Raw genomic sequence first — 110,495 nt, forward strand, 5'->3', positions numbered from 1 at the left:
TGTTGAGCAGCTGGGCCTGCTCGTTGAGACCCTCGCTGGATCTCGCATTTTCCTCTGCCATGATGCTCGACTCCTGGGCGATGTCGCGGATGTTGTTGACGTTGCGGTTCACCTCGTTGGCCACCAGACTCTGCTGTTCGATGGCGGCGGCAATCTGGGTGCTCATGTCCATGATGTTGGTAACATCCTGAGTGATCTGCCCCAGCAACTCCCCTGCGGTACTGGCCTGATCCGAGCTGCGGTTGCCCTGCTCGCGGCAGGTCGCCATTACCTCGACGATGCTGCCGGTCTGTTTCTGCAGCGAGCTGATGATGCCGGCAATCTCCTGGGTCGATTTCTGGGTACGGATGGCCAGATTGCGCACCTCATCGGCCACCACTGCAAAGCCGCGCCCCTGATCCCCTGCCCTGGCTGCTTCTATGGCCGCGTTGAGGGCCAGCAGGTTGGTCTGCTCGGCAATGCCGCGGATCACGTCAAGCACGGAGCCGATGGTCTCGCTCTCTTTTTGCAGCTGGCTCACCTCGCGGGATGAACTCTCCAGATTGCCCGCCAGCGAGCGGATCTGCTCGACAGTATTCTCGACCGCAGCCCGCCCCTCCATCGCCTTGTTGTTGGTCGCCTGCGCATTGTTGGCCGCCTGCTCGGTGTTGCGGGCGATCTCTTCGATGGTGGAGCCCATCTCGGTGGACGCGGTCGCCACCATGTCGGTTTCCTGCAGCTGGCGCGCGGCCCCTTCACTGGTGCGTTTGACGTTGGCTGAGAGGTGATCCGCCGCTTCGGTCAGGGTGTGCACGCTCTGCTTCACATCGCCAATCAGGTTGCGAAACCCGCCCAGCATCACGTCGAGATTACCTGCCAGCTGGGCCATTTCATCTGCCCCGCGCAACTCTATCTTCAGACGCAGGTCATTATCCTGACGAATGCGGTTGACGGTATCATTCACCTGAGTAATGGGACGGTCGATGCTGCGCCCCAGCAACACGCTCATGATGGCGATCAGCACCACAATCACCCCGCCACAGACCAGCATCAGGCTGTTGAGGCGAGCGCTCTGCCGCTCCAGCTCAGCGACAATGTGCTGATCGACGGCGGCAAACCCCTGTTCGGTCTGATGCACCAGATCCCGCATCTGGTTACGCAGCCCCTCATCCTCTTTCAGCCCCAGTATCTGCATCCCCTGCACCAGCGCCACAAAGTCCTGCCGGTACTGCTTGCTTGCCTGCTCCAGCTTGCCGCGACCCGCCTCCGGCAAAGTGGCAAGGCTATCCTGAAAACTCTTGTGCAAGGTCTCGAAACGCTCCAGATACTGGATGTCGGAGCGCAGCATGAAGTCCTTCTCCGCCCGCCTCAGTTGCAGCATGGTGATGAGCAACCCCTGCTGATCCAGCTGCTTGAGCCCATTCTCCACCTCATGTACCGCCGCCCGCAGCTTGCCATAGAGCCCCTCCTCCGGCCCCAGACCAATCTTCTGCTGCTGGGCCACCAGATCGTTGAAGGCTTTGCCATAGCCGCTGATCTGCTGATCCAGTCTGGTCAGCTCCCCCTCAACGGCCGTCAGATTGTCATCGGTCACCAGCTCCCGATTGTGCTGGTGAAAGTCAGACAGCCCCTGATTGAAGCGCTCAACGAAGGTCATATCCTTGCGGATCAGAAAATCCTTCTCGGCCCGCCGCAGGTTGAGCATGGCGATCTCCAGCTGATCGATATTGCGCTGGGCTTCGGTCAGATGACGGTGCACCTGGCTGGAGTAGATAAACAGGCCGCTCAGTACCAGCATGGCAACGGCAACCAGCACGGTATTCAGGATCAACTTATGACGGATAAGCACGATGGACCTCTCGCAAACTGGCAGTGAACTGCATTGAGCTTATGCAGAAAAGCGGCGACAGGTGATCTGTGCAAGGAATATTCATTGAAATGCCACACCCACTCCTTATACTGGTTGCACCTGTTTCCAGCCGTGGATTTGACACTATGGAATACAATACTTCTGAACTGTGCGACATCTATCAGGACATGGTGGATGTGCTTGAACCCATGCTCTGCTCCTTCGGCGGCCGCGCCTCTTTCGGCGGCGTCATCACCACCGTCAAATGCTTCGAATCGAATGGCCTGATCCGTGAGCTCGTCAAAGAGAACGGACTGGGACGCGTCTTGCTGATCGATGGTGGTGGCTCCATGCGCCGAGCTCTGATCGACAGCGACATCGCCACCACGGCGGCAGAGAACGATTGGGAAGGGATTGTCTGCTACGGCTGCGTCCGCGAAGTCGATATTCTGGAAGATCTGGATATCGGTATTCAGGCACTGGCAGCCATTCCGGTCGGTGCCGACAGCAAGGATGTAGGGGAGACCGATCTGCCGGTCAACTTCGGTGGCGTGACCTTCCTGCCTGACGACCACCTCTACGCCGATACCACAGGGGTGATCCTCTCCCCCGAGGCACTCGATATCGAGTAAGCCACAGACAGCGTGACGACGGGAGCCTTGGCTCCCGTTTTTTATGTCTGCAACTTGCTGAAAAATGACCAAAAAAGAGGGCCAGATAAACTGGCCCTTAACTGGAAGCAATGTGAGCAATGTCGTGCCTTCACAAGAAGTCCATCACGTTGGAACGAATGAAGTCTTTCCCGGAAAACAAGTTAACAATAATCATTCTCATTTAACTAGGCAAGCGCTATTTGCAGAAAGTGCAAAAAATTGACCACCGCGAAGGGTGGTCAATCTGGTCAGGCTTGCCGGGTGGCCGTTTGCAGGCTGGATAATCCGACCTCGCCCACCAGCTTGCGGCTGAGGTAACGCAACAAGACACCGTAGAGCGGCACGAACAAACCAAGGCTTATCAGCAACTTGAATACGTAATCGACGGTTGCGATCTCGACCCAGTGCTCTGCCATGAAAGGATCTGTGGTGCGCCAGAAGGCCACACTGAAGAAAGCGATGGTATCGACCAGATTACCGAACAGGGTGGAGGCCGCTGGTGCAATCCACCACTGCTTGAGCAGACGCAGGCGGTTGAACACCACCACATCCATGAACTGCCCTACCAGATAGGCCATAAAGCTGGCCAGCGCGATACGCGCTACGAACAGGTTGAACTCGGCCAGATGACCAACACCCTGGAAGCTCCCTTCGAAGAAGAGCACAGAGAGCGCATAGGAGACCGCCAGCGCAGGCAGCATCACGGTCTGGATAATCTTGCGTGCCAGACCGGCACCGAAGATCCGCACTGTCAGGTCGGTCGCCAGGAAGATAAACGGGAAGCTGAACGCACCCCAGGTGGTATGGAAGCCAAACACGGTGATCGGCAGCTGCACCAGATAGTTGCTGCTGGCAATGATCAGAATGTGGAACAACGACAGGCGAACGAGCGCCGTTTGGTACTGCGCAGGGGTCAGATTCATCTTGTGACCTTTTTGGTTAATGGGGTTAGGGAACCCATATCGCCACCATTGGCGATAATCGAGGGGCGAGATTATACGCCCCAAAACCGATAGTTCAATCTTTATGCGATTACGCTTGTCCAGGTTGGCCTGCGACAAAGCAGGCCTTGTGGGCGATAGTCACGCCTTGTGCTGTCTGGCGAGCCAGAGCAGCGCCTCCCGATCCACCGGGCGCACCGCCTCCAGCCAGCAGCCGCTGTAGTGTTCGTACTCCAGCCGAAACTGGCTCTCTTCAAACTCCAGCAACCAGCTATGGCGGTCGGCCCCCGCATCCTGCTCGAGCGGCTGCAGCTCCCACTCTCGCAGCAAGGCCTGCGCCAACAGCGGGAACGTGTCCCAGTCGAGTGCCGGACAATCCAGCGTCACCACGCCAGCTTCGCTATCTACCTGTTTGATTTGCCAACTCATTCCCTGTCTCTCAGCTACTGCAGGAGAGCTCACCACCGCAATACCATGCCGGAGTCGGGGTGGCGAGATCCTCATATTCGGGTTGTTCATCATAGGGGTGCTGCAAGGCGGCGAACAGCCGCTCGAACGGCTGCATATCCCCTGCGTCGGCGGCGTCGATCACCTGCTGGGCCAGCGCATTGCGCAGCACATACTTGGGGTTGATGGCATCCATCTGCGCCTTGCGCACGGCATCCTCGCTGCCTTCGCGCATCAGCCGCGCCCGATAGCGTTCCAGCCACGCCTGCCAACCCACTGGTTCAGGCAACAGGGCCAGCAGAGATGCAGGCCCCCCCCCCTCTTGCGTCACCTCACCGAGACGGCGAAGGAACAGGTGGTAATCCACTTTGTTAGCCGCCAGCAACCGGAACAGCTCGCGGAACAGAGCCGGGTCATCCTCCTCCCACACCGCCAGCCCGAGTTTGGCCCGCATCAGTTCGGAGTAGTGCAGCATCAGCTGTTGCTCGTACTGGGCCAACGCTGCAGCCAGCGCATCACCGTCTACATGGCCAGCCAGCGCCTGCGCCAGTTTTTGCAGATTCCAGTAACCGACCGCGGGCTGCTGATCCAGCGCGTAGCGGCCCGCAGGGTCCGAGTGGTTGCAGACAAAATCGGGCACGTAGGCATCGATAAAGCCGTATGGCCCGTAATCCAGCGTCAAGCCGAGCAGCGACATGTTGTCGGTATTCATTACCCCGTGACAGAACCCCGCAGCCTGCCATTTGGCAATCAACCGCGCGGTGCGGCGCACCACTTCGGCAAACAGTTCGGCGCCACTCTCCAGCTCGGGGAAGTGGTGGCGCAGCAGATAGTCGATGAGTGGCGGGATCTTCTCTCCCTGCCCGCTCCAGGCGAAATACTCGATATGGCCGAAGCGCAGATGGCTGGGGGCGGTGCGCAGCACGGTCGCCCCGGTCTCCACCTGCTCGCGATAAACAGGCTCCTGACTGCCCACCAGCACCAGCGCTCGCGTGGTCGGGATGCCGAGAGCATGGAGCGCCTCGGAGGCGAGATACTCGCGAATACTGGAGCGCAGCACGGCGCGACCGTCACCAAAACGGGAGAACGGCGTCTTCCCTGCCCCCTTCAGGTGGAGATCCCAGCGCTGGCCATCCGGCGCCAGCTGCTCACCCAGCAGCAGCGCGCGACCATCCCCAAGCCGCGGGCTATAACCCCCAAACTGATGGCCCGCATAGACCTGCGCTACCGGCTGCATGCCTGGCAGCACTTTTCCCTCGCCACAACAGGCGATCCAGTCAGCCTTGCTGACGCCTCCCAGCCCCAACTCATCCAGCAAAGCCCGGTTGAGATGAAGCAACCGGGGCTGCTGCAGCGGCTGGGGGACCATGGGTTCACAGGCCCAGGGCAACTCGGTCGCAAAAGTGTTGATCAGCTTCATGGTTGTGCCATTCGTCCCTGCGTATGCTCGTGTCACTCTTTATACTGCCGTCAGCCATGCTTGCGCTAACTGGCAACCATCATTTTTCAATTCAAGGAGAAGAAGATGCAAAAATGGGTATATGCCCTGCCCTTGCTGGCACTGGCGTGGGGTCATCAGGCCAAGGCTGCCGATATAGAAGCCGGCAAAGCCAAGGCAGCGGCCTGTGCCGCCTGTCACGGCGTGGAAGGCAAGGCAATGATCCCCAACTATCCCCATCTGGCGGGTCAGAATGCCGCCTATCTGGTGAAACAGTTGAAAGCGTTCAAGGATGGCACCCGCAAAGAGCCCTTGATGGACCCCTTCATGGCGCCGCTGACCGATGCGGATATCGACAATCTGGCGGCCTTCTACGCCAGCCTGAAATAACCTCGCGTCTGACCCCAGGTTCTTCCGAGCCGCGCTTACCGTGGTCGATTAGGCTGCCTAATCGACCCTAACGACGGCAGTAGTCGATGATCAGGTCCATAAAGGCTTCGCCAAAACGTTCCAGCTTGCGGTGACCGACACCGTTGATGGCCAGCATCTCGTCCTCGGTCATCGGCATCAGCTGTGCCATCTCCACCAGGGTCGCATCGTTGAACACCACGTAGGGCGGCACCTCTTCATCCTCGGCAATCTGCTTGCGCAGACCGCGCAGCTCCTTGAACAACCGCTTGTCATAGTTGGCATTGTCGAGCAGACCGTTGCGCTTCTCCTTGCGGCTGGAGATGGGCTGTAGTCGGGGCACCGCCAGCTCAAGCTTCACCTCGCCACGCAGCACGGGGCGGGCCGCTTCGGTCAGCTGCAGCACCAGATTACGGGTGATGTTCTGGGTCAGCAGCCCCTTGTGGATCAGCTGGCGGATCACGCTCATCCAGTATTCGTGGCTCTGATCCTTGCCGATGCCGTAGGTCGACAGCTTATCGTGGCCATGATCCTTGATGCGCTGGTTGAGGGAACCGCGCAGCACCTCCACTACATAACCCACCCCGAAATTCTGCCCCACCCGCCAGACGCAGGAGAGCGCCTTCTGGGCATCTTCAGTGCCGTCATAGCTCTTGGGCGGATCGAGACAGATATCGCAGTTGCCGCACGGCTTGTCGTTGTACTCGCCGAAGTAGTTGAGCAGCACCTGACGGCGGCAGGTCTGCGCTTCGGCAAAGGCGGCCATCACGTTGAGCTTGTACTGCTCCACCTGCAGCTGCTGAGGGTTCTCGATGTTGTCGAGCAGACGGCGCACCCGACCGATGTCGGCGGGATCGTAGAGCAGCAGCGCCTCGGCGGGAGTGCCATCGCGCCCGGCGCGACCGGTCTCCTGATAGTAGGATTCGATGTTCTTCGGGATGTCGTAGTGCACCACGAAGCGCACATTGGGCTTGTCGATGCCCATACCGAACGCCACCGTCGCCACCACTATCTCGATGTCATCCTTGAGGAAGGCATCCTGGGTCTGCTGGCGCTGCTCGAGCGGCAGCCCCGCATGATAGGGCGCCGCCTTGCAGCCGTGGCGGGATAGCCGCTCGGCCACCTCCTCCACCCGGTTGCGGCTGGAGCAGTAGACGATGCCACAGTTGCCCTTCTGGCTCTGCACGTAACGCAGCAACTGCTCAGCGGCCTTGAACTTCTCCACCAGGCTGTAGCGGATATTGGGGCGATCGAAGCTGGCAGTGTGGATGAAGGGATCGTTCAGCTCTAGGCGGTGCAGCATGTCGCTGCGGGTCGCCTCGTCGGCGGTGGCCGTAAGCGCTACCACCGGCACCTGCGGGAACCACTGCTTGAGGCGCCCCAGCGCCGCATACTCAGGCCGGAAATCGTGGCCCCACTGGGAGACGCAGTGCGCCTCGTCGATGGCGAACAGCCCGAGCGGCAGCTCGGCCAGCCGATCCATAAACTCGTGCTGCAACAGTCGCTCGGGGGAGACATAGACCAGCTTGATCTCGCCGCGACGCATGGCGGCGAAGTTCTGGATCATCTCCTCCCGGCTAAGGGCCGAGTTGATGTAGACCGCCGCTACGCCGTTGGCGCGCAGGCTGTCGACCTGATCCTTCATCAGCGAAATAAGGGGAGAGACCACCACACCGAGCCCGGGCCGCAGCAGTGCCGGGATCTGGTAGCAGAGCGACTTGCCGCCGCCAGTAGGCTTGAGCACCAACGCATCGCGCCCCGCGACGATCTGCTCGATGATCTCGAGCTGACCCGGCCGAAACTGCTGATAGCCGAAGACCGCCTGCAGCAGGGCAAGCGGACTCTCTGGCTGAGGATCTGGCAGGGTTTCGGCAATCGCGGTCATGGGCTCTCCTTTGGGGTCGCCATTCTAAAGCAGCCGCCGCCCACAATAAACCTGCCATTGCGACTGTTAAAGAACTGTTGCAGACTGGCTGGAGTTTTTACTCGGCTTTGATGACAAGGATTGGGATCAGAGAATGAAACAGATGCTCAAGAAGATGGCGCTCAGTGGCATTGCCAACCTGTTTGCCGAGAAGATGCCGTTCAACAAGCTGATCGGCATGCAGGTGACCCACTACGACTTCGACAAGGTGGAACTGCGCATCAAGATGGACGACAAGCTGATCGGCAACCCCTTCCACAACATCCTGCACGGCGGTGTCACCGCCACGCTGCTGGATGTGGCGGGCGGCATGATCGTCGCCGCCTCCTGCATCGACGAGCTGGAGGAGTTCTCCCCCAGCTATCTCAAGGAGCGCTTCGCTCGCCTCGGCACCATAGATCTGCGGGTGGACTACCTGCGCCCGGGGCGCGGCAACGAGTTTATCGCCACCGCCCACATCATCCGGGCGGGCAGCAAGGTGGCCGTCGCCCGGATGGAGCTGCACAACGAAGAGGGCACCCACATCGCCTTCGGCACTGGTACCTATCTGGTGGGTTGAACCAAGTTAGTGCATAAAAACCACGCGGCTAATCCACTTTTAATCATTAGATTCCTTACCCCCTCTGGCCGAACAAGGTCCATACTGATAGTCGGGATTGTGTGCAGAGGGAGGATTGCAGGCGATGAGTGCGAAACTGGCCATCAAACCATCCAGAGCCTTGTTGACACAGCTCGAGTCCATGCTCGACGAGGTGCAGACACCCGAGTGTCGCCACTGGTTGGAACAGGAGCTTGAGGGGTATTCTCTCTCCTCACCCCTGCCTTGGTATCGCATCGTTCCCTGTCGGCAACGCGGTCACTTTCTGGATCTGAAAACGGGAAAATATTTGACCTGTCATATCAACAGTCAAACGCTATGCCAACGCGATCTGGCCCAAATTCAGTTCATTTATGCCCGTGAACCCGCCGCCCACTATTTGCTGCAACGCAATTCCGGTATTGAACCCTGGCCAGAACAGCTGCTGGAAGATTATCAGGAGCAGTTGATCCCCGGCCATCTCTGTCTGCAAGCCTGGCATGAGCCCGTGATTTCATTACGCGCACAACTGATGGAGGGAATAGAACATTTCATTAGTGAGTACCCCAAGCACGCGGCCTTGCTGCCTCAACACAGTTTCAAGGCTTTGCGGCATCAGCACTGGCATATCTGAGTAAGCGCCTGGCGCGCAAGGAGGGCACCATAGACAAGACCCATAGCGAGATTGCCACAATCTAGAGTGCCGGAGTCAGGATCAGACTCCACCGATGGGCCACCGAGCGGTGGCCCTTTTAATGTCTGTGGTCTTGCTTCGACCCTGCATACTGCAAGTCAGATCACTTGGCCAGGTAACAGGTCAGCAGCTAAAGAAAATTAGGAAAACAGGAAGGATAAATGCAAAAAGGCCGCTCTATTGAGCGGCCTTTTCAAATTTGGTCGGTGTGAGAGGATTCGAACCTCCGACCCCTTCGTCCCGAACGAAGTGCGCTACCAAGCTGCGCTACACACCGATGTCTGCGGGACGGGAATTTACCGAAAGCCCAGACCCGACACAAGCCTTTTTTGCATTTGGCAGGAAAAAAAGTGCCGTTCGCTCAACTATTCAGCACTCTTTTCATCCGTTTACCGGGCTGCAGCCAGCTGGTGACATTCCGGCAACCGGCCGTCAGGCCAGGCGCAGGGATGCGGGCCCCAGCAGACGGCGCTGCCAGTCAGCCACAGTGCCATGCTCCAGCCAGTCGGCTGCATGCTGGCGCCAGTTGGGGGAAAGGGCCGGATTCTCCAGCAACATCAGCAGATCAGCTTCATTGCGCACCTGATTGAACAGGATATCCACCGTGCGCTTCACCGTCAGTTCGGGATAGGGTCTGTCTAGCAGCTCCATGGCCGACTCCGGCGACACAATCCCCTCCTCCAGCACCCGCAGCAGCCAGCCACAACGGCCATTCAGTTGCATCACCTGCGACATCTGGCCATAGCCAAAGCGCTGGTTGAGCTTGAAACAGGGGGATCTCGGCTGGCTGATCTGGATCAGCGCCTCACCGAGCCGATAGACATCGCCAATGCAGGCTTGCGCCTCGGTCAGCCCGAGACCGGAGAGGTTCTCGCCAAAGGCGGCAGGTTGCCAGGGTGTACGTGGCGCAGACAAGTCCAGCGCGGTTTGCCAGGTCTGCCACCAGAGATAGTGATCGGCAGGATAGTAGTGGAGCGCCCGATCCGGGCCACCGTGGTGGCGCAGGTCACACTGCTCATCCCCTTCCAGACCGGCAAAGGTACAGCGAACTGGTGCAGAGATCGGTTGCTTGTGAATGGCACTGGTGAGGCCGGGCACCAGCTCGGTGCCACGACCGCTAAAAAGGGAGATCCGCATACTCATCCTCCAGGTTGACGAGAGTAGGCGGATCTTATCATGGCGTCAGACGACGGCCTGCATCTGGGTGGTCATGGCGATCTCGGCGCGACGGCGCTTCTCCGCCCTGGCCATCAGATACCAGCTGCCGAAGGTAAAGAGCGATACCGACAACAGGATCAGGCTGGCCACCGCGTTGATCTCGGGTTTAACCCCGAGCCGCACCGCCGAGAAGACCTCCATCGGCAGGGTGGTGGAGCCCGGGCCGGAAACGAAGCTCGCCAGCACCAGATCATCCAGCGACAGGGCGAACGACATCATGCCGCCTGCTGCCAGCGAGGGGGCGATCATCGGGATGGTGATCAGGAAGAACACCTTCCACGGCTTGGCGCCAAGATCCATGGCCGCCTCCTCTATGGAGAGATCCAGCTCCCGCAACCGCGCCGACACAACGATGGCTACGTAGGCGGTACAGAAGGTAGTGTGCGCGATCCAGATGGTCAACATGCCCCGCTCGGCGGGCCATCCCACCAGCTGGGCCATCGCCACGAACAGCAGCAGCAGCGACAGACCGGTGATCACCTCGGGCATCACCAGCGGTGCCGTCACCATGCCACCGAACAGGGTCCGACCACGGAAGTGGGGAATTCGGGTCAGCACGAATGCCGCCACCGTCCCCAGCGCCACCGCGGCGATCGCGGTGTAAAAAGCGATCTCCAGCGAGCGGAACACGGATCCAATCAGCTGCTTGTTGTCGAGCAGGCCGAAGTACCACTTGAGTGACCATCCGCCCCACACCGTCACCAGCTTGGAGGCGTTGAAGGAGTAGATCACCATGATGATCATGGGCAGGTAGATAAACAGCAGCCCAAGCCAGAGCATCAGCTTGGCAAAACCGAAACGTCTCATCATGCCTTGCCCTCCAGCTCTTTGGCCTGGTTACGGTTGAAGAGGATGATCGGAATGATCAGCACCGCCAGCATCACCACCGCCAGTGCAGAGGCGACCGGCCAGTCGCGGTTGTTGAAGAACTCCTGCCATAGCACCTTACCGATCATCAGGGTCTCCGGGCCACCCAGCATTTCCGGAATAACGAACTCCCCCACCACCGGAATAAACACCAGCATGCAGCCGGCGATAATGCCGTTTTTGGAGAGCGGCACAGTGATCTGCCAGAAACGGGTCAGGTTGCGGGCCCCTAGGTCGGAGGCCGCCTCCAGCAGGCTCTGATCGTGTTTGACCAGATTGGCGTAAAGCGGCAGCACCATGAAGGGCAGATAGGAGTAAACGATGCCGATATAGACCGCCAGGTTGGTATTGAGGATCTGCAGCGGTTCGTCAATCAGCCCGATCCCCAGCAAGACGCTGTTGAGCAGGCCGTTGTTACTGAGGATCCCCATCCACGCATAGACCCGGATCAGAATGGCGGTCCAGGTCGGCATCATGATCAGCAACAGCAGAACGGTCTGGGTCTCCTTGTTGGCCCGAGCGATGGAGTAGGCCATCGGATAGCCAATCAACAGGCAGAGCAGGGTGCTGACGAAGGCCATCTTGAGGGAGCCCAGATAGGCTGCGATATAGAGCTCATCCTCCTGCAGCAGCAGGTAGTTCCCCATATTGAGCAGGATGGTGAGCTGATTGTCGGCCCAGCTCACCACGTCGGTGTAGGGCGGGATCGCCACATCCGCTTCCGCAAAACTGATTTTTACCACTATGACAAAGGGCAGCAGGAAGAAGAGGAACAGCCAGAAGAAGGGGATGCCGATCACCAGCCGGCGCCCTCCGCCCCGCTTCAGTCGTTGCAAGATCTTCATGATTGCAGCACCACGCCGCTGTCATCTTCCCAGTAGAGGAACACCTGGTCATCCCAGGTTGGCCGCTTGCCGTGGCGTTCGGCATTGGCGATGAAAGCCTGAACGATTTTGCCCGAGGGCAGCTGGATGTGGTACACCGAGTGTCCGCCCAGATAAGCGATGTCATAGACCTCGCCCTTGGTCCAGTTGAAGTCCGGATGCTCGATTTCGGCCGGCTTTTGCAGGCTCATCAGCAGCTTCTCCGGCCGCAGGGCGTAGGTCACCTTCTTGTTCTCGGCACGGGAGCTGATCCCGTGGCCCACATAGATGGGCTGCTCCAGATCGGCACAGGCGATGATGGCGTGGTCCTGCTCATCCTCCACCAGCAGGCCGTCGAACAGGTTGACGTTGCCGATAAACTCGCACACCAGCCGACTGGCCGGAGTCTCGTAGATATCCATCGGACTGCCGATCTGCTCGATACAACCGTGATGCATGATGGCGATCCGCTCCGCCATGGTCATGGCCTCTTCTTGATCGTGGGTCACCATGACACAGGTAACCCCGACCCGCTCGATGATCTCCACCAGCTCCAGCTGCATCTTGGAGCGCAGCTTCTTGTCGAGCGCCCCCATCGGCTCATCAAGCAGCAGCAACTTGGGACGTTTCGCCAGCGAACGGGCCAGCGCTACCCGCTGGCGCTGGCCACCGGAGAGCTGGTGAGGCTTGCGACGGGCATACTGGGTCATCTGTACCAGCTTGAGCATCTCTTCGACACGGGCGTCGATCTCGGCCTTGGGCAGGCCATCCTGCTTGAGACCGAAAGCAATATTCTGTGCCACCGTCATATGGGGAAACAGGGCGTAGGACTGGAACATCATGTTGATGGGGCGTTCATAGGGGGGCATATCGGTGATATCCACCCCGTCGAGGAACAGACGCCCTTCGGTCGGGCGCTCGAACCCTGCCAGCATCCGCAGCAAGGTCGATTTACCGGAACCGGATCCTCCCAGCAGGGCGAAGATCTCCCCCTTGTGAATATTCAGGGAAACATTATCGACCGCCAGGGTTTCATCGAACTGCTTGCTAACCCTGTCTATTTTTACCAGCACTTCTTTGCGTTGCTGGCTGCCCTCAAGGGCTTTCTTGTAGGCACTGGAGGCTATCGCCATTACCAAACTCCCTAACGTGATACTGGCCTCACGGCCAATCCATAAAAGCGATTTGGCGCCCCAGAGCGGGCACCAAGGTCAGGTACCGGACTTGATCTTGCTCCAACTCCGGGTGATTTGACGCTGTACCGCGCGGGAATGTGCCTCCTGCACATAGAGCCGCTCCAGCACAGCCTGAGGCGGATAAACCCCCTCATCATTGCGCACCGTCTCATCCATGAACTCGCCAGCCTTGGCATTGGGGTTCGCATAGCCCACATAATTGCTGACCTTGGCGATCACCTCGGGCTGCAGAACATAGTTGATGAGAGCATGTGCCTCTTTGACATTGGTGGCATCAGACGGGATCGCCATCATGTCGAACCAGAGATTGCCCCCCTCTTTAGGAATGCTGTAGGCAATCTTCACCCCCTTGCCTGCCTCGTCGGCACGGGCTGCCGCCTGCAAGATGTCGCCGGAAAAGCCCGCTGCCACACAGATATCGCCGTTGGCGAGATCACCTATGTATTTGGAGGAGTGGAAGTAGGCCACATAGGGGCGCACCTTGAGCAACTGCGCCTCGGCGCGCTTGATATCGGCCGCGTCCTGGCTGTTGGGGTTCAGACCAAGGTAGTTGAGGGCAGCCGGGATCATCTCGTCTGCCGAGTCGAGGAAGGCGACGCCGCAACGGGAGAGCTTCTCCATGTTTTCCGGCTCGAAGATGGCCGCCCAGGAGTCGATCTTGTCGACCCCCAGCACCGCCTTGATTTTGTCGACGTTGTAGCCGATGCCGTTGGTTCCCCACAGATAGGGCACTGCGTACTGATGGCCCGGATCCACCTTCTCGAGCTGCTTGAGCAGCACGGGATCCAGGTTGGCCAGATTGGGCAGCAAGCTCTTGTCCAGCTTCTGGAAAGCCCCCGCCTTGATCTGCTTGGAGAGGAAATTATTTGAGGGCACCACCAGATCGTAACCGGTCCGTCCGGTCAGCAACTTGCCTTCCAGGGTTTCGTTGGAGTCAAATACGTCATAGACGGTCTTGATCCCGGTCTCCTGCTGGAAATCGCTGAGGGTGGTCTCGCCGATATAGTCAGACCAGTTGTAGAAATGGAGCACAGGGGCTGCCTGGACTGCATTCGCCAATCCCATGGTCAGCGCTATGGTTAGCAATCTGGTTGTATTCACGGTGTCAGTTCTCCTGTTCAGTGGTTGACCGTCTGCGCATCCATTCGCGCGGCCCATCCGGATGGATGGCATCACTACCCTCCCGGCCGAACTGCGGACCGGGAGGGGTATTCGTTACTTACTTACCGGACTTGATCTTGGTCCAGCTGCGGGTCATCAGACGCTGCACCTTGGCCGGCAGATCCGGGAAGGTGTAGATCTTCTGCAAGGTTGCAGAGTCCGGATAAACCCCCGGATCGGTACGGATCGCCTCGTCAACCAGCGGGGTCGCCGCCTTGTTGCCGTTAGGCGCCTGCACCTGATTGGTGATGTTGGCGATCACGTCGGGCTTCATCAGATAGTTGATGAAGGTGTGGGCCGCCTCGACGTTCTTGGCATCCGCCGGGATGGCGATCATGTCAAAGAAGCTGCCAGCCCCCTCTTTCGGAATGGTGTAGGTCAGTGCCACGCCATTTTTGGCTTCCGCCGCCCGCGCCTTGGACTGCTGCAAATCCATGGAGTAACCGACAGCAACACACAAGTTGCCGTTGGCCAGATCCGAGATGTACTTGGAGGAGTGGAAATAGGCGGTATAGGGACGGATGGAGAGGAACAGCTCCTCGGCCTTCTTCAGCTCGTCCGGCTTCTGGCTATCCGGTTTGAAGCCCAGATATTGCAGGGCGGCCGGTAACATTTCGGTCGGCGAGTCGAGGAAGGAGACGCCGCACTCCTTCAGCTTGGCCATGTTCTCCGGCTTGAACACCAGATCCCAGGAGTTGAGCGGCGCATCGGCCCCCAGTACGGCCTTCACCTTCTCGGCATTGTAGGCATAACCGATGGTGCCCCACAGATAGGGGATGGAGTACTGGTTGCCCGGATCGCTCGGGTCGAGCGCCTTGAGCAGGTCGGTATCCATATTTTGCCAGTTGGAGAGCTTGGACTTGTCCAGCTTCTGGAACACGCCAGCCCTGATCTGTTTGGCCAGGAAGGGGTTGGACGGCACCACGATGTCGTAGCCGGATTTACCAGCCAGCAACTTGGCTTCCAGTACCTCGTTGCTGTCAAACACGTCATAAACCACCTTGATGCCCGTCTCCTTCTGGAAGTTTTCCAGGGTATCCGGGGCGATATAGTCGCTCCAGTTGTAGACGTGCAACACCTTCTCTTCAGCCATTGCTCCGGCACTTGCCATGACCAGAGCCACAGAGGCAGCGATCACTCCCGTTTTGAAAGACATCATCCTTGTCTCCTAAGCAAATTGTATGCGCATGCCAACCTGCCTGGCGGCAGCTATCCCTTCAGCTTTGCAGCCGTCAGATCCAGACTGAGCCTGGCTAGCTTGACCAATTCATCAACCTGTTCCTCGGTGATCACCAAGGGGGGCGATATGATCATGGTATCGCCTACCGCCCTCATCACCAAGCCATTGTTAAAACAGAATTCCCGGCAAGTCATCCCGGCATTGGCATGGGCCGGGAAACGCCGGTTGGTCTGCTTGTCCTGGACGATTTCCAGGGCGGCGACCAGCCCGCGGCCACGGGTTTCACCCACCAGCGGGTGGTCAGCCAGCTCTGCCCAGCGGCGCTGCAAATAGGGGCCGATGGTATCATGCACTCGCTTAACTATGCTCTCCTTTTGCATAAGCTGGATATTGGCCACCGCCACCGCGCAAGAGACCGGATGGCCAGAGTAGGTGAAGCCGTGGTTGAACTCGCCCCCCTCTTCCACCAGCCCCTTGGCAACCCGGTCACTCACCATCACAGCGCCGAGCGGCATATAACCGGAGGTAATCCCCTTGGCCAGACACATCAGATCCGGCTTGATGCCAAACCCTTCGCTGGCAAACCAGTGGCCGGTACGGCCAAAGCCGCAGATCACCTCGTCGGCTATCAGCAAAATGCCGTAGTGATCGCAGATGCGCTGGATCTCCGGCCAGTAGCTGTCAGGCGGAATGATGACACCGCCCGCCCCCTGGATCGGCTCGCCGATAAAGGCGGCCACCTTCTCCACCCCCAGCTCCAGAATCTTCTGCTCCAGTTGACGGGCCCGCTCCAGCCCGAACTCGTGGGCACTCATCCCCTGCCCCTCACCGAAGTGATAAGGCTGGTCGATGTGCACTATGCCGGGAATGGGCAGACCACCCTGGGCATGCATCCCTTTCATGCCACCCAGACTCGCCCCCGCCACTGTGGAGCCGTGATAGGCGTTGTGGCGGCTGATGATCACCTGTTTTTCCGGTTGCCCCTTGCTGGCCCAGTAGTGGCGCACCATCCGCAGCACGGTGTCGTTGCACTCGGAGCCGGAGCCGGTAAAGAATACATGGTTGAGATGGGATGGCGTCACTTCGGCCAGCAAGGTGGCCAGCTCGATCACCGGCGGGTGCGTGGTCTGGAAGAAGAGGTTGTAGTAGGGCAACTGCTGCATCTGACGGGTGGCGGCATCCACCAGCTCCTGCCGACCATAGCCCATATTGACGCACCAGAGCCCCGCCATGCCGTCCAGAATGCGCTTGCCTTCGGAGTCTTCCAGATAGACGCCGCTGGCTTTGGTGATGATACGGCTGCCCTTCTTGTTCAGGGCCTGAAAGTCGGTAAAGGGGTGCAGGTGGTGGCTGGCATCCTGCTGCTGCCACTCACGGGTAGTCTGTTGCATTGTTAGCTCCTCGGTTCCTTCGATTTAGCTGGTTCTGTTCGTCAATCATCAGGAGGGCTGCCACTCCCGCAATCACTGCCACTTTCGCGTGGACTGCGGCACGGCCTGCTCCTCACATCCTTCAATTCGAGCCAAAAACTGTTATCAACCATGCAACCAGAGCGGTGGCGAGCCAACTTCCGCTCACAACCATCCGCAGGCGGAGGCACTCCTCCATCCCGTATTACCGGTTACAGGCAGGGGAGGCAGCCTGCCTCCCCGATTCGGACGATGCGTGGCCGGCACGCATCCGGGTCAGACGTTCAGCAGCAGGAACTCTCGCTCCCAGCGGCTGATCACCCCGAAGTAGGTCTCGTACTCTTTGCGTTTGACCGCGACAAAGGCGCGTGTGAAGCGCTCCCCCAACATCTCCTTGATCGGCTCGCACTGTTCGAGATGGCTGAGCGCCTCCTCCAGCGAGCGGGGCAGACTGTAGGGCAGGTCGTAGGCGCTGGATTTCATCTCCTGCATGGGCTCCAGCTTCTCCATCATGCCGAGATAGCCGCACGCCAGGGTGGCGGCCAGCGCCAGATAGGGGTTGGCATCGGCACCGGCGAAGCGGTTCTCCACCCGGCGGGCACTCGGGTCGGAGAAGGGTACCCGCAGACCACAGGTGCGGTTCTCGACACCCCACTGGACGTTGCGTGGCGCGCTCTCACCGAAGGTGAGGCGGCGGTAGGAGTTGACATTGGGAGCCAGCAGGGCTGTCACCGCCGGGGTGTACTTCTGCAGACCTGCGATGAAATGCATGAAGAGTTCGGAGTTGCCGCCATCCGGGGTACCGAACAGATTTCGACCGTTCATATCCTCCAGACTCTGGTGGATGTGCATGGCGGAGCCCGGCTCGTTGCTCATCGGCTTGGCCATAAAGGTGGCGTAGATGCCGTGGCGATGGGCCGCCTCACGCATGGTGCGCTTGAAAAGGAACACCTGATCCGCCAGATCGATGGCATCCCCGTGCAGGAAGTTGATCTCCATCTGGGCAGCACCGGACTCGTGGATCAGGGTATCCACCTCCAGCTCCTGCGCTTCGCAGTAGTCATACATGTCTTCGAAGATGGGATCGAACTCGTTGACCGCATCGATACTGAAGGACTGGCGAGCTGTCTCCGGACGGCCGTTGCGCCCTACCGGCGGCATCAGCGGATAGTCGGGGTCTTCGTTGCGGGTGACCAGATAGAACTCCAGCTCGGGCGCCACCACCGGCTTCCAGCCCTGAGCCTCGTAAAATGACAGAACCCGACGCAGTACGGAGCGAGGTGCAATGTCGATCAGCTTGCCGTTGACGTCGTAACAGTCATGGATAACCTGAGCGGTAGGTTCCAGCGCCCAAGGGACGAAACGGATGGTGTTGGGGTCAGGATAGAGCTGCATGTCCCGCTCCAGCGGATCGATCATGCTGTCGTCATCCGGATATTCACCGGTCACTGTCTGGGTGAAGATCACCTCGGGCAGACGCATGCCCCCTTCTCGCAAAAACTTGTTGGCTGGGATGATCTTGCCCCGGGCGTTGCCGGTGAAATCAGGGAAGAGACACTCCACTTCCGTGATGCGATTGCTCTCCATCCAGCCCTTGATACTGTCCATGTTAAACCCCGACTCTACGGTTGCCATTGGCAAGGGTGTCTAATATATGGAACACCCTTGTTATCAAATTGTAATCAACACCACCATAAAAGCCCGCTATCAGGGGTAATGTCAAGCAGTGGTGTTTAAAAAACTATAAATAACGGCGCATATAATGACCAAGTCGGCACCAAATACTAAACACTCGTGGTCTCGCCTCTCCCCAGTGCAAAGCCGGTGCCAACCGGCCAAAACCAGATGTCAGATCCCGTCAGATCAGCCGCTAAAGGGGCCATTTTTTTGCAAAGGCGCACAATCCCTGTCCTATTTGCTTTGCTTGGCTGCTTTTTTTTGGTACAAGGCCCGCCCTGATTTGCACTCTCTTGCATGAAAACGGTGCAAATCAGACGAGAAGGGCTTGGTCTGCAGGCAGACAGCCCCCATAAACAGGGATAATTGGGTTAGTAAACTGACTGGTAGTAAATCGTATGTGTGATTTCATGACTGAAGACCAACTGGCCTTTTACAAGGGGCAGATCGAGCGGCAGATCGCCGAGCTCGAAGAGCGCCTGAACTCCCAGGCCAGCCAGGCCATCGCCACCGACACCAACGAGATGGCCGATGAAATTGACCGTGCCAGTATCGAGGAAGCCCGCCGTCTGGAGCTGAACCGCATCGAGCACGACAAGCTGCACCTGCGCAAGCTGCGGGGCGCATTGAAGCGCATCAGCGAAGGGGATTTTGGTTACTGCGAATCTTGCGGTGACGAGATCTCCCTCAAGCGGCTGCATGCCCGTCCGGAATCCCGTTTCTGCGTCGAATGCCAGAGCACCAAGGAATTTAACGATACCCACGTGTTCCGTCGCGTCGCCTGATTCTTCGAAGAACCGTCACCATTCTGGTGCAACAGACGCCAGCAAGGCAGGGCACCGCGCTCAAACCTTGCACAACGCCTCGCAGCAAGATGGTGACAAGTTCTGTTAGACTCCGGACACCTTCCGGAATCTACAGGAGAACAGAGAGTGAAATGGCTCATCAAGCTGTGTTTGTGCCTGCCACTGCTGGCACAAGCACAGGTTCTGACGGTCAAGGTCCCCAGCCGTCCCGTCAACAATCTTGACCAGGAGTACCAGTACAAGCTGCTGGAACTGGCCCTGACCCGCTCTGGGCAACCCTTTCGCATCCAGCCTGTCGAACTCGACCTCAACCAGTTCACCCTCCAGCAGCAGCTGAGCAAGGGCAAGACCATCAACGTCTTCTGGATGGGCACCTCCAGCGCACTCGAATCCTCCCTGATTGCCGTCCCCATTCCGCTGTTTCGCGGGCTGGAAGGATTGCGGCTGTCCTTCATTCACGCGGATGCCCAAGAGAAGTTCAACCAGATCAATACCTTGGCCGGCCTCAAACAGCTGAAGGCGGCACAAGGGGTCGGTTGGGCCGATAACAAAATTCTGGAAAATGCGGGCATCCCGACCTTCTCCGGCCGATACAGCAGCCTGTTTCGCCTTATCAACGACGGCGACAAGATCGACTTCTTCCCGCGCGCCCTGGTGGAGATCTTCGCCGAGCGCAGCGAGCTGGTGGCGCAGTATCCCAACCTCGCCATCGAGCAGCATCTGCTGATCCGCTACCCCTTCGCCCAATTCTTCTTCGTCAGCCCCGAATACCCCAAGCTGGCCAAGGCGATTCAGACCGGGCTGGAGCGGGCCTATGCCGATGGCAGCTTCATGAAGTTCTTCAATGACAACCCCAAGATCCGCGAAGCGCTCGCCAGCGCCAACCTCGATCAGCGGGTCACCATCGCCCTGCCCAATCCGGATATGACCCCGTTGCTAAAATCCATTCCGGCCCAATATTGGGAGTATCCACCGCAAGGATAAGCATCACGAACGCCTGACCACGAAGGTCAGGCTGCGAGAACACAGTGCGCCAGGGAGGTGCCATGAAGGGAATCCAGGAGTGGTTTGAGGAGTACGGCCAGAGCCATCGCCATCCGGTCAACGTCGCCATCCATAAGCTGGCGGTGCCGGGCATCTATTTCTGCTCGCTGGCGCTGCTCTGGTGTCTGCCACACGGGCCCTTGCCAGAGATCCTCAACTGGGCGGCAGTGGCGGCTATTCCGGTGCTGCTGTTCTATCTGCAGCTGTCGTTTTCGCTGTTCGCGGGGATGGCCGGGCTAACCGCACTGGGACTGTGGATCTGCCACCAATGGCAGGGGCCGCTGCTGTGGCCCGCGGTGGCGGCGTTCGTGATTCTCTGGATAGCCCAGTTTGTCGGCCACAAGATCGAGGGCAAACGCCCCTCCTTCCTCGCCGACCTGCAATTTCTGCTGATAGGCCCCGCCTGGGTGCTCGCCAGCCTCTATCGTCGCCTGGGCATTCCCTATTGAGGAGTGCCGGGCCAACAGGAGAGACCATGACACATAACCACACGCGACATAATGCCCTGCGCCGCGCCCTGCCCCTGCTGCTGGGGGCCCTGTTTGCCGGCCCGGCGCTGGCCGACAAGGCCGACCCGGTCGGTGAAGTGAGCACAGCCTTCAAGCTGTTTGGCCCCAACCACAAGATCCTGGTGGAGGCATTCGACGACCCGCGCATCGACGGTGTCGCCTGCTATCTGGCGCGCCCCAAGACAGGTGGCGTCAAAGGTGGGCTGGGACTGGCGGAAGATCCCTCCCACGCCTCCCTGTCGTGCCACCAGATCGGCCCCATCACCCTGCCCGAAAAGCTGAAAGCGGGGGAAGAGGTGTTCGATGTCAGCACTTCGCTGGTGTTCAAGGAGCAGAAAGTGGTGCGTTTTTACGACAAGAAACGCAATGCACTGGTTTACCTGACCTACAGCACCAAACTGGTGGATGGTTCGTACAAAAGTGCAGTCAGCGCCGTTCCCATCATGCCGTGGGGACAATAACCAGCCGGTTTGTCCGGTGATAGCTGACCCATTTTGTTGTAATTTGACGACACACACGCTGCGGAGCACATACCATGAAAGTCGCCGTATTCAGTACCAAGAGCTATGACAAAGAGCATTTCAACCAGGCCAACAGCCAGTACGGCTTCGACCTAGAGTTTTTCGATGTGCGGCTGGAGGCCAAAACGGCCCGACTGGCTCACGGCTTCCCAGTGGTGTGTCTGTTCGTCAATGACGACGCCGACCACGAGGTATTGACCGAACTGGCTGCCAACGGCACCCAGGTGATCGCCCTGCGCTGCGCCGGTTACAACAACGTGGACCTGGCCGCGGCCAAAGAGCTGGGGCTGAAAGTGGTGCGGGTGCCCGCCTACTCCCCCGAGGCGACCGCAGAACACGCGGTCGGCATGATGATGTGCCTCAACCGCCGCATCCACAAAGCCTATCAGCGCACCCGCGACGCCAACTTCTCGCTGGAGGGGCTGGTCGGCTTCAACATGCATGGCAAGACCGTTGGCGTCATCGGCACCGGCAAGATCGGTCTGGCCGCCCTGCGCATCCTCAAGGGCTTCGGGGTTCGCCTGCTGGTCAACGATCCTTACCAGAATCCGGCAGCCATCGAGCTGGGTGCCGAGTACGTGGATCTCGATACCCTGTTCCGCCAATCCGACATCATCAGCCTGCACTGCCCGCTGTTCAAAGAGAACTACCACCTGTTGAACAAGGAGGCGTTCGCCAAGATGAAGGACGGGGTGATGATCATCAACACCAGCCGTGGCGGTCTGCTCGACTCCAACGCCGCCATCGAGGCGCTCAAGACCTCCCGTATCGGCGCACTGGGGCTGGACGTCTACGAGGAGGAAGAGGATCTCTTCTTCTCCGACAAGTCCAACGAGGTGATCACCGATGACGTGTTCCGCCGCCTGTCTGCCTGCCACAACGTGCTGTTCACCGGCCATCAGGCGTTCCTGACCCGCGAGGCGCTGCACGCCATCGCCGATACCACCCTCGGCAATATCCGCGCCATCGAGATCCAGGGCCGCTGCGACAACGAAGTGGAATAAGGGCTCGCCCTCTCTTCGTCACGCGCCGGGTTGTGAGACCCGGCGCCTTCGGGTAGGCTAGCCCCCCTTTTTTATTCAGGAGTCTGGCGCCCATGTTTATCGGATTTGATTACGGCACCTCCAACTGTGCCGTGGCCGTGATGGAACAAGGTAGCCCCAGGCTGCTGAATCTTGGCGCATCCCGCTATCTCCCCTCCACCCTGCATGCCCCCCACCGGGATGCTATCGCCGGTCTGTTGGCTGAAGGGCTGGCCCCCGCCCAGCAGGCGGAATACCTCAAGCTGCGTGGCCCCGTGGTCACCCGCGCCCAGATGGTTCGCCGCCAGATGCGCGAAGAGGGACTGATCGACGAGCTGAGCTTTGGCGGCGCTGCACTGGAGCGCTATCTGGAAGAGCCGGACGACGGCTACTACATCAAGTCACCGAAATCCTTCCTCGGGGCTTATGGCCTCAAGGCTCCCCAGATCGCCCTGTTTGAAGACATCGTCTGCGCCATGATGCTCCATGTCCGCCAGCAGGCGGAGCAGCAGCTCGGCGCCCCGATCCGCCAGGCGGTGATCGGCCGTCCGGTCAACTTCCAGGGTCTGGCGGGGGAAGAGAGCAACCAGCAAGCTATCGCCATCCTGACCGAGGCAGCCCGTCTGGCCGGTTTCGAGCAGGTGGAGTTCCTCTATGAACCGGTGGCCGCCGGGTTTGAATTCGAGGCGCGCCTCACCGAAGACGCCGTGGTGCTGGTAGTGGATATCGGCGGCGGTACCACCGACTGCTCCATGCTGCGGATGGGCCCGAGCTACCGAGATCAGCTGGATCGCAGCGGCGATCTGCTCGGCCACAGCGGCCAGCGGATCGGCGGCAACGACTTCGATATCCGCCTGACGGTGGAGGGGATGATGCCGCTGCTCGGCATGCACGAGACCCTCAAGACCGGCAAGCCGCTGCCCCACCCGCTGTTCTGGGATGCGGCCGCCATCAACGACGTCAGCGCCCAGAGCCGCTTCTACAGCCTCGACACCGCCCGCCAGCTGCAGGATCTGCAGCTCGACAGCCAGCCCGGCAGCAAGTTGGGGCGTCTGGCCAGCCTGCGGGCCCACAAGCTGAGCCACCAGCTGGTGTGGCGTGCCGAGCAGGGCAAGATCGCCCTCTCGGAGCAGGAGCTCAATCGCCAGTCGCTGGCCGAGCTGGAAAAAGGGCTGGAAGCCGAACTGACCCGCGAACAGCTGGCTAACGCATCGACCCTGCTGCTGGAGAAAATTGGCGAGCTGATGGACGAAGCGATTGCCGCCGCCGGTGTGCAGCCGGATCGCATCTTCGTCACCGGTGGTAGCGCCCGCTCGCCGCTGATCGCCAGCTTTATCCGCCAGAAGCTCCCGTCCATCCCGCTTGAGGGTGGCGATGACTTCGGCTCGGTGGCCGCCGGTCTCGCCCGTTATGCCGAGCGGCTGTTCGCCAACTGAGCCCTGAGATAGCGTAAATCGATGGCAACATCACCCGTGTGTTGCCATTAAGCGACAGTCGTGCGGGACAAGGGGCGACAGAAGCGGTCGGTCGTCCCCTCTCCCGCCCTGCTCCCGACTGCCCAAAAAGGGTATTCTTGACGCTCCCCCAACCGGAGCCCCCTCATGCCCAGATTGCCCTTTTTGCTGATCCCCCTGTTACTGCTCGCTGGCTGCAGCTCGACCGCCTTTGTTCAGCAAGATCTGCAACACCACCACTGGGTACTGAGCAAACTGGATGGCGAACCGATCAAGGCCCCCCGCGACAATCCCCCCGATTTCGAGATCGGCGAGCACTTCACCGTCAACGGCATCGCCGGTTGCAACCGCTACTTCGGTCAGGGCCATCTGGAAGATGACAAACTGTGGGTCACCAGTCTGGGCAGCACCGAAATGGCCTGCATGCCACCGCTCGACACCATCGAACAGGCCGTGCTGACCACCCTTACCGAGGGGGCGACCTTGAGCGGCACCAGTCAGAACCTGATCCTGCAGGGCAAACAGCACCGTTTGGAATACACCTTGCGCGACTGGGTGTTCTAGCGCTCACAAAGCCGCATCACAAACAGGAACATGTTGTCCGGCTGTGGCACAATATGAGGCAGAGTTCGCAACGGAGGCTGCCTCAGCCATGTCGATGGATCGCCTGTTTGACAAGATCAAACAACTCCCCACTATTCCCAAGCTGCTGCACGAGTTGATGCAGAGCTTCAACGACGAGAATGCCCGCATCGACGAGATTGCGGCCAAGATCGCCATGGATCAGGTGATCAGCGTCAAGGTGCTGCGGATGGCCAACTCGGCCGCCCTGCGCCGGGGCAACGAAGTGACTTCTATTGAACAGGCGGTGATCCGGCTCGGCTTCAACCGGCTGCGCTCCGTGGTGGTCGCCTCCGGCATCATCGGCACCTTCAAGGCCCCGCCCAGCTTCGACAAGAACAAGTTCTGGACCGAGACCTTCCAGGTCGCCACCATAGCCAAGACCCTGGCCCAGGAGGCCAAGGTGATGGATCCCGAGACCGCCTTCACCTGCGCTCTGATCCACAACATCGGCGAACTGCTTATCCAGAGCACCTTGCCGGAAGAGGCCGAGCTCATCAACATGGCGATCCAGAACGGCAGCAGCCGGGTCGAGGCCCAGCGGGAGATGCTGGGCTACGACTATGCCCAGCTTGGTGCCGAGCTGGCGCGGCGCTGGAACCTCTCCGAGGCCTTCGTCGATGCCATCTCCCAGCAGCTTGACCCGCTCTCCCACGATCCAGTCAGCAAGGAGGCGGTGCTGATCCGCCTCGCCGTGTTTATCTCCTTCGCCTGGAACGCGGGCGTGCCTGCCCAGGCCATCATCGCCCGCTTCCCTAAACCGCTCGCCGACCAGTTGGGACTGGATCCCAAGTCGCTGGCAGGCCAGCTCGAAACATTGCATGAACAGGGTAATGCCCTCGCCGATCTTCTGACTCAATAAGCATCATGACCCATCCGTTTCTGTTTCATCCCCAGGTGGCGCCCTGGTTCAAAGAGAGCGCCGACGCACTGCAATTGACCCTTTTTAGCGAGCTGGATGCGCCGATCCGCGAGGTATGGCTGCGCCACGAGCCGGATAACGAGGAGTACCTGATCCCGATGACGGCAGTCTCCACCCGCGATCGGCTGCAGGTATGGCAGGCGACCCTGCCGCTAATCAAAGGACAAGATATCCACCTCTACAGCTTCAAGTGCCTCACCGACGAGGAGCAGTGGTGGCTGCACGGGGCGGGCGTCAGCGCGTCCATGCCGCCACGGGAGCAACATTTTCGCTTCAACAGCCTGCACCAGCCACCGGCCTGGGTGCAGGATCAGGTGTTCTATCAGATCTTCCCCGACCGCTTCTGCAACGGCGATCCGTCGCTGAGCGTCAAGCATCACGAGTACGAGTACCGTGGCAAGGCGGTGATCAGCAAAGCGTGGGGTGAGCCGGTCAGTCGTCATGAAGAGGGCCACGGCGCCTGCGAATTTTACGGCGGCGATCTGGCGGGCATCGATGCCAAGCTGCACTATCTGCAATCTCTCGGGGTGACGGCGCTCTACCTCAACCCCATCTTCGATTCACCGAGCAACCACAAGTACGACACCCAGGACTACTTCAAGGTGGATGCCCACCTCGGCAGCAACGAGCAGTTCGCCGAGCTGACCCGCAACCTGCACCAGCGCGGCATGAAGATCATCCTCGATGCGGTGGTCAACCACACCTCTACCGAGCACCCCTGGTTCTGCCCGCCACTGGGAGCCCAGAGCAACCCGGACTCCCCGTGGCGCAGCTTCTACACCTTTGATAAAGAAGGGGATTACGTCAGCTGGAAGGGCATTCGCAGCCTGCCCAAGCTCGACTTCTCCTGCGAGAAGGTTCAGGACGCCGTCTATCGGGCTGACGACGCCATCCTCCGTTACTGGATGCGCGCCCCCTACCAGATCGATGGCTGGCGCTTTGACGTCATCCACATGCTGGGCGAGCGCGGCACCGCCGAGGGCAACCGCAGCCATGTGCGCGCCATTCGCGGGGCGGTGAAGCAGGAGAACCCGGACGCCTATGTGCTGGGTGAGCACTTCTTCGAGGCGAGCCAGTGGCTGCAAGGGGATCAGGAGGATGGTGCCATGAACTACTATGGCTTCGCCCACCCGATCCGCGCCTTCCTGGCGGGGCAGGATATCGCCTACCACCCCATCAAGATCAGCGCCGAAGAGCTGGATCGCTGGCTCAAACTGGCGCGGGCCCACATTCCGTTCAAGAACCAGCTGGCCCAGTTCAACCTGCTGGACAGCCACGATACCGCCCGCTTCCTCCACCTGCTGGGTGAGGACAAGCAGCGGATGCAGCTGGCCGCCACCCTGCTGCTCACCTATATCGGTGTGCCCTCCATCTACTACGGCGATGAAGTGGGGCTCTCTGGCGGCAACGACCCGGACTGTCGCCGCTGCTTCCCGTGGAATACCACAGACTGGGATCACGTGCTGCACGACCACTATCGCCGGCTGATCCAGATCCGCCGCCAGCGCCCCTCCCTGCGCCGTGGCGATATCCAGACCCTCTACGCCGGGCCCCACAGCTATGTGTTCGCCCGTACCCTGCAAAGCGATCAAGTGGTAGTAGCCTGCAACCGCCACCCGAGCGAGCCGCGCACCATCAGCCTGCCCCTGTGGCAGACCGCCAGCCCTGCCAGCCGCTTCACCGACGCCTTCAACGGTGAGAAGTTTGAAGTGGTGCAGGGCGAGGTGCAGCTCACCATCCCCGCCAACTCGGCCCGGGTGCTGATCTCCAGCTGAGCGGGCAACTTACGCGCTGAAAAGCAAAACCGGAGCCCAAGGCTCCGGTTTTTTATTCCATTCAATCCACCATGACGTCTGGCCCCTAACCAGCCGCCATCAGTAGTTGATGCTGACGTAGGGCACTTCCGGCACCTGCCAGCGCTGCTTGAGGTAGACGGTGAGCACGAAGAAGAAGTTGGCCAGCAGGTTGGCGAAGCGATAGAGAATGGGATCGAAGGCCACCTCGCTCTCTTCCAGCCTGACCAGCAGCCGCACCACCTTCTTGCTGCCGCAGCGGCACAGATGGAGGGTTGGAATGGGCTGCGGCCCCTGTGGCAGCACAAAACCGGTGACGCTGCCGCGACTCGCCTCGTTGTAGTGGTCGTAACGGGCCTTGAGCCACTCAAGATCTGCATCGAAGATCCCCAGTTTGCCGCGTACCGAGCCGTTTAGGTTGTAGATAAGTCGCTGCAACGCCGCGAGATCCGCCAGCATGGGCTCGGTATCCGCATCCGGCGCAAGGTGTGACAGCACGGCCCCGACCTGACAGCAGAGCTCGTCCGTGGCGATTTCAAAATCACATTTGAACGAGGTTTCGAAGATAAAGGGGTAGCAGAGCTCGCGCTTGTCTCTTGGCTTCTTGGGGTTCATGGGGCAACCGGATTGGAGAAAAGGCCAGTGTGCCAGCCCCGGGAAGGGCTGGCAAACGGCAGCTCATTACTTGCGTAACGCGCTGTGGCTCAGACGTTCTTACTGGCGGGCTCGGTGGAGGGCTGGAACTGGTTGATCATCCGCAGCGCCTCCAGCATCCGCTGGTTGAAGCTGGTGAAGCGATCGATCTGTGCAGGTTCCCCTTCCCCTCTCGCCGCCAACACGGCCGGGGTCAGCGCCTGTTGCTGGGATGGTGGCAGCAGGGTATCTGCCTGTTTCTGCACCTGATCCAGCTTCGGCAGGTAGTCGGCAAACGGCTTGATCAGATCCTGCAGGGAGCTGGCCCCCTGATAGGTCTGGCTCAGCTTGACGCTCTGCTTGAGCTTGAGGGAGTAGGAGGCCAGCTGGCTGTCATCCAGTTTCAGCTCGCCCGCCTTGTCCAGCAGATCCTCGAAGTTGCCGGAGAAGAAGCTCCCCGCCAGCTCGTCGATCCCCTTGACCAGCTTGCCGATGGACTCCATCTCGTCGCTGCTGAGATCTCCCTCCAGCGAGAAGCTGAAGCTCTGGCTCGACTTGAGGCTGAACTGGCTGCCGCTCTCGCTGCTCTGGGACTTGGTCTGCCAGCTATCGTTGAAGCGCAGCACCACCTTGTCACCATCCTTGGTCTGGATCTCCAGATAACCCTGCTGGCGACTGGCCATCTCGGCCTGCCCCATGTCGGTCGGGGAAACCTTGCCGAAGAACTCCTTCTCGAACTCCTCGAGCCCTTTCTGGATCAGCTTGTAGCTCTGATCGATACCAGTTTTGATATCCTCGTTGTCAGTCGCCCACTTGCCGAGCTGCTTCTTCGCCTCGTCAAAGCCCTTGTCGATCCCCTTGCGGGCCTGCTCCATCATCCCGGTCAGGTCGTCGTCGGATTTGCCATCGGCCCGCGCGGCACCGAGTCGCCCGGTCACGAACTGCAGCACGTTGTCCGCCACCGACTGGAAGTCGAACAGGGTCTCCGGGGTGATCTCCTCGGGCTCTTTCACCTTCGGCGCCTGATAGCCCTGGCCGTTGATCTCCAGCGAGAACTGCAATGCCTGCTGGATCAGCACCTGCGCCCACTTGGGCGGCTTGTGCAAGGAGACCGCCTCCTCGCTCTTGACCTGTTTCTGCTCCGCCTGTTGGGGCGATTTGGGAGAAACACCCACTCCCTTGGGTTGGGCTGCGCCCACGCCTTCGATCTGCATAATGTGTCCTCCCACCATGCCTGTAGATCAGCTATCGGCCTGACTGAACACTTCTTGACCACAAAATGCTGGACAATCTGCGGCTGGCTTTTAAAATCGGGCCCCTTTGGGTGGCCTGTTGCCTTCCCCCGATTTCGACCCGGCCCGGCCGGTGTGCATGTGAGGTATTTATGACCCAATCCCAACAGCCTTCCGCGAACGCTCCGGCGCCTAGAACCGCGGCCGACTATCAGGCCCAACTCGACGAAAAGCGCGCTCGCCTCACCGAGCTGTTTGCCGGCTTCACCCTCCCGGCGCTGGAAGTGCACAGCTCACCGGCGGAGTACTACCGGATGCGCGCCGAATTTCGCATCTGGCACGAAGGGGATGACCTCTTCCACTGCATGTATGCCCCGGCGACCAAAGAGATCATCAAGATAGACCACTTCCCTACCGCCAGCCGCCTCATCAACCAGTTGATGCCGCTGCTGCTGGAGGGGCTGCGCCCACACCCGGTGCTGCGCCGCAAACTGTTCCAGATCGACTACCTCTCCACCCAGTCCGGCCAGATCATTGTCAGCCTGCTCTATCACCGCAAGCTGGAGGCCGAATGGCAACAAGCCGCCGAAGCGCTGCAGGCCGACCTGCGCGCCAAAGGGTTCGAGCTGCAGCTGATTGGCCGCGCCCACAAGCAGAAGATCTGTCTGGGGGATGACTTCGTCATCGAACAGCTCAACGTGGCGGGTCGCCAGCTCACCTACAAACAGGTGGAGAACAGCTTCACCCAGCCCAACGCCGCCATCAACGAGCAGATGCTGGCCTGGGCGCTGGATGTGACCAAAGAGAGCGAAGGGGACCTGCTGGAGCTCTATTGCGGCAATGGCAACTTCTCCATCGCGCTGGCGCAGAACTTCCGCAAGGTGCTGGCCACCGAAATCGCCAAGCCGAGCGTCGACTCCGCCCAGTTCAACATCGCCGCCAACGGCGTCGACAACCTGATCATCCTGCGTATGTCGGCCGAGGAGTTCACCATGGCGATGCGTGGTGAACGGGAGTTCAACCGCCTCAAGGGGATCGATCTCAAGAGCTACCAGTGCAACACCATCTTCGTCGACCCGCCCCGCGCCGGTCTCGACGATGCCACCGTCAAGCTGGTGCAGGAGTACGACAACATCCTCTACATCTCCTGCAACCCCGAGACACTGCAGGCCAACATGGCCGTGCTGGGCGAAACCCACGAAATCGCCCGTTTCGCCCTGTTCGACCAGTTCCCCTGGACCCATCATATGGAAGCCGGGGTCTATCTGCGCCGCAAGGCCGGTTGATTCAGGCAGACAGGAAAACAACAACAGGGCCGGATGGCCCTGTTTTGTTATTGACTGAACACCGGCCTCACTCCAACCGGAAGTGGCCCACGATCTCCCGCAGCCGGTCGTAGGTCTGCTGCATCGCCGCAGAGCTGGCGACCGTCGCTTCGCCATTGTGGGTCAGCTGGCGGATCACTTCAGCGATGGCGCTCATGTTGCGGTTGATCTCTTCGGCCACCGCGCTCTGCTGCTCCGCCGCCGTAGCGATATGGCTGATGAGATCGTTGATCTCCACCACTTCCCCTGCCATCAGATCCAGCGACTCGTTGACCCTGGTGGTGTTCTCGGCAGCGCCCTGACAGCTCTGCTTGGTATTGCCCATGGCATCCACCACAGTGCGGGTGCCTCGCTGCAGACTGGCCAGCATGGTCTGGATCTCGGCTGTGCTCTGCTGGGTGCGGGCCGCGAGGGAACGCACCTCGTCTGCCACCACCGCAAAGCCACGCCCCTGCTCGCCGGCACGGGCCGCCTCGATGGCGGCGTTGAGGGCCAGCAGGTTGGTCTGTTCGGCAATGCTGCCGATCACCCCCAGCACAGAGCCAATCTGCTGCACATCCTGTTGCATAGCTTCAATGGAGCGAGCAGTGGCTTCCACTTCGTCCACCAGCGCCATCACGCTGGCCATCGCCTGATCCACCACCTGACGGGACTGGCTCGCCAGCTGCTGGCTCTGGCCGGTGAGCCGGGCGGTGCTGGCTGCACTCTCGGAGACGGAGACTGCGGTGCGGCTCATCTCGTTGATGGCGGTCACCACCTGCTCGGTCTCGCGTACATGGTCCGCCAGCAGAGACTGGGCGGCGCCGGTCTGGCTGGCCAGCCCCTCGATACCGCTGTTGAGCTGGCCGCTCGCCTGCCGCACCTCCCCCATCATCTCCTGCAACCGCTCGATAAAGCGGTTGATACCGGCCGAGATCTGGCCAAGGTCATCCTTGCTGGTCACCGCCAGCCGGCGGGTGAGATCGCCACTGCCACGGGAGAGCTCCAGCACCAGATCCCGCAACGAGAGAATGGGGCGATAGGCCACGTTGAGCGCTAGCATTGCCAGCACCATCACCACGATCGCCACGCCGCACAGCGCCATGATGATCTGGCCGTTGAGGGCCCGGGTCATGGCCCGGATGTAATCGAGGTCGATGTAGCCGGTCAGCGTCCAGCTGCTGCCACGAATATCCAGCTGGTTGGGGCGTGCCTCGCTCTCCCCTTGCGGCTTGCTGTCATAGAGGTTGTTACCCTGACTGTCGGCCAACGAAAAGTAGCGGCCATCGCCACTCATCTTCTCCAGCAGGCTTTTGAACTCGCTCATGTCGAGGTAGTAGAGATAGGCGGAATCGGCACCGCGCGGCACCAGAATGGTGATGACCGGCTTGCCATCCACTTGTTGCAGCGGGCTGACGGTGATCTGGTTGTTGGCGGCGGGGATCAGCTTGCGCAGCGCATCGACTTTGGCGCTGTCGTTGATGACCCCGCTCACGTCGAAGGCCATGTCGCCGATCACCTTGACGATGTTGTGAAAACCGGTCTCTTGCAGGGTCTTCTTGACGTTGGTCACCCCGAAGTTGAGGTTGGCGGCCAACAGGATCTTCTGATTGATGTCGCTGGCCAGCTTCTCTTTGACCAGGGTGATCTGTTCGTTGATGTTGTGGGTGGCCTGAGTGCGAATGTAGCCACTGATGAAGTGGTTGACGCTGAGCCCGGCGGTGCCGATGGTGACCAGAATGGCCAGTAGCAGCAAGAGGTAAATCTTGACCTTGAATGGCATGGGTTCCCTCCAGAAGAGAGGGCTGGCAACACCAACCCTCCCTGCCAATCGTTATTTCTTCTTGGCGTACTTCATGGAGTCCAATGCCACCGCCAGAATGATGATGCCGCCCTTGATGATGAACTGCCAGTAAGGGCTGACCCCGATATAGGTCAAACCATAGTTGATCAGGGTGAAGATAAGTACGCCGGTGATCACACCCGCGACCGTTCCCACCCCGCCGGCAAACGACACCCCGCCCACCACGCACGCAGCGATGGCATCGAGCTCGTACATGAAGCCGAGGTTGTTGGTGGCGCTACCGATACGGCCCGCTTCCAGCATGCCGCCGAAGGCGTAGAAGACCCCCGCCAGCGCATAGATCATCACCAGATTGACCGCCACGTTGACGCCGGAGACCTTGGCAGCCTCGGGGTTGCCGCCGATGGCGAAGATGTTTTTGCCAAAGCGGGTCTTGTTCCACAGCACCCAGACAAAGACGCTGGCGATGGCTGCATAGAAGGTGAGATAGGAGAGCTTGAATCCTCCTATCCGGATAAAGCCCTGGGCGAAGCTGGAGAAGCGGGGATCAAACCCGGCCACCGGTGATGCCCCAACCGAGTCAAAGTAGAGGGAGTTGATACCGTAGACGATGATCATGGTGCCCAGGGTGGTAATGAACGGGGTGACGTTCAGGTAGGCCACGATCAGACCGTTGACCAGACCAATCAGCGCCCCCACCACACACACCAGCAGGATCACCGCAGGAATGGGCACCTCCCCCAGCGTCGGGAACACCTTGTTGACGTTGGTCAACGCCTGCAACATGGTTGCTGCTATGAGTGCCGCCAGACCGACCTGACGACCGGCCGAGAGATCCGTCCCCTGAGTGATAATGATGCCCGCCACCCCCAGCGCTATGATGACCCGCACCGAGGACTGGGTCAGGATGTTGCTGAAGTTGGTGAGGCTCAGGAAGGAGGGCTCCTGGATCACGATGACCATGAGCAGCACCAGCAGCACCAGATAGATGGCGTTTTCCTTGAGCGCCTGCATCAGATTGAAATTTTTAGCCGACTCCATAAATGTCTTCCTGTCTCTAGAGGTACAGAGATGCCAGGCGCAGTATCTCGCTCTGGTCAGTTTCTTTGGTATTGACGATCCCGGCGACCCGGCCATTGCTCATCACCATGATGCGGTCGGTGATCCCCAGCAATTCCGGCATCTCTGACGAGATGATGATGATCCCCTTGTCCTTCTTCGCCAGCTCCAGGATGAGCTGGTAGATCTCGAACTTGGCCCCGACGTCGATGCCGCGAGTGGGCTCGTCGAGCATCAGGATCTCCGGCTGGGTCAGCAGCCAGCGGCCGATGATCACCTTCTGCTGGTTACCCCCGGAGAGGGAACCGATCTGGGTCTGCTGGGTCGGCGTCTTGACCCGCATGGAGTCGATCACCCACTGGGTATCGCTCTTCATCTTGTTGTCGCTGAGCAGCCCCATGGAGCCCTTGTAGCTGTCCATGTTGGCGATCAGGGAGTTGAAGGCGATATCAAGCCGCGAGTAGATGCCGGTGGAGCGGCGCTCTTCCGTCACCAGCGCAAAGCCGTTGCGGATCGCTTCGTGGGCGTTGTGGTTGGCTACCTCTTTGCCGTGCAGCTTGATGCTGCCCTGGCTGCGATCACGAATACCGAACAGGGTCTCGACGATATCGGTGCGCTTGGCCCCGACCAGTCCGGCGATGCCGAGGATCTCCCCCTTGTGCAGGTTGAAGGTCACATCCTGAATGGAGGGCTGGTTCTTCGCCGTCAGGTGTTCGATCTCGAGGATCACCTCTTTCGGCTGGTTGGTCTTTTCCGGGAAGCGCTGGGTCAGTTCACGGCCGACCATCATCCCGATGATCTGATCCATGGTCATGCCCTTGAGCGGCTGGGTTGCCACCCACTGGCCATCCCGCAATATGGTGATCTCGTCACAGAGCTGGAAGATCTCCTCCATCTTGTGAGAGATGTAGACGATGCCGCACCCCTTATCCTTCAACTTGTTGATGATTTTGAAGAGGTGGTTCACCTCTTTCTCGGTCAGGGAGGAGGTGGGTTCGTCCATGATGACGATCTTGGCGTCGTAGGAGAACGCCTTGGCGATCTCGATCATCTGCATCTGGGAGACCGACAGGGTCGCGACCTTCACCTTGGGGTCGATGTCGATATCCAGCTCATCGAAGATGCGCTTGGTGTCGTCATACATCTTGCCGTGGTCGATAAACCACCCCTTGGTGGGGTAGCGGCCGAGCCACATGTTGTCCATCACGGTACGCTGCAGCACCAGGTTGAGCTCCTGATGCACCATGGAGACGCCATTTTCCAGCGCCTCTTTGGAGGAGGTGAAGTTGATCTCCTGCCCCTTGAAGAAGATCTTGCCCTGATCCTTCTCGTAAATGCCGAACAGGCACTTGAGCAGTGTGGATTTTCCCGCTCCGTTCTCGCCCATCAACGCATGCACAGAATGAGGACGGACCCGTAAATTGACATTATCGAGTGCCTTGACGCCGGGAAAGCTCTTACTGACGTTAATCATCTCCAACAGCCATTCTGATTGTTGCTGTGTTGTCATATCAGCCATCACATCTGGTTGAAAAAAGGGCAAGGGGATCTCCCTTGCCCTGGAGGAGGGAATTACTCGAATTGGGACAGGTTGTCTTTATCCACACCGACGTAGGCAACACGTACTACCTTGTCGACGATATTCCACTTGGTGCCTTCACCGGCCGGTTTGCCTTCAGCCAGGTTCTTGGTCAGCTCGAAGGTGGCTTTGGCCTGATTGGCCGCATCGTTCAGCACAGTACCCGCCATGGCACCGCTCTTGACCATGGCCAACGCTTCCGGCAGCGCATCGACGCCGAATACCGGAATGGCAGTCTTGCCCTGGGCTTTCAGTGACTCGACTGCACCCATTGCCATGCCGTCGTTGTTGGCGATGACCACTTCGATCTTGTTGGCGTTGGGGCCGGAGATCCAGGCATCCATCTTGTCTTTCGCCATGGCGGTATCCCACATACCGGTATCCATGTGCAGTTGTTCAGTCTTGACGCCGCCATCGTTCAGGGTCTTGACCACGTAGGAGGTGCGCGCTTCGGCATCCGGGTGGCCCGGCTCCCCTTTCAGCAGCACGAACTGGATCACGCCATCCTTGTTCAGATCCCACTCCGGATGGGCTTTCCAATGTTTGGCAATCAGCTGACCCTGGATGATCCCTGACTCCTTGGAGTCGGTCCCCACGTAGTAGGCCTTGTCGTAGCTGGCCAGATCGGTAGCGCTCGGCTCCTTGTTGTAGAAGACCACCGGGATATCTTCGCCACGGGCTTTCTCAATCACCACCGGTGCCGCAGCGGGGTCAACCAGGTTGATGGCCAGCGCCTTCACCCCTTTGGCCAGCAGCACGTCGATCTGGTCGTTCTGCTTGGACTGGTCGTTCTGGGAGTCGTTCATCAGCAGCTCCACCCCCGGAGTGGCTGCCGCCTCCTTCTCGATGGCCTTGCGCACGACCGCCATGAAGTTGTCGTCGTATTTGTAGACGGTTACCCCGATACGGGTGTCAGCCTGGGCATTGGCTCCAGCCATCATGCCCATCAGCAGGGCGGCAACTGTGGTCAGTTTTTTCATTATGTGTGCTCCGATGTGTCTATCTGTGTTGTAGGGTGGCGAGCAATTGAGCAAGCGCCAATCAATGTAATCAGTTTGTTGTCATTTCTTCTGTGATCATGACGACAAAATGAAAACGTTTACACTCTGTTACATTGAAACTTTATATTTATTTTTCAAATACATATAAATAAAAATCAGATTTGAGACTCAATCTTTCCCACAGCATTGAGGCTAGTCGTTACTGGCCTGTTGTCAAAATGGCGCACTGGCTCGACAGTCGCCTCCATAGCTGGCTTAACAGAGAGTGCAGCCCCAACGGTAACGACTCTCGAGCAGTTGATACTCGGGACGCACGCTCTGGCTCCAGGAGTCATCCCCACCCACCCCCATGTGGGCGCCATCGAGGCAGACCCACAGCCCCTCTTCGGCCACCAGATCGCTCTGGTGACGAGCAGCGGCCAGCTGTTGCTGACTGAAGCGGCTGGCACTGAAATGGAAGGTGCCGCTCACCGTCGTGCTGCCCAGCTGCAACTGGCGGGTATCGCAGCGCAAGCCGTTGTCACTCGGAAAAACATAAGGGGTGTGCATGGCCTCCAGCGGCAAACTCCAGCGCCCCAGATCGGCGCCCAGCAGGCGATCCGGATAGTTCTCGTGCGGGCCACGCCCCAGCCATTCTGCTCGCGCCGGTACCTCGGCCAGATGGAGCAACAGACCGATCCGCGGCAGCGAAGGCAGCACCTGTGCCAGCTCGGTCTCTATCTCCAGGCTCATGGCGCCATCGTCGGTAAAGCGATGATGCCAGTGACTCACCAGCAGCAGCTCATCGTGGTGGAAGTAGCCATGACTGACCCGGATATCCCCTCCGGCGACCGCGATCCCCAGACAGCGGTGCTGCCACTGACCGAGACCACACGCCTGCCAGCGGGCAATCCAGGAGTTGGGGTCAGCGTGATCCGCTTCGCTGGTGCCGATGTCGTTGTCGAGCGGCGCGCGGTAGAAGTGATCCATGATCGGCGCCAGCAACTGCTCCTGCCCCGATTTTTGCCAACTGGTGATGCGGCCGCTCTGCTTGTCGAGCCACCACTGGCTGTTTGCGGTGGTGACCAACCAGCTATCCGGCTGCTCGCTCAGGGTGGCGGCAGCGACCGGCGCTGGCAGGGCAAGGGGGGTCGGCAGGGTGAACTGCTGACGGGCGACCTTGTGATCCGCCTGCGACCATAGAGTTTCCTGTGGCTGCACGATGGCCAGATCGAGCCAGGCCAGTGAGCCTGCCGCAAAGGTGGGCAGTGTCTCGCTCAGGGTCAACTCGACCACTCCCTGTGGCGCCAGCTCAAGGGAGATCTCCCCCTGCTGCTGCACATGGCCGTTCTCACACAACTGCCAGCAAAGCCGCTCGTTGTCGGTTTCCCGAAACAGGTATTCGCTCTCGATCCGCACCCGCAGCGGGGTGTGCTCGAGCAGGGCAAAACGGAACGGCTGTTGGGCGCGCTTAGCCTCGCACAGGGCGGGATGGGGGGTGCGATCCGGGAACAGCAGGCCGTTGCAGCAGAACTGGCGATCATTTTGCACATCACCAAAGTCGCCGCCATAGCCCCAGTAGTGGCGACCATCGATGGTGTATTTGTCGAGCCCCTGATCGACCCAATCCCAGACAAACCCGCCTTGCAGACGTGGATGATCGCGAAACGCCTGCCAATAGTGGCCGTAGCCCCCCAGACTGTTGCCCATGGCGTGGGCATATTCGCAGAGGATCAGCGGCCGGTGCTCGCCGGGCAGGCCGATCCACTTGGCCAGCGCCCACTTGGGCACCGCCGGGAAGGGCTGATCCTGATGGGTTCTGGCATACATGGGGCAGATGATGTCGGTCGCCGGAGTGTCGGCCCCGCCCCCCTCGTACTGCACCGGACGGCTCGGGTCGCTGCGCTTGATCCAGCCATACATGGCATCGTGGGCCGGGCCGTAACCCGACTCGTTGCCGAGCGACCAGATGATGATGGAGGGGTGGTTGAAATCCCGCGCCACCATGCGGGTCGCCCGCTCCAAAAAGGCGTTGCTCCAGGCGGGATCCCGCGCCAGCCGCCCCATGGGGGTCATGCCGTGGGTCTCCAGATTCGCCTCGTCCACCACATAGAGACCGAGCCGATCGCAGAGGCGATAGAAGTCGGGGTGGTTGGGATAGTGGGAGCAGCGCACCGCATTGAAGTTGTGCCGCTTTATCAGCAGCAGATCCCGCTCCATGGTGGCGCGATCGATGGCATAACCCTTGGCGGGGTGATGCTCGTGACGGTTGGCACCGCGAACAAGCAGCGGCTGCCCGTTGACCCGCAGCAGGCCGCCACGGATCTCCACCACCCGAAAGCCCACATCGCACGCCTCGCTCTCGATGGCCTGACCCTGTTCGTCCAGCAGGGTCAGGGTCAGGCGATAGAGATGGGGCGTCTCGGCGCTCCACTTGCGCGGCGCAGCCACGTCGAGCCAGCACTCGGCGCGATCGTCATACTCCCCTTTTTCATCAATGGCTTGGGTGCCGATCGGCTGGCGCAGGGTCGCGACCCGCTCGCCACCGTCATAGAGATTGGCCTCTACCGACAGCCCAGCCCCATTGGCGACTTGCAGGGCAATCTTGAGACGACCATCCCGATAGCAGGCATCCAGCTCGGGGGTCACCCGCATATCCATCAGATGGCGGGTCGGTTTGTGCAGCAAGGTGACGGAGCGGAAGATCCCCGACAGCCACCACATATCCTGATCTTCCAGATAGGAGCCGTCGGACCAGCGCAGCACCAGCACCGCCAGCCGGTTGCGACCGCTCTGCAGATATGGGGTCAGATCGAATTCGGCGGGCAGGCGGCTGTCCTGAGAGTAACCGACCCAGCGGCCGTTGCAGAACAGGTGGAAGGCACTGCTCACCCCGTCGAAGATGATCCGGCTCTGTCCGCTTGCCAGCCAGTCGGCGGGCAGCTCGAACTCGCGGGAGTAGCAGCCAGTAGGATTCTCTGCTGGCACTCGGGGCGGATCGCAGGGAAAGGGGTACTTGATATTGGTGTAGATGGGACCATCGGTGAGCGGCCGCGCAGCTGGATAGGCGGCATCCAGCTGCCAGTTGCCCGGCACGGTAATGGGAGTGGCATCAGCCAGATCCTGCACCAGCCAGCTCTCGGGCACCAATTCGGGAGCGGCAAAGAAGGAGAAGCGCCACTCGCCATCGAGCAAGAGACGGGAGGAAGAGGCCAGATCACCCCTGGCATCCGTTTCGCTGCGCCAGCTGAACATGGGGGTATGGGCAGCCAGCCGGTTTACCGACGTAATGGCCTGAGTCTGCCAATCCTGACGCGCCACTATTTCCCTGAGCATTCACTCTCTCCCTGCTGATTAGAAAACCTATTCAGTCTAGAGAAGTATGACGCAGGGAACGGCGATCTCGCTCACACAGATGTAAACGATTACACTTGTTTCGTTAAGTAAAGCGGAGTAAAAATGATTAAAAATAGGTAAAACAATAACCGTGCAAGAAACGGCCCCGAACAGGGCCGCAAAAGGGAGCTATCCGGCCCGAACCGGTGCCACCGAGTGGCGATTTATCAGGGTGGGTGTATAGATCCGGCTCTGGGTCGCGTCACTCTCCCCCGCCGCCAGCTGAATGGCCAGCTTGGCCGCCTGGGCCGCCATCAGCTCGATGGGATAGCGCATGGTGGAGAGCTTGGGGCGCAAATATCTGGCATAGATGATGTCATCGAAGCCCACTACCGATACCTCCTCCGGCACTCGCAGGCCGTTGTCCGCCAGCACAGAGATGGCGCCCGCCGCCATGGCATCGTTATAAGCCACCACGGCAGTCACCTTGAGCCCCTTGGCCAGCAGGTTAAGCATGGCGCGCTCCCCCCCCTCCTCGTTCGGCGTGCCACTCTCGATAAGCTCGGGATCGGCTGCCAGACCGGCTTCCATCAGCCCATCCTGATAACCCTGCAAACGCAAGGTGGCATCCTCGATGGCGTGATCCGAGCTGATAAAGGCGATATGGCGGTGGCCCAGTTCGATCAGGTGGCGAGTCGCCGTAGCCGCCCCCAGCCGGTTGTTGAGAGCGATGCAGCGCCCCTTGAGGGCAGGAATATCGCGGTTGATCAGCACCATACCGGGCACCCGCATGGCGTAATCGTAAAGTTCCTCGTCGCTCAGCGCCTTGCTGTGCACCACCAGCGCCTCGCAGCGCTTGCCGATCAGCAGCTCGATCGCTTCACGCTCCTGACGCGCCTTGTGAAAACCGTTACCCATCAGCAGGTGAAGGTTCTGCTCGACGGCCACGCCGGAGACCCCCTTCACCAGTGCGCCGAAGAAGGGATCGGCTACATCACCGACCACCACCCCCATGGTGTCGCAAGTCTGGCTAACCAGTGCCCGCGCGTTGGCGTTGGGGGTGTAGCCCAGTTCAGCCATGGCCTTCTGCACCACTTCGCGAGACGCGGCGCTGGCCTTGGGGGAGTTGTTCATCACCCGTGAAACCGTTGCCACTGACACATTGGCCAAACGGGCGACATCCTTGATGGTGCTCATGCTGTTTTCACTTCTTTCACTGTGCAATAGAGCGCCATTATACCCAGCAAACCCTTTGAAAACAGGGGTGAAACGCATATCTGCCATCAGGATGATCACAAAAACAGTGTAATCGTTTACATTGTTTTGCAAGCAAGCTCACAGTTTGGTCGCCACACCCTCGGCTAGACTGCTTCCAGACACTTTTTCAGTGGAGAGCAAGATGAACGTTCTGGTCACCGGCGGTTGCGGATATATCGGCAGCCACACCTGTCTGGCCTTGCAAGCGGCAGGCATGAATCCCGTGGTGGTCGACAACCTCGGCAACAGCAAACGCAGCGTGCTAGCCCGAGTCGCGGCTATCAGCGGCCAGCAACCCCTGTTCTATCAAGGGGATATTCGCGATGCAGCCCTGCTGGACCGGATCCTCGCCGAACAGCAGATCGATGCGGTGATCCACTTTGCCGCCCTCAAGGCGGTCGGTGAATCGACCCGCATTCCACTGGATTACTACGAGAACAACCTCGGCGGCACCCTCACCCTGCTGCAGGCGATGAAGCGGGCCAATGTGCACAATCTGGTGTTCAGCTCCTCGGCCACCGTCTACGGCGATCCCGCCACTCTGCCGATCCGCGAGGATTTCCCCCGCAGCGCCACCAACCCCTACGGACGATCCAAGCTGATCATCGAGGAGATCCTCGAAGATCTGCAGCTGGCCGAGCCCCACTGGAGCATGACCCTGCTGCGCTACTTCAATCCGGTCGGCGCCCACGAATCGGGCACCATGGGTGAAGACCCGCAAGGGATCCCCAACAACCTGATGCCCTATATCACCCAGGTGGCCATCGGCCGTCGCGACTGCCTGTCGGTCTTTGGAAACGATTACCCAACTGTTGATGGCACCGGCGTGCGCGACTACATCCATGTAATGGATCTTGCCGAAGGACACGTCAAGGCGCTGCAACACTGCGTAGGCAAGGGTGGCGTGCACACCTACAACCTGGGCACAGGCCAGGGCCAGAGCGTATTGCAGCTGGTCGCCGCCTTCTCCAATGCCTGCGGCAAGCCGCTGCCCTTTCGCATCGAACCGCGCCGCCCGGGCGACATCGCCGCCTGCTGGGCCGATCCGGCCAAGGCGCAGCGTGAGCTGGGCTGGCAGGCGACCCGGGACATAGACGCTATGTGCGCCGACAGCTGGCGCTGGCAATCCGCCAATCCGAACGGTTACGAGGAGTAGGCCTGCCTGCTCCCCGGTAATAAACGACTTTATTTTTCAATACCTTATTCAGGAGAGATGATGTTCAACCCCGTCGATCATCCCCATCGCCGCTTCAACCCGCTGACCGGCCAGTATGTGCTGGTCTCCCCCCACCGGGCCAAACGCCCCTGGCAGGGACAGGTGGAGAAGGTGAGTCAGGCCCCCAAACAGGCCCATGATCCCGACTGCTTCCTCTGCGCGGGCAACACCCGGGTCACTGGCGACATCAACCCCGACTACAAGGGCACCTTCGTCTTTACCAACGACTTCGCCGCCCTGATGCAGGATACTCCGGCCGCCGATAGCGCCAGCGATCCCCTGCTGAAACTGGAAGCCGCCCGCGGCACCAGCCGGGTCATCTGCTTCTCGCCGGATCACGGCAAGACCCTGCCCGAGCTGCCGCTGCTCGCCATCGAGGGGGTGATCACCACCTGGATGGATCAGGTCGCCGAGCTGTCGGCCCAGTGGGGGTGGGTGCAGGTCTTTGAAAACAAAGGGGCCGTCATGGGCTGCTCCAACCCTCACCCCCACGGCCAGATCTGGGGCAGCGACTTCCTGCCCAACGAGATCGCCCGCGAAGAGCAGCACCAGCGTGACTGGCTGGCCGAGCATGGCCGCCCCATGCTGCTGGAGTATGTGGAGCGGGAGTTGGCGGATCGCTCGCGCATCGTGGTGGAGACCGAGCACTGGCTTGCCGTGGTTCCTTTCTGGGCCGCCTGGCCGTTCGAAACCCTGCTACTGCCCAAGGCGCACGTCCCCTCCATGCTCAACCTGACCCAGGCCCAGCAACAGGATCTGGCGGTAGCGCTCAAGGAGCTCACCAGCCGTTACGACAACCTGTTCGAGTGCAGCTTCCCCTACTCCATGGGCTGGCACTTTGCACCGCCCAAATCGGATTGCCCCGAGGCGTGGCAACTGCACGCCCACTTCTATCCGCCACTACTGCGCTCCGCTACCGTGCGCAAATTCATGGTCGGCTTCGAGATGCTGGCCGAAACCCAGCGCGACCTTACCCCCGAGCAGGCCGCCGAGCGGCTGCGCGCTCTGAGCCCCGTTCACTACAACCAGACCAGCCACACCAATGAGGAGGCCCTATGACCCCCAGCCAACGCGTCAGCACCGTTTTTGCCGAGCAATTTGCCAAAGCGCCCGATCTGCTGGTGCGCGCCCCTGGCCGCGTCAACCTCATCGGTGAACATACCGACTACAACGACGGCTTCGTGCTGCCCTGCGCCATCGACTACGAGACCTGCGTCGCCATCGGCCTGCGCGATGACCGGCAAGTGCAGGTGATCGCCGCCGACTACGACAACCAGCGCGACCAGTTCGACCTCGACCAGCCCATTGAACACCACCCCTGCCAACGCTGGAGCGACTACATCCGCGGCGTGGTGAAGTATCTGCAGGAGCGCGGTTATGCCCTGCGCGGCCTCGATCTTGTGGTCTCCGGCAATGTGCCGCAGGGGGCGGGGCTCTCCTCCTCCGCCTCGCTGGAAGTGGCCATTGGTCAGGCCTTCAAAGAGGCGCTGGGGCTCGACATCACTCAGGCCGAGATCGCCCTCAACGGCCAGCAGGCGGAGAACAAGTTCGTCGGCTGCAACTGCGGCATCATGGATCAGATGATCTCCGCCAGCGGCAAAACCGACCACGCCCTGCTGCTCGACTGCCGCTCGCTGGAGACTCGCCTCATCCCCATGCCCACCGATCTGGCGGTGCTGATCGTCAACTCCAATGTGCGCCGCGGTCTGGTGGATAGCGAATACAACACCCGCCGCCAGCAGTGCGAAGCGGCCGCCCGCCACTACGGGGTCAAGGCGCTGCGCGACCTCGATCTGGCCGGACTGGAAGCGGGCAAAGCCGGGCTGGATGAGGCCTGCTATCGCCGTGCCCGCCACATCGTCGGTGAAAACGCCCGCACCCTGGCGGCCGCCGATGCGCTGGCGAGCCACGACCTGACCCGCCTCGGCGAGCTGATGGCCGAGTCGCACGCCGCCATGCGCGATGACTTCGAGATCACAGTGCCCGCCATCGATGGTCTGGTGGAGATCATCAAGGCCAAGATCGGCACCGATGGCGGCGTGCGGATGACCGGCGGCGGCTTCGGCGGCTGCGTGGTCGCCCTGCTGCGCCCGGAGAAAGTGGCCGAGGTGATTGCCGCCGTCGAGGCAGAGTATCCGGCCATCTCGGGCCTCAAGGCCGACTGCTACGTCTGCCGCGCCAGCGCCGGTGCAGGGGGCATCGCATGAAAGAGTTCCATCTGCAGAATGCAGCCGGCCTGCGGTTGAGCGTACTCGATTTCGGGGCAACGCTCACCGCCCTCGAGATCCCGGTCAATGGCATCTATCGCAATGTGCTGCTGGCTTGTGATCCGCTGGATTACCCCAATCAACGCTCTTATTTGGGGGCGATAGTAGGACGTTTTGCCAATCGTATCGGCAACGCCCGCCTAGAGCGAGCAGGGCAAGAGTGGCAACTAGACGCCAACGAGGGCACCACCTGCCTGCACGGGGGCAGTGACTCTCTGCACAACCGGGAGTGGCAACTGGACGGGCTGGCGGAAGATCGCATCCGTCTGCAAACTCGGCTGGCCGATGGCGAACAGGGTTTCCCTGGTAATCTGGACGTCACCGTAGAATACCGGCTGGAGCAGACCGATCTGGTGATCGAGCTGAGCGCCACCACAGATGCTCCGACCCCGGTCAATCTCACCAGCCATGCCTATTTCAACCTGGATGGTGGTGATGTGCGTGATCACCACATCATCATTAATGCAGACCGCTATCTGCCAACCGATGAACACTCGCTGCCGCTTGGTATTGCGCCGGTCGAAGGAGTATTCGATCTACGCCATGGCAAGCGGGTCGGAGAACAGTGGATGGCCCATGCGCAGCAAAAAAAATGTCTGGGATTCGACCACTGTTTCTTGTTTGTTGATGCCTCGCCCTCACCACAAGCCACCCTGATGGCAGGGGATGGCAGCCTGTGTATGGAGATGTACACCAATCAGCCAGGCGTCCAGCTCTACACCGGCAACTGGTTGGCTGGCACCCCAAAACGCGGGGGGGGACATTGGGGCAACTATCAGGGGCTCTGCCTGGAAGCACAGCAAGTGCCAGATAGTCCGAACCGTCCAGAATTAGGTAACCCATGGTTGGAGCCAGGAGAACGCTATCAGCACATAACCCGTTATCGGCTCATTCCGGTTATGGCTTGACCCACTGAAGGGGCGCGTCAAGGCGCCCCTTTGTCGCATCTCTCCCGCCCGGCTTATTCATCACAACCAAGAAAGAAGCATGCTACGGCTTGGCATCATTACGATATCAGCCACCGCGTGCAGTGCTGATGGGTGTATGGCTTTCAGAGTGACGTTGACCTGCTCGTGTCGGGTAAAGTCATTGAGTACCCATTATGTGCTTTACATTCTTACCGCCAACCACACTACTTGGCAGGCATGACGGGAACATATGGGCACGCCCTGTGGCATAAGGAACCACTACGCAACAGGTCATCGAGAGAGGATCAAATTTTGTTAACTGGCTGACCCCTGGTCGAGGCACGGATCAGCAACTCCCCTTCCAGCTTCATCAGTAAAGCGATGGGCTTCTCTCCTTGGGCCAGTTGCAACAAGGTGTCCACCGCCAGTTTACCCATCTCGTCGTAAGGTAGTTCGATAGAACTCAAAGGGGGCTCCATTTCGCAGGCCAGCATCTGGTTATCATGGCCCGCCACCAGAATGTCTTCCGGGATGCGCAATCCCGCCTCGGCTATCGCCTGGTAACAACCCTGAGCCATGTAATCACTGCAACAGAAGATACCATCAGGCGGCTGAGGCAGCGCCAGCAGTTGCCGAGTCTGCTCATAAGCCTCATGTAGCGACCAGTTGCCCACACGCACCCATTGTGGATCCGGTATCAAATCGTGGTTGATCAACGCCTGACGATACCCCTCCAGCCGCAGACTATTTGCCTCCATCCATGGCTCCCCCTGAATAAGAGCCACTCGTTTGCAGCCTTGCTCCAACAGGTGCGCCGTCACCTTGTAACCCGCCAGCTTATCGGCAGGCAGGATGGAATAACTTTCGGACGAGCCACTGCCCTCCAGGTAGCAGTTGAGCAAAACGGTAGGCACCTGCGGGGAGAGCTCCATCTCGGCAAGTTGTCGTGTCATGGAAGAGGCAAAAATCATCCCCAGATAATCCCCCTGATTGATCTCCTGCTCGATCAACTTGGTGAGCTCCGCGCTGTTGCGATAATCGAATGTAACCAGCATGCGATCTGCCTCCCAAGCGCGTTCATTGCAGGCATTGATCGCATCCAGAAAAGGGTCATATGGAGTCAGACCATTGAAAACAAAAGCTATTTTTCTAGCAGATGGTCCCTTGGGTAGATGTTCAGCTCGCTTATGCTGGTAACCCAGTTCGGCCGCTTTTTCAAGCACTCTACGCCGCGTTTCCTCCGCCAGTTTGATGGTGGTTGAACCATTGAGCACCAGTGAAACCGTTGATTGGGAAACACCTGCAGCTGCAGCGATGGCGCTCATGGTGATGCGTTTACTATTCATTGATATGGCCATAGTTTGAGCAGTACCGCCCAGATAATAATATTAATTATTTATCTTTTATCATGACTCATGATGACGGACATGAGCAAGCAGCACAACAGCCCACAAGGACGATAGAGGGGTTTCGGTTATCGTCCCGAGTACAGATGGCTCGCCAGCCATGCCTGTTAACCCCCTAAATTTGTTCATTTTGTGACTAATCCCTGAATTCTATCCTTCATGATTTGCAACTAAAGATATTAGCTAATATTAATTGCTGTAAGTTTAAATAATTAGTTGCAAGGATATCCGATGGCGATACAACAGTGGTCAACAGAACGAGCTTGGCAATGGTGGAACAAACAACCTTGGCTATTGGGCTTCAACTATCTCCCCCGCACAGCGGTCAACTGGACCGAAATGTGGCAGGGAGAAACCTTCGACCCAGTCATCATTGACCAGGAACTGGGTTGGGCCAACAAACTGGGCTACAACACCCTGCGAACCAATCTGCCCTTTATCGTCTGGCAGCATGATCGGGATGGCCTGCTCGCGCGCATTGAGCAGTTCCTTGGCCTGTGTAGCAAGCACAATATCCGCGTGATGATGACCTTGATGGATGACTGTGGCTTCTCCGGCGATCACCCCTATCTGGGCCGCCAGCAACCACCTCGGGAAGATGTACACAATAGCCAGGCGGCGGCCAGTCCCGGTCGGAATGTCGTCATTGACCCGACCCAATGGCGCGAAGTGGAACACTATATTCGCGACCTGATACGTACATTTGCACAGGATGAGCGGATCTTTATCTGGGATCTGTACAATGAGCCGACCAACAGGGGCATCTTTTCGGAAGGCGATGTCGAGGTGCGTTTCGATGAGTCGCTGGAGACATATGCCCACTATCTGATGGAGTTGGCTTTTGTCTGGGCCCGAGAAGAGAACCCCTCCCAGCCACTCACCGTCGGCGCGTGGCATGCACCCTACAGCATCGGTCAGGGGGATTCGGAATTTACTCCGGAAAACACCTTTACTAATCCGACCGACCTGCGCGCTATGGAGCTATCGGATGTCATCACTTTCCACTCCTATCAGCGTATGGAGGGGCTGAAAATCTCTCTGGATGTGGTCAGCAAATATCGCCGTCCGCTCCTCTGCACAGAGTGGCTGGCCAGGCATGTCGGCAGCGTGATGGAACAACAACTGCCACTCTTCAAAGAGTTAAAAATAGGTGCCTATCAATGGGGTCTGGTAAAAGGGAAGACGCAAACTCACCTGCCATGGCCTTTCGTTCGCAATATCGACCCCGATTTCCGCAGGGTCTGGTTTCACGACCTGCTGGAGGAGGATGGTACCCCCTACTCTGCCAGTGAAATAGAACTGCTCCGCACATTGACCCGTTCATAACGCAAAAGAGGACGCCACCCTAGTGGCGCCCCTCACAACACATTCATGTTGGGAAAGGTTGGCAGATGACAGATCAAAAGATACACAATAGAGAGCTGGTGGGATATTTCAGCTATGCCGTCGGGCAATGCCTCAGTTTCGGCCTGGTGGGATCATTTATCCTCTATTTTTACACCGATATCCTTGGAATATCGCCCGCTGCAGCTGGGGCTATTTTCCTCATTGCCAGAGTATGGGATGCCATCAACGATCCTATTATCGCTGGTTATATGGACACTCTTAATTTCAAACGTGGCAAATTCACGCCATATATGCTTTTCGTTCCCTTCTTGATTGCCGGGATCACCTCTCTCAGCTTCATTGGCATGGATTTACCCATGACCACCAAGGTAGCTTATGCAGCAGTCACCTATATCGCGTGGGGGATGATATACACCTTGTCTGATGTACCTTTCTGGACCATGTCATCGGTCATGAGCCAAGAGCCACAGGAGCGAGCCAAGGCCGTAACCGTCGCCATGTTGGGCGTCAATATCGGCATTGGCAGTGCTTCCATCATATTCCCGAAGCTCACCGAACTGTTTGCTGCAACCAGCAGCACCAAGGGCTACATGGAAGGTGCCATCTGCCTGATGCTGATCGCCCTGCCGCTGATGGTGCTCGGAGCAAGCCAGATGAAAGAGCGCATCAAGCCCAATCCGAATGACAAGATCACCATTAGGGACTCTTTCCGCGTCCTGCGTTCCAACAAACCGTTGGCGTATGTACTTGGCGCCTTCTTCTGTAACGTGTTCTTTAATCTGGCCACCGGGCTCTACATTTTCTTCTTCACCTACAACATGGGTGATGCCGGGCTGCTCTCGGTGATGGGCTCTATCGGTGTGGCAACCTCTATGGCCTGTATGCTGATGCCGATATTGACCAGCAAGCTCAGGAAACGTGATCTCTTCCTGCTACTCACTCTGCTGGAGATTGCATTACGCATCGGTTTCTATACGACAGGCTACGACAATCTGATAATGGTGTTCGGCTTCCTCGCCTTGATCCATGCGGCCAACGTCATCACCAATCCGCTTATCTCGGCCATGTTGAGTGAGACCATCGAATATGCAGAACTAAAGTCTGGCCGCCGTTGCGCTGCCATCGCATTCTCGGGGCAGACCTTTACCGGCAAACTGGCTTGGGCCATCGCAGGTGGTATTTCCGGTACCCTGCTGATCTGGCTTGGCTATCAACCGAATGCGGCACAGACTCAGGCTACGATGGACGGACTATTTATCTGTATATCACTTGTGCCGATATTGGGTAGCATATTACGGGTGATGATCATGACCCGCTACAATTTCACCGAAGATAAGCACGCCAAAGTACGTCATGCTCTAAATAAATGGCGTTCCATTTCGTCTCTTTAACATAAAAACAATGAATGCTTTACCATAAAATATACGCCAGTCGAATTGAGCGCCTCTATCCATTCAACTTGACTGGCAAATTCCATTCAAGAACATGAAAACTACAATGATTGATAAATTATTCTTTCGTTGCATTGCGCATAGGAAAAGCAATCAACATAAGTTACATGAATCATCGAAAGCCACTGGGTAAACTTTTGCTGAAGTATATTACACGATAATAAATATCCATTGCCTCCATTGGTCTTTGAGGAGTTCAAATTTGTCGGTTTATTTCTGGCACAATATCGTTATTGTGCAAATCGCTCTCTGCGTTCTGGTTTTCTGGCTCGACACCGCCAACCTCGGTCTCTGTGCAGCCTTTCTGACCACAGGATCTTTTGCCTTGCAAGTTATACACATAATAAAGACCCAAGAAACCAGGGCCATCTCAACCAATATGTATCTGGCCTTCAGCTGTGGCGTACTTCTATGGTTGATCTACGGCCTGCGCACTAACGACATGCCCATCACCATAGCAAACAGCATCACTCTCGCTCTGGCCTGCGCCGTCCTGATGCTCAAGCTGCGTAACGAAAGGAACTGATGAGCATTCATACAACCTGGGGCTGGCACTCGGGGATCACGACGGCTTCTGTCTTGAGGCGCAACAGCTGCCGGACAGCCCCAATCGGCCCGAGCTGGGCAACCCCTGGCTGCTGCCTAGCGAGCGTTATCACCACCAGACCCGCTACCGTTTTATCCGCGACTGACTTAAAGGTTTCATGATTTTTACATAGCCTCAGCAGTCACTATCGAGCAAGATAAGCCGCCCCGAGACCCTCCCGGGGCGTTTTACATCAACGAAGTTAAGGATTGTTTGTTCGATGACTGACACCTATAGCCTGCTGGTCGCCTTTATTCTGGGCGTCGTCGAGGGGCTGACCGAGTTCCTCCCCGTCTCCTCCACCGGCCACATGATTATCGTCGGCCATCTGCTGGGCTTTGAAGGGCCCAAGGCTGCCACTTTCGAAGTGGTGATCCAGCTTGGCTCCATCCTCGCCGTGGTCGCCGTCTTCTGGCGCCGCCTGTTTGGCCTGATTGGCATCCACTTCGGCCAGAAGCCGTCCCGGGATCACGCCACCCTGTCGCTGATCCACGTCATCCTCGGCATGCTGCCCGCCATCGTGGTCGGTCTGGCCATCCACAGCTGGATCAAGGCCAACCTGTTTGGTCCACAGACCGTGATGTACGCGCTGGTCGCGGGGGGCATCCTGCTCATCATCGCCGAGAAGTTCCGCCCGGCCGTCACAGCTGAAACCCTTGATGACATCAGCTACAAGCAGGCGTTCGGCATCGGTCTGTTCCAGTGTCTGGCCCTGTGGCCCGGCTTCTCCCGCTCCGGCGCCACCATCAGTGGTGGCATGCTGATGGGGATCAGCCGTCACGCCGCCGCCGAGTTCTCCTTCATCATGGCGGTGCCCATGATGGTGGCGGCCAGCGGGCTTGATCTCTACAAGAGCCGCGATTTTCTCTCGATGGCCGACTTCCCGATGTTTGCCGTGGGCTTTATCACCGCTTTCGTGGTAGCGATGTTTGCGATCAAGACCTTCCTGACATTGATCCGCCGCATCGACTTTATCCCGTTCGCTATCTACCGCTTTATCGTGGCATTCGCCGTCTATCTGGTGTTTGTCGCCTGACCGGCAACCAGCAATCAAATGAAAAAAGGGACCAATCTGGTCCCTTTTTCTATGGCGTCATGGTGCTCAGTAGAGGTGCTGGCTGATGCCATTCAGCAGCCGCGACAGCCCCTTGGTGAACTGCACCGGCGCATCCTGCACCGTGTAGCAGAGGCAGCCATCTGGCGTATGCGGGCTATGGGAGTGGCTAGCATCGCGCCAGATGAAATCTCCCACCTTGTAAAGGGTATCGCCATCCTGAATATTGCCAGCCAGCAGCAGGGTCAGCTCATAGCCCTGATGGGTGTGCTCGGGGATGCGACCGCCCGCTTCGATATGGAGCAGGCTGGCGCGGGCACCCATCTCGTCCAGCGGCAGACTCTGCTGACGAATGGCCCCGATATGGCGCCACTTGGGCGAACGATAGCGGGCCAGCACCCGTGGCAAACGGTAGGCGTGACCGGCTACCTCCAGCTCTCCGGGCTGGGCTCGGGGCTGGTCATGTGTTGGCTCGGAGAGGGGCTCTGCCAGCGGCTGGGCCAGAATATCCGCCAGCATGGCGTCGAATCCGGCGTCCAGTCCCACTTCATCGCGGGAGTCCAGCTTGGGCTCTACTGGCGAGGCAAGATATTGCTGCGCCAGCTCCTCTTCGAATGTCTTTAGTCGGGCAGCACAATCGGGGCATAGTTCACAGTGGGCGGAGAGCCCCACCGCCAGCGGCAGAGGCAGCTCGTCGGCGGCGAAGGCACGCAGCATAGGGTCGGTCGGATGGGCTTTAATCATGGCCTTGCTCCACTTGCTCTTTCAGTTTCTGTAACGCCAGCCGGAGGCGGGACTTGATGGTGCCGAGTGGCACGCCGAGTCGCTCCGCCAACTCCTGCTGGGAGAACTCCTGCAGATAGATGCCACGCACCACCTGCTGTTGCGGCTCCGGCAGGGTGCCCAAATAATGGGCCATCTGACGGGTCAGCACCGCATCTTCCCCCCCGCTCAGGTGCTCCTCTTCGGCCTGAAACTCCAGCACCGGCCACAGCTCCTCGGCACAGAGATCCTCCTTGCTGGCGCGACGACGGCGCAGCATGTCGAAGCACTGGTTGCGCATCACGGTATAGATCCAGGTGGTCGGCGCCCCCTTCTCGGGGTGGTAGAGACGCGCCTTCTGCCACACCAGCAGCATGGTCTCCTGCACCAGCTCCATGGCGTTGGCTTCGCTGCCGAGGTGGCGCAGGCCGTAGCTGCGAATACGCGGCGCAAAGTGTTGGAACAGGCGGGCAAAAGCAGCCTTGTCGGCCTGCTCTGCCACCCTGATCAGCAGAGATTTGAGGTCGCCATCCGGGTTATCCATCACGGGCGAGGTCCTGCGTATGGTCGAGTGTGGTTGGCCAGTATATGCCATTGCGCCATCCCTTTGGTGTGCTGTCGAACATGCTGTGGTGATGATTTGTACGGCGCTGCGGCAGTGGCGGATCAGCGGGTCAGGAAAAAATCAGTGGCTGGCCACCAGTACCCCCTTGAGCAGAGCGATGGCGGGCTGATTGTCGGCGGCGGCCAGCAGCAGTTGTTTCTGTTCAGGGGGGATCGGCAGCACCTCCAGCCAGCGCTGGGCCACCCAGTTGCCATCGTCCCAGCAGGGGGCGGGATAGAGGGCGGCATAGTCGGGATAGTCGGCAAACACCTCCCGCAATGCCTCGGCCAGCGGTTGCTGATCGGGATGGAGCCGGCGGGGCGGCCAGGCCGTCAGCGGCGTCACCTCGCCGATACGCAGGCCATCGGGCTCCTGCCACAAATCCTCTATCTGCACCCGCTCCATCCCCAGCACCGTGATCCCCAGCATGCCGTCCGGCAGCCGGTCGAAATCGATGATGGTGACCCGGGTGGCGATGGGCAGCATGTTGCGCAGGGCGTCGGGCTGGCGAGGGTCCACCATGCAGAGGGCAAAGCCGGGCTCCCCCGCCTCGGCAATCATCCGCTGGTATCTCGGTTCGAAGATCCGCAGCGGCATGACGCCGCCGGGCAGCAGGTGGGCAGATAGGGGAAACAGCGCCAGTCGCATCGCAAACTCCTCGGTTGGGAACCCCTGTTGATACGCCGGGCCAGAGGGAGGAGATCATTCCCGTCATCGGAAAGGAAAAACCCTTAACAATCAGGGGAAAATAGCCTGGACAAGCCGCTTCGATATGCAGTAGAAATGGATAAGCACCGTAATTTCCGCCCAATATTCTGGAATATGGTGCCAAACGCAGTGAAATATCCGCCCGACAGCGAGCGGCGGGTCATCCCTATAGTTTTCTCGGGCCGATGCGGGTAAAATTCACGCCCTTATATATCAGTCATTTTTCGACGCGCAACCTTGGTGGTCAGTTATGAAAGAGCATATTCATCATCTACTTGAACAAACGGTAGCCAATCTCAAGTCAGCAGGCGTCCTGCCGGCGGACCTGGAAGCCCGCGTGCAAGTAGACCGATGCAAGGAAAAAGCTCACGGCGACCTGGCTACCAACCTGGCCATGCTGCTGGCCAAACCGGCCCGCAAGAATCCCCGTGAGCTGGCAGCGGCCATCATCGAGCACCTGCCTGCCTCCGACCTGATCGCCAAGGTCGAGATCGCCGGTCCCGGCTTCATCAACTTCTTCTTCGACCAGCGCTGGCTGGCCGGTCAGGTCGAGGCCATGGTGACCTCTGCCAACGCCAACGTACGGTTGCCCGCGCCACAAACCGTGGTGGTGGACTACTCCGCCCCCAACGTGGCCAAAGAGATGGCGGTGCACCACATCCGCTCCACCGTACTCGGTGACGTAGCTGCGCGCGCGCTGGAATTCCTCGGCCACAAAGTGATCCGTGCCAACCACATCGGCGACTGGGGCACCCAGTTCGGCATGCTGATCGCCTATCTGGAGAAGATGTCCAACGAACACGCCAGCGACATGGCACTCAAGGATCTGGAAGCCTTCTACACCCAGGCCAAGCGTTGCTACGACGAAGACGAAGCCTTTGCCGAGCGCGCCCGTAACTACGTGGTCAAGCTGCAGGGCGGCGACGAGTACTGCCGTACCATGTGGAAGAAGCTGGTCGACATGACCATGGAACAGAACCAGATCAACTACGACCGCCTGAATGTCTCCCTGACCAACAAGGACATCATGGGCGAGTCCATGTACAACGACATGCTGCCGGAGATCGTGGCCGACCTGAAAGCCAAGGGGCTGGCGGTCGAGAGCGAAGGCGCCACCGTTGTCTTCCTGGACGAGTTCAAGAACAAGGATGGCGAGGCCATGGGCGTCATCATCCAGAAGAGCGATGGCGGTTTCCTCTACACTACCACCGACATCGCCTGTGCCAAATACCGTTATGAAACCCTGGGCGCCGACCGTGTCATGTACTTCATCGACTCCCGTCAGCACCAGCACCTGATGCAGGCCTGGACCATCACCCGCAAGGCGGGCTATGTGCCGGAATCCGTGCCGCTTGAGCACCACGCCTTCGGCATGATGCTGGGCAAGGATGGTCGTCCCTACAAGACCCGTTCCGGTGGCACCGTCAAGCTGGTTGACCTGCTGAACGAAGCCGAAGAGCGCGCCGCTGCGCTGCTGGAGAGCCGCAACAGCGACCTCTCTGCCGAAGAGAAGGCCAATGTGGTCAACGCCATCGCCATGGGCGCGGTCAAGTATGCGGATCTCTCCAAGAACCGTACTACCGACTACATCTTCGACTGGGATCTGATGCTGTCGTTTGAAGGCAACACTGCCCCTTACCTGCAGTACGCCTACACCCGTATCCAGTCCATCTTCCGCAAGGCCAACATCGATGCCGAGACGCTGACCGGCAACGTGACCCTGAACGAAGAGGCCGAAGAGGTGCTGGCCCAGAAGCTGATCCAGTTCTCCGACGCGGTCAATGGCGTGGCCGACAAAGGCATGCCACACCTGCTCTGTACCTACCTGTACGAGTTGTCAGGCAACTTCATGACCTTCTATGAAGCCTGCCCGATCAACAAGGATGGCGTGGACGAGGCAACCCGTCAGAGCCGTCTGCTGCTGTGCGCCGCCACCGCCAAGGTACTGAAACTGGGCCTCGGCGTACTGGGCATCCATACCCTGGAGCGCATGTAATAGATGGCAACCCGGGATTATGTCGGCAGCCGCCCGCGACGTCGGGCGGGTGGCCGCAATACCAAGAAAGCGGCCCCTCGCCGCTTTCCTGTTATTCCAGTGCTGCTGGTCGTGGCACTGCTGGCAGGCTTTGGTGGCTTCCTTTACATGATCAATGGCAAGGGCAGCGACGCCCCCACCATCGAAGAGCAGGTAAAGGCCAACAAGCCAAAACCACAGAACAACGGGTTGCCACAGGAGAAGTGGAGCTACATCGAACGGCTTGAGAACAAGCAGGTTGATGTTATCGAGCCACCGCCCCAGCCGGGCGTACTGCCACCGCCCCCCGCCGATACTCTGACCCTGCAGCCGGAAAAGCTGCCGCAACCGGTACCGACCGACATTCCCCAACCGGGGACGCCCATCGGCCAGTCCAAACCCTATCAGACCAATCCGGCGACAACGCCTGACAACGGTGCGCCCGTTGCCAGCGCTCGGGAACAGGTGATCGATCGCCAGGCCGAACGAGAACGGATGGAGCGGGAGATCCGTGCCGAGCTGGAGCGGGAGCGGGCCGAAGCAGCCAAGGCCAAAGCGGCTACCCCACCAGCCCAGACCGCAGCCGCCGACAGCAGTCGCTATATGATGCAGTGCGCGGCTCTGCGCTCGCAGGATTCCGCAGAGTCGCTCAAGGCACGTATCGCCTTCACCGCCGGTCTCTCTTCCAGCCTGCAGGTGGTCAACACGGCCAACGGCACCGTCTACAAGGTGATGGTGGGCCCCTTCAACGGCAAGGCGGCCGCCGACGCGGCCAACGGCAAGCTGCAGAGCTCCGGCATCAGCGGCTGCATTCCCAAGAAAGGGTAATCCGCTTACCGATGACGCAGGGCCGGGTGGCAACACCCGGCCCTGTTCTTTTGGTGTCACTCGCACCCACCCTGATTGCTACCCCGTTTATCCCGACCAAAGGCAGGGTTGAAAAGCCCGTTTGCCATCCCCATCTTTCTTGCCATGCACAGTCAGGCCGTCATTCGGCTCAAGCGAGGTAAGTAAAGTGACTACCATAGTTTCAGTTCGCCGCAACGGTCAGGTCGTCATCGGTGGCGATGGCCAGGTCTCTCTTGGCAACACCGTCATGAAGGGCAACGCCCGCAAGGTTCATCGCCTCTATAACGGCAAGGTGCTGGCCGGTTTCGCTGGCGGTACCGCCGACGCCTTCACCCTGCTCGAACGTTTCGAAGCAAAACTGCAGGCCCATCAGGGTAATCTGGAGCGCGCCGCCGTGGCGCTGGCCAAAGATTGGCGCACCGATCGCGCCCTGCGCCGCCTCGAAGCACTGCTGGCCGTGGCCGACGAACACAAATCCTTCATCATCACCGGCAACGGTGACGTGGTGCAGCCGGAGCACGATCTCATCGCCATCGGCAGCGGCGGCAACTTTGCCCAGTCCGCCGCCATCGCGCTGCTGGAAAACACCGAGCTGGATGCCAGGACCATTGTCGAGAAGTCCCTCAAGATTGCGGGCGACATCTGCGTCTTCACCAACGGCAACCACACCATCGAAGTGCTGGACTATTCGGCGAAATAAGGCCACCAGCCAAACCCAATTTCCCAAGGGGTGGGCACTGCCCGCCCCGGATACAGGAACACCATCATGTCCGAGATGACCCCGAGAGAAATCGTCCACGAGCTGGACAGACACATCATTGGTCAGGCCGATGCCAAGCGCGCCGTTGCCGTTGCCCTGCGCAACCGCTGGCGCCGGATGCAACTCAACGAAGAGATGCGCCATGAAGTGACCCCGAAAAACATCCTGATGATCGGCCCGACCGGTGTCGGCAAGACCGAGATCGCCCGTCGTCTGGCCAAGCTGGCCAACGCCCCCTTCATCAAGGTAGAAGCGACCAAGTTCACCGAAGTGGGCTATGTCGGCAAGGAAGTGGACAGCATCATCCGCGATCTGACCGATGCCGCCATCAAGCTGGTGCGCGAAACCGAGATGGAGAAGATGAAATACCGCGCCGAGGAAGCCGCCGAAGAGCGCATCCTCGACGCCCTGCTGCCCAACCCGCGCAACACCTGGGGTGAGGAAGAGAAAGCCGACAACTCCAACACCCGCCAGATCTTCCGCAAGAAACTGCGGGAAGGTCAGCTGGATGACAAGGAGATCGAGCTGGAACTCTCCGCCTCCCCGATGGGCGTCGAAATCATGACCCCGCCGGGCATGGAAGAGATGGCCAACCAGCTGCAGGGGCTGTTCCAGAATCTGGGCCAGAACCAGAAGAAGAAGCGCAAGATCAAGGTCAAAGAGGCCATGAAGGCGCTGATCGAAGAGGAAGCGGCCCGTCTGGTCAATCCGGAAGAGCTGAAGCAGAAAGCGATCGCTGCGGTCGAGAACAACGGCATCGTCTTCCTCGACGAGATCGACAAGATCTGCAAGCGCGGCGAAAGCTCGGGCCCAGATGTCTCCCGTGAAGGGGTTCAGCGCGACCTGCTGCCGCTGGTTGAAGGTTGCACCGTCAACACCAAGCACGGCATGGTCAAGACCGACCACATCCTGTTTGTCGCCTCCGGCGCCTTCCAGATCGCCAAGCCGTCCGATCTCATCCCCGAGCTACAGGGCCGTCTGCCGATCCGGGTCGAGCTGACCGCTCTCACCACAGATGACTTCGAGCGCATCCTGACCGAACCGAACGCCTCGCTGACCGATCAGTACAAGGCGCTGATGGCCACCGAAGGGGTCAACATCGAGTTCACCCAGGATGGCATCCGCCGTCTGGCCGAAGCGGCCTGGCAGGTCAACGAGCGTACCGAGAACATCGGTGCCCGTCGTCTGCACACCGTGATGGAGCGCCTGATGGAAGATATCTCCTATGACGCCTCCGAGAAGTCCGGTGAGACCTTTGTCATCGACACCGACTACGTCAACGCCCACCTCGGCAAGCTGATTGAAGACGAGGACCTGAGCCGCTTTATTCTGTAAGCGCGATCGATGGACCTGAAAACGCCTCCCTTGTGGAGGCGTTTTTATTTCCCTGCCACCCATTTCATCCCGCCTCCGTCGCCCGGACTCTAGCCCTATCTGCGGCGATCCATTCAATCCCAAGGCGCTTTCATACCTCCCCTTACGAAAGCCCACCGTTTTTCATCCCTGCTGAAATCTGCTCAAAAAAAGATCTATCAACTTCTGTGTGATTGATTTATACATACGTATAAATCAGATCGAAAGCTGCGCAACAGGAACCCGAAAGATGAATCCAACCCGGCAGAAACTGCTCGATACCGGCCTCGCCATCGCTACCGAGAAAGGGCTGCGCGGCCTGACGGTGCGCGAGCTGGCGGCGGCGGCCGAGGTGAACCTCGGCTCCTTCGTCTACCACTTCGGCAACCGCGACGCCTTTATCGACGAGCTGGTGGAGCTCTGGTACGCCCCCCTCTATGACGAGCTCAAGGCGGTGGCAGCCAAAGGCTCCTACCCCTCCGCCATCGCCATGTTCGAGGCGACCATGGAGGCGCTGATCGGGCTGGTGGCGCGCCAGCGCGGCTTTATCAACCACCTGTTTGGCGATGCGCTGGCGGGCGAAGGGGCGGCCCAGCGCTTTCTGCTCAGCCTGCCGCGCCGCCATCCCCTGCTGCTGATCGAGCAGGTACGGATGGCACAGGCGGAAGGGTCGCTGGTCGCGGGTCACCCGCTCCAGCTGATGATCTTCATCATGGGGTCGGTCGGCCTGCCGTTGGTGATCGCAGGCAGCGGTCGTCAGCTCGGCTGGCTGCCCGAACAGGCAGCCCCCTTTCTCAGCCAGATAGACAACCCCGAGGCCGCCAGACAGCGGCTGGTATGGGCCCTGCGCGGCCTGCGCCCCACCGACATCAAAGAAGGAGACGCTGCATGAAACAACGCATCGCGATGGCAGCTCTGCTGCTGGCCGCTCTCAGTGGTTACCTCTGGTTGCAGTGTCCTCTTCAAGGAGAAACGGTATGAAGCAACGCATTGCCATCGCAGCCCTGCTGCTAACCGTTATCGGTGGCTACCTCTGGTGGCAGGGGCGCCCCGCCGACGGCTCCATCCTTTACGGCAATGTCGATATTCGCGACGTCAATCTGGCCTTTCGAGTCGGCGGTCGCGTCGATCAGGTGCTGGTCGATGAGGGCGATAGCGTAAAAGCCGGTCAACTGCTGGCCCGCCTCGATCCGATTCCCCTCACCCACAGCCGCGACAGCGCCCGCGCCAATCTGGCTGCGCTCACTGCCGCCAACACCTTGATCCACAAAGGCTATCGCAGCGAAGAGACCGACCGCGCCCGGGCCGCACTGGACGCCGCCGAGGCCGCTGCACTGGAGGCAGACCAGCAGTGGCGCCGCCAGATCGCATTGGCAGCCACCGGCGCCATCTCCCGCGGTCAGCTCGATACCGCCCGCTCCCAGCGGGATCAGACCCGGGCGCAGGTGCGCTCCGCCCGCGAGCAGCTCGCCCAGCTCGAAACCGGCTACCGCCCGGAAGAGATTGCCCAGTCCGATGCCCAACTGGAAGGGGCCAAAGCGGCGCTCGCCAGTGCCGAACTGGCGCTGGCGGATGCCAGCCTGACCGCCCCCAGCGACGGCATCATCATCAGCCGCGCCGTCGAAAACGGCAGCATGGTGCAGAGCGGTGCAACCGCCTTCAACCTCTCCATGACCGCACCGGTCTGGGTGCGCGCCTATGTGGAGGAGCCCTGGCTCGGCCACTTCCCGAGCGGCGCCAAGGTGACCCTCACCACCGACTCGCGGCCGGATCAGCCCTATCACGGGGTAGTGGGCTTTGTCTCGCCGACCGCCGAGTTCACCCCGAAATCGGTGGAGACGCCGGATCTGCGCACTCACCTCGTCTACCGGCTGCGTATCGTGGTGCAGGACCCCGACCCGGCCCTGCGCCAGGGGATGCCGGTCACCGTCAGGCTGGCGCCATGAGCTGCGCCATCTCTATTGAGGGGCTCACCAAACGCTTTGGCGAGCGGGTCGCCCTCAACGCCATCTCGGCCACCATTCCGGCTGGCGGCATCACCGGGCTGGTCGGCCCCGACGGCGCGGGCAAGAGCACTTTGCTGCGCCTGCTGGCCAGTCTGCTGATCCCCGAAGCGGGCACCATCCGGGTGCTGGGGCTGGACCCGGTGAGCGAGGGGGATCTGCTGCGCCAGCGCCTCGGCTACATGCCCCAGCAGTTCGGCCTCTACGAGGATCTCAGCGTGCTGGAGAACCTCACCCTCTACGCTGACTTGCGCGGCGTACTGGAGCCCGAACGCACCCCTACCTTCGCACGGCTGCTCGCCTTCACCGACCTCGCCCGCTTCACTGCGCGACCCGCAGGCAAGCTCTCTGGCGGCATGAAGCAGAAGCTCGGGCTGGCCTGCGCCCTGCTCGGCACCCCGGATGTGCTGCTGCTCGACGAACCGGGGGTCGGGGTCGATCCCATCTCCCGCCGCGCCCTCTGGCAGATGGTACGCGAGCTGGCCAAGGGAGGGATGACGGTGCTCTGGAGTACCGCCTATCTCGATGAGGCGGAGCTGTGCGACCACGTGCTGCTGATGGCGGATGGCGAGGTGCGCACCAGCGGCACCCCGGCCGATCTGATGGGGGCCATGGCCAGCCGCTGCTGGCTGCTGGAGGCGGGGCAACTGGATGGCCGCGAGCGGCGCGCCCTGCTGCGCCGGGCACTGGCTCACCCGGCAGTGATGGATGGCGCGGTGGCGGGGGAGCGGGTTCGCCTGCTGCTGCACCCGGGCATGACGCCCCCGCCGCTCCCGGAGCTGCATCTCGCCAACGGCACCTTTCAACCGGCCCAGCCCCGGCTGGAGGATGCCTTTATCGACCTGCTCGGCGGCGGCCCCGGTGGGGAGTCGAGTCTGGCAGCCGGGATGCGGGAAGCCGAACTGCCGCAGGGGGTCTCCCCCGAGGCGGTGATCGAGGCGCGCCACCTCACCAAGCGGTTCGGCGATTTTGCCGCCACCGATGATGTCAGCTTTGCAGTGCGCCGCGGCGAGATCTTCGGCCTGCTCGGCCCCAACGGGGCGGGCAAGTCCACCACCTTCAAGATGGAGTGCGGCCTGCTGCGCCCGAGCGAGGGACAGGCGCTGGTGACCGGCATCGATCTGGCCCACAGCCCCTCGGCGGCGCGCCAGCGCCTCGGCTACATGGCGCAGAAGTTCTCCCTCTACAAGCAGCTTACCGTAGCGCAGAACCTCTCCTTTTTCGCCGGTATTTACGGCCTGTTCGGCCGCCACCAGCAGACGCGGATCGACGCCATGGTGACTGCCTTTTCCCTCGCCCCCTGGCTCGATCAAAAGGCGGAATCCCTGCCGCTCGGTCTGCGCCAGCGCTTATCGCTGGCCTGCGCCCTGCTGCACGAGCCGCCGCTGCTGTTCCTCGACGAGCCCACCTCCGGGGTCGATCCGGTGACCCGGCGCGAGTTCTGGTCGCACATCAACGCGCTGGCCGACCACGGCGTCACCGTGCTGGTCACCACCCATTTTATGGACGAGGCGGAGTATTGCGACCGCATCGCCCTCATCTATCGCGGCAAGCTGCTGGCGCTCGGCACCCCGGACGATCTCAAAGGGCTGGCCGCCAAAGAGGCGGCGACCTCTTTGCCAACCGGCTCCTTGCCGACCTGTTCTTTGCCAACAATGGAAGAGGCCTTTATCACCCTGGTCGAGCGGGCCAGCGAGGAGGACGCATGAGCATCAACCGTCGGCGACTGCTGGCCCTCTGCCGCAAGGAGACGCTGCAAATCGTCCGTGACCCGAGCAGCATCCTCATCGCCTTCATCATGCCGGTGGTGCTACTGGTGGTGATGGGTTACGCCATCAATCTGGATGTGGACCATCTGCGCCTCGGCATCTGGCGTACCGATAGCGGCGCCCCAGCGGTGCGGCTGGAGCAGGCCCTGCGCGGCTCTACCGCACTGGAGATCCACAGCGGCCCGAGCAAGGAGTCCCTGCTCGCCAGTCTGGCCCGTGGCGAGATCCGCGGCCTGCTGGTGATCGACGACGGTTTCTCCCGCGCGCTGGCCGGTCAGGGCAATGGCACGCCGCAGGCGCTGCTGCTCACCGACGGCTCCGAGCCCAACACCGCCAACTTCGTCACCAACTATGTGCAGGGGATCTGGCAGGGGTGGCTCGCTGGCGAGGGGGTCGCCATGCCGGTGTCGATAGAGAGCCGCGCCTGGTTCAATCCGGCGCTGGTGAGCCGCAACTTTCTGGTACCGGGCTCCATTGCGGTGGTGATGACCATCATAGGCGCCCTGCTCACCTCGCTGGTGGTGGCGCGGGAGTGGGAGCGCGGCACCATGGAGGCGCTGCTCGCCACCCCGGTCACCAAGGGGGAGCTGCTGCTCTCCAAACTGTTACCCTACTATGGCCTCGGCATCATCGCCATGCTGCTCTGCCTGCTCTTCTCGGTGGCGGTAATGGGCGTGCCATGGCGCGGCTCCCTGCTGCTGCTCTTTCTGGTCACCAGCGTCTTTCTCGGCAGCGCGCTCGGACTCGGGCTGTTCCTCTCCACCGTGATGCGCAGCCAGTTCAATGCCGCGCAGGCAGCGCTGATCGCCGCCTTTCTGCCCGCGGTGATGCTGTCGGGCTTCGTGTTCGAGATCGCCAGCATGCCGCCTTGGCTTCGGGCCATCACCCACCTCATTCCGGCCCGTTACTTCGCAAGCTCGCTGCAGACCCTCTATCAGGCGGGCAGCGTCTTCTCGATCCTGCTGGTCAACGGTTTCTGTCTGCTGCTGCTGGCCGGTTTCTGGCTGGCCCTGACCGCCCGCAAGACGCGGCGCACTCTGGAGTAACCCATGCTGATCCGACTCTGGTGGCTGATCCGAAAAGAGCTGCAGGCCCTGATGGGCAATACTCAGGGGCGCTTTCTGCTCATCATGCCGGTGCTGCTGCAGACCGCCCTCTTCCCGTTCGCCGCCACTCTGGAGGTGACCGGCAACACGCTGGCCATCTACAACCAGGATGGCGGTGCCCAGAGCCGCGAGCTGCTGGAGCGCCTCACCCATATGCCCGCCTTCACCACCATCATCCCGGTGCAAGGCGAGGCGGGCATGACCGAGGCCATCACCGGGCAGCAGGCACTGCTCGGGCTGATTATTCCAGGGGATTTCTCGCGTCGGCTGGCGCGGGGCGAACCGGCCAAGGTGCAGCTGATCATCGATGGCCGCCGCTCCAACGGTGGTCAGGTGGCGGCTGGCTACATCAGTCAGGTGATCGCCCGCTGGCAAAGTGAGGGCAAGGGGCAACCCGAGCTGGCGGTACGCAACCTCTACAACCCCAACGTCGAGTTCCACTGGCATATCCTGCCAGCGCTGGTGGCCATCATCACCACCACTGGCTGCCTGATTGTCACCGCCCTCTCGGTCGCACGGGAGCGAGAAGAGGGCACCTTCGATCAGCTGCTGGTCTCCCCCCTCACCGCGGGCTGGATCATGGCGGGCAAGGCGGTGCCCGGCATCATGGTGGCGGTGGGGCAAGGGTGCATAGTCGCGCTGGCCGCCCGTTTTGTCTTTCACCTCCCCTTTGCCGGCAGCCTCAGCCTGCTGATGGCGGGCATGGTCTGCTACGGGCTGGCACTGGCCGGGATCGGGCTCTTCATCTCGTCGTTCTGCTCGACCCAGCAGCAGGCCTTTCTCGGGGTCTTCTCCTTCACCGTCCCGGCGGTGATCCTCTCGGGCTACATCTCGCCGGTGGAGAACATGCCGCAGGTGTTCCAGTGGCTGGCGGCCATCGACCCCCTCACCCACTTCATCGTGCTGCTCAAGGGGGTCTTCCTCAAGGGGTTTGACTGGTCGGCCGCCTGGCCCCTGCTCTGGCCGCTGCTCGCCATCGCCGGCGTCACCCTGTCGCTGGCGCTCGCCATGTTCCGCCGCCATATCGCCTGACGCGCCACCTTGTTCAGCTGATGCCGGTCTCGCCCAGTGCGAGGCCGGCCATTTTCCGCCAGAAGTTTTCACTCCCCGGCCGTGGGTAAACCGGGCTTTCCCTCCACCATCCCTCACTCCAAGCCAGCGCAGAAATCATCAACTGGTATACCTATTTTTGTATATCTTTGAATTTTATCGAATTACCCCTGACGAGATATATAAATAGACACTTGATTTGCATCAATTGCCCGCCCCGACTGACTGGGTAGCCTAGCCCCAGAATGATGTTTTATTACTCCAAACTAGAGGCAATCATGAGCAAAGTCAGACTGGTCGTTGTGGGCAACGGCATGGTGGGGCACCGCTTCATCGAAGAGTTGATCGAGCGGGCCGAGCCGGGCCGCTACGAGATCACCGTCTTCGGTGCAGAACCCCGTCCCGCCTACGATCGCGTCCATCTCTCCTCCTACTTCTCCCATCACACCAGCGAAGATCTCTCCCTCGTCAAACCCGGCTTCTACGACAAGCACGGCATCCGCCTGCTGCTCGGCGAAGCGGTGAAAAAAATCGACAGGGCCAACCGCGAAGTGCACTCCAACAAGGGCACTGTGGTCGGGTACGACAAGCTGGTGCTGGCCACCGGCTCCTACCCCTGGGTGCCGCCCATTGCGGGCAGTCAGCACCACGAGTGCTTCGTCTACCGCACCATCGAGGATCTGAAAGCCATTCGCAGCGCCGCCAGGAGTGGCAAGAGCGGGGTGGTGATCGGGGGCGGCCTGCTTGGCCTCGAAGCGGCCGGTGCCCTCAAGGCGCTGGGTCTCGAGACCCACGTTGTGGAGTTTGCTCCGGTACTGATGGCCGAGCAGCTCGACGGTCAGGGCGGCCAGCTGCTGCGCCGCAAGATTGAATCCATGGGCGTGCAGGTGCACACCAGCAAGAGCACCAGCGAGATCCTGATGCATGGCGGTGAGCAGGCGAAACACCGCCTCGCCTTTGCCGATGGCAGCCAGCTGGAAGTGGATGTGGTGGTCTTCTCCACCGGCATTCGCCCGCAAGATACCCTCGGCCGTTACGGTGATCTCGCCATCGCCGAGCGCGGCGGCATCGTCATCGACGATCACTGCCTCACCTCAGACCCCGACATCTATGCCATCGGCGAGTGCGCCGCCTGGCAGGGCCGCTTCTTCGGGCTGGTAGCGCCGGGCTACAAGATGGCCCAGATCACCGTCGACCATCTGCAGGGCGGCGACAGCCGCTTCGAAGGGGCGGACATGAGCGCCAAGCTGAAACTGCTCGGCGTCTCCGTCGGCTCCATCGGCGATGCTCACGGCCGCACCCCGGGCAGCCACAGCTATGTGTTTCAGGACGATCAGGCTGGCGTCTACAAGAAGATCGTGGTGAGCGAAGACAACAGCCGATTGCTCGGCGCCGTGCTGGTGGGTGACGTGGAAGATTACGGCAACCTGCTGCAGATGATGCTCAACGCCCTGCCGCTGCCGAGCCACCCGGACACCCTGATCCTGCCCGCCTACGCCGGAGCCAAACCGACGCTGGGGGTGGATGCCCTGCCGGAAAGCGCCCAGATCTGCTCCTGCTTTGACGTCTCCAAAGGCGACATCGCTCAGGCGGTGGCCGAGGGTCACACCACCCTGGCCGCCATCAAGCAGCACACCAAGGCCGGAACCGGCTGCGGCGGCTGTGTGCCGCTCATCAGTCAGGTACTCAACGCCGAGCTGGTGAAGCAGGGCATCGAGGTCAACAACCACCTCTGCGCCCACTTCCCCCACTCCCGTCAGGAGCTGTTCCATCTGGTCAAGGTGGAGGGGATCAAGAGCTTCGACGAGCTGCTGGCCAAGCACGGTCAGGGCTATGGCTGTGAGGTGTGCAAACCGACCGTCGGCTCCATCCTCGCCTCCTGCTGGAACGAGCATGTGCTGAGCCCGCGCAACATCCCACTGCAGGACACCAACGACATCTTCCTCGGCAACATGCAAAAGGACGGCAGCTACTCCGTCATCCCGCGCATGGCCGGCGGTGAAGTGACCCCGGAAGGGCTGCTGGCGGTGGCCGAAGTGGCCCGCGACTACAAGCTCTACACCAAGATCACCGGCGCCCAGCGCATCGGCCTGTTCGGGGCTCAGAAGGATGACCTGCCCGCCATCTGGCGCAAGCTGCTGGCAGCCGGATTCGAGACAGGTCAGGCCTATGCCAAGGCGCTGCGTATGGCCAAGACCTGTGTCGGCAGCACCTGGTGCCGCTTCGGCGTGCAGGACAGCGTTGGCCTCGGGGTCTTCCTCGAGAACCGCTACAAGGGGATTCGCACCCCGCACAAGATGAAGTTCGGCGTCTCCGGCTGTACCCGCGAATGTGCGGAAGCCCAGGGCAAGGATGTCGGCATCATCGCCACCGATGCAGGCTGGAACCTCTATGTGGGCGGCAACGGCGGCATGAAACCGCGCCACGCCGATCTGCTGGCTTCTGACCTTGACCGCGAAACCCTCATCAAGCTGATCGACCGCTTTATGATGTTCTACGTCACCAGCGCCGACAAACTGCAGCGCACATCGGTCTGGCTCGGCAATCTGGAAGGGGGTGTCGACTACCTGCGCGAGGTGATCGTCGACGACAAGCTGGGGCTGGCCGAGACGCTGGAGCGCGATATCCAGACCCTCATCGACAGCTACGAGTGCGAATGGTCGCGCACCCTTAATGAAGAGGAGGCGCTCAAGCGCTTCAGCCACTTCATCAACAGCGACAAGCGTGACCCGGACGTCCAGTTCGTCAGCGAACGCGACCAGCACCGACCGGCGACCCCGGCCGAGCGCATCCCCGTCTACCAGATCGAAGTGGAAACCAAATGATGAAATTCGCCTGCCAACTCAACGACATCCTGCCGGGCACCGGCGTCTGCGCACTCATTGAGGGTCGCCAGATCGCCCTGTTCCGCCCGAGCGCGGCCGCCGAGGTGTTCGCCATCGACAACCGGGATCCCTTCTTCGCCGCCAACGTGCTGTCGCGGGGTTTGATCTGCGAACACGACGGCGAGCTCTGGGTCGCCAGCCCGCTCAAGAAGCAGCGCTTTCGTCTGAGCGATGGCCACTGTTTCGACAACCCCGCCATGTCGGTTCAAAGCTACCCCGTTGAAGTGCGCGACCAGCAGGTCTGGGTCGCTGTCTAAAGACAAATTCACTCTCTTTCGGGCTGCCTGTGGGCAGCCCTTTCAAGGACTCACAAGATGTACACGGAAACCATCAACAAGTGCGCCGCCAACGCGGCCCGCATCAACCGCTTCGAGCGCAGCGACAAGCTCGGCTTCTGGCTCAGCTCCGCCATGGCGGGGGCCTATGTGGGCCTCGGCATCATCCTGATCTTCACCCTCGGCAATCTGGTGGATCCCGCCATCCGGCCGCTGGTGATGGGGGCCACCTTCGGTATCGCCCTGACGCTGGTGATCATCGCCGGCTCCGAGCTGTTTACCGGCCACACCATGTTCCTCACCTTCGGGGTGAAGACGGGCAAAATCACCATGGCCGACCTGCTGCGTATCCTGCCGCAGACCTGGGCGGGCAACCTGATTGGCTCCGTTGTGGTGGCGCTCATCTACTCCTACGGCGGCAGCCTGCTGCCGGATGCGGGCAGTCTGGCCCACAAGGTGGCGCTGGCCAAGACCCAGGCTCCGGCCCTGACCCTGTTTATGAAGGGGATCCTCTGCAACTGGCTGGTCTGCCTCGCCATCTGGATGGCGCTGCGCACCGAAGGGGCCGCCCGCTTCATCGCCATCTGGTGGTGCCTGCTGGCCTTTATCGCCTCCGGCTACGAGCACTCCATCGCCAACATGACCCTGTTCGCCCTCTCCTGGTTTGGCGCCCACTCCGAGGCCTACACCCTGGGCGGCATCGGCCACAACCTGCTGTGGGTGACCCTGGGCAACACCGTCTCCGGCGTCCTCTTTATGGGCCTCGGCTACTGGTATGCCACCCCGAAAGCTGAACGCCCGGTTGCAGTGAGCGAGACCACCAGCACCGCCAACCAGACCCGAACCGCCTGATCCGGAGGCCCCATGGACTACTTGCCCATCTTTTGCCGACTCGACAACAAACCCGTGCTGCTGGTCGGCGGCGGCGAGGTAGCGGAGCGCAAGGCGCGCCTGCTACTGGATGCCGGTGCCCACCTCACAGTAGTCGCGCCCGAGCTCGACCCCGAGCTGGCGGAACTGGCTGCCAACGGGAGCATCGAGTGGCTGGCCGGTGAATTTGTGCCGGAACAACTGGCGGGCAAGTGGCTGGTGGTGGCCGCCACCGATCGGCGCGAGGTGAATGCGCTGGTCTACCAGAGCGCCAATCAGGCGCGGATCTTTGCCAACGTGGTGGATGACCCGAAACGCTCCAGCTTCATCATGCCGTCGATCATCGACCGCTCGCCGCTGATGGTGGCCATCTCCTCCGGCGGCAAGGCACCTGTTCTGGCCCGGCTGCTGCGGGAAAAACTGGAAGCCCTGCTGCCGCAACATCTGGGGGCCGTGGCGACCTTTGCCGGTAGCCTGCGGGAGCGGGTCAAGGCCCGCTTCGCCAGCATGGGGGAGCGGCGTCGCTTCTGGGAGCGGCTGCTCGGAGCGGATCGGCTCGGTCAAGCGCTGGCCCGCGGTGATAGTGCCTCTGCCCACCAATTGGCCGACAACCTGTTTGCCGACGGGAGCCAGACCGGAGGCGAGGTGGTACTGGTGGGAGCCGGCCCCGGCGATCCGGGTCTGCTCACCCTGCACGCCCTGCGCCAGATGCAGCAGGCGGACGTGGTGGTTTACGACCGGCTGGTCTCGGACGAAGTGATGGCGCTGGTGCGCCGCGACGCCAAACGCATCTTCGTCGGCAAGCAGGCGGGCAACCACTGCGTGCCGCAGGAGGGGATCAACCAGCTCTTGCTGGAGGAGGCGAAGAAGGGGCAACGGGTGGTGCGTCTCAAGGGGGGCGATCCCTTTATCTTCGGCCGTGGCGGCGAGGAGCTGGAGACGCTGGTCGGCACAGGCATCGGCTTTCAGGTGGTGCCCGGCATCACCGCGGCCAGCGGCTGCGCCGCCTACGCCGGCATTCCGCTCACCCACCGCGACCACGCCCAGAGCGTGCGTTTCGTCACCGCCCACGGCAAGGGTGGCGCCCGGGATCTCGACTGGCCGCTGCTGGCCAAAGACAAACAAACCCTAGTGTTCTACATGGGGCTATCGAGCTGCGCCACCATCCGCGAGCAGCTGCTGGCCCACGGCAAGGGGGGCGACACCCCGGTGGCGCTGATCGAGCGCGGCACCCAGCCCTGCCAGCGGGTCATTCGCGGCGCCCTTGATGAGCTGCCCGCGCTGGCGGTGGGGGTCGAGAGTCCTGCCCTCATCATGGTGGGCTCGGTGGTGACCCTGGCCGACCGGCTCGCCTGGTTTGGCGAGGCCCCGCAGCGCCAGCAAGCCCTCGCCTGAGGGATCCTCGGCAACTCGCCATGAGGCCACCAGCAGGTGGCCTCACTTTTACCTCCCTCTTCTCCCATCACGGTCATAACCTGTTGTTTTAAGTCTGGTATCCTATGGGCATTGAGCCCTTGGCTACCATCTCAGGAATTCATCCCATGTCTCTTCCCATCAAGAACAGCGCCCGGCAGCGCGCGGATGACAGATCCCGCATTCTCACCCTGCTGCTGCGCGATGATGCCCTCACCGACAGCCTGCTCGACCCGCAGGTGGTGCAGGATGCCGAGCAGCGCGATCAGACCAGCGAACTCACCACGCTGGTCAACGGGTTGCCCGCCGCCGACGTCGCCGATGCGCTGGAATCGCTGCCGCCCGATGAGCGTCATGCCCTGTGGGCGCTGGTGGAGGAGGAGAAACGCGGCCAGATCCTGGTCGAAGCGTCGGAGACGGTGTGGGACAGCCTCATCAGCGGGATGAGCGACAAGGAGCTGCTGCACGCCCTGCGCACCCTGGATATCGACGACCAGATCTATCTGGGCCAGTACCTGCCGCGCAACCTGATGGGGCGGCTGCTCACCTATATGGCCCCCGCCGACCGGGATCGGGTGCGGGAGGTGATCCGCTACGGCAAGCACACCGTCGGCGCCATGATGGACTTCGAGATCATCACCATCCGCCCCGAGGTGACGCTCGCCACGGTGCAGCGCTATCTGCGGCTGCGCGGCAAGATCCCCGCCAACACCGACAAGCTGTTCGTCATCGATCGGCGCAACCACCTGCTGGGGGAGCTGGCCCTCACCACTGTACTGCTGCACAAGCCCGCCACCTTGGTGAGCGACGTGATGGAGCGGGATCCGGTCACCTTCGATCCGGAGGATAACGACGAAGCGGCGGCCCGCACCTTCGAACGGGATGACCTGCTCTCCGCCGCCGTGGTGGATGGCAAGGGCAAGCTGATGGGCCGCCTCACCGTCGAAGAGGTGGTGGATCTGGTCTATGAGGAGAGCGACACCGACCTGCGCCGGATGGGGGGTATCAGCGAGGATGAAGACGTGTTCGCCCCGGTCTCCAAGGCGGTCAAGACCCGCTGGGCCTGGCTTGCCATCAACCTCTGCACCGCCTTTGTCGCCTCGCGGGTGATCGGCCTGTTCGAGCACACCATCTCCCAGCTGGTGGCACTGGCGGCCCTGATGCCCATCGTCGCCGGGATCGGCGGCAACACCGGTAACCAGACCATCACCATGATAGTGCGGGCGCTGGCGCTGCAGCACATTCAGGCAGGCAACCTCTCCTTCCTGCTGCTGCGGGAACTTGGCGTCGCCTTTATCAACGGGCTGGTGTGGGGCGGCACCATGGGCATCGCCACCTATCTGCTCTATCAGGATGCGGCGCTCGGCGCCGTGATGACCCTGGCCATGATGCTCAACCTGCTGGTGGCCGCCCTGATGGGGGTCATCATCCCCATGACCATGACCCGCCTCGGCCGCGACCCGGCAGTCGGTGCCAGCGTGATGATCACCGCCATCACCGACACAGGCGGCTTCTTTATCTTCCTCGGGCTGGCGACCCTGTTCCTGCTGTAAACCGTGCGTTGAAAACAACAAGGGAGCCACTGGCTCCCTTGTTGTTTCAGGCGTGTTTGCCCGCCCCTGCCGTTGGGCTGCTTACCGCTTGTCAGCGGTGATCAGCAGGCCATTGGTGTCGGGGAAGCCGATGACCAGCGCCTCTTTTTTGGCATCCGTGGTATAGGTGGTGACATAGGCGACGCTGTTATCCATCGCCCGGGCCAGAGCGGCATTCCAGAGGTTTTCGATCGGCGTGGCGGCAGCGGATTGCTTGAAGTTGCACTTGCCAAATCCGGTCATGGTCAGCTTGCTCAACCCGGCAGTGGCACTCCCCTCGCCCACCAGCGTACAACCTGCCGCCGGAAACTCGATCGCTACCGTCAGCTTGCCGCCGTTGTTGGTGGTATCCACCTTGCCCACCATGTCGCTGCTGAAGCCATCGCTGTCCGTGGCACTCCAGCTGGCCGTGGTCACCGCTTTGGTGGTCAGGGCCGTCACCGCCACATGACCGCTGAAACCGGAATAGATGGGGGAGTTGTCGGAGAACTTGGTGCCGGTCCGGGTGAAATCAAAAAACCAGCGCTTGATCTCCTTGCCCTGCAGATCGATGACCGGCTGATCCTGGAAGGTGATGAGGTTGTGGTCGTTGGTCACCGAGCTGAGCGCCGTGCTGGTGCCGAGCCGCTCGCTGTTGCGGATCAACTGCACCGGGTAGATCCCGTCTTTGTCGGCTTTCTGGTCAGCCTGACCCAGCCACTGGCTGTTGGTCTCGACCTTGCCCACCTGATGATCCACCCAGACACCCCAGTACTGCACGGTTTCACCCTTCGGGTAGACCAGCGCCAGACCATCCAGATCCTTGATCATGCGCGGCGTCGCCTTGTCACCGTCGCGGCTCATCAGATTCGCTTGGTAAAGACCCGCCTCCGGCAGAGCCAGAGGCACCCGCTTGGCGATGCTGTTGGCAGCTTTTTCGCTGTCACAGGCAGACAGGGCCGCAGCGCAGGCGATGGCCAGCAGCGCTTTGTTGTGCATTTTCATGAAGTTTTATTCCTTGCTGTCGCTTTGTAATTTTTTAGATGCAATCAATCGCCGCTGAATTTAAGGGAAAGGTCATCTATCAGTCGAATGGAGATCTGTAACCAACCATTACAGCCTCGCAGGAGCGGCAGACCGCTCCGCTTGCCCCGACCGCACAGCGGTGACGACAACAGGGTGACTAACAGTGAAATAGCATTGAGGGTGGCGGCCCTGAAGAAAGATAAAAAAAAAAGAGATTAAAATCAGAGCCATAACTCTATTAACAGGAAGGCAATTAACCCGAATTGCCAGCCGGCTCACAATAGGATTCTTTTGCTATCGATAGAATGCTCCACGCTGGCATACCCATAACAAGAGAATTCAACAATGAAAACCACCCTCAAACTGAGCGCGGTGGCAGTTATCTTTTTGCTGTCCGGCTGTGACGACAACAACTCTCAGGCCCCCGGTGATCTCACCCTGCGGCTGATCGAAACCTCTGATATCCACTCCAACCTGCTGAGCTACGACTACTACCAGAACAAGCCGGATGCCTCGCTGGGCTTTGCCCGCACCGCTGTGCTGATCCGCAAGGCCCGCGAAGAGAACGCCAACAACTTGCTGATCGACAACGGCGACCTGATCCAGGGCACCCCGCTGGCCGACTATATCCACGACCAGCAGGTCAAACAGCAGTGGCTGAGCAAGCAGACCCACCCCGCCATCAAGGCGCTCAACACCATGAGCTATGATGTCGGCAACCTGGGCAACCACGAATTCAACTTCGGTCTCGACTTCCTCTCAGAGACCCTGAAAGGGGCCAACTACCCCTACATCAACGCCAACGTCTTCCAGGCCGATGCCTTCAGCCGTGATGGCAAGGGCACCATCGACTGGAGCAAGCAGAAGTTCAAACCCTATGTGGTGCTGGATCGTCAGGTGAAGGATGCCAACGGCAATACCCAGACCATCAAGGTCGGTGTGCTGGGCCTGACCCCGCCCCAGATCACCCAGTGGGACAAGCGCAATCTGGAAGGCAAGGTGGTGGTGGCCGATATGGTCGAGACCGCCGAGCACTATGTACCCGAAATCCGCGCCAAGGGCGCAGACATCGTCGTGGTCGTGGCCCATACCGGCATCATAGGTGACCCGCGCGAACCCATGATGGAGAACGCCGCCCTGCCGCTGGCCAAGGTGAAGGGGGTCGATGCCCTGCTGCTGGGCCACGCCCACCGCACCTTCCCGGGTGACTACCCCAACATGACCGACGTGGACAACGAGAAAGGCACCCTGGCGGGCGTACCGACCGTGATGCCGGGCGTCTGGGGCAACCACCTCGGCATCATCGACCTGCATATGACCTGGAAAGAGGGTCGCTGGGAAGTGGCCTCCAGCCAGTCCCAGCTGCGCAAGATCGACAGCAGCGCCACCAGCACCGAAGATCAGGCGGTGGTCGATCAGGTCATTGCCGAGCACGAGCAGGCAAACCAGTGGCTGGACGAGCCCCTCAGCAAGATCACCAAGCCAATCCACAGCTTCTTCGCGCTGGTACAGGATGACCCCTCCATCCAGATCGTCAGTGACGCCCAGCTGTGGCATGCCAAGAAGCTGCAACAGGATGGTCAGCTCAAGGAGAAATGGCCCATCCTCTCCGCCGCCGCACCATTCCGCGGCGGTCGCAACGGCCCGACCGACTTCACCTATGTACCGGCTGGCAATATCTCCCTGCGCAACGTGGCCGACCTCTATGTCTACCCCAACACCCTGCAGGTAGTCGCCATCAATGGCGCGACCGTACAGGAGTGGCTGGAGAAGAGCGCCGTCCAGTTCAACAAGATCGATGCCGCCAGCACCGCCACCCAGTGGCTGGTGAACGAGAAGTACCGCACCTACAACTTCGACGTGATCGACGGGGTGAACTATCAGGTCGATGTGACCAAACCTGCCCGTTACGATGTGGATGGCAACAAGGTGAGCGACAGCTATCGCATCACCAACCTCACCTATCAGGGCAAGGCAATCGACCCGGCCCAGATGTTCTACGTTGTGACCAACAACTACCGCGCCAGCGGTGGTGGCAACTTCCCGGGCATCAACGCCAAGGTGATCGTCCATGAAGATCAGTTCGAAACCCGCGAAGTGCTCTCCGAATACCTCAAGGATCTGGCAGAGAAGAATCCGGCCGGTTTCGAGCCTCCAGCAGACAACAACTGGCAGCTGGCCCCCCTGCCCGCCAATCTGGATCTGCGCATCTACAGCTCGCCACGCAGCGAGGCGCAAGCCCTGACCGGTGGCAAGCTGAACTATGTGGAGACCCTGCCACCCACCGATGCCAAACACCCCGGCTTTGGCGTCTACAAGCTGGTGCTGGCACCCTGAACCTCAGGGTTAACCCGGCAATAACCTCTGCAACCCCCTCCTGATACGAGGGGGTTTTTGATGGTGCAGGCAGAGGGTCAGCTCTTGTACGCCAACCGCTCCCCGCAGCAACTCACGCAGCCCCTTTATCCCTTCACGCCATCGCCTCCCTCTATCACACCATCCAGAACCCGGCTGGTCTGCCCTATCCCGCCCATAAAAAAACAGGCCCACCGAAGTGGGCCTGTTGTTATCTGGGTGGTCGGGAATATCGCGCTTAAGAGCGCTACTCCCGCTCCTTCACATAAGGTGTACCAAGTGCCTTGGGGGCCACCGCACGGCCGATAAAACCGGCCAGCAGGAACACGGTCAGGATGTAGGGCAGAGCCTCAATGGCCTGCACCGGAATGGCGAAGCCACCGATGCTGACCCCTTGCAGGCGGATGGCGACCGCATCGAGGAAGCCGAACAGCAGGCAGGCGGCCATGGCATTCCAGGGACGCCACTTGCCGAACACCAGCGCCGCCAGCGCCATAAAGCCCTTGCCCGCACTCATGTTGGGGATGAACTGGGCCGTCTGGGCCACCGCCAGATAGGTGCCACCGATACCGGCCAGCAGGCCGCCAATGAGGAGCGCGGTGTAGCGCATCCGCACCACAGAGATACCGGCGGTATCGACCGCTGCGGGCGCCTCGCCCACCGCCCGCAGACGCAGACCGAAGCGGGTACGGAACATCACCCACCAGGCCAGCGGCACGCAGGCGAACGCCACGTACTCCAGCAGGGAGTGGCCGCTCAACAGCTCGCTGTAGAGCTGGCCGATCACCGGCACATCCCACAGCTCCTTGGCATAGGGCAGATCGATGGGGGCGAAACGGGCATCACCGGAAAGCGCCGGGGTCTGGCCACCCTGATCGAACCAGTAACGGCCCAGCGTCACGGTCAGACCGGCCGCCAGAATGTTGATGGCCATGCCGCTCACCACCTGATCACCGCGGTGGGTGATGGTGGCAAAGCCGTGCATCAGGGCAAACAGGATGGAGACACCCACCCCGGCCCCCAGACCTACCCAGGCAGAACCGGAGACCGCTGCCGCCGCACCACTGGCGAACGCTGCTGCCAGCAGTTTGCCTTCCAGCGCGATATTGACCACCCCGGAGCGCTCGCAAAACATGCCCGCCATGGCGGCGAGAATGAGGGGCGGCGCGGTACGAATGGTCGCATCCAGCATCAGGATCAGAATTTCAAACATGATCAGACTCCTTTAGCTTGCGCGGCTGAGCGGTTGGCAAACGCCAGATAGAGCTGCTCGATGCGCGGGCGCATCATGTGCTCAAGGGCGCCACAGAACAGGATCACCAGACCCTGCAACACCACCACGATGTTGCGGTCGACACCGAACTCGAAGCTGAGCTCGGCGCCCCCCTGATAGAGGAAGCCGAACAGCAGGCTGGCGATGATGACGCCCACCGGATGGTTGCGCCCCATCAGCGCCACCGCGATACCGGTGAAGCCGAACCCTTCCACGAAGTTGAGCTTGATCTGGTGCAGCTCACCCTGCAGCACGTTGAGGGCAAAGAAGCCCGACAGCATGCCGGAGATGACCATGGCCAGGATCACCACCTTGGGATAGGAGATACCGGCATAGGCGGAGGCGCTTTGGCTGGCGCCGACCGAACGGATCTCGTAACCCCAGCGGGTGTGCCAGATAAAGACCCACACCAGCGCCGCACAGATCAGCGCCCAGAAGAAGCTGATGTTAAGGGGGCTGTTGGGGATCTCCATCCCGAACAGGTTCGCCAGCCCGCTCATCTTGGGCAGCCAGCTTGCTTCGGCAAACACCTTGCTCTCGGTCGCCATCGAGCCGGGCGGCTTGAACACCTCCACCAGCAGATAGGCCATCAGCGAGGCGGCGATGAAGTTGAACATGATGGTGGTGATCACGATGTGACTGCCGCGCTTGGCTTGCAGCCAAGCCGGAATAAAGGCCCAGGCCGCACCGAACAGACCACCGGCAATGATGGAGAGCGGCAACAGCAGGGCAAACGGCAGCACATCGCCGAGCATCAGACAGACCAGACCGACACCGAGCCCCCCGATATAGGCCTGACCTTCACCACCGATGTTGAATAAACCGGCGTGGAAAGCGACCGCCACCGACAGACCGGTAAAGATAAAGCCGGTTGCGTAGTAGAGGGTGAAGCCGACCCCTTCACCGGTGCCGAACGCGCCGTACCACATAATCTTGGCGGCATCGACCGGGTTGATCTCGAGGTAGTAGAACAGGATGGCCGACACCAGGAAGGCCAGCAGGATGTTGACCGCAGACACGACGCCCACGGAGACCCAGGCAGGAATACGTACTTGGCTCATCAGTGGGCCTCCTTGGCAACTTCGTCCGGCACTATGTTCGCCATCATCAGGCCGATAGTGCGCTCGTCCGCTTTGGCGGCATCCAGCTCGCCAACGATGCGACCGTCGGCAATGACCAGAATGCGGTCAGAGAGACTCATGATCTCGTCCAGCTCCACCGAGACCAGCAGCACAGCCTTGCCCTTGTCGCGCATGGCGATGATCTGCTGGTGGATATACTCGATGGCACCGATATCGACCCCGCGGGTCGGCTGGCCAATCAACAGCACATCCGGGTCCTGCTCCACTTCACGGGCGATCACCAGCTTCTGCTGGTTGCCACCGGAGAAGTTGGCGGTCTTGTGGTCGGGATGAGGCGGGCGCACGTCCCACTTCTCCATCTTGGCCTGGCAATCCTGCTGGATCGCCTCCTTGTTCTGCAGCCACCCCTTGTTGTACTGCGGACGGCGGTGATAACCGAGGATAAAGGCCTCTTTCGCCTCGAAGCGGTTGATGAGACCCATCTTGTGGCGATCTTCCGGCACATGGCCGAGGCCGAAGTTGCGCACCATCTCGGGATCGGCCGCATGATCGGCGCTCACCTTGTGCACACCGCTGCGGCTGCTGATGGTAAAGCCGCCCTTGCTCGGCTTGATGATGCCGCCAAGCAGGCTGAGCAGCTCGGACTGGCCGTTGCCGGAGACCCCGGCAATGCCGACCACTTCACCGGCGCGCACCTCGAAGCTGACCGACTTGACCCGCTCCACCTTGCTGGCATCGAAGTAGCTGAGCCCCTCGACCTTCAGCTTGGCTTCGCCCGGCTGGGTCGGCCCCTTGTCGACCTTGAGGCGCACCTTGCGGCCCACCATCAGTTCGGCCAGCTGCTCCTTGTCGGTATCCTTGGTGGCAACGTGCGCCACCATCTCGCCGCGGCGCATGATGGAGACCTGATCCGTGATGGCCAGGATCTCGCGCAGCTTGTGAGTGATGAGGATGATGGTCGCCCCCTGATCCCGCAGCTTCTCCAGCACCTTGAACAGGTGATCCGCCTCTTGCGGGGTGAGAACCCCGGTCGGCTCGTCGAGGATCAGGATGCGGGCACCGCGATAGAGCGCCTTGAGAATTTCGACCCGCTGTTGCAGGCCCACCGGCAGATCTTCCACCTTCTCGTGCAGCGGCACTTCGAGACCATAGTCCCGCGCCAGCTCGCCGAGCAGCTTCTCTGCCGACGCCACGCTCTGCTGAAGGTGCCAGCCATTTTCAGCGCCGAGGATGACGTTTTCCAAAACCGTAAAGTTGTTCACCAGCATGAAGTGCTGGTGCACCATGCCCACGCCTGCGGCAATCGCATCTTGTGAACCGTGGGGTTTGAAAGGATTCCCGTCGATGAACATCTCGCCTTTATCGGCATGGTAGAAGCCGTAAATGATGCTCATCAGGGTGGATTTACCGGCGCCGTTTTCGCCAACGATGCCGTGAATACTGCCTTTCCGAACCTTAAGGTCGATCAGCTTGTTGGCGTACACTTCGCCGAACCGCTTATCGATACCTCTTAATTCGATGGCATAGCGATCTGTCTGGTCCATGATGCAGCCCTGCGTTTCATGAAATAAGACTGTAAAAACCGGCCCGTGCGGGCCGGTCGGTGCGTTGAGAGTCGTAGCAGCAACTATCTAATTAGTATTTGCAGGTATTGTCGCTCATGTAGTCATGAACCTTGACCTTGCCTGAAATAATCTCGGCCTTGATGGCATCCACCTTGGCTTTCATCTCCGGAGTGATCAGCTTCTCGTTGTCCTTGTCGAGCGCCCAATCCACACCGCCTTCGGCCAGACCCAGGTTCTTGATACCCGGTTTCCACTGGCCTTTGGCCGCGTCATCCCAGGTTTGGTACGCAGCCAGACCCACAGACTTGACCATGGAGGTCAGCATGGTGCCCGGTTGCAGGTGGTTCTGGTTGGAGTCTACGCCGATGGCAAACTTGCCGCTGTCCTTGGCTGCCTGATAGACACCGATACCGGTACCGCCGGCTGCGGCGTAAACCACGTCAGCACCTTTGGCGAACTGGGACTTGGCCAGCTCGGCACCTTTGGCCGGGTCAGCAAACGCGGCCGGGGTGGAGCCCGCCATGTTCTGGAACACTTCGATCTTCGGATTGACGTACTTGGCGCCCTGCTCGTAGCCGCACTGGAATTTGCGGATCAGCGGGATATCCATGCCGCCCACGAAGCCGACCTTGCCGCTCTTGGAAGCGATGGCAGCCAGCGCGCCCACCAGGAAGGAACCTTCATGCTCCTTGAAGATGACGGACTGGACGTTCGGCTTGTCGACCACCATGTCGATGATGGTGAACTGGGTTTTCGGGAATTCGGTCGCTACTTTCTCGACGGCAGAGCCCATGTTGAAACCGACCGCCACGATCGGGCCGTTGCCACGGCTGGCCAGACGACGCAGACCCTGCTCGCGCTGGGCTTCGTTCTGGGGTTCAAACTCTTTGACCTTGACGCCCTTGTCCTTGTTGTAGAGCTCGACGCCGTTACGGAACACGGCTTCGTTGAATGATTTGTCATACTTGCCCGCGGTGTCATAAATGACGGCTGGCTCGGAAGCAGCCTGAGCAGAGAGAGCAGCGAGAGTGAGGGAGGCCACGGTGGCCAGTTTGAGCACTTTAGTCACGATCGTATCCTTGATTGTTATTAAGTGAGGGAACTTGCTTGCCCGCCGAAGCGGGTCATCTAGCACGCAGGGTTACTCTAAGTCAGCCCCGGTGCGGGTCAAGCAAATGATAAGGGAAAAACGTTTGCGTTAACGGTTTGAATTATAAGCAAATAACCTTATAAGCAGTTGTTTTTTAGCTACTTTTCAGTTGTTTATGCTGACAATGCAGAGACCCAAACGACATTTCTCTTATTGTTCAATTGGTTACTCTAAACCGTTTTCCCCGGTTGGGCATCCGCCCCACCCATCGCCCCGTGATCCGGCTCGCAAAATAACCGCGCGGCGCGCTATCCGGCCGCTGGCTACAGCTGGAAACCATCCCCTCTCCGCAACCATTTTGCCGACCAGAAACCGCCGCAGCCGCCCTGCCCGACTCCCCTCACCTGCCCGCCGTGCGGAGTTTGCAGTTGGTCTGACGGGGGGATGGCCGTATAATCGCCGCCTGTATAAATAAACAGGAGTGGTGATGGACGTTTCAACCCTGCTCGACGGGCTCAACGACAAGCAAAGAGATGCCGTTGCGGCGCCCCGCAGCAACCTGCTGGTGCTGGCCGGTGCCGGTTCGGGCAAGACCCGGGTACTGGTGCACCGTATCGCCTGGCTGATGCAGGTGGAACGCTGTTCACCCTTCTCCATCATCGCGGTCACCTTTACCAACAAAGCGGCGGCCGAGATGCGCGGCCGGGTCGAGAAGGTGATCGGCGACGGCGTGCGCGGCATGTGGATCGGCACCTTCCACGGCATCGCCCACCGTTTGCTGCGGGCCCACCATCTGGATGCCGGCTTGCCGCAGGATTTCCAGATCCTCGACTCCGACGACCAGTACCGCCTCATTCGCCGGGTGCTCAAGGCGCTCAATCTGGACGAGAAGCACTGGGCCCCGCGCGCCGTGATGGGCTACATCAACGGCAAGAAGGACGAGGGGCTGCGCCCCGGCGACATCGACCTCTACGGCGACCCCGTCACCCGCACCTATCAGCAGATCTACAAGACCTATCAGGAGACCTGCGATCGCTCCGGGCTGGTGGACTTCGCCGAGCTGCTGCTGCGCGCCCACGAGCTGTGGCTCAACAAGCCGCACATCCTCGAGCACTACCGCGACCGCTTCCAGAACATCCTGGTGGACGAGTTTCAGGATACCAACGGCATCCAGTACGCCTGGCTGCGGATGCTGGCGGGCAACAGCGGCAAGGTGATGATCGTCGGCGACGATGACCAGTCCATCTACGGCTGGCGCGGCGCCAAGATCGAGAACATCCAGCGCTTCCTGACCGACTATCAGGGCGCCGAGACCATCCGCCTCGAGCAGAACTACCGCTCCACCGCCAATATCCTCAAAGCCGCCAACAGCGTCATCGCCAACAACGCCGAGCGCCTTGGCAAGGAGCTGTGGACCGAAGGGGCCGAGGGCGAGCCGATCTCGCTCTACGCCGCCTTCAACGAGGTGGACGAAGCGCGCTTCGTGGTCGGTCGCCTCAAGGATTGGAAGGAAAAGGGCGGCCTCCTGGCTGACTGCGCCATCCTCTATCGCTCCAACGCCCAGTCGCGGGTGCTGGAAGAGGCGCTGATGCAGGACGCCATGCCCTACCGCATCTACGGTGGCCTGCGCTTCTTCGAGCGGCAAGAGATCAAGGACGCCATGGCCTACCTGCGGCTTATCAACAACCGTGGCGACGACGCCAGCTTCGAGCGCGTGGTCAACACCCCGACCCGCGGCATCGGCGATCGCACCCTCGAGATCCTGCGCGGCAACGCCCGCGATCAGGGGCTCAACCTCTGGCAATCGGCCAAGGCGCTGCTCAATGACAAGGTGCTGACCGGTCGCGCCGGTAACGCGGTGCGCGGCTTTGTCGAGCTGATCGACGCGCTGGAGGAGCAGGTTTCCATGCTGCCGCTGCACCAGCAGGCGGATATCGCCATCCAGAACTCCGGCCTCAAGGCGATGTATCTGGCGGAAAAGGGCGAGAAATCCCAGGCGCGGGTAGAGAACCTGGACGAACTGGTCACCGCCTGCCGCCAGTACCAGCGCCCGGACGAGCTGGAGGATATGAGCGATCTCTCCGCCTTCCTCGCCCACGCGGCGCTGGAATCCGGCGAGAATCAGGCGGACGAATATGCCGACGCGGTGCAGCTGATGACATTGCACAGCGCCAAGGGGCTGGAGTTCCCGCTGGTGCTGCTGGTCGGCGTCGAGGAAGGGATGTTCCCCAGCCAACAATCGACCGAGGAGTCGGGCCGGCTGGAAGAGGAGCGCCGCCTCTGTTACGTCGGCATGACCCGCGCCATGGAGAAGCTCTACATCTGTTATGCCGAGAGCCGCCGCATCTACGGCCGCGAGATGTTCCACAAGCCGAGCCGCTTTATCCGCGAGATGCCCGCCGAGTGTCTGGAAGAGATCCGGCTGCGCACTCAGGTCAGCCGCCCCACCCAGTACGGCCGCTTTAGCCAGAACGAGGTGCAGCAGAGCTTCGACGCCAGCGGCATCAAGCTCGGCCAGCGGGTGCTCCATCCGAAATTCGGCGAAGGGGTGGTACTCAACTTCGAAGGAGTCGGCCAGCAGAGCCGGGTGCAGATCCAGTTCGACGACGTTGGCGCCAAGTGGCTGGTGACGGCGTATGCCAGACTGGAAGCTATTTGATTATTAACTTAACCAACCCGGCATTAAGCCGGGCTGGTTTGTATATCCGTTATAGCGACATATTTAATAACACGATCGTCTGAATACGCTTCGCCATTCGAACCTACGAATATTTAAACTTTCATTTCCATGGAACAGATAATGAATAGTGATTTACGTTTTGAACGCTGGCTTAAAGTATCAATTGGATTGATGAGATTTGAGCCTTTTTTAATGAGCCTTGTGCAAAATCTTGGAGAGATGGATGCAAACCTATGTGAGATAGATTTTGACTTGGTTCAGAAATACAAGAATGGTGGTGATGCCAATAACGATTATAACTTGATACAACGCCATCTTACACATTCTTATTTGTGGATTTTAGGTGCATATGAGGTTGTGCGAACACTTACTCAGTTCCTTAAAGAACAAAGAAGTGACGATTCAATTGTAGTATTGCATCGATTCCAGGCCGTAAGAACCCGATTCGCTCGTTTGCGGATACCACTGGCGAAACTGGAACCCGCTAGAGACCACAAGAAAACAGACTTCCAGATAGCGTATCCAGGTTTTGATTATGATGTCGGTATAGCTTGGAAAGTTAATGAAGATATGGTGATTTCTCGACAAGAACTTTCTGATTTATTTTTAGATGCGTTGGAATTCATGCGTACCTTAAAGATAAATAGGTCTGTAGGTTCGATTAGCGAAGCGTGATCGGACGTTAGCGTAATATGACTCGTATTCTGATATTCGAGGATATGGGCATAACCTCTATTATTTACTGAGCCTATCATTGAGGCTTGGCAAATAAACTCTAATTTTCGCCATTGTGTTTCATGGTGTTTTTTATCACTGTTTTTATCTTTTCTGCTGAAATATACGGCCAATTTTGACGATGAAAAAATACACCAGAAAAAGCGAAAATAATTGTATATAGCAACCATATTAGCTCTTGGAAATTCGTGTCTGAAATGAACACACCTAATAACCCAGTAAATAATAGAGAGAGCACCGCTAACATTTCACAGAGATGTCCGAGTAGTGTAAATAATTTTTTCTCAAGAACATCTCGCTTCGTAAAGTCTCTGATAGAGTCATCTTCGCCCATAAATTTCATAGCACTATTTAATCTTTCCCACGTATTTATTTTAGGGTTCATGCTATGCAGTTCAATTAAAACTTTTCTTCTTGCTTCACTCGTATATATGCCTGTTGCCAATTTAAAATCATAGGCTTCGATTTTTTCTTTCAATGGCATATATGAATCATCATTCTCACTTTTATCATTCAATCGTTCAACCAATTCAACAATATTTCTCTTCCTCATCATTTCATATGTATGAGCTAATTCTGAAAGATTTAAATTGCTTATTGTTTTAAATAGCACTACTGCGAAAACAAAAATTATTAAGATGCCTATTGGCAAGTCACCGCCATTGTTAAGACCTAAGGAGTTCGTACTCAAAGAGTAAATAAGATCAGGGTAGTTTATTTTATCAGACATAATATTCTCCCTATAAAAATTTGAGAAAATTCAATTTATCATCCCAGTTCTTTTCAAGAAGAACGGGTTTGATTAGCAAAGCCCATTGAAATGAACGCGTAAAGAAGGCAGGTTGAATAAGGCCAATCGGCCAACTACATGACGACTCAACAGGTCAATTTGCCCCACCAGTAACCTGTTGTTGCGCCGCTCCAGCAGATTGACACGCCGAGCCATCATTCCCTCCCCTCGCTATACGAACCGATGGACCCTATAACGCCATAGCTAAGTTTCAGAATTTCCGTATCGAAACACCAATAAATGCGTCGTAAGGTACGTTTTGTTGTTCCGAATTACGTGCCAGCCCCCTTCTGTGCTAAAGCTTTGAGTGACTCAGCAACTGCGATGCCTCCTGCTTCAGCAAATGCGCTAGCCAAATCTGGGCATGTTCTAGCAAGAACTTTGAGCAGCTCCGCCATATCTTCGTTACCCACGCTGAGCAGAATATCAGTATCTCCGCCACCCTTTGATGGAATGGAAAAACGGAAGCGTAGGCCTTTATTGTCTGTGTAGGCTGAAATTTTCTCTGTATTACCAGACCACGTTGATGATGTTTTTCCACCACGACGAACTAAAGAATTATTCAGTTTCATTTGATCTCTGTTCTCCGATTATTCGATTACGTCCAGCTCTTTAGGTGAAAGCCTCTGGTCACTTGACCAACTTGCTCTCCATCACCCCTTGCTTGCCCTCCTCTTCGCTGACCTGACTCAGCTTGGAGCGGGCCATCAGCAGGCCCATCTTGACCTCCTGCCAGACGTAGTAGTTTTTACCCGCCTCGGTGCTGAGGGTCAGGGTGGCATCGTTCTCCGACTTGGAGGTGATGGTGTGGCTGCCCGGTGTCACCTGCTTGAGGATGTAGGTGTGGGCCACGGTATCACCGACCGCCATACCATCCACCAGCAGCGGCATTTTGACGGCCGCCCCGAAGGTCTCGTTGCGATAGATATAGAGGTTGGCCGCATCCTTGGGCGCCACAAACTGCTTGGCCTGCGCGTCTGCGGTGGCATCGGCCATGGGTACGGAAGCACAACCGGAAAGCAGCGCCGCCGACAGCAGGGCGGCACTCATCATTATTTGCCTGAACATAGTCGTTATTTTTTAGTGAGTTAACGGAGTTTAAAGGTTCGCATGAGCCTGCTCTGGCTGACAATCGCTCAAATCGAGCGGGATGTGACCCGGTTCAATTTTTCGGCATTTGGTGGGATGAAGGGGGAAATCAGAAACCCGGCCGCCAGATGGGACGCGGCGGCCGGGTGAATTGTAAAGAGTAGGGTGACAGGGAAAGGGATCAGCCTAGTCTAATCAACTCGATGGGGGCGTAGCGTTCCCCGGAGTTTGCCAGCAGCACGCACTTCTCATGCTCCGCCTGATAGGGAGTCATGTTGTCGGTGTGGGCCTCTTTCAGAAAATCGACTGCGCCAGTGGCGGCAATCATGACGCGCTGACCCAGGTTCAGCACATTGCGGTTACGGTCATAGATCTTCATTTCATTCTCCTTTTCTTGTGTCCTGGCGAATGCGCAGGCGTCTGTCCAGGACAACGGCATTCAGCCTACGCCCCTGAAAAAAGGTGATTTATGTCACAGATCAAAAAAGGGGCGATAAGGGACTCGCAGGTTCAAAACGCGAGCATGGCCCCTTGGCCAGCGGTTGTCGCGCGAAGTAGTGCTACCCTGCCATTTTCATCGTGGCAGGCTCGAACCCGGCAGCGGTTGGGGTATATTGGTGGCCGATTAGCCAGTCTCATTCACCGTGGCCGCGCACGCGGGCCGCAGTTTCAACAAGATGGAGAGTGCTCATGAATCGCGATATCACCGCCCAGTTCATCAAGATGCTGACCAATCTGGATCACTGTCTGGCCAAGGCCGAGGCCCACGCCGCGGCGAAGCAGTTCAACGTGGATAACTTCTTCGGCGATCGGCTGATCGTCGATATGCTGCCCTTCAGCAAGCAGGTGCTGATCTGCTGCGATTCGGCCCGTGCCGTGGTCGCCACTGCCAGCCACAGCGAGCTGCCAGCCATGGGCGATGACCCCAAGACCATGGCGGATCTGCGCGCCCATATCGGCAAGACCATCACCTATCTGCAAGGCAAGCTGGACGCGGACTACAGCCAGTACGCCAGCGGCCGTTACGTGCCCCACTGGGCGGGCGGCAAGGGGATGGATGGCCATACCTGCGTCCATGAGTACGGCATTCCCAACTTCTACTTCCACCTCACCATGGCCTACGCCCTGCTGCGCCGTGCCGGGGTCGATCTCGGCAAGCGCGACTATCTGGGCGGGCTCAACCTGCAATAAGCGCTGCACGCCACAGGCGGCAAACAGATAGCAAAAGCCTGCCACGCGGCAGGCTTTTTTATATCGGATGGCACTGGGCTGGTGCGCAGAAGGGCTGCGCCCTAGAAGGGGCCGTTGCGCTCGCGCAGCTTGTCGGGCAGGCCGTCGTGATCCCCCAGCTCGCGCTCGGGCACGTCATCCCAGTGCAGCTTGCCGAGGGTGATATTTCGCTCGGGATGCACGGCGTAGTGGATGCGGTTGTCCTCCCGATCGGTATCGCCGATGCAGAGCAGCCGGACAGTCTCTTCGGTGTTGTTGATAAAGGCGTGGGCCAGCCCATCACCAGCCTTGAAGCCCACCGAATCCCCCGGTTGCAGCCGATAGAGGACGCCATCGAGCCAGACATCCGGCGTCCCTTCCAGCACGTGAACAAACTCGTCTTCGGTCTTTTCGGCATGGGGCCAACTGGTGCGATGGCCGGGTTCGACGATCTCGTGGTGAATGCCGATGCGGCTAAAGCCGAAGTGTTTGCCGAGGGCGCAGCCGCGAGAAAGGGGCTCCTGACTGCCGGAGTAGTAGCGCGGCGTCTGCTCTTGCAGCTCGCGCCAGTGTTTGATGCAGGGGTGGCGATTCATAGCGGTTCCTTTTCCATGAGGATGCAGTCACGGGAAGGGTCATCCTGACTGTCAGAATGCGGGGAGAAAAGCAGAAATTTTCTGGTCAGATGAGCCCCTCTGACGAGGGGCTCAACAAGCAGGAATTACTTGGCCTTGACGCAAGGCAAGGGAGGAAGCTCGCCCTGTGCAGCCGTGCGGGTCATCTGGTAGTTGCCGGCAAGATCCCGATAGACACGGGTGTTCCACACCTCTCCGTTGTCGAGCTGGAACTCGATGTCGTAGTTGACCCCGGAGACCACCTGGCTGCGCACCTCGCGGATGCTCTGCAGTTTGGCGGCCGTGTTCATGCGAGCCAGCACGCTGGCCAGCGCAGCCTCCCCTTCCGCATTGGGCAACGGCTGACTCTGCCAGCCACCCGCCATCGGTGCACACTCCGGCGTGGGTGACGAGGTGCTGCAGGCACTCAACAGGCCAGCAACAAGGATGGGTAACAACACGCGTTTCATATCATTTTCTCCTGCCTGCAAAATGACCACCTTATCAACATCTTGCCATTATTGCAGCCCAAAAGGCTCCCGCTGCGCCCCGCTTGGACGCGCCAGTCGATCAGCGCCCCAGATTGTCCGCCAGCTGTTTGGCGCGGCTGGCCGCCCACTGGTCGATCATCTTCTCCATCTCCTCAGCGGTGATGGGCTCATCCTTGTGGGTAGTATCCGTGCTCTCACGGGCATCCATCACCCGCACCAGCAGCTTGCCGCTCTGGGAGTCGAGCAGCTGGGCCATGCTGCCCACCTTGAGCAGGTAGGGCTCCTTGCCGATCACTTCGCGGGTGACGTTGATGGCGATCTTGGCCGGCAGCAGATCCCGCAGCTTGGGGTCGGGGCGGGTCAGGTCGAAGTTGGTGACGGCGGCCTGGATCCGCATGACTTTCGGGCCGGGGGCGGTGGCGATCTTGACGCCCTGCTTGATCAGCTCGCTCTGGAACTTGTCGTGGTAGTAGCGACCAATCTGGTTCTGTTCGTTGGCGGTCAGCAGATACCACTGGCCGTTCTCCTGACGAATAAACTGCAGCGGATCGAGCAGCACCTCATTGTATTGGCGCAGGTCAACGCCCGGCTCCTTGTAGACGCGCTGATTGGGGTTGCTCTCGCTCTGCTGGAAGGCTGTCAGCGGGATCGCCTGCAAGCTGTGGGATACCTGATTCTTGACGGCGCAGCCACCCAGCAGAGCCGCAGCCACGGCAACCATCACGACCTTTTTCATATTTGCTCCTGCATTTTACTGTTTGTTTTTGCTGTGGATTTCGCACCACATGGCTGGAGAACCCGTGCCGGATGCCGCCAATGTCACAGAGAAATAACCTATTCATCACCTTCCCACAAGGGACAGATCAGGATTGTTCAGCTCACATCCAAGTTGTCACAATTGAGGCACTTTTGTACAGGGTCAGCCAGGGTACGAACGGCAATCTGGCGAGGGTTCGGTTGTTTAATCCGGCTAAATGGGGCTGCGGTAAGCGCACTGTTTTTTCAAACGATGCAGGCCAGCGAGCGGCGTGAATTGAACGGGGGTATGCCCTGAAACGCGCGATGACCGATCATCAGCCATCTTGCGCAAACTTGCCTGCCGCCGAAGAAGCGGCAGGCTCATTCATCAGTTATCGAGATCCCAGGGGCACTGCTTGACCAGCCCCTCTTTGCCGCTGGCGACGATCGCCTGCTGCACCATCCGTTTGTAGCGATTCTTGATATGGGCGGGCAACGCGGGCACCAACAGTCGCTCGTCAAACTCCGGCAGCGGGCGATCCGGCAGCACCGCCTGCTCCTGCGGGCTGAGGGGCGGCCGGGAGGCAATATTGCTGGCCGAGATGGTGGGCGTGCCCACCAGCATCTGGCGTTGCAGCGGCGCGCTCAGCAGAAAATCCACCAGCAGGTAGGCCGCCTTGAGCCGTGCAGGCTCATCCCCGACATGGCGGGCGATGGAGATCGCATCGAGGGCATAGATGGCCCCCTCCTGCACCATGGCGATCCGCCACTGCTGCTCGTTCTGCTTGTTGCACTCCACCAGCTCCAGCCCCCAGGTGGTGGCAAAGGTCTGCTGGCGCAGATCCTCACAGCGGTTGGCCTGATTGAACCAGAAGCCGCGACTGGCTCGCAGCCGCTGCGAGAGCTGCTGCTCCACCTCTTGCTGCAAGGTCTTGTCGGCCAGCATCTCGCCGCTGGCAAACAGGGCGGGCGACTTGCCAAGGGAGAGCAGCACCGAAAAGAGCAGCGGCTCGAACTGGTCGCAGAACTCGGCAAACTGGCCCGGCGGCGAGCTGTTGGCGAGTACCTGCCAACTGGTTGGCGCTTGCGGCACCTGCTTGCTGTCATAGGCGAGGCTGAACATGGCGTAGGAGAAGGGTACCGAGTAGTTGCGCTCCCCCTGCTTGTCATACTCGGTGTTCTTGAGGGCGGGCTTCACCTCGGGGTAGTGCTGCAGACGACTGAAATCGATGGGGAGCAGCAGCTTGAACAGCGGCTGGTGATGGGCCTTGTAGAAGTAGCTGGTCGGCAGCACCACATCGGCGCTGCGGGTGCGCAGGGCGCGGTAGACGCTGTCGAAATCGGTCAACAGCGGCTCGATCCGGCTGACCGTCGCCTCCACCCCATGGGTTTTGGCGTAGTCGGCAAACTGTTGTTCATAACCCGCAGGCAGATAGCCCCACTCCAGCAATTTGAGCTGAACCGGGGCCGCCAGCGCCGGGGTCATCCCCAACAACCAGCAAAGAGGCAGTAGACGCATGGCCGGGTACTCCTGACAGGTAAACCTTGTTGGAGTATAGGCCCATGCGCCCACCCGTCAGACCATCAGCTCGGCGCCCATGCTCGCCAGAATGGATAGGCTGACCACCGCAAACAGCACGCCGGTCACCAGATTGAGCGGCCGCTGCACCCGCAGCAGCAGGCGCTGGGCGCGATCGGTGGAGAGGCTCCACGCCAGCAACCCGAACCAGCAGAGGGAGATGATGAAGAGCTCGCCCACCAGCAGGCTGCGGGTCATCCCATCCACCTCTGGCGTCACCATGGCGGCCAGCAGACCGATAAAGAACACCAGCGCCTTGGGGTTGAGCAGATTGGTGGCAAGGCCAGTGCGCACGCCCCTGCCCCAGCCGCGCAGCTCGTTGGCGGCACTGGCCATCACGGAACTGCTCTGCTGGCGAGCCGCCATCAGGGCGCCCCACCCCAGCCAGCCCAGATAGAGAGCGCCGCAGCACTTGATCACCATAAACAGCAGCGGGTGACTGGCGATCAGCATGCTGATCCCGGTCAGGCTCAGGGTGGCGTGCACCATGATCGCCAGCGAGATGCCCAGCGCCGCGCCAAGGGCGGTCGGCCGGTGCAGGCTGGTGCGCAGGATCAGGGCGAAATCGGGGCCGGGGCTGGCCAGTGCAATCAGGTGCATCAGGCCGAGGGTAACGAACAGACTGGTCAGCATAACAACTCTCGCTTTAACGACGGAGAGCCAGCATGGCGGATCAGCGGGGGGCGCGGCTTGTAAAAGATTGCATCTGGGCACGAAATTCGGCGGGTGTCAGACCGAATGCCTGGCGAAAGCCGTGGTGGAAGTGACTCTGATCGAAGAAGCCGACCGCCAACGCCACCTCGCTCACCGCCATGCCGCTCGCCAGCAGCCGTTTGCCCTGCTCCAGCCGCAGCCGTTTCAGCCAGGCATAGGGGGTCATGCCGCTACGCTTCTTGAACTGGCGCAGGAAGGCGAAACGATCGAGCCCGAGCAGCCCCGCCAGCTCTTCCAGCGAGTGGGGCTCGTCGAGGGCGGCCATCAGGTAGTCGCGCAGGAATCGCAGTTGGGGATCCGCCAGCTGGTGTACCTCGGGGGCCAGATGCAGCAGCTCCCCCAGCAGGGCAAGCAGCTGGCTCTCGATCAGCAGGCCATCGGCCTTGGGGTTGTCGAGATAGCCGTGCAGCTGGGCAAAGCCCTGATAGAGGTCGGGGCGGCTCTGCAATCCCTTGTCGAAGAAGGGTTCCGGCTGCTCCGGCAGCCAGAGCGCCAGCTGCTGCGGATCGATGGCGAAGACCCTCACCTCATACCCTTCCGGCAACAGGCTGAGGCCGTCGTGCACCTCGTCCGGGTTGACGGTAGAGAGCACCCCGCGCACCAGATGGTGGCTGTTTCCCTTGTGGATAAACTTCTGGCCACCCCGCTGCACCAGCCCGATATGGTAGTCGAGATGGACATGGCGGCCATAGCTGAACGCCCTGTGGTGGGAGTGTGACAGCTCGACCCCCGGTAGGTGCGGGGATTGCCAGTAGCGGATGAGGGAATCGGTGGTATTCATGGGTTATAGATACACCAGAAGCGGGCCTTGGACTTGTAGATTATTGCATTCCGGCTATGCCCTTGCAGCTGGTGCAATGGCCACCAAAGCAGGTCGGCTACGCCACCAGCGATAACCGGCAACCACAACCCGCTTATTGAGCTACGGAAAAAGCAAAGGGAGGCATTACGCCTCCCTTCGACTGATCACACAACCCAGTTACTTGGGTTGCAGCTTCATCTCCTGCAAATACTCCTGCACCTGCTGCTTGTAGTCCGCCTGATAGGAGAACTTGGTGCTGTCGCTCGCCGCAATCAGGTTCACCGCTGTACAAAACAGGGTGGCAGCCAGCAACCCCTTGCCAACCCACTGAGGATGGTTGCGGCTCCAGCTAACCAGCAACAGCAGGATCGGGAACAGGGCATAGGGGAAGATCAGCATCAGGTGCCAATAGTTGAAGATGATGGGCGAGAGCGCCGCACTCACCAGCACAGCCAATACGGCCGCCAGCGCATAGAGGCCGAGCCAGCTCGTGCCGTCCACTGATGCACGGTCGCTGCGCAGCAGACGCGGCTTGAGATCCCGCCACAGTTGCCAGTTGGCCTTGGCCGCCAGCAGCACGGTGGCAGAGCCCACCCCGTAGATCATCACCCGCCACAGCCAGACTGCTGTCATCTGCAAATATTCATGACCCGCCAGCCAGATGAACTGAGTGTCGTTGACCAGCTTGCTGGCAAACAGCCAGGAGCCGTAACGCAGCCAGTAGATCACCGATTTCAGCACCGGATAGACATGCACCAGCCCCCATCCGATATAGCGCTGACGCGCTTCGGGATCGACGTTCTGGGTGATATGGCTGTTGCTCATCACTTCCATGGCGTAAGGGATCAGAGATGCACCGATCAGCAGGGCTGCGACCACCACCCCGCTCCAGCTCACCTTGAGGATTCGGCGCCAGAAGAGGTAGGTGGAGATCACAGCCAGCAACGGCCAGGAGTAGTGCAACTGCATCGCCATACCGATAGCCAGCAGATGAACAATCATGTGCCAGAAGGAGGCTCGCTCGCGCATATGCCAGGCCGACCAGCAGTGCATGGCCGAGAAGAGGAAGAGATAGGAGGGGTTGTAGAGCAAACTCTCGTACTGGAACCAGGGGTTGAGCCAGCAGAGCACCAGAAACAGCAACCGCGCATTGCCCTTCGATACGGGGTCAACAAACACCTGGCGGATAACCGCATCAAATAGCAGAAAACCGACCAACCGCATCACCAGCAGCAACACCATGGGGGCATAGGGAGAATCCCACAGTAGCAGCGGCCCACCAATCAGCCAGGCCGACAAGCTCCCCGGCACATTGCCCACCGCACTCGCCGCATTGCCATAGCTGAGCCAGACCCCCTCATAGGCTCCAAGGTAACCCTTGTAGAGCATCTGGGTCTGGTCGCCGGTGAGGAGCTGATTAACAGAAAACAACCAGGAGAGCAGCAGCCCGGCAAATATACAGGCCGCGAATAATGCGTTATGGTAGCGCCCACTAAGACCAATCATTGATCCACACCTATTGAAAAAATTGCTAACGACTTTAACAGTTGCCACCTGATTTTGCTCGTTTACGATTCACATTTTTAGTAGATTTACCAGTCAGTTATGAGACCCGCGGAGCAGTTATGACCCCACCAGTTAAAAAGTTTTTATTCATTGTTGAAGACTTGTATGGTGGTGGTGCGGAAAAGGTTCTGCTCAATACCGCATCCTTGCTAAAAGATGCAGGTGTCGATGTTACCTTGTTTACCTTGCGGGAAAAAATAGACCATACGCTACCTGACAACATTCACCCGATTAATCTTGGCATTGTCACAAAGCTGACTAAAGCCATATCCAATGTTGCGGTTGAAAATATACAAGCATCTCTGATCTTGAAAAAAGTCAAAGAGATCTCGCCTGACGTAATTATCTCATGCTCATGTGACAAAATTACCAGACACCTGCCTGATACACTGAATATTTATTACTGGATCCACGGAAATGTCACCGGCTTTGCCAAAGACAATGCCAAAGGATATGAAAAATTCAAGCGCTTCTATAATGGCAAGAAACTGATCTGCGTATCTCGTGGCATCGCGGACGACATTTTGCACAATGTAAGAGCCACACCAAAATCGTGTCAGGTTATCTACAATCCGTTTGATATCGAGAAAATTCAGGCGTTGGCCGATGAGCCTTTCAACAAGCCATTTGAAAAGTATTTCATCCATGTCGGCACTTTCGAAGAACGAAAACGCCACGATCGTCTCTTGCAGGCATATCAGCTAAGCGGCGTTGCTACGCCACTCGTTCTGATGGGCAAAGGGGAGCAACGCCCTCACATTGAAGCCATGATCGAGGAGATGAACCTTGCCAGCAAGGTGAAGATCATCGACTTTCAGAAGAACCCCTACCCCTATATCAAAGCCGCTCAGGCGCTCATCCTGACATCCGATGCTGAAGGGCTGCCAACAGTGCTTATTGAAGCACTCATCTGCCATACCCCGGTGATCAGCGTGGATTGCCCGTCTGGGCCGGCAGAAATTCTTACTGGGCCACTGCAAGATAACCTTTGCTCCCTTTTTGACATTCCCAAAATAGCGCAAAAAATATCTCGTATGGATATTGATAAAATGCATATACCAGATCATTTTTACAGCCCATTCTCTAGTACAGAGACCATAAAATCATTTATGTCACTTTAGTTTATTAAATTTAATGAAATAATATTGAAATGTCATTTTGAGAGCTAATCCAATGAATATCCTATTAATAGGTATCGATAACGCAGGGCTCATTACCCCGATAGTTGAAGAGATGCGACAACAAGGACACGTGGTTACATTTATTGAGAATGGAGAAATATCTAGATATGATTACCTGCACCCAGTAGAGAGAATATCAAACTTAATTTCAAAGGCTCTGTTTAAAAGAAATTTAAAACAAGAAAGAAGCTGGCTGTCGACCACCCAGTTTTTGAATGGTTTTACAAAAAACCGCCACTTTGATATCACTATCCTCACTAATCCTGATATTTACACGGCAGAACATCTGACACAGCTCAAAAAATGCACCAACAGGATGATTTGCCACCTGTGGGACAGTACTCTCAGAATGCCAAATAATATCAAAAACATTTCACTTTTTGATAAAGTTTTGAGCTTTGATCCGCAAGATGTTAAAAAATATGGCTTTACACCAGTAACTAACTACTATAAAAAGAATTTAACCCCACTCCAACCAAACAGAAACTATGATGGTGATGTGTTTGGTATTTTTAGCTTTGATCGTGAACGCTACGCCTTTATGACTGCATTTCTGGATGCCAACCCAGACTTAAAAATTAAAATCATGATTTATGTTGATCACCACCGAAAGATCAAAAAAATAAGAGACAAGAGAATCGAAATAATTACCAAGCCAATTACTGGTGATGAACTATTGGCAATCTCATCGGCTTATCACTGTATTCTTGATATAGGATACCAGTCACAAAAAGGCTTGTCTTTTAGATTCTTTGAGTCTCTTGCCTATGAACAAAAAATAATATCAAATAACAATACCGCAGAGACATTTCCGTTCTTTCATCCCAACAATATATTTTGCATAACAGATACAGATCTAAAAGTCTCACCTGACTTTTTAACGATCCCTTATCATCACATATCTGACGAGATAAAAAATCAATACAGACTAGATATATGGGTAAATAAATACATAAAGGCGATGCTTTAATTTTTATTCTGCACCAGGCTATGGTGCAGAAATCTAAATTATTGTGCTATGTACTGAACATACCAATCATTAAATTGATTCTCAAACTCCTCCATATTAATGTAGTTTACATTTTGTTCTTTTTTGGCATCAACATACATTACCATGGCTTTCTCAAAATTTGGTAACCACTCCCGGTTTTCACCTTTACCAAAATTATCATTATATATTCCAAATATAGGTTTTTTCAGCCCTGCGGCAATGTGTACTGTCGCCGTATCTACAGACACGATACCGATACTATTTCTTATTTGAGCGAATAGAACACCTAAAGAATGGGATGAGTCATGTGTGATAACTCTTTCCCTTAAGATATCAGGCATTCTCCTGATATTGTGTTCTGTTTCAATTTTCTTTATCGGTGGATAGAGCAAACATACATTATATCCAGGCTTGCTCAACATAACCTTCAGGATCTCGATAATTTTTTCATCATTAAATGTTCGTGAGCTGCCACTACCGTAAGGATTAAAACAGATTGTGGGATTATCAGGCCAGCTAGATTTAACGCTTGACTCATCTTCAAGATATTCTGGAACAATATAATCTGTATCGGGGTTATCAACCCCCATTTTATTAACGGCCAAGGCAAACTTCTGTGAGAAGTGAATATTCTTGGTTGAATGACCAATTTTAATATTCACACATTTTATTTTGTCATCTATACCAATAACATTTTTTACAGATAATTTTGAGATAAAGAAAATATCTTTCATCTTCATTTCATTAGTAAGATGAACAAGATATTCAATATCTCCTATATCTCTAGCCAATGAGGCGAGTGCTGCATAACTTGGTCTTTTCGGAATAGAATAAACTTCATCAAAAAGAAATTGGTTTTTAAATAAAGACCTCATCTCAGGGGCTGTAATTGCAACTACTTTTTTGCCTGGAAACTTCTTTTTTATTTCACGAGCGACCCAAGATGATACTATGGCATCCCCCAATTTGGCATCCCAACGAACAAAGACTATAGCACCATCTTTACTTGAAGCTGATTTCAAAGATCGGTCAAAAAGCACAATCCCTATTTTACGACGAATGATATCGCGCCATGATTGCAATTTCTTAATCATTTTCTTCCCTCCAAAGGCGATACCTTTATTGTGGTAATTAAAGCCGAAAATAAAAACATGAAGAATATCATCCCGGAGTTATGACTTATAAATGCTTGACTCAAGCTATAATCAACAAGAGTTAATGATGAAACCGCCAACATACTACTGACCAATAAGTTATCTCTATTTTTACTCGCAACCCAAAGTGGATAAAAGTACAGCAGAGCTAACATCAAGAAGCCTATAATGCCGCGTTTAGCCAATTCATCTAAAAATTGATTATGTGCATGTGAGTTAAAATTATAAATGAACTCGGATATAGAACCATTATTATATTGGTTTAATTGTGATAAGCGAATTCCGTTATTTCCCCAACCAAAAATTGGTTTTTCCAAAAAAGAGTTATATGCACTTTCCCACAACTGCAATCGAATGCCTAGAGATGTATCCGGATTCACACCATCAAAATAATGAACAACATCCGCTTTTGCATTATATATCCTATCCATTACGCCACTTTGCGGAAGCATAGCCAAGAAAAGCAACAAGGCACATACAGTGCTTGCATAGAGACCATCTTTGAGGGATAGCTGTTTTCTAAAATAAAAAACTATTGTAAACAAGACGATTGGAAGTAAAACCCAGCCACCTCTGGTCCCGGAGAGAAAACTGCCTATCCCCCCCATTAAAAATGAAAGAAGCATAAAGGCAGCAATGTTTTTCTTCCCTAAATGGCGGAACCAGAAAAAAGCACACAGACATAACAATGCCAATGTCATGCTGATGTTTCCTGACTGAATTGGCATGCTTTCATCAAAAGCTCGAGGCATTCCAAGATAAAACTTTTCATATATTGCGATTAGACCTGAGCTCACTGCTCCTATAGAGAGGCCAGCAATAAGAACGTTTATGTTAATGGGGAACACACTTAATAAAGGTAAGGTCATTGCAGCCATTAACAAACGACTTGGTCGATCTAACTCTTTGAGTGCGCCACCATCAATCCAGATTGACACTGCTTGGATGATAAAAAAAGAGATGAATATATATGATAATATTTTCACCTCTGAACTCATTGCCAAATAATATTTTTTACGCCAAAAGACAAAAACACTTGCCAAAACTAAAATGCTGGGCCCATATCCATAGCCACTGGGGACCGTTAAAACTATTGCGCCAAATAAAAAAGCTGCAAATTGCACAATAATATTTAGTCGTAGGCAATTTTTATCTAAATTCACAAGTTATTTCCTGAACACATAATTCCCACGAATTTTTCGCCACAGCCCGAATACATCGGTACGGGGGAAGATGGCAATCCGGCGGATCTGGAAAGGGTCCTGGTGCATTGCTTTGGGGCCGCTATTGGTAGCGACGGCAAAACGATACCCGGCGGTGATAGCCTGTTCCTTGGCACTCTCATCCATATCTCCGTAAGGGTAGGCAAACGAGAGCAGTGGATGGCCAAGCAGGGCCTCCAGTTGGCGTTTATTCTCCTGAATTTCATGGGCTTGTTGTTCGGGTGTGAGCTTGCTCAAGCGGGGATGGGTCAGGGTATGACCACCAATTTCCACATGACCGCTGGCGGCCAGCGCTTTGACCTGCTCACCACTCATTAGCGAAACCTTGGTATCCGGATTGGTCGGATGCTCCACATCCCAACGGTTATAACCTTCACCTGTGACTACGTACACCACAGCTTTGTAACCATATTTTTCCAGCAGTGGCAGCATGCGGGTCAGGTTGTCCTGATAGCCGTCATCGGCGGTGATCATCAGGTACTTCTTGCCGTATTGCAGACGGTGGATAAAGCCTTTGTCCGCCAAATCGCGGAAAGTCAGGGTCTCGTAGCCGAGCCACTTCATCAGGCGCAGATGCTTCTCGAACATGGTGATCGGCATCCAGGTGCCGTGCACCCCTTTCTCGCTATTCTGTTCGATAAAGCGGTGGTACATGATGACCGGCATCTCGCGGCGCAGGGTTTCAACCACCGCATCCTGATAGATGGTTTCGAGGCCGGATACTACCCCCTGCAAGCCATACTCATCCTGAATGCGCTGCCGAATGACTTCCGGCACCACCTTGCTTGCGAGGGCGGATTCGATTTCTCCCTTCAGGGCAGCAAAATCGATAGCCAGATCCTTGGGACCGATATCGCCAAAATTACTCGCCAGCGCCTCGTCCAGATTTCGTTCCGTCACCAGACCAATGGCCCTGGCTTCACCAATGGCAAAGGCGGGCCGACCACAGAGCAGTGCTTCCATCGCTACCCGACCGGCACCAATCACCAGATCGCAACTCGCCAGCAGAGCGGGCACATCATCGACATAGCCAACAAACTCGGCACGCTCCTGAAAACGGACAAAACGCTCGGGCACGCGGGTACCGCTCACAATCCGCACCTTGCAGGCATCCAGGTCGAGCACTTCATCGAGCAGACGGTAACAGAGCTCTCCTTTGGGGCCACTCAGGCGCCCGATGATGGCAATCACCGGCTTTGGGTTGTCCGGCACAAGCACAGGCTGGAATTTGTCGGTCTCGATACCGTTGCGCAGCACCTGCACGATCGCGGGATCTACCCCCAGATTGTCGACAATCTGATGGGCAATATCCTCACAAACGGCAACCGCCCGATAGCCGAGTGCATGGAAGGCCTTGCGCGAAGCGTGCACTGGCTGGCGACCATGCACCGTGGTGATCATCGGGGTGCCAGTCAGCTTGCAAGCCACATAGCTGCTCCAGCCGGAGGCGCGGGAGTGAGCATGCACCAACTGGATATGGTGCTTCTTGATGAGATAGATAAGGTAGAAGACGTGCCAGAAGCGGCGCAGAATACTGCGCTTGTTGAATCTCAGTTTGAAGACGGGGCCAAGCGTCGGCTTGGTCAGGGTATCTGACACATAAAAGACGTTGTGACCACGCCGGGTCAGTTCGTTACCGACCGTGGTGGCATAGACCTCAGCTCCCGTTACCTCGAGTTGGGAGAGAGCCATCAATATATTCATCGCGTGGTTACCCGGTAGAGAAGAGAGGAACGGCAAGCAGCCACAGAGACCAGAAACCGGAAGCAGGCGAGTGCCCACTTCCGGTTTTGCGCTCAAACTGCCGCGTTGTGCTCACCCGTTAGCGGTTGAGCCAGGCCATGTAATCCGCTACCCCTTCGGCAACGGTTTTGAACTCGGCGTCATAACCCACGCTGCGCAGCTTGGTCATGTCGGCCTGGGTAAAGCTCTGGTAGCGACCCTTGAGGTGATCCGGGAAGGGGATGTATTCGATAGAACCCTTCTGATGATGCTTGATCACCGCTTCGGCCACGTTCTGGAACGGCTCGGCACGGCCGGTACCACAGTTGAAGATGCCGGAGTGCTGCGGGTTCTGCCAGAACCAGAGGTTTACCTTGCAGACGTCGTCGATATAGATGAAGTCACGCATCTGACCACCGTTCGGGAAGCCATCGCAACCTTCGAACAGCTTGGGATTCTCGCCCTTCTTCACCTGGGTATTGAGGTGGAAGGCGACGGAAGCCATAGAGCCTTTGTGCTGCTCGCGCGGGCCGTAGACGTTGAAGTACTTCAGGCCAACGACCTGAGAGTTGATCTCCGGCATCCAGCGGCGCACGTACTGGTCAAACAGCTGCTTGGAGTAGCCATAGACGTTGAGCGGCTGCTCGAACTTGGGATCTTCGATGAAGTTGTCGTTGCGGCCACCGTAGGTCGCGGCAGAAGAGGCGTAGATGAACGGAATTTCACGCTCGATGCAGTAGTGGAACAGATCCTTGGAGTACTCGTAGTTGACCTCCATGATGAACTTGCCGTTCCACTCGGTGGTGGCAGAGCAGGCACCTTCGTGGAAGATCACCTCGATGCCGTTGTCCCACTCTTCAAACTCGTCACCGGAGACGATGCGCGCCTGAAACTCATCTTTGTCCATGTAGTCAGCGATGGTCAGATCGACCAGGTTGACGAACTTGGTGCCGTCGGTCAGGTCATCAATGACCACGATATCGGTCCGTCCTTGAGCGTTCAGCTGCTTGACCAGATTGCTGCCGATAAAGCCAGCACCGCCAGTTACTACGATCATGGAGTTTGCCTCTCGTACGTTGATGGCTACATGTGACTGCTTGTTAAAGCTGTGTATAGTGAGCCAATTTGAAATTGCCGAAAAGTTTATCACGGGCCGTCCGGGGATTCGACCTTGTTCAAAACTGCCCCGAGCGGAACCTGTTGGAGGAATGAGTGATGAAAACCAGAGACAGGATCATTCACAGCGCGACCGAGCTGTTCAACGATCAGGGTGAACGCAACATCACCACCAACCACATTGCGGCGCACATGGGTATCAGCCCGGGCAACCTCTACTACCACTTCCGCAATAAAGAAGACATCATCCACTCCATCTTCGACCAGTATGCCCGTCACCTGAGCGAGAGCTTCGTGCCGACCCGCAACCATGAAATCACCCTGCAGGATCTGATGGGCTATCTCGATGCCATCTTCTATCTGATGTGGCAGTTCCGCTTCTTCTACGCCAACCTGCCGGACATCCTGAGCCGTGACGAACCGCTGCAACAGAAGTACCTCAAGGCCCAGGAGCAGATGCGTTCTTCCGTGGTCGCGCTGCTCAGAAGCCTGCGCGAAGGGGGCATTATCGATGTCAGCGATGAAGACCTGCCGGATCTGGGACAGACCATCAAGATGGTGGTGACCTGCTGGATCCCCTTCCAGATTGCCCAGGCCCCCAACACCCGCATCACCAAACCTCTGCTCTATCAGGGCGTGTTGAAGGTGCTGTTCCTGCTGCGCCCCTATGTGCAACCCCAGGTAGCCGGACAGATCCAGCAGCTGGAACAACACTACCGTCAGCTGGCCCAACCAGCTGGGTGAGATCTGTTTCACATTTGTTGAATATCAGCACAATCATTTGAATTTACCGCAACAGATTGCAGTAAAATGTCGCCCTCTGTTGATACGCAGCTGAAATAGCCAATAAGGATCGAGGATGTCTAACGGATTCTATCGTCACCTGACCGAGCAACTGAACCAGGTGCAAGCTGAAGGGTTGTACAAGCAGGAGCGCATCATCACCTCCGCCCAACAGGCCAGCATCGCCGTCGGCGGTGAGCAGGTACTGAACTTCTGTGCCAACAACTATCTTGGGCTGGCCAACCACCCGGATCTGATCGCCGCCGCCCATCAGGGACTCGACAGCCACGGCTTCGGCATGGCCTCGGTGCGCTTCATCTGTGGCACCCAGGACCAGCATAAAGCGCTGGAGCAGAAGATGTCTGCCTTCCTCGGCACCGAAGACACCATCCTCTACTCCTCCTGTTTCGATGCCAATGGCGGTCTTTTTGAGACCCTGTTCGGCGCCGAAGATGCCATCATCTCCGATGCCCTCAACCACGCCTCCATCATCGACGGCGTGCGGCTGTGCAAGGCCAAGCGCTATCGCTACGCCAACAACGACATGGCCGAGCTGGAAGCCCAGCTCAAGCAGGCTGACGCCGATGGCGCCCGCTTCAAACTGATCGCCACCGACGGTGTCTTCTCCATGGATGGGGTCATCGCCGACCTCAAATCCATCTGCGATCTGGCAGACAAATACGATGCGCTGGTGATGGTGGATGACTCCCACGCCGTCGGCTTTATCGGCGAAAACGGTCGCGGCACCCACGAATATTGCGGCGTGATGGATCGGGTCGACATCATCACCGGCACTCTGGGCAAGGCGCTCGGCGGCGCATCCGGCGGCTATACCTCTGGCAAGAAAGAGGTTATCGACTGGCTGCGTCAGCGCTCCCGCCCTTACCTCTTCTCCAACTCGCTGGCCCCCTCCATCGTTGCCGCCACCATCAAGGTGATCGACATGCTGGCCGAGGGTCACGACCTGCGCGCCCGCCTGAAAGAGAACAGCCGTTACTTCCGCGAACGGATGAGCGCCGCTGGCTTCACTCTGGCTGGCGCCGACCACGCCATCATTCCGGTGATGCTGGGGGATGCCAAACTGGCCTCCGAAATGGCAAGCCGCATGCTGGCAGCCGGCATCTATGTGGTGGGCTTCTCCTTCCCGGTCGTGCCCAAGGGTCAGGCGCGCATTCGCACCCAGATGTCTGCCGCCCACACCCGCGAGCAGCTGGACAAGGCGATCGACGCCTTTATCCGCATCGGCCGTGAACTCGGCGTTATCTGATTTGAATCAAGGGGCTGCAGCCCCTTTTTTCTGCATTCATATTGAAGGAACAGCCATGAAAGCACTCTCCAAACTGCACAAAGAGGTCGGCATCTGGATGACGGATGTGCCGGCCCCCGAGCTCGGCCACAACGACCTGCTGATCAAGATCCGCAAAACCGCCATCTGCGGCACCGATATCCACATCTACAACTGGGACGAGTGGTCCCAGAAGACCATTCCGGTACCCATGGTGGTCGGCCATGAATATGTTGGGGAAGTGGTCGCCATCGGTCAGGAGGTGCGCGGCTTCGCCATCGGCGATCGGGTCTCCGGTGAAGGGCATATCACCTGCGGTCACTGCCGTAACTGCCGCGCTGGCCGCACTCACCTCTGCCGCAACACCATTGGTGTTGGCGTCAACCGCCCGGGCGCCTTTGCCGAGTATCTGGTGATCCCCGCATTCAACGCCTTCAAGCTGCCGGACAATATCCCGGACGAGCTGGCTGCCATCTTCGACCCGTTCGGCAATGCGGTGCACACCGCCCTCTCCTTCGATCTGGTGGGTGAAGATGTGCTCATTACCGGGGCAGGCCCCATCGGCATCATGGCCGCCGCCGTCTGCCGCCATGTGGGTGCGCGCCACGTGGTGATCACCGACGTCAACGAATATCGACTGGAGCTGGCCCGCAAGATGGGCGCTACCCGCGCGGTCAACGTGGCCAAGGAGAAGTTGGCCGACGTGATGAGCGAGCTGGGCATGACCGAAGGCTTCGACGTGGGGCTGGAGATGTCCGGCGTCCCGAGCGCCTTCCAGGAGATGCTCGACAAGATGAACCATGGCGGCAAGATCGCCATGCTCGGCATTCCCCCCTCCACCATGGCCATCGACTGGAACAAGGTGATCTTCAAGGGGCTGTTTATCAAAGGGATCTATGGCCGCGAGATGTTCGAGACCTGGTACAAAATGGCCAGCCTGATCCAGTCCGGGCTGGATCTCTCCCCCATCATCACCCACAGATTCCACATCGACGAATTCCAGCAGGGGTTCGATGCGATGCGCTCCGGCCACTCCGGCAAGGTGATCCTGAGCTGGGATAAATAGGCCGTTTCACCCCTTGGTTAACCGAAACCCGGCGAATGCCGGGTTTCTTTTTATCTCCACCGCCCGAATTGCCGTGATATCGGCCAAAACTTTGTACGCAGAGTGTTTAACACTTCACACACAAGCGTTTAAATGGCTGTAACTATTCGGTTATAATCCCGTCGTTTACATGGATAATAAAAGACTGCTGGGAGTATATGAGCGTGTTGAAAAAACTGAGCTATTTGCTGGCTGTCGGGATGACGGCCGCCAGCTTGTCTGGGGCAGTGCTTGCTGCCGATGAGATGTCACCGGAGGCCATTGCCGAGCGGATCAAACCAATCGGTCAGGTCTATACCGCCAAGGATCTGGAAGGTATTGCCGGCGCGAGTGCTGCACCGACGGCGGCCGCCTCTTCCGGTCCCCGCGATGGCGAAACGGTATACAAGGGCGCCTGCTTTGCCTGTCACGACACCGGCGCCGCCGGTGCCCCCAAACGGGGTGACAAGGCCGCCTGGGATCCTCGCATCGCTCAGGGCATTGATACTCTCAAGAAACATGCCATCGAAGGCTTCACCGGCAAGTCCGGCATGATGCCTCCACGCGGCACTTGTGCGAGCTGCAGCGACGAAGAGATTGAAAACGCCATTCACTACATGACTGACAACCTCTAAGTATTTGAAAGGGCCGCAATTGCGGCCCTTTCAATCTATCGGCTTCCGACTACTCTTGTAGGGTAGGCATAGTCGGGAGTTGCTCATGTCGCCCCATTCCACCGAATCCCACTACTCAACTCCTCTGCTGGCGTTGGTCTCTGCCATTATGGATTTTCCGGCTCCCCCTACAGCGCAGAGCAGCGATTATGATGATCTGATAAAGCAGATAAACCAGCTCTGCCCGTTGCAGCATTTCGGCATGCTGGGCCTCTCCGACAGTGGTCTGAACTGGCTCTACGCCTACAAAATCAGCGATACCTTCAAGCAACAACTGGGGCGGGAGCAGTCCCACATCACCGATCAGCTCACCCAGCTCGATGAGGCCGAAGGGTGGTGCGTCTTTCCTATCGAACATGGTCAGGTGCAGTGGCTGCTGGCTCGCGGCGAACCATCCGACCTGCCCACATTACGCCTGCTGCTGGAGTGTCTATCCAAACGGCTGACCGAAACCCAAGCGGGCTCCCATCTCACCGAGCTGCCTTCTCCGCTGATCCGCAAAGACCCGAACTGGAAAAAGAAAATCGAGAGCATCAGCCGCATCATGCGACTGGCCAACACCCTGCCCGGTCAGGCGCTCTTCTCCCAGCTGGAGGCGGTGCTGCGCCAGATGCTCGCCATTGAGGATATGCTGCTGGTCAGGCTCCACAGCCATACGCTTGAGAAGATTTATCCCGCACATCCTCGTCAAAGCGACGAATTCATCAGCGGTTTGTGCCACAGCACCAGCAATATCGAGGTCAACAGGGAGGCAACCTACTGGCACAGCATGCCGCTACGGCTGCAACAACAGTACTTCGCCCACTTCATCATCAGCACCGCGCAACCGCTGGAGACAGACGACAAGCTGTTTCTCGACTTCCTGCGTGGTCAGCTCACCCTGCTGTTGGAGCTGAAGCGGATCCGCCAGCAGCTTAACGACATCAATAGTGAAGACTCCATCAACCAGCGGCTGCAACAGCTGCGTCAGACCAACCTCAGGCTGCAAAAGCAGCTCAAGCAGCATCAGGAGCTGGAACGGCGGCTGCAATTCGATGCGCTTCACGACCCGCTGACCCAGCTACCGAACCGGGCACTGTTGATGAACCACCTCAATCAAGCCATGACCCACTACAACCGCTACAAGTCACCGGGGTTTGCGGTGATCTTCATCGATGTGGATCACTTCAAGCAGATCAATGACACCCTGGGCCACAGTGCTGGTGATCAGCTGCTCAAGGAGGTAAGCCGCCGCCTCCAGACCTGCATCCGGCAAAACGATATGGTGGCCAGATTGGGGGGCGACGAGTTCGTCATCTATCTCGATAGCAGCAAACATGAAGATGACATCAGCCCGGTGCTCAACCGTATCATCAGCCGCCTCTCCTATCCGTTCCGGCTGCTTGGCAATGAGCTGAGTATTACCGTCAGCCTGGGGGTATCGAGTGTGTCCGAACAGACATCGGATATCAGCCAGTTACTCCACCAGGCCGATCTGGCCATGTACCAGGCCAAACGCAATGGCCGCAGCCGCATCGTCAGCTACTCGGATGATTGCATCAACCAGAACTGGAATTCGCCGGAAGAGATGCTGGCTCGGGCCCTGCGGGAAGGGCGTATCGTCCCCTACTACCAACCGGTGATCCGGCTACAGGATAGCCGCCTGACCGGTCTGGAGGTGATGGCGCGCTGGCTGACCGAAGAGGGAATTCTGAAGGATGCATTCGACTTTATTCCGCTGGCGGAGCAATGTGGCCTGATTCTGGAGCTGGATTATCAGATCCTGCGCCACACCTGCCAGCAACTGAAAGTGTGGCTTCCGATCTCGGGCCAGAGCAAGTTCAAGGTCGCCATCAACCTCTCCGGCAAACATCTGGTCAACCATGATCACATCATGCGGTTGGTGGACATTATCGATGAGGAGGGGATAGCACCAGGCTATCTGATCTTTGAATTCAACGAGCGGGAGCTGTCGCGGCAGGATTCCGATGCGCTGGCCTCCCTGCATGAACTGCGTGCCAAGGGCATTCAGATCAGCCTGGACGACTTTGGTACCGGCTTCTCCTCCCTCAACGCCCTGTTCCATTTCCCGGTAGATTACATCAAGGTGGATGACAGCTTTACCCAGCGGATGCTGCAGTCCCCCAAAGATCTGGCGCTGATCCGCGCCATGCGGGATATCTGTCAGGATCTCGATTACACCCTTGTGGTTGAAGGCATTGAGAACCAGCAGCAGTTACAGAAGCTGATAGATATCGGCTGCCGGATGGGGCAAGGACGCTATATATCTCCCCCCATGCCGGGAGCAGACATCATTCCACTGCTATCCCCCGGCAACGCAACCTCCTAATCTTTCTTGAACATGGCGCGCAGATTGGCCACCGCCATCTGCCCCTTCTGCTGGCGCTCCTCGGCAGTCACCTTCTTCTGGTTTTCCCATTCAAGGTCATCCTGCGGCAGCTCCAGCAGGAAGCGGCTCGGCTCTGGCCGTACCGACTCGCCAAACTGGCGCCGCTCCTTGCAGAGGGTAAAGGTCAGCTCGGTCTGGGCCCGGGTGATGCCCACGTAGGCGAGACGCCGCTCCTCCTCCACATTGTCCTCATCGATGCTGGTCTGGTGGGGGAGCAAGCCCTCCTCCATCCCCACCATGTAGACATAGGGGAACTCCAACCCCTTGGAGGCGTGCAGGGTCATCAACTGCACCTGATCGGCATCATCCTCCCCCTCGTTGCGCTCCATCATATCGCGCAGGGTGAGGCGAGTGACCACCTGTGCCAGCGTCATCGACTCCTCAAGCTCATCCCCTTCCAGCATCTCGGTGATCCAGCGATAGAGAGTAGAAACGTTCTGCATCCGCATCTCGGCCGCTTTCGGGCTGGGGGAGGTCTCGTAGAGCCACTCTTCGTAGTGGATCTCCTTGATCATATCCCGCACCGCCTCCACCGGATTGCCACGCAGCGCCTGATCGCCAAGGCGAACCAGCCAGTTGGTAAATGCCTGCAGGGCCGCAAGGCCACGACCGGAGAGGTGTTGCTCCAGCCCCAGCTCGAAGCTGGCGGCAAACAGGCTCTTGCCACGCTGATTGGCATACTGACCCAGTTTTTCGAGGGTGGTGGGGCCAATCTCGCGGCGCGGCAGGTTGACCACCCGCAGGAAGGCGGTGTCCTCATCCGGATTCACCAGCAGCTTGAGGTAGGCCATGATGTCCTTGATCTCGGTGCGGGAGAAAAACGAGGTGCCGCCGGAGATACGGTAAGGAATCCGGTTGGTCATCAGCGCCTTCTCGAAGATGCGCGACTGATGGTTGCCCCGATAGAGGATGGCGTAATCCTTGAACCGGGTGCGGTTCATAAACTTGTGACCCATCATCTCGGCGGCGATCCGCTCCGCTTCGTGCTCCTCGTTCTTGGCGAACAGTACCTTGAGCTTCACCCCTTCATCCAACTCGGAGAAGAGCGCCTTGTCATAGACGTGCGGGTTGTTGGCGATCAGGATGTTGGCGCACTTGAGGATCCGCCGCTTGGAGCGGTAGTTCTGCTCCAGCTTGATCAGCTTGAGGCTGGGGAAATCTTCACTCAGCAGCACCAGATTCTGCGGCTTGGCACCGCGCCAGGAGTAGATGGACTGGTCATCGTCCCCTACCACGGTAAAACGGGCACGCTCGCCGACGATCTGCTTCACCAGCTCGTACTGGCTGGTGTTGGTGTCTTGGTACTCATCGACCAGCAGATAGCGGATCTTGTTCTGCCAGCGCTCACGCACCTCCTGATTGCTCTTGAGCAGCAGGGTCGGCATCACGATGAGGTCGTCAAAATCCAGCGCGTTATAGGCCACCATCTGGCGGTGATAGCGCTCGTAGAGCTGGGCCATCAGCACCTCTTCCGGCCCGCGGGCGATGCGCATGGCACGGGCGGGCAGGATAAGGTCGTTCTTCCAGTTGGAGATTTGGCTGATAAGGGCCGAGAGCTTGTCCTTGTCGTTGTCGAGCTCGTCTTCAGTCAATTCTTTCAGCAGCGCCAGCTGGTCGGTGTCATCGAACAGGGAGAAGTTGGCCTTGAGATTCAGGCTCTTGTGCTCACGACGAATGATATCGAGACCCAGTGTATGGAAGGTGGAGACCATCAGCCCCCGCGCCTCCTTACGTCCCAGGGTCTGGCCGACCCGCTCCTTCATCTCCCGCGCCGCCTTGTTGGTAAAGGTGACCGCAGCGATGTTGCGCGCACTGTAGCCGCACTGCTGCACCAGATAGGCAATCTTGTTGGTGATGACGCGGGTCTTGCCCGATCCGGCACCCGCCAGCACCAGGCAAGGGCCGGAGACATACTTGACCGCTTCGTTCTGATTGGGGTTGAGCTTCATGGGCCGGATCTCTTGGCTTATGATGAGGGGCGGCATTGTACCAGAAATCACCCGACGAGCCGTACCTGCTGCACGGCAGGCAACCGCCCATCTGGCTTATCGCGCCTTGTGTTCGGGCGCTATTTTCAGGATCATGGCCGACCTTTCGAGATGATGACTTTTTCCAGATGATGAGGGGAACATGAATCAGCAACAGCACGACCAACTGCGCAGCCAGTTTCCGGCCTTGGCGCAGGAGGTAAACGGCCACCCTCTGGTCTATCTGGACAACGCCGCCACCACCCAGAAGCCGCAAGCGGTTCTGGATGCCATCGCTCACTACTATGGGGCCGACAACGCCAACGTGCACCGCGCAGCCCATGCGCTGAGTGGTCGCGCAACCCGCGCCTTCGAGGCCGCCCGCGAGACGGTCGCCCGCTTCATCAATGCACCCCGCAGCCAAGAGGTGATCTGGACCCGCGGCACCACGGAAGCGATCAATCTGGTAGCCCAGAGCTGGGGGATGAGCGAGCTCAAGGCGGGGGAGGAAATCATCCTCAGCACGCTGGAGCACCACGCCAATATCGTCCCATGGCAGCTGGTCGCCCAGCGCACCGGCGCAGTCATCCGGGTTATCCCCCTCGATGAGCGGGGCGATCTCGATCTGGCCGCCTATCACGCCATGCTGGGGCCACGCACCCGGCTGGTGAGCGTGGCCCACGTATCCAATGCCCTTGGCACCGTCAATCCAGTCAAAGAGATGGTGGCGGCCGCCAAAACGGTTGGCGCCGTGACGCTGATCGACGGCGCCCAGGCGGTGGCTCATCTCGAGGTGGATGTACAGGCCATCGGTTGCGACTTCTATGCCTTCTCCGGCCACAAGCTCTATGGCCCGACCGGCATCGGCGTGCTGTGGGGCCGCACCGAGCTATTGGAACGGATGCCGCCCTGGCAAACAGGTGGCGAGATGATCGATCGGGTCAGTTTCAGCGGCACCACCTTCAACACCCTGCCTTTCAAATTCGAGGCGGGCACCCCCCATATCGCTGGCGCTATCGGCCTCGCCGCCGCCATCGACTTTGTGATGGCGCAAGATCGGCAATGGCTCGCCCAACATGAGCAGGCACTGACCGACTATCTGGTCGCTGGCCTGCAACAGGTGCCGGGGTTGCGTCTGGTCGGCGAACCCAGCCAACGCGCCGGTGCGGTCTCTTTCTTGCTCGACGACATCCACCCGCAAGATGCTGCTACCCTGCTCGACATGCAGGGGATCGCCCTGCGAGTCGGCCATCACTGCGCCATGCCGCTGATGGAGTCGCTCGGGATCGGCGGCACCATGCGCGCCTCGCTGGCTTGCTACAACAATCGGGATGATGTCGACGCCCTGCTGGCCGCCCTGCACAAACTCAGTGACTTCTTCTAAGGCAGACAACCGAATGAGTGACCTCGCAAGCTATACCCAGATTGGCCTTGAGCCCAACGCCGACACCATCCGCCAGCAGTTTGCCGCCGCTCACGGCTGGGAGAACCAGTACCGGCTCATCATCCAGCTCGGCAAACAGCTGCCAGCGCTACCCGGCGAATGGCAGCAGGAGGAGTTCCGCCTCAAGGGTTGTGAAAGCCAGGCGTGGCTGAAGGGAGAGCAAAGCGAGGATGGTTGCTGGCACTTTGCTTGTGATTCCGATGCCCGCATCGTGCGGGGCCTTATCGTCATCGTGCTGGCAGCGCTCAACCACCAATCGTCTGTAGCGATCCAGGCCTTTGATATGGAAGGCTATTTCACCGAACTGGGGCTGGAGAAGCACTTGAGCCCGTCACGGGGTAACGGGCTCAGAGCGATCGTGCTGGCGATCCGGGAACAGGCTGTCTAACCCGCTCTGTTCAGCGGTCGATTAGGCTTCGCCAATCGATCAAGCTTCTTCATTCCCGCTATCTTTCTCGGCGCGGGCGCCCCGCTCGGCAATCTTCTTCAATACCCGGGACGCGGCAACCATCCCGAAGGTTGCCGTCACCGGCGTCACGGCGCCAAAACCGGAGGCGCAATCCATCTTCATGGTGCCATCGCTGGCCGCTTTGGCCTGACAGGTACCGCCATTGCCATCCGGATAACTCAGCTGCTCGGTTGAGAAGACACACTCCACCCCGAATTTGCGCGCCGGATTCTTGCTGAAGTTGTGCAACCGGCGCAGGTCGGAGCGAACCTTCGCAGCGAGCGGATCCTGAATGGTCTTGGCCAGATCGGCCACGGTGATTTGGGTCGGATCCATCTGCCCGCCGGCACCACCCGCGACGATCACCGGGATCTTGTTGCGCTTGCAGAAGGCAATCAGCGCCACCTTGGCCTTGACCGAGTCGATGGCGTCCACCACATAGTCAAACTCCCGCTTGATATGCTCGGCCAGGTTATCGGCGGTGACGAAATCATCCACCTCGATCACCTCGCAATCCGGGTTGATGGCGCGAATACGCTCGGCCATCACCTCGGTCTTGAGGCGACCGACCGTACCCTGCATAGCGTGGATCTGGCGATTGATGTTGGTGATGCAGATATCGTCCATGTCGATCAGGGTGATCTGGTTGATACCGGCACGGGCCAGCGCCTCGGCCGCCCAAGAGCCCACACCGCCGATCCCCACCACACAGACCTTGGCCTGGCTAAAGGAACGCAGGGCGTTCTGACCATAAAGACGGGCAATGCCCCCGAATCGCTGTAAATATTCTGCTTTCATACCACCACCTTGCTTGAGGGCGGCCATTATAGCGACAACCACCGCCAGCGGCGATGGCAGTTGCGGAGAAAATTGAGGAGTGAAAACAGACTAAACAGCAAAAGAAGAGGTAATAAAAGGTCAATAATCAGACGATTTGCTGATTTTCAGGCAATAAAAAACCCCGCTCATTGAGCAGGGTTTCTTGTATTGGGTGCCTGGCAGTGTCCTACTCTCGCATGGCGAATGCCACACTACCATCGGCGCTACCGCGT

97 protein-coding genes, 1 tRNA gene and 1 pseudogene (1 of these 99 cut by a window edge) are annotated in these 110,495 nt (G+C 58.8%); 51 read left to right on the forward strand and 48 right to left on the reverse strand.

Translation table 11 applies throughout. The features are described 5' to 3' along the window. A protein-coding gene (locus G5287_RS08385) for a methyl-accepting chemotaxis protein (RefSeq protein ID WP_227341595.1) crosses the window boundary here: on the reverse strand, positions 1–1,828 show its 5' portion. 26 nt of this gene lie to the left of the window's left edge; 1,828 of the gene's 1,854 nt are visible here — the first part of the coding sequence; its start codon is at positions 1,826–1,828; the stop codon falls past the left edge of the window. A 146-nt stretch (positions 1,829–1,974) separates the two neighbouring features. Here G5287_RS08385 and rraA point away from each other — a divergent pair, with 146 nt between their 5' ends. Further along, complete coding sequence (gene rraA / locus G5287_RS08390) at positions 1,975–2,460, forward strand: ribonuclease E activity regulator RraA (RefSeq protein ID WP_005340678.1); 486 nt, start codon at positions 1,975–1,977, stop codon at positions 2,458–2,460. A gap of 269 nt (positions 2,461–2,729) precedes the next feature. Here rraA and G5287_RS08395 read toward each other — a convergent pair whose 3' ends face one another. From G5287_RS08395 to G5287_RS08405, 3 genes are all read right to left on the reverse strand, one after another. Beyond that, on the reverse strand, positions 2,730–3,404 hold the full coding sequence (locus G5287_RS08395) for a 7-cyano-7-deazaguanine/7-aminomethyl-7-deazaguanine transporter (RefSeq protein WP_201906102.1): 675 nt from the start codon (positions 3,402–3,404) through the stop codon (positions 2,730–2,732). A gap of 159 nt (positions 3,405–3,563) precedes the next feature. Continuing rightward, on the reverse strand, positions 3,564–3,851 hold the full coding sequence (locus tag G5287_RS08400; RefSeq protein WP_421231142.1) for a DUF3630 family protein: 288 nt from the start codon (positions 3,849–3,851) through the stop codon (positions 3,564–3,566). 10 nt (positions 3,852–3,861) lie between these two features. Continuing rightward, on the reverse strand, positions 3,862–5,289 hold the full coding sequence (locus G5287_RS08405; protein WP_421231143.1) for a protein adenylyltransferase SelO: 1,428 nt from the start codon (positions 5,287–5,289) through the stop codon (positions 3,862–3,864). A 105-nt stretch (positions 5,290–5,394) separates the two neighbouring features. Here G5287_RS08405 and G5287_RS08410 point away from each other — a divergent pair, with 105 nt between their 5' ends. Continuing rightward, positions 5,395–5,697 (forward strand): c-type cytochrome, encoded by a 303-nt coding sequence (locus G5287_RS08410; RefSeq protein ID WP_421172444.1) that lies wholly within the window; start codon positions 5,395–5,397, stop codon positions 5,695–5,697. Positions 5,698–5,764: 67 nt separating this feature from the next. Here G5287_RS08410 and recQ read toward each other — a convergent pair whose 3' ends face one another. Then, positions 5,765–7,600, reverse strand: coding sequence for an ATP-dependent DNA helicase RecQ (gene recQ, locus G5287_RS08415; protein WP_042081697.1), 1,836 nt, complete (start codon positions 7,598–7,600; stop codon positions 5,765–5,767). A 133-nt stretch (positions 7,601–7,733) separates the two neighbouring features. Here recQ and G5287_RS08420 point away from each other — a divergent pair, with 133 nt between their 5' ends. After that, the gene (locus tag G5287_RS08420) at positions 7,734–8,198 is read left to right on the forward strand and encodes a thioesterase family protein (protein WP_042054246.1); all 465 of its coding nucleotides are present in this window, start codon (positions 7,734–7,736) and stop codon (positions 8,196–8,198) included. 124 nt (positions 8,199–8,322) lie between these two features. Then, positions 8,323–8,850, forward strand: coding sequence for a hypothetical protein (locus G5287_RS08425; RefSeq protein WP_005356927.1), 528 nt, complete (start codon positions 8,323–8,325; stop codon positions 8,848–8,850). A gap of 260 nt (positions 8,851–9,110) precedes the next feature. Here G5287_RS08425 and G5287_RS08430 read toward each other — a convergent pair. The 9 genes from G5287_RS08430 to G5287_RS08470 form a co-directional block, all read right to left on the reverse strand. Further along, positions 9,111–9,187 (reverse strand) — tRNA-Pro (locus G5287_RS08430). Positions 9,188–9,342: 155 nt separating this feature from the next. Continuing rightward, positions 9,343–10,047, reverse strand: a complete 705-nt coding sequence (locus tag G5287_RS08435) for an MOSC domain-containing protein (protein WP_421231144.1) — start codon at positions 10,045–10,047, stop codon at positions 9,343–9,345. A gap of 45 nt (positions 10,048–10,092) precedes the next feature. Then, positions 10,093–10,938, reverse strand: a complete 846-nt coding sequence (locus tag G5287_RS08440) for an ABC transporter permease subunit (protein ID WP_005340701.1) — start codon at positions 10,936–10,938, stop codon at positions 10,093–10,095. Beyond that, entirely contained in the window at positions 10,935–11,840 is a 906-nt protein-coding gene (locus G5287_RS08445) for an ABC transporter permease subunit (protein WP_216952653.1), read from the reverse strand. Before G5287_RS08445 ends, G5287_RS08440 begins: the two co-directional genes overlap by 4 nt. Further along, positions 11,837–12,991 (reverse strand): polyamine ABC transporter ATP-binding protein, encoded by a 1,155-nt coding sequence (gene potA / locus G5287_RS08450; protein WP_216952652.1) that lies wholly within the window; start codon positions 12,989–12,991, stop codon positions 11,837–11,839. The genes G5287_RS08445 and potA overlap by 4 nt, the downstream gene beginning before the upstream one ends. Before the next feature lie 78 nt (positions 12,992–13,069). After that, a complete protein-coding gene (locus G5287_RS08455) occupies positions 13,070–14,155 on the reverse strand; it encodes a polyamine ABC transporter substrate-binding protein (RefSeq protein ID WP_201937656.1) in 1,086 nt (361 codons plus the stop codon). A gap of 118 nt (positions 14,156–14,273) precedes the next feature. Further along, the gene (locus G5287_RS08460; RefSeq protein WP_201937706.1) at positions 14,274–15,371 is read right to left on the reverse strand and encodes an extracellular solute-binding protein; all 1,098 of its coding nucleotides are present in this window, start codon (positions 15,369–15,371) and stop codon (positions 14,274–14,276) included. A gap of 53 nt (positions 15,372–15,424) precedes the next feature. Beyond that, the gene (locus G5287_RS08465; RefSeq protein WP_421231145.1) at positions 15,425–16,786 is read right to left on the reverse strand and encodes an aspartate aminotransferase family protein; all 1,362 of its coding nucleotides are present in this window, start codon (positions 16,784–16,786) and stop codon (positions 15,425–15,427) included. A 294-nt stretch (positions 16,787–17,080) separates the two neighbouring features. Beyond that, positions 17,081–18,412, reverse strand: a complete 1,332-nt coding sequence (locus tag G5287_RS08470; protein ID WP_005342613.1) for a glutamine synthetase family protein — start codon at positions 18,410–18,412, stop codon at positions 17,081–17,083. A gap of 467 nt (positions 18,413–18,879) precedes the next feature. Between G5287_RS08470 and G5287_RS08475 the strand changes: the two genes are divergently transcribed. The 9 genes from G5287_RS08475 to malZ all read left to right on the forward strand — a co-directional run bounded on the left by G5287_RS08475 (position 18,880) and on the right by malZ (position 27,155). Further along, positions 18,880–19,266, forward strand: coding sequence for a TraR/DksA family transcriptional regulator (locus G5287_RS08475; protein ID WP_421231146.1), 387 nt, complete (start codon positions 18,880–18,882; stop codon positions 19,264–19,266). Between the two features lie 147 nt (positions 19,267–19,413). After that, complete coding sequence (locus G5287_RS08480; protein ID WP_421231147.1) at positions 19,414–20,271, forward strand: hypothetical protein; 858 nt, start codon at positions 19,414–19,416, stop codon at positions 20,269–20,271. 62 nt (positions 20,272–20,333) lie between these two features. Then, entirely contained in the window at positions 20,334–20,780 is a 447-nt protein-coding gene (locus G5287_RS08485; protein WP_219296766.1) for a DUF962 domain-containing protein, read from the forward strand. A gap of 26 nt (positions 20,781–20,806) precedes the next feature. Further along, positions 20,807–21,301: a CreA family protein gene (locus G5287_RS08490; protein WP_005355485.1), complete on the forward strand. Its 495-nt coding sequence runs from the start codon at positions 20,807–20,809 to the stop codon at positions 21,299–21,301. A gap of 74 nt (positions 21,302–21,375) precedes the next feature. Continuing rightward, complete coding sequence (locus tag G5287_RS08495) at positions 21,376–22,365, forward strand: 2-hydroxyacid dehydrogenase (protein WP_421231148.1); 990 nt, start codon at positions 21,376–21,378, stop codon at positions 22,363–22,365. 92 nt (positions 22,366–22,457) lie between these two features. Further along, positions 22,458–23,819: a molecular chaperone gene (gene yegD / locus G5287_RS08500; protein ID WP_118854446.1), complete on the forward strand. Its 1,362-nt coding sequence runs from the start codon at positions 22,458–22,460 to the stop codon at positions 23,817–23,819. A 165-nt stretch (positions 23,820–23,984) separates the two neighbouring features. Beyond that, a complete protein-coding gene (locus G5287_RS08505) occupies positions 23,985–24,401 on the forward strand; it encodes an META domain-containing protein (RefSeq protein WP_005340725.1) in 417 nt (138 codons plus the stop codon). Between the two features lie 88 nt (positions 24,402–24,489). Beyond that, a complete protein-coding gene (locus G5287_RS08510; protein ID WP_005355498.1) occupies positions 24,490–25,320 on the forward strand; it encodes an HDOD domain-containing protein in 831 nt (276 codons plus the stop codon). A gap of 5 nt (positions 25,321–25,325) precedes the next feature. Then, positions 25,326–27,155 (forward strand): maltodextrin glucosidase, encoded by a 1,830-nt coding sequence (malZ, locus tag G5287_RS08515; protein ID WP_421231149.1) that lies wholly within the window; start codon positions 25,326–25,328, stop codon positions 27,153–27,155. A gap of 99 nt (positions 27,156–27,254) precedes the next feature. On the opposite strand, the gene G5287_RS08520 is transcribed toward malZ, so the two are convergent. Together G5287_RS08520 and G5287_RS08525 are read right to left on the reverse strand one after the other, a co-directional pair. After that, positions 27,255–27,788 carry a cobalamin adenosyltransferase gene (locus G5287_RS08520; RefSeq protein WP_058059398.1) on the reverse strand — a complete coding sequence of 178 codons (534 nt, stop codon included), beginning with the start codon at positions 27,786–27,788 and terminating at the stop codon, positions 27,255–27,257. Positions 27,789–27,877: 89 nt separating this feature from the next. Then, positions 27,878–29,020, reverse strand: a complete 1,143-nt coding sequence (locus G5287_RS08525) for a DUF5610 domain-containing protein (RefSeq protein ID WP_421231150.1) — start codon at positions 29,018–29,020, stop codon at positions 27,878–27,880. A gap of 170 nt (positions 29,021–29,190) precedes the next feature. Here G5287_RS08525 and trmA point away from each other — a divergent pair, with 170 nt between their 5' ends. After that, the gene (gene trmA, locus G5287_RS08530) at positions 29,191–30,324 is read left to right on the forward strand and encodes a tRNA (uridine(54)-C5)-methyltransferase TrmA (RefSeq protein ID WP_421231151.1); all 1,134 of its coding nucleotides are present in this window, start codon (positions 29,191–29,193) and stop codon (positions 30,322–30,324) included. Between the two features lie 67 nt (positions 30,325–30,391). On the opposite strand, the gene G5287_RS08535 is transcribed toward trmA, so the two are convergent. The 6 genes from G5287_RS08535 to G5287_RS08560 form a co-directional block, all read right to left on the reverse strand. After that, positions 30,392–32,125: a methyl-accepting chemotaxis protein gene (locus G5287_RS08535; protein ID WP_421231152.1), complete on the reverse strand. Its 1,734-nt coding sequence runs from the start codon at positions 32,123–32,125 to the stop codon at positions 30,392–30,394. A gap of 51 nt (positions 32,126–32,176) precedes the next feature. Continuing rightward, entirely contained in the window at positions 32,177–33,187 is a 1,011-nt protein-coding gene (gene mglC, locus G5287_RS08540) for a galactose/methyl galactoside ABC transporter permease MglC (RefSeq protein ID WP_005342585.1), read from the reverse strand. 16 nt (positions 33,188–33,203) lie between these two features. Further along, positions 33,204–34,724: a galactose/methyl galactoside ABC transporter ATP-binding protein MglA gene (gene mglA / locus G5287_RS08545; protein WP_421231153.1), complete on the reverse strand. Its 1,521-nt coding sequence runs from the start codon at positions 34,722–34,724 to the stop codon at positions 33,204–33,206. Positions 34,725–34,777: 53 nt separating this feature from the next. After that, complete coding sequence (gene mglB / locus G5287_RS08550) at positions 34,778–35,764, reverse strand: galactose/glucose ABC transporter substrate-binding protein MglB (RefSeq protein WP_005340747.1); 987 nt, start codon at positions 35,762–35,764, stop codon at positions 34,778–34,780. Between the two features lie 276 nt (positions 35,765–36,040). Continuing rightward, positions 36,041–39,100 carry a beta-galactosidase gene (locus G5287_RS08555; RefSeq protein WP_421231154.1) on the reverse strand — a complete coding sequence of 1,020 codons (3,060 nt, stop codon included), beginning with the start codon at positions 39,098–39,100 and terminating at the stop codon, positions 36,041–36,043. Positions 39,101–39,289: 189 nt separating this feature from the next. Then, positions 39,290–40,297 carry a substrate-binding domain-containing protein gene (locus tag G5287_RS08560; RefSeq protein WP_005356970.1) on the reverse strand — a complete coding sequence of 336 codons (1,008 nt, stop codon included), beginning with the start codon at positions 40,295–40,297 and terminating at the stop codon, positions 39,290–39,292. A gap of 202 nt (positions 40,298–40,499) precedes the next feature. On the opposite strand from G5287_RS08560, the gene galE reads away from it, so the two are divergent. From galE to G5287_RS08580, 4 genes are read left to right on the forward strand one after another with little or no spacing between them, the layout of a single operon-like run. Beyond that, positions 40,500–41,513 (forward strand): UDP-glucose 4-epimerase GalE, encoded by a 1,014-nt coding sequence (galE, locus tag G5287_RS08565; RefSeq protein ID WP_421172450.1) that lies wholly within the window; start codon positions 40,500–40,502, stop codon positions 41,511–41,513. A 60-nt stretch (positions 41,514–41,573) separates the two neighbouring features. After that, positions 41,574–42,632, forward strand: a complete 1,059-nt coding sequence (locus G5287_RS08570) for a UDP-glucose--hexose-1-phosphate uridylyltransferase (protein ID WP_323913406.1) — start codon at positions 41,574–41,576, stop codon at positions 42,630–42,632. Next, positions 42,629–43,780 (forward strand): galactokinase, encoded by a 1,152-nt coding sequence (gene galK, locus G5287_RS08575; protein WP_421231155.1) that lies wholly within the window; start codon positions 42,629–42,631, stop codon positions 43,778–43,780. The genes G5287_RS08570 and galK overlap by 4 nt, the downstream gene beginning before the upstream one ends. Continuing rightward, positions 43,777–44,748 carry a galactose-1-epimerase gene (locus G5287_RS08580; protein ID WP_421231156.1) on the forward strand — a complete coding sequence of 324 codons (972 nt, stop codon included), beginning with the start codon at positions 43,777–43,779 and terminating at the stop codon, positions 44,746–44,748. The genes galK and G5287_RS08580 overlap by 4 nt, the downstream gene beginning before the upstream one ends. 305 nt (positions 44,749–45,053) lie before the next feature. Here G5287_RS08580 and G5287_RS08585 read toward each other — a convergent pair whose 3' ends face one another. Continuing rightward, complete coding sequence (locus G5287_RS08585) at positions 45,054–46,094, reverse strand: LacI family DNA-binding transcriptional regulator (RefSeq protein WP_139408882.1); 1,041 nt, start codon at positions 46,092–46,094, stop codon at positions 45,054–45,056. A 291-nt stretch (positions 46,095–46,385) separates the two neighbouring features. Between G5287_RS08585 and G5287_RS08590 the strand changes: the two genes are divergently transcribed. The 5 genes and pseudogenes from G5287_RS08590 to bacA all read left to right on the forward strand — a co-directional run bounded on the left by G5287_RS08590 (position 46,386) and on the right by bacA (position 50,574). Next, the gene (locus G5287_RS08590) at positions 46,386–47,480 is read left to right on the forward strand and encodes a 1,4-beta-xylanase (RefSeq protein ID WP_421231157.1); all 1,095 of its coding nucleotides are present in this window, start codon (positions 46,386–46,388) and stop codon (positions 47,478–47,480) included. 65 nt (positions 47,481–47,545) lie between these two features. Then, on the forward strand, positions 47,546–48,892 hold the full coding sequence (locus G5287_RS08595; RefSeq protein WP_227341614.1) for an MFS transporter: 1,347 nt from the start codon (positions 47,546–47,548) through the stop codon (positions 48,890–48,892). Between the two features lie 262 nt (positions 48,893–49,154). Next, the gene (locus tag G5287_RS08600) at positions 49,155–49,478 is read left to right on the forward strand and encodes a SemiSWEET transporter (RefSeq protein WP_421231158.1); all 324 of its coding nucleotides are present in this window, start codon (positions 49,155–49,157) and stop codon (positions 49,476–49,478) included. Between the two features lie 34 nt (positions 49,479–49,512). Next, a pseudogene (locus G5287_RS08605) lies at positions 49,513–49,644 on the forward strand (galactose-1-epimerase); the annotation flags it as partial. A gap of 114 nt (positions 49,645–49,758) precedes the next feature. Further along, the gene (gene bacA, locus G5287_RS08610) at positions 49,759–50,574 is read left to right on the forward strand and encodes an undecaprenyl-diphosphate phosphatase (RefSeq protein WP_069527669.1); all 816 of its coding nucleotides are present in this window, start codon (positions 49,759–49,761) and stop codon (positions 50,572–50,574) included. A 66-nt stretch (positions 50,575–50,640) separates the two neighbouring features. Here the strand turns inward: bacA and G5287_RS08615 are convergent, their stop codons facing one another. From G5287_RS08615 to G5287_RS08625, 3 genes are all read right to left on the reverse strand, one after another. Then, positions 50,641–51,336, reverse strand: coding sequence for a ChrR family anti-sigma-E factor (locus G5287_RS08615; RefSeq protein ID WP_421231159.1), 696 nt, complete (start codon positions 51,334–51,336; stop codon positions 50,641–50,643). After that, positions 51,329–51,898 (reverse strand): sigma-70 family RNA polymerase sigma factor, encoded by a 570-nt coding sequence (locus G5287_RS08620; protein ID WP_005355542.1) that lies wholly within the window; start codon positions 51,896–51,898, stop codon positions 51,329–51,331. The genes G5287_RS08615 and G5287_RS08620 overlap by 8 nt, the downstream gene beginning before the upstream one ends. 141 nt (positions 51,899–52,039) lie before the next feature. Next, entirely contained in the window at positions 52,040–52,606 is a 567-nt protein-coding gene (locus tag G5287_RS08625) for an LON peptidase substrate-binding domain-containing protein (protein ID WP_139433473.1), read from the reverse strand. Between the two features lie 310 nt (positions 52,607–52,916). Between G5287_RS08625 and argS the strand changes: the two genes are divergently transcribed. The 14 genes from argS (at position 52,917) to mgtE (ending at position 70,566) form a co-directional block, all read left to right on the forward strand. After that, entirely contained in the window at positions 52,917–54,662 is a 1,746-nt protein-coding gene (gene argS / locus G5287_RS08630) for an arginine--tRNA ligase (protein WP_005355547.1), read from the forward strand. A gap of 3 nt (positions 54,663–54,665) precedes the next feature. Continuing rightward, on the forward strand, positions 54,666–55,508 hold the full coding sequence (locus tag G5287_RS08635; RefSeq protein WP_159157858.1) for an SPOR domain-containing protein: 843 nt from the start codon (positions 54,666–54,668) through the stop codon (positions 55,506–55,508). A gap of 187 nt (positions 55,509–55,695) precedes the next feature. Beyond that, entirely contained in the window at positions 55,696–56,229 is a 534-nt protein-coding gene (gene hslV, locus G5287_RS08640) for an ATP-dependent protease subunit HslV (RefSeq protein ID WP_005340772.1), read from the forward strand. Positions 56,230–56,295: 66 nt separating this feature from the next. Next, a complete protein-coding gene (hslU, locus tag G5287_RS08645) occupies positions 56,296–57,624 on the forward strand; it encodes an HslU--HslV peptidase ATPase subunit (RefSeq protein WP_108613505.1) in 1,329 nt (442 codons plus the stop codon). A gap of 268 nt (positions 57,625–57,892) precedes the next feature. Continuing rightward, complete coding sequence (locus G5287_RS08650; protein ID WP_201995017.1) at positions 57,893–58,534, forward strand: TetR/AcrR family transcriptional regulator; 642 nt, start codon at positions 57,893–57,895, stop codon at positions 58,532–58,534. An 85-nt stretch (positions 58,535–58,619) separates the two neighbouring features. After that, positions 58,620–59,588, forward strand: coding sequence for a secretion protein HlyD (hlyD, locus tag G5287_RS08655; protein WP_421231160.1), 969 nt, complete (start codon positions 58,620–58,622; stop codon positions 59,586–59,588). Continuing rightward, positions 59,585–61,354: an ATP-binding cassette domain-containing protein gene (locus tag G5287_RS08660; RefSeq protein WP_421231161.1), complete on the forward strand. Its 1,770-nt coding sequence runs from the start codon at positions 59,585–59,587 to the stop codon at positions 61,352–61,354. The genes hlyD and G5287_RS08660 overlap by 4 nt, the downstream gene beginning before the upstream one ends. Beyond that, on the forward strand, positions 61,351–62,460 hold the full coding sequence (locus G5287_RS08665; RefSeq protein ID WP_213320503.1) for an ABC transporter permease: 1,110 nt from the start codon (positions 61,351–61,353) through the stop codon (positions 62,458–62,460). The genes G5287_RS08660 and G5287_RS08665 overlap by 4 nt, the downstream gene beginning before the upstream one ends. A gap of 3 nt (positions 62,461–62,463) precedes the next feature. Continuing rightward, complete coding sequence (locus G5287_RS08670) at positions 62,464–63,552, forward strand: ABC transporter permease (protein ID WP_005355575.1); 1,089 nt, start codon at positions 62,464–62,466, stop codon at positions 63,550–63,552. A 296-nt stretch (positions 63,553–63,848) separates the two neighbouring features. Further along, on the forward strand, positions 63,849–66,395 hold the full coding sequence (gene nirB / locus G5287_RS08675; RefSeq protein WP_421231162.1) for a nitrite reductase large subunit NirB: 2,547 nt from the start codon (positions 63,849–63,851) through the stop codon (positions 66,393–66,395). Continuing rightward, entirely contained in the window at positions 66,395–66,712 is a 318-nt protein-coding gene (gene nirD / locus G5287_RS08680) for a nitrite reductase small subunit NirD (RefSeq protein WP_039039697.1), read from the forward strand. Before nirB ends, nirD begins: the two co-directional genes overlap by 1 nt. A 57-nt stretch (positions 66,713–66,769) precedes the next feature. Next, positions 66,770–67,582, forward strand: coding sequence for a nitrite transporter NirC (nirC, locus tag G5287_RS08685; RefSeq protein ID WP_005340778.1), 813 nt, complete (start codon positions 66,770–66,772; stop codon positions 67,580–67,582). 12 nt (positions 67,583–67,594) lie between these two features. Next, positions 67,595–68,995 carry a siroheme synthase CysG gene (gene cysG / locus G5287_RS08690; RefSeq protein ID WP_421231163.1) on the forward strand — a complete coding sequence of 467 codons (1,401 nt, stop codon included), beginning with the start codon at positions 67,595–67,597 and terminating at the stop codon, positions 68,993–68,995. A gap of 146 nt (positions 68,996–69,141) precedes the next feature. Next, positions 69,142–70,566, forward strand: coding sequence for a magnesium transporter (mgtE, locus tag G5287_RS08695; protein WP_219296754.1), 1,425 nt, complete (start codon positions 69,142–69,144; stop codon positions 70,564–70,566). Positions 70,567–70,647: 81 nt separating this feature from the next. Here mgtE and G5287_RS08700 read toward each other — a convergent pair whose 3' ends face one another. After that, on the reverse strand, positions 70,648–71,589 hold the full coding sequence (locus tag G5287_RS08700) for a hypothetical protein (protein WP_421231164.1): 942 nt from the start codon (positions 71,587–71,589) through the stop codon (positions 70,648–70,650). Between the two features lie 366 nt (positions 71,590–71,955). On the opposite strand from G5287_RS08700, the gene G5287_RS08705 reads away from it, so the two are divergent. Beyond that, positions 71,956–73,947 (forward strand): bifunctional 2',3'-cyclic-nucleotide 2'-phosphodiesterase/3'-nucleotidase, encoded by a 1,992-nt coding sequence (locus G5287_RS08705; RefSeq protein WP_159157863.1) that lies wholly within the window; start codon positions 71,956–71,958, stop codon positions 73,945–73,947. Between the two features lie 265 nt (positions 73,948–74,212). On the opposite strand, the gene G5287_RS08710 is transcribed toward G5287_RS08705, so the two are convergent. From G5287_RS08710 to G5287_RS08725, 4 genes are all read right to left on the reverse strand, one after another. Then, positions 74,213–75,178 (reverse strand): ABC transporter permease, encoded by a 966-nt coding sequence (locus G5287_RS08710; protein WP_005340795.1) that lies wholly within the window; start codon positions 75,176–75,178, stop codon positions 74,213–74,215. Positions 75,179–75,180: 2 nt separating this feature from the next. Beyond that, positions 75,181–76,299, reverse strand: coding sequence for an ABC transporter permease (locus G5287_RS08715; protein ID WP_421231165.1), 1,119 nt, complete (start codon positions 76,297–76,299; stop codon positions 75,181–75,183). Further along, the gene (locus G5287_RS08720; RefSeq protein ID WP_041209785.1) at positions 76,299–77,864 is read right to left on the reverse strand and encodes an ABC transporter ATP-binding protein; all 1,566 of its coding nucleotides are present in this window, start codon (positions 77,862–77,864) and stop codon (positions 76,299–76,301) included. Before G5287_RS08720 ends, G5287_RS08715 begins: the two co-directional genes overlap by 1 nt. Positions 77,865–77,955: 91 nt before the next feature. After that, a complete protein-coding gene (locus G5287_RS08725) occupies positions 77,956–78,954 on the reverse strand; it encodes a BMP family lipoprotein (RefSeq protein WP_421231166.1) in 999 nt (332 codons plus the stop codon). Positions 78,955–79,462: 508 nt separating this feature from the next. Between G5287_RS08725 and uvrD the strand changes: the two genes are divergently transcribed. Next, on the forward strand, positions 79,463–81,634 hold the full coding sequence (uvrD, locus tag G5287_RS08730; protein WP_421231167.1) for a DNA helicase II: 2,172 nt from the start codon (positions 79,463–79,465) through the stop codon (positions 81,632–81,634). A gap of 141 nt (positions 81,635–81,775) precedes the next feature. Then, a complete protein-coding gene (locus G5287_RS08735) occupies positions 81,776–82,330 on the forward strand; it encodes a hypothetical protein (protein WP_216952618.1) in 555 nt (184 codons plus the stop codon). Positions 82,331–82,430: 100 nt separating this feature from the next. Here G5287_RS08735 and G5287_RS08740 read toward each other — a convergent pair whose 3' ends face one another. The 3 genes from G5287_RS08740 to G5287_RS08750 form a co-directional block, all read right to left on the reverse strand. Further along, positions 82,431–83,120 carry a hypothetical protein gene (locus tag G5287_RS08740; RefSeq protein ID WP_421231168.1) on the reverse strand — a complete coding sequence of 230 codons (690 nt, stop codon included), beginning with the start codon at positions 83,118–83,120 and terminating at the stop codon, positions 82,431–82,433. Between the two features lie 332 nt (positions 83,121–83,452). Then, on the reverse strand, positions 83,453–83,752 hold the full coding sequence (locus tag G5287_RS08745) for a hypothetical protein (protein ID WP_216952616.1): 300 nt from the start codon (positions 83,750–83,752) through the stop codon (positions 83,453–83,455). 58 nt (positions 83,753–83,810) lie between these two features. Continuing rightward, positions 83,811–84,248: a DUF2846 domain-containing protein gene (locus G5287_RS08750; protein WP_017788673.1), complete on the reverse strand. Its 438-nt coding sequence runs from the start codon at positions 84,246–84,248 to the stop codon at positions 83,811–83,813. A gap of 42 nt (positions 84,249–84,290) precedes the next feature. Between G5287_RS08750 and G5287_RS08755 the strand changes: the two genes are divergently transcribed. Further along, positions 84,291–84,419 carry a hypothetical protein gene (locus G5287_RS08755; protein WP_421231169.1) on the forward strand — a complete coding sequence of 43 codons (129 nt, stop codon included), beginning with the start codon at positions 84,291–84,293 and terminating at the stop codon, positions 84,417–84,419. Between the two features lie 31 nt (positions 84,420–84,450). On the opposite strand, the gene ydfZ is transcribed toward G5287_RS08755, so the two are convergent. Further along, entirely contained in the window at positions 84,451–84,648 is a 198-nt protein-coding gene (ydfZ, locus tag G5287_RS08760; protein ID WP_005342516.1) for a putative selenium delivery protein YdfZ, read from the reverse strand. Positions 84,649–84,959: 311 nt separating this feature from the next. Here ydfZ and G5287_RS08765 point away from each other — a divergent pair, with 311 nt between their 5' ends. Beyond that, positions 84,960–85,460, forward strand: coding sequence for a DUF1993 domain-containing protein (locus G5287_RS08765; protein WP_216979746.1), 501 nt, complete (start codon positions 84,960–84,962; stop codon positions 85,458–85,460). A gap of 101 nt (positions 85,461–85,561) precedes the next feature. Here the strand turns inward: G5287_RS08765 and G5287_RS08770 are convergent, their stop codons facing one another. The 7 genes from G5287_RS08770 to G5287_RS08800 all read right to left on the reverse strand — a co-directional run bounded on the left by G5287_RS08770 (position 85,562) and on the right by G5287_RS08800 (position 91,805). After that, entirely contained in the window at positions 85,562–86,074 is a 513-nt protein-coding gene (locus G5287_RS08770) for a cupin domain-containing protein (RefSeq protein ID WP_107683288.1), read from the reverse strand. A gap of 125 nt (positions 86,075–86,199) precedes the next feature. Further along, positions 86,200–86,562 carry a cystatin domain-containing protein gene (locus G5287_RS08775; protein ID WP_026034886.1) on the reverse strand — a complete coding sequence of 121 codons (363 nt, stop codon included), beginning with the start codon at positions 86,560–86,562 and terminating at the stop codon, positions 86,200–86,202. Positions 86,563–86,662: 100 nt separating this feature from the next. Continuing rightward, a complete protein-coding gene (locus G5287_RS08780) occupies positions 86,663–87,319 on the reverse strand; it encodes a DUF3313 domain-containing protein (RefSeq protein WP_040069930.1) in 657 nt (218 codons plus the stop codon). Positions 87,320–87,709: 390 nt separating this feature from the next. Next, on the reverse strand, positions 87,710–88,840 hold the full coding sequence (locus G5287_RS08785; RefSeq protein WP_421231170.1) for an ABC transporter substrate-binding protein: 1,131 nt from the start codon (positions 88,838–88,840) through the stop codon (positions 87,710–87,712). A gap of 57 nt (positions 88,841–88,897) precedes the next feature. After that, positions 88,898–89,533, reverse strand: coding sequence for a LysE family translocator (locus G5287_RS08790; RefSeq protein ID WP_120416330.1), 636 nt, complete (start codon positions 89,531–89,533; stop codon positions 88,898–88,900). 40 nt (positions 89,534–89,573) lie between these two features. Then, positions 89,574–90,395: a helix-turn-helix transcriptional regulator gene (locus G5287_RS08795; RefSeq protein ID WP_005357044.1), complete on the reverse strand. Its 822-nt coding sequence runs from the start codon at positions 90,393–90,395 to the stop codon at positions 89,574–89,576. A gap of 198 nt (positions 90,396–90,593) precedes the next feature. Beyond that, positions 90,594–91,805 (reverse strand): 3-deoxy-D-manno-octulosonic acid transferase, encoded by a 1,212-nt coding sequence (locus tag G5287_RS08800; RefSeq protein ID WP_421231176.1) that lies wholly within the window; start codon positions 91,803–91,805, stop codon positions 90,594–90,596. Between the two features lie 236 nt (positions 91,806–92,041). Between G5287_RS08800 and G5287_RS08805 the strand changes: the two genes are divergently transcribed. Continuing rightward, positions 92,042–93,103 carry a glycosyltransferase gene (locus G5287_RS08805; protein ID WP_421231171.1) on the forward strand — a complete coding sequence of 354 codons (1,062 nt, stop codon included), beginning with the start codon at positions 92,042–92,044 and terminating at the stop codon, positions 93,101–93,103. 52 nt (positions 93,104–93,155) lie between these two features. Continuing rightward, positions 93,156–94,133 (forward strand): hypothetical protein, encoded by a 978-nt coding sequence (locus G5287_RS08810; protein ID WP_216952610.1) that lies wholly within the window; start codon positions 93,156–93,158, stop codon positions 94,131–94,133. A 38-nt stretch (positions 94,134–94,171) separates the two neighbouring features. Here the strand turns inward: G5287_RS08810 and G5287_RS08815 are convergent, their stop codons facing one another. From G5287_RS08815 to rfaD, 4 genes are all read right to left on the reverse strand, one after another. Beyond that, positions 94,172–95,248, reverse strand: coding sequence for a glycosyltransferase family 9 protein (locus tag G5287_RS08815; RefSeq protein WP_421231172.1), 1,077 nt, complete (start codon positions 95,246–95,248; stop codon positions 94,172–94,174). Next, positions 95,245–96,471: an O-antigen ligase family protein gene (locus G5287_RS08820; protein WP_421231173.1), complete on the reverse strand. Its 1,227-nt coding sequence runs from the start codon at positions 96,469–96,471 to the stop codon at positions 95,245–95,247. The genes G5287_RS08815 and G5287_RS08820 overlap by 4 nt, the downstream gene beginning before the upstream one ends. A gap of 3 nt (positions 96,472–96,474) precedes the next feature. Next, complete coding sequence (locus tag G5287_RS08825; RefSeq protein WP_421231174.1) at positions 96,475–98,235, reverse strand: polysaccharide deacetylase family protein; 1,761 nt, start codon at positions 98,233–98,235, stop codon at positions 96,475–96,477. A gap of 118 nt (positions 98,236–98,353) precedes the next feature. Further along, entirely contained in the window at positions 98,354–99,310 is a 957-nt protein-coding gene (gene rfaD, locus G5287_RS08830) for an ADP-glyceromanno-heptose 6-epimerase (protein ID WP_040069912.1), read from the reverse strand. Positions 99,311–99,468: 158 nt separating this feature from the next. Between rfaD and G5287_RS08835 the strand changes: the two genes are divergently transcribed. From G5287_RS08835 to G5287_RS08855, 5 genes are all read left to right on the forward strand, one after another. Further along, entirely contained in the window at positions 99,469–100,113 is a 645-nt protein-coding gene (locus G5287_RS08835; protein ID WP_227341636.1) for a TetR/AcrR family transcriptional regulator, read from the forward strand. A gap of 115 nt (positions 100,114–100,228) precedes the next feature. After that, positions 100,229–101,419 carry a glycine C-acetyltransferase gene (locus G5287_RS08840; RefSeq protein ID WP_005342487.1) on the forward strand — a complete coding sequence of 397 codons (1,191 nt, stop codon included), beginning with the start codon at positions 100,229–100,231 and terminating at the stop codon, positions 101,417–101,419. Positions 101,420–101,474: 55 nt separating this feature from the next. Beyond that, positions 101,475–102,503 (forward strand): L-threonine 3-dehydrogenase, encoded by a 1,029-nt coding sequence (gene tdh, locus G5287_RS08845; RefSeq protein WP_005340852.1) that lies wholly within the window; start codon positions 101,475–101,477, stop codon positions 102,501–102,503. A 197-nt stretch (positions 102,504–102,700) separates the two neighbouring features. Further along, positions 102,701–103,156 (forward strand): c-type cytochrome, encoded by a 456-nt coding sequence (locus tag G5287_RS08850; protein ID WP_227341639.1) that lies wholly within the window; start codon positions 102,701–102,703, stop codon positions 103,154–103,156. 85 nt (positions 103,157–103,241) lie between these two features. Continuing rightward, complete coding sequence (locus G5287_RS08855; RefSeq protein ID WP_421231175.1) at positions 103,242–105,524, forward strand: putative bifunctional diguanylate cyclase/phosphodiesterase; 2,283 nt, start codon at positions 103,242–103,244, stop codon at positions 105,522–105,524. On the opposite strand, the gene rep is transcribed toward G5287_RS08855, so the two are convergent. Then, on the reverse strand, positions 105,521–107,533 hold the full coding sequence (gene rep, locus G5287_RS08860; protein ID WP_227341640.1) for a DNA helicase Rep: 2,013 nt from the start codon (positions 107,531–107,533) through the stop codon (positions 105,521–105,523). The two genes, G5287_RS08855 and rep, sit on opposite strands and share 4 nt — an antisense overlap. A gap of 181 nt (positions 107,534–107,714) precedes the next feature. Here rep and G5287_RS08865 point away from each other — a divergent pair, with 181 nt between their 5' ends. Continuing rightward, positions 107,715–108,935: an aminotransferase class V-fold PLP-dependent enzyme gene (locus tag G5287_RS08865; protein WP_227341641.1), complete on the forward strand. Its 1,221-nt coding sequence runs from the start codon at positions 107,715–107,717 to the stop codon at positions 108,933–108,935. Positions 108,936–108,948: 13 nt separating this feature from the next. Further along, entirely contained in the window at positions 108,949–109,383 is a 435-nt protein-coding gene (locus G5287_RS08870) for a SufE family protein (protein WP_227341642.1), read from the forward strand. Positions 109,384–109,422: 39 nt separating this feature from the next. On the opposite strand, the gene tcdA is transcribed toward G5287_RS08870, so the two are convergent. Beyond that, positions 109,423–110,241, reverse strand: coding sequence for a tRNA cyclic N6-threonylcarbamoyladenosine(37) synthase TcdA (tcdA, locus tag G5287_RS08875; protein ID WP_268011228.1), 819 nt, complete (start codon positions 110,239–110,241; stop codon positions 109,423–109,425). Between the last annotated feature and the right edge of the window lie 254 nt (positions 110,242–110,495).

This window comes from Aeromonas sp. 603079, from assembly GCF_049172135.1.
GTDB lineage: Bacteria > Pseudomonadota > Gammaproteobacteria > Enterobacterales > Aeromonadaceae > Aeromonas > Aeromonas veronii.

Excerpts from the sequence above, each read along its gene's own strand:
- rraA (WP_005340678.1), top strand. The coding sequence starts at position 1,975 with ATGGAATACAATACTTCTGAACTGTGCGACATCTATCAGGACATGGTG.
- G5287_RS08395 (WP_201906102.1), bottom strand. The coding sequence starts at position 3,404 with ATGAATCTGACCCCTGCGCAGTACCAAACGGCGCTCGTTCGCCTGTCG.
- G5287_RS08400 (WP_421231142.1), bottom strand. The coding sequence starts at position 3,851 with ATGAGTTGGCAAATCAAACAGGTAGATAGCGAAGCTGGCGTGGTGACG.
- G5287_RS08405 (WP_421231143.1), bottom strand. The coding sequence starts at position 5,289 with ATGAAGCTGATCAACACTTTTGCGACCGAGTTGCCCTGGGCCTGTGAA.
- G5287_RS08410 (WP_421172444.1), top strand. The coding sequence starts at position 5,395 with ATGCAAAAATGGGTATATGCCCTGCCCTTGCTGGCACTGGCGTGGGGT.
- recQ (WP_042081697.1), bottom strand. The coding sequence starts at position 7,600 with ATGACCGCGATTGCCGAAACCCTGCCAGATCCTCAGCCAGAGAGTCCG.
- G5287_RS08420 (WP_042054246.1), top strand. The coding sequence starts at position 7,734 with ATGAAACAGATGCTCAAGAAGATGGCGCTCAGTGGCATTGCCAACCTG.
- G5287_RS08425 (WP_005356927.1), top strand. The coding sequence starts at position 8,323 with ATGAGTGCGAAACTGGCCATCAAACCATCCAGAGCCTTGTTGACACAG.
- G5287_RS08435 (WP_421231144.1), bottom strand. The coding sequence starts at position 10,047 with ATGCGGATCTCCCTTTTTAGCGGTCGTGGCACCGAGCTGGTGCCCGGC.
- G5287_RS08440 (WP_005340701.1), bottom strand. The coding sequence starts at position 10,938 with ATGATGAGACGTTTCGGTTTTGCCAAGCTGATGCTCTGGCTTGGGCTG.
- G5287_RS08445 (WP_216952653.1), bottom strand. The coding sequence starts at position 11,840 with ATGAAGATCTTGCAACGACTGAAGCGGGGCGGAGGGCGCCGGCTGGTG.
- potA (WP_216952652.1), bottom strand. The coding sequence starts at position 12,991 with ATGGCGATAGCCTCCAGTGCCTACAAGAAAGCCCTTGAGGGCAGCCAG.
- G5287_RS08460 (WP_201937706.1), bottom strand. The coding sequence starts at position 15,371 with ATGTCTTTCAAAACGGGAGTGATCGCTGCCTCTGTGGCTCTGGTCATG.
- G5287_RS08465 (WP_421231145.1), bottom strand. The coding sequence starts at position 16,786 with ATGCAACAGACTACCCGTGAGTGGCAGCAGCAGGATGCCAGCCACCAC.
- G5287_RS08470 (WP_005342613.1), bottom strand. The coding sequence starts at position 18,412 with ATGGACAGTATCAAGGGCTGGATGGAGAGCAATCGCATCACGGAAGTG.
- G5287_RS08475 (WP_421231146.1), top strand. The coding sequence starts at position 18,880 with ATGTGTGATTTCATGACTGAAGACCAACTGGCCTTTTACAAGGGGCAG.
- G5287_RS08485 (WP_219296766.1), top strand. The coding sequence starts at position 20,334 with ATGAAGGGAATCCAGGAGTGGTTTGAGGAGTACGGCCAGAGCCATCGC.
- G5287_RS08490 (WP_005355485.1), top strand. The coding sequence starts at position 20,807 with ATGACACATAACCACACGCGACATAATGCCCTGCGCCGCGCCCTGCCC.
- G5287_RS08495 (WP_421231148.1), top strand. The coding sequence starts at position 21,376 with ATGAAAGTCGCCGTATTCAGTACCAAGAGCTATGACAAAGAGCATTTC.
- yegD (WP_118854446.1), top strand. The coding sequence starts at position 22,458 with ATGTTTATCGGATTTGATTACGGCACCTCCAACTGTGCCGTGGCCGTG.
- G5287_RS08505 (WP_005340725.1), top strand. The coding sequence starts at position 23,985 with ATGCCCAGATTGCCCTTTTTGCTGATCCCCCTGTTACTGCTCGCTGGC.
- G5287_RS08510 (WP_005355498.1), top strand. The coding sequence starts at position 24,490 with ATGTCGATGGATCGCCTGTTTGACAAGATCAAACAACTCCCCACTATT.
- malZ (WP_421231149.1), top strand. The coding sequence starts at position 25,326 with ATGACCCATCCGTTTCTGTTTCATCCCCAGGTGGCGCCCTGGTTCAAA.
- G5287_RS08520 (WP_058059398.1), bottom strand. The coding sequence starts at position 27,788 with ATGAACCCCAAGAAGCCAAGAGACAAGCGCGAGCTCTGCTACCCCTTT.
- G5287_RS08525 (WP_421231150.1), bottom strand. The coding sequence starts at position 29,020 with ATGCAGATCGAAGGCGTGGGCGCAGCCCAACCCAAGGGAGTGGGTGTT.
- trmA (WP_421231151.1), top strand. The coding sequence starts at position 29,191 with ATGACCCAATCCCAACAGCCTTCCGCGAACGCTCCGGCGCCTAGAACC.
- G5287_RS08535 (WP_421231152.1), bottom strand. The coding sequence starts at position 32,125 with ATGCCATTCAAGGTCAAGATTTACCTCTTGCTGCTACTGGCCATTCTG.
- mglC (WP_005342585.1), bottom strand. The coding sequence starts at position 33,187 with ATGGAGTCGGCTAAAAATTTCAATCTGATGCAGGCGCTCAAGGAAAAC.
- mglA (WP_421231153.1), bottom strand. The coding sequence starts at position 34,724 with ATGGCTGATATGACAACACAGCAACAATCAGAATGGCTGTTGGAGATG.
- mglB (WP_005340747.1), bottom strand. The coding sequence starts at position 35,764 with ATGAAAAAACTGACCACAGTTGCCGCCCTGCTGATGGGCATGATGGCT.
- G5287_RS08555 (WP_421231154.1), bottom strand. The coding sequence starts at position 39,100 with ATGCTCAGGGAAATAGTGGCGCGTCAGGATTGGCAGACTCAGGCCATT.
- G5287_RS08560 (WP_005356970.1), bottom strand. The coding sequence starts at position 40,297 with ATGAGCACCATCAAGGATGTCGCCCGTTTGGCCAATGTGTCAGTGGCA.
- galE (WP_421172450.1), top strand. The coding sequence starts at position 40,500 with ATGAACGTTCTGGTCACCGGCGGTTGCGGATATATCGGCAGCCACACC.
- G5287_RS08570 (WP_323913406.1), top strand. The coding sequence starts at position 41,574 with ATGTTCAACCCCGTCGATCATCCCCATCGCCGCTTCAACCCGCTGACC.
- galK (WP_421231155.1), top strand. The coding sequence starts at position 42,629 with ATGACCCCCAGCCAACGCGTCAGCACCGTTTTTGCCGAGCAATTTGCC.
- G5287_RS08580 (WP_421231156.1), top strand. The coding sequence starts at position 43,777 with ATGAAAGAGTTCCATCTGCAGAATGCAGCCGGCCTGCGGTTGAGCGTA.
- G5287_RS08585 (WP_139408882.1), bottom strand. The coding sequence starts at position 46,094 with ATGAATAGTAAACGCATCACCATGAGCGCCATCGCTGCAGCTGCAGGT.
- G5287_RS08590 (WP_421231157.1), top strand. The coding sequence starts at position 46,386 with ATGGCGATACAACAGTGGTCAACAGAACGAGCTTGGCAATGGTGGAAC.
- G5287_RS08595 (WP_227341614.1), top strand. The coding sequence starts at position 47,546 with ATGACAGATCAAAAGATACACAATAGAGAGCTGGTGGGATATTTCAGC.
- bacA (WP_069527669.1), top strand. The coding sequence starts at position 49,759 with ATGACTGACACCTATAGCCTGCTGGTCGCCTTTATTCTGGGCGTCGTC.
- G5287_RS08615 (WP_421231159.1), bottom strand. The coding sequence starts at position 51,336 with ATGATTAAAGCCCATCCGACCGACCCTATGCTGCGTGCCTTCGCCGCC.
- G5287_RS08620 (WP_005355542.1), bottom strand. The coding sequence starts at position 51,898 with ATGGATAACCCGGATGGCGACCTCAAATCTCTGCTGATCAGGGTGGCA.
- G5287_RS08625 (WP_139433473.1), bottom strand. The coding sequence starts at position 52,606 with ATGCGACTGGCGCTGTTTCCCCTATCTGCCCACCTGCTGCCCGGCGGC.
- argS (WP_005355547.1), top strand. The coding sequence starts at position 52,917 with ATGAAAGAGCATATTCATCATCTACTTGAACAAACGGTAGCCAATCTC.
- G5287_RS08635 (WP_159157858.1), top strand. The coding sequence starts at position 54,666 with ATGGCAACCCGGGATTATGTCGGCAGCCGCCCGCGACGTCGGGCGGGT.
- hslU (WP_108613505.1), top strand. The coding sequence starts at position 56,296 with ATGTCCGAGATGACCCCGAGAGAAATCGTCCACGAGCTGGACAGACAC.
- G5287_RS08650 (WP_201995017.1), top strand. The coding sequence starts at position 57,893 with ATGAATCCAACCCGGCAGAAACTGCTCGATACCGGCCTCGCCATCGCT.
- hlyD (WP_421231160.1), top strand. The coding sequence starts at position 58,620 with ATGAAGCAACGCATTGCCATCGCAGCCCTGCTGCTAACCGTTATCGGT.
- G5287_RS08660 (WP_421231161.1), top strand. The coding sequence starts at position 59,585 with ATGAGCTGCGCCATCTCTATTGAGGGGCTCACCAAACGCTTTGGCGAG.
- G5287_RS08665 (WP_213320503.1), top strand. The coding sequence starts at position 61,351 with ATGAGCATCAACCGTCGGCGACTGCTGGCCCTCTGCCGCAAGGAGACG.
- G5287_RS08670 (WP_005355575.1), top strand. The coding sequence starts at position 62,464 with ATGCTGATCCGACTCTGGTGGCTGATCCGAAAAGAGCTGCAGGCCCTG.
- nirB (WP_421231162.1), top strand. The coding sequence starts at position 63,849 with ATGAGCAAAGTCAGACTGGTCGTTGTGGGCAACGGCATGGTGGGGCAC.
- nirD (WP_039039697.1), top strand. The coding sequence starts at position 66,395 with ATGAAATTCGCCTGCCAACTCAACGACATCCTGCCGGGCACCGGCGTC.
- nirC (WP_005340778.1), top strand. The coding sequence starts at position 66,770 with ATGTACACGGAAACCATCAACAAGTGCGCCGCCAACGCGGCCCGCATC.
- cysG (WP_421231163.1), top strand. The coding sequence starts at position 67,595 with ATGGACTACTTGCCCATCTTTTGCCGACTCGACAACAAACCCGTGCTG.
- mgtE (WP_219296754.1), top strand. The coding sequence starts at position 69,142 with ATGTCTCTTCCCATCAAGAACAGCGCCCGGCAGCGCGCGGATGACAGA.
- G5287_RS08700 (WP_421231164.1), bottom strand. The coding sequence starts at position 71,589 with ATGAAAATGCACAACAAAGCGCTGCTGGCCATCGCCTGCGCTGCGGCC.
- G5287_RS08705 (WP_159157863.1), top strand. The coding sequence starts at position 71,956 with ATGAAAACCACCCTCAAACTGAGCGCGGTGGCAGTTATCTTTTTGCTG.
- G5287_RS08710 (WP_005340795.1), bottom strand. The coding sequence starts at position 75,178 with ATGTTTGAAATTCTGATCCTGATGCTGGATGCGACCATTCGTACCGCG.
- G5287_RS08715 (WP_421231165.1), bottom strand. The coding sequence starts at position 76,299 with ATGAGCCAAGTACGTATTCCTGCCTGGGTCTCCGTGGGCGTCGTGTCT.
- G5287_RS08720 (WP_041209785.1), bottom strand. The coding sequence starts at position 77,864 with ATGGACCAGACAGATCGCTATGCCATCGAATTAAGAGGTATCGATAAG.
- uvrD (WP_421231167.1), top strand. The coding sequence starts at position 79,463 with ATGGACGTTTCAACCCTGCTCGACGGGCTCAACGACAAGCAAAGAGAT.
- G5287_RS08735 (WP_216952618.1), top strand. The coding sequence starts at position 81,776 with ATGAATAGTGATTTACGTTTTGAACGCTGGCTTAAAGTATCAATTGGA.
- G5287_RS08740 (WP_421231168.1), bottom strand. The coding sequence starts at position 83,120 with ATGTCTGATAAAATAAACTACCCTGATCTTATTTACTCTTTGAGTACG.
- G5287_RS08745 (WP_216952616.1), bottom strand. The coding sequence starts at position 83,752 with ATGAAACTGAATAATTCTTTAGTTCGTCGTGGTGGAAAAACATCATCA.
- G5287_RS08750 (WP_017788673.1), bottom strand. The coding sequence starts at position 84,248 with ATGTTCAGGCAAATAATGATGAGTGCCGCCCTGCTGTCGGCGGCGCTG.
- G5287_RS08755 (WP_421231169.1), top strand. The coding sequence starts at position 84,291 with ATGAGCCTGCTCTGGCTGACAATCGCTCAAATCGAGCGGGATGTGACC.
- ydfZ (WP_005342516.1), bottom strand. The coding sequence starts at position 84,648 with ATGAAGATCTATGACCGTAACCGCAATGTGCTGAACCTGGGTCAGCGC.
- G5287_RS08765 (WP_216979746.1), top strand. The coding sequence starts at position 84,960 with ATGAATCGCGATATCACCGCCCAGTTCATCAAGATGCTGACCAATCTG.
- G5287_RS08770 (WP_107683288.1), bottom strand. The coding sequence starts at position 86,074 with ATGAATCGCCACCCCTGCATCAAACACTGGCGCGAGCTGCAAGAGCAG.
- G5287_RS08775 (WP_026034886.1), bottom strand. The coding sequence starts at position 86,562 with ATGAAACGCGTGTTGTTACCCATCCTTGTTGCTGGCCTGTTGAGTGCC.
- G5287_RS08780 (WP_040069930.1), bottom strand. The coding sequence starts at position 87,319 with ATGAAAAAGGTCGTGATGGTTGCCGTGGCTGCGGCTCTGCTGGGTGGC.
- G5287_RS08785 (WP_421231170.1), bottom strand. The coding sequence starts at position 88,840 with ATGCGTCTACTGCCTCTTTGCTGGTTGTTGGGGATGACCCCGGCGCTG.
- G5287_RS08790 (WP_120416330.1), bottom strand. The coding sequence starts at position 89,533 with ATGCTGACCAGTCTGTTCGTTACCCTCGGCCTGATGCACCTGATTGCA.
- G5287_RS08795 (WP_005357044.1), bottom strand. The coding sequence starts at position 90,395 with ATGAATACCACCGATTCCCTCATCCGCTACTGGCAATCCCCGCACCTA.
- G5287_RS08800 (WP_421231176.1), bottom strand. The coding sequence starts at position 91,805 with ATGCTCTACAAGGGTTACCTTGGAGCCTATGAGGGGGTCTGGCTCAGC.
- G5287_RS08805 (WP_421231171.1), top strand. The coding sequence starts at position 92,042 with ATGACCCCACCAGTTAAAAAGTTTTTATTCATTGTTGAAGACTTGTAT.
- G5287_RS08810 (WP_216952610.1), top strand. The coding sequence starts at position 93,156 with ATGAATATCCTATTAATAGGTATCGATAACGCAGGGCTCATTACCCCG.
- G5287_RS08815 (WP_421231172.1), bottom strand. The coding sequence starts at position 95,248 with ATGATTAAGAAATTGCAATCATGGCGCGATATCATTCGTCGTAAAATA.
- G5287_RS08825 (WP_421231174.1), bottom strand. The coding sequence starts at position 98,235 with ATGAATATATTGATGGCTCTCTCCCAACTCGAGGTAACGGGAGCTGAG.
- rfaD (WP_040069912.1), bottom strand. The coding sequence starts at position 99,310 with ATGATCGTAGTAACTGGCGGTGCTGGCTTTATCGGCAGCAATCTGGTC.
- G5287_RS08835 (WP_227341636.1), top strand. The coding sequence starts at position 99,469 with ATGAAAACCAGAGACAGGATCATTCACAGCGCGACCGAGCTGTTCAAC.
- G5287_RS08840 (WP_005342487.1), top strand. The coding sequence starts at position 100,229 with ATGTCTAACGGATTCTATCGTCACCTGACCGAGCAACTGAACCAGGTG.
- tdh (WP_005340852.1), top strand. The coding sequence starts at position 101,475 with ATGAAAGCACTCTCCAAACTGCACAAAGAGGTCGGCATCTGGATGACG.
- G5287_RS08850 (WP_227341639.1), top strand. The coding sequence starts at position 102,701 with ATGAGCGTGTTGAAAAAACTGAGCTATTTGCTGGCTGTCGGGATGACG.
- G5287_RS08855 (WP_421231175.1), top strand. The coding sequence starts at position 103,242 with ATGTCGCCCCATTCCACCGAATCCCACTACTCAACTCCTCTGCTGGCG.
- rep (WP_227341640.1), bottom strand. The coding sequence starts at position 107,533 with ATGAAGCTCAACCCCAATCAGAACGAAGCGGTCAAGTATGTCTCCGGC.
- G5287_RS08865 (WP_227341641.1), top strand. The coding sequence starts at position 107,715 with ATGAATCAGCAACAGCACGACCAACTGCGCAGCCAGTTTCCGGCCTTG.
- G5287_RS08870 (WP_227341642.1), top strand. The coding sequence starts at position 108,949 with ATGAGTGACCTCGCAAGCTATACCCAGATTGGCCTTGAGCCCAACGCC.
- tcdA (WP_268011228.1), bottom strand. The coding sequence starts at position 110,241 with ATGAAAGCAGAATATTTACAGCGATTCGGGGGCATTGCCCGTCTTTAT.